Origin of the sequence: Streptomyces sp. NPDC127114 (genome assembly GCF_042677525.1) — a bacterium.
Lineage (GTDB): Bacteria > Actinomycetota > Actinomycetes > Streptomycetales > Streptomycetaceae > Streptomyces.
Genome location: NZ_JBHXTJ010000005.1, coordinates 95,298 through 196,650, shown reverse-complemented (window position 1 = coordinate 196,650; position 101,353 = coordinate 95,298). Strand labels below are relative to the sequence as shown.

Here is a 101,353-nt window from a genome sequence, read left to right as displayed (position 1 = left end):
CCTCGTCATCCACACTATTTTTGTTGCGCTCGTTTTTTTGTTTATACGTGCCGTGTTGAACGGGGGGGGGCCCGTCGGGGCGGGCCGCGCCGGCGCCCACCCCGCGCGGGCCGTCACGGAGGGGGTCACTTGCCGTACGCCATCATCGTCTTGGTCTCCTTCTCCGCCTTGTCGTTGGAGGCGGAGACCCGGCCGGCCGCGATCACGAACGAGCCGTTGGAGTACGCGTACCCGGCGTCGTAGAAGGAGCTCTCCAGCGACGAGACCGCGGCCTGGTGCTGGAGCAGCGTCTTCGGCGCGCCGCCCGTCGGGGCGAGGGTCGCGACCGCGCCGCCCGCGTCGTAGCGCGGCTCGACGTAGAGCAGCACCTCGGAGCCCTCCATGCCCAGCGGCGTCATGGTCTGCTCGCCGGGCGCCTTGGAACGCCACTTGGGCTTGCCGGTGTTCAGGTCGAAGGCGATGACCTCGTTGGGCGTGCCGTACTCGGTGTCGGTCGCCATGTAGAAGGTGTTCTGGTCGGCGGCGACGCCGGTGCAGCCCTGGAGGTTCTTGCCGAAGATGACGAAGGTGCCGCCGCAGCGCGGGGCGAACTTGTCCTTGCCGCCCTGGATCTGCGAGCGCTCCTTGCCGTCGGCGGTGAGCGAGAAGATCGCCCACTTCTTCTGCTCGCGCTGGGTGGCGGAGACGACCAGCGGGTCGACGGAGTAGACCTTGTCGACCTCCCACGTCGCCTGGAGCTTGAAGCTCCACTTGGCCTTGCCCGTGTTCGGGTCGACCTCGCTGATCTCGTGCTGCTCCTTGCTCACGTCGCCCGACGGGCACTTGGAGGCGGCGATCAGCTTGCTGCCGCCCGCGTACGCGTACGGCTTGCAGCCGCTGGTGGGGCCGGTGAAGAGCTGCTTGCCGTCGGTGAGCGAGAAGCCGTAGGCGGAGCTGGAGCCCGAGGCGGTCACCGTGTTGCCGCCGATGGCGAGGGTGTTGTCGGAGAAGGCGAAGAGGCCGGTCGGCTTGGGGATGGACTTCTTCCAGCCCGCCTTGCCGGTGTTGAGGTCGACCTGCTGCATCTCCAGGCACTTGGCGCGGTCGCCCGCGCTGTCCTTGTAGCCGAAGACCATGAGGCCGTTCGCGGACGGCTGCGGCGGGGCGGCGCACAGCTCGTTGGGCACGTCGATGTGCCACTTGGGGGAGCCGTCGGCGAGGCTGTAGCCGTCGATGCCCTTGTACATGGCCTTGACGACGGTGTCGCCGACGATCCACGGGCCGTAGACGTCGGCGCCGTTGCGCGGCAGGTCGACGTCGTTCTTCAGCAGCCAGCTGATCTTCGCCTCGCCGTCCTTGCGGCCGGCGTTGAGGTCCTCGGGGCCGCCGTTCTCGCCGTCGCCGGAGCCGTCGCCCTTGTCGACGGACTGGGTCGGCTTCGGGCCGGTGGTGGCGGAGTTGGTCGGCTGGGCGACCGGCTCCTTCTCGTCGTCGCCGCCGACCACGAACCAGGTGCCGAGGCCGATGACGAGGGCCGCGGCGACGGCCGCGCCGACGACCAGACCCGGCTTGCCCTTGAACGGGTTCCTGCCGCCGCCCCCGGGGGCCGGCGGCATCGGGGCCGTCGGGTAGGCGCCGTAGGGGCCGGGCTGCTGCTGCCCGTAGGGGCCCGGCTGCTGCGGATAGCCGTACGGGCCGGGCTGCTGCGGGGCCTGCTGCGGGTACCCGTACGGGCCCGGCTGCTGCGGGGCCTGCTGCGGGTAGCCGTACGGGCCGGGCTGCGCGGGCGGCGCCTGCTGCGGCGACGGCGGAGCGGCCGGAGGCGCCTGCGGCGGTACGGGCGGAGCCGGCGGGGCCTGCGGAGGCATCGGCGGCACCGGCGGGACGTTGGCCCCCGGGTTCGGGTCCGGCGCGCCGAAGCCTCCCGGCGGCTGGTTGCTGGGCGGCTGGGTCATCAGCGCTTCCCCCTTGATGTGAGCGGGTTTTCTTTCTACCACTCACGCGATGGCGCAAAAGTGACCGGTCCGTCCCTTGTTCCCAAGGGAGGACCGGCCCGTGATGCCTCCGTTACGCGTCCTCTACGACTTCTCTACGCGTCCTCGGCGAGCTCCAGCCACCGCATCTCCAACTCCTCGCGCTCACCTGCGAGTTCCCGGAGCTCGGCGTCCAGTTTGGCCACCTTCTCGAAGTCCGTGGCGTTTTCGGCGATCTGGGCGTGCAGCTTCCTCTCCTTGTCGGAGATCTTGTCGAGCTGTCGCTCGACCTTCTGCAGCTCCTTCTTCGCGGCGCGCGCGTCGGCGGCCGACAGGCCCGGCTTCTGCTGTGCGGCGGGCGCGGCGGGCGCCGGTGCGGCGGCCTCGATCATCTTCTGCCGCCGCTCCAGGTACTCGTCGATGCCGCGCGGCAGCATCCGCAGCGTCTGGTCGCCGAGCAGCGCGAAGGTGCGGTCGGTGGTGCGCTCGATGAAGAACCGGTCGTGGGAGATGACGATCATCGAGCCGGGCCAGCCGTCGAGCAGGTCCTCCAGCTGGGTCAGGGTCTCGATGTCGAGGTCGTTGGTGGGCTCGTCGAGGAAGAGGACGTTGGGCTCGTCCATGAGCAGCCGCAGCAGCTGCAGCCGCCGCCGCTCGCCACCCGACAGGTCACCGACGGGCGTCCACTGCTTCTCCTTGCCGAAGCCGAACTGCTCGCACAGCTGACCGGCGGTCATCTCGCGGCCCTTGCCCAGGTCGACCCGGTCGCGGATCTGCTGCACGGCCTCCAGGACCCGCAGCTGGGCGGGGAGTTCGGTGACGTCCTGCGAGAGGTAGGCGAGGCGCACGGTCTTGCCGACGACCACGCGGCCGGCGGCGGGCTGGATGTCGCCCTCGGTGACGGCGGCGTCCGCGAGCGCCCGGAGGAGCGAGGTCTTGCCGGCGCCGTTGACGCCGACCAGGCCGATGCGGTCGCCGGGGCCGAGCTGCCAGGTGAGGTGCTTGAGCAGCGTCTTCGGCCCGGCGGTGACGGTCACGTCCTCCAGGTCGAACACGGTCTTGCCGAGCCGGGCGTTGGCGAACTTCATCAGCTCGCTGGTGTCGCGGGGCGCGGGCACGTCCGCGATGAGCGCGTTGGCGGCCTCGATGCGGAAGCGCGGCTTCGACGTCCGGGCGGGCGCGCCGCGGCGCAGCCACGCCAGCTCCTTGCGGACCAGGTTCTGCCGCTTCGCCTCCTCGGTGGCGGCGATCCGCTCGCGTTCGGCGCGGGCGAAGACGTAGTCGGAGTAGCCGCCCTCGTACTCGTAGACGGAGCCGCGCTGCACGTCCCACATGCGGGTGCAGACCTGGTCGAGGAACCAGCGGTCGTGGGTGACGCAGACGAGCGCGGAGCGCCGGTTCTGCAGGTGCCCGGCGAGCCAGGCGATGCCCTCGACGTCGAGGTGGTTGGTGGGCTCGTCGAGAACGATCAGGTCCTGGTCCTCGATGAGCAGCTTGGCGAGCGCGATGCGCCGCCGCTCGCCGCCGGAGAGCGGACCGATGACGGTGTCGAGGCCCTTCTCGAAGCCCGGCAGGTCGAGCCCGCCGAAGAGCCCGGTGAGCACGTCGCGGATCTTGGCGCTGCCGGCCCACTCGTGGTCGGCCATGACGCCGATGACCTCGTGCCGGATGGTGGCCTTCGGGTCGAGCGAGTCGTGCTGCGTGAGCACCCCGAGCCGCAGCCCGCCGCTGTGCGTGACGCGCCCGGTGTCGGCCTCCTCCAGCCTGGCGAGCATCCGGATGAGAGTGGTCTTGCCGTCTCCGTTGCGCCCGACGACACCGATCCGGTCCCCTTCGGAGACGCCGAGCGAGACCCCGTCGAGCAGTGCACGGGTGCCGTACACCTTGCTGACGGACTCGACATTGACCAGGTTGACGGCCATTTCACTCCTGTGGCGGGGGATCGATCGACGTCCAGGGTAGACGGAGCCGCGAAACGTGCCGCGCTGTCACTCGTTGTGATGACGGGTTCGTGATCCTCGGGCTACCGTGGACGGGCAGGCCGAAGAATCCCGTGCATGGGAGGAACCATGACCGCCGAGCCGACGACCAGGCCGACCGCTGAGTCGGCTCCCGCATGGCCGGTGCCGCCTCGCGAGGGCTGGACGGTGGACGACCTGGACACCCTGCCCGGCCTCCCGCCGCACACCGAGTTGATCGACGGGAGCCTGGTCTTCGTGAGCCCGCAGCGCCGTTTCCACAACATCGTGATCCGACTGCTGACGAACGGACTGGCCTCCGCCGCTCCGGCGACGCACAGGGTCTACAACGAGATGACGGTGGTCATCGACCGCAGCAACGGCCCCGAGCCCGATGTCCTCGTCGTCCGCAGGGAAGCCGTCAAGGGCCTGCGGCAGACCTCTTATCCGGTCGCCGACGTCCTGCTGGCCGTCGAGGTCGTCTCCCCCGACTCCGAGTCCCGGGACCACGACACCAAGCCCCGCAAGTACGCGGCGGCGGGCATCGAGCACTTCTGGCTGGTCGAGATGGAGGGCGAGGACGATCACGCCGTCGTACGGGTCTACGAGCGCGACCCGGTCACCAAGACGTACACCTGCACGGGCGTCCACCGCGACCGGCTGAAGCTCTCGGTCCCCTTCGACATCGACATCGACCTCACCGAGATCGACGAAATGTAGTCCCTTCCACCAGCAGCCACCCCGCCACCGTCATCGCCACGGCCACGGGCGCCGACACGCGGACGGCGATCAGGGTGGCCGTGTGGCCCTCCAGGAGGCCGCCGAAGCCCGTCATCGACAGTCCGAGGACCCCCAGCAGGGCCAGTGTGATGCCGAGGGCCGCGAGCGGTCCGCCCGCGGCGGTCGCCGGGCCGGGCGGGACCGGGAACTCGAAGCGGCGGAACACGGCGACCAGCAGCGCGGTCAGCAGCGCCGCCGCCGCGAGCCGCAGCGGGACCTGCGCCCACCACGACGCCGTCGCCGGCTCGGGCAGCCGGACACCGAGGGCGAGCAGCGCCCCGTACACGCCGAGCATCGCCGTCAGGTGCCACAGGAACGCGGTCATCGCGATCCCGTTCGCGGCCACGACCCCGCGCCACACCCGCGCCCGCGCCGTGAACCGGGCGCCCGGGCCCTTCAGGAGCTCGACCGCCCCCACCAGCCACAGGCCGTGGCAGAGCAGGGCCAGCGTCGGCGGGGCCATGTTGGAGACCTTCTCGCCCGGCATGCCCACCATGGACAGCGGATACGGCCCGAACGCGACGAGCGCGGCGGCGCCGAGCAGACCCGCGCCCGCGAGCAGCGCCGGGCGGCGGATCATCCCGTCCGCGCGCAGGAAGCCGAGCTGGTGGACCGCCAGCCAGACGAGCGCGAAGTTCAGGAACTCCACGTACGGCACGCCCGCCGCGAACCGCAGCACGTCCACCGCCACCGCGCCCGCCGCGAGCCCGGCGAAGGCGCCCCAGCCGTACCGCCCGTGGAGCCTCAGGAGCGGCGGCGTGAAGGCGACCATCGCGAGGTAGATGCCGATGAACCACAGCGGCTGGGTGACGAGCCGCAGCGCCACCCCGGTCAGTCCGCCGTCCGCGCCCAGCAGTTGCAGCACCAGCGCCAGCGCGCCCCACACCCCGACGAACACCATCGTCGGCCGCAGCAGCCGCTGCAGCCGGGCCCGCAGGAACTCCGCGTACCGCGGGCGCGAGCGGTGGGCGAGGGCATGCGAGAAGCCGCCGACGAAGAAGAAGACCGGCATCACCTGGAGCGCCCAGGTGAGGACCTGCAGCCCCGGGACGACCGCGAGCAGGTTGCCGACCTGCCCGTCGGGCGTGACGGCGGCCATCAGCCAGTGGCCGAGGACGACGACGGCGAGCGAGGCGACCCGCAGCAGGTCGACGTAGCGGTCACGGGTCGCCGGGGTCGCGGCAGCGAGGTCACGCGCACTGAATCCCATACGGGCACGGTGCCGGTCCGGGCCGGGGCTCCGTCAGCGCTCGGATACTCAACTCGCCCGTGAGTACGGGCGGGCGTGGGTACGGCGCGCATGGGTGCGGATGGTGGGCCGTGGTCCGCCGCGCGGGCGACCCCGCGGCCCGGTCTCCCGGGCGGTCGGGCCGGCGGTCCGTCATGTTCGTCTGCAGTCGCATCGCACCCCACGGGGTGACCCCCCACAAGGAGAGACCCATGCGCCGCACCACCCGCCTCGCCGCCGTCGCCGCGGCAGGCGCCGCGCTCAGCGTGCTCGCCGCCGGACCCGCGTCCGCCGGCGACCCGACCGTCACGGACCCGCACGTCGTCGCCCACTTCGACTTCGCCGCCGGTCAGCAGGCGGAGAACATCGCCCTCGAACCCGACGGCTCGGCCGACATCACCTGGGCCTTCGCCCACCAGGTCGCCCGCGTCGCCAAGGACGGCACGACGGAGGTCATCGCCACCCTCCCGGACGTGCCGGGCGGATCGACGCCCGTCGGCGGACCCGCCGCCACCGGCATCGCCCGCGCCAAGGACGGCACGCTGTACGTCAACTACGTCACCAACACCGCCGAGACCGGCGTCTGGCGCATCGCGCCCGGCGGCGAGCCGGAGCAGATCGGCTTCTTCCCCACGAACGCGTTCCCGAACGGGCTCGCCCTCGACGAGGAGTGCGGCACCCTCTACACCCCCGACACGAGTCTCGGCGTGGTGTGGAGCCTGCCGGTGACCGGCGGCGAGCCCACGGCCTGGGCGACCGGGGCCGAGCTCCAGCCCACCGCGGAGATCCCCTTCGGGGCCAACGGCGTCAAGGTCCACAACGGTGCCGTCTGGGTGACCAACACGGCGAAGGGAACGCTGCTGCGCATCCCCGTCGGCCCCGAGCCCGACCGGGCCGCCGGCCCCATCGAGACGAGGGCGACGGGGCTCACGTACATCGACGACTTCGCCTTCACCGGGCACGGCGACACGGTCCTCGCCGCGCTCATCGCGGACCACAAGGTGGAGCTCATCCGCCCCGACGGCACCCACAAGACCGTGCTCACCAAGGCGGACGGGCTGGACGGCCCGACCTCCGTCGCGGTGCAGGCCAAGAAGGTCTACGTGAACAGCGCGGCCTTCCTCACCCAGACGGACCCGGACCCGAACCTGCTCCTGGCCACGATCTCCAAGAACAAGCTGTAGTCAGCCCAGCAGGGTCGCCCCGGCCGCCGGGGAGGTCGCCACACGGGCCGTCCGGCAGGTTCCGGAGGCGATCAGCGCGGCGGCGACCGACTCGGCGGACTCGGCGTCCTTCACCAGGAAGGCGGTGGTCGGACCCGAGCCGGAGACCAGGCCGGCCAGCGCGCCCGCGTCCGTGCCCGCCGCCAGCGTCGCGGCCAGCGAGGGCCGCAGCGACAGGGCGGCCGGCTGGAGGTCGTTGGCGAGGGCGCCCGCGAGCGCGGCGGCGTCGCCCGCCCGCAGGGCGTCCAGGAGCGCCGGCGAGGCGACCGGTTCGGGCACGGCCACGCCCTCGTTGAGGCGGTCGAACTCGCCGTACACCGCGGGCGTCGACAGACCGCCGTCGGCGACCGCGAACACCCAGTGGAAGGCGCCGCCGACGGGCAGCGCGGTCAGCCGCTCGCCCCGGCCGACGCCGAGGGCGGCGCCGCCGACCAGGCTGAAGGGCACGTCGCTGCCCAGCTCGGCGCAGATCTCCAGGAGTTCGTCGCGCGAGGAGTCCAGGCCCCACAGCGCGTCGCAGGCGAGCAGCGCGCCCGCGCCGTCGGCGCTGCCGCCGGCCATGCCGCCGGCGACGGGGATGTCCTTGGCGATGTGCAGGTGCACGTCGGGCGCGATGCCGTGCCGGGCGGCCAGCAGTTCGGCGGCCCGCGCGGCCAGGTTGGTGCGGTCGAGCGGCACCTTGTCGGCGTCGGGCCCCTCGCAGGTGACCGTCAGCGTCGCGGCGGGCGTGGCGGTGACCTCGTCGTACAGGGACACGGCGAGGAAGACGTTCGCCAGGTCGTGGAAGCCGTCGGGGCGGGCGCCGCCGACCGCGAGCTGGACGTTGACCTTGGCCGGCACCCGCACGGTCACACCCGCAGCGGCGTTCACGTTCGTAGCCCCGTTCGCACTCACTGCTGCTCGGCTCCCTTGTCCACGGCGTTCTCGGCGATCCGCGCGAACTCCTCCACCGTCAGTGCCTCGCCGCGCGCCTGCGGCGAGATCCCGGCCGCGACCAGGGCCGCCTCGGCCGCGGCGGGCGAGCCCGCCCAGCCGGCGAGGGCCGCGCGCAGGGTCTTGCGGCGCTGGGCGAAGGCCGCGTCGACGACGGCGAAGACCTCCTCCTTCGTCGCCGTGGTCTTCAGCGGCTCGGTGCGCCGCACCAGGTACACGAGCCCGGAGTCGACGTTGGGCGCGGGCCAGAAGACGTTGCGGCCGATGGCGCCGGCCCGCTTGACCTCCGCGTACCAGTTGGCCTTCACGGAGGGCACCCCGTACACCTTGTTGCCCGGCCGGGCGGCGAGCCGGTCGGCGACCTCGGCCTGCACCATGACGAGGGTCCGCTCGATGGTCGGGAAGCGGTCCAGCATGTGCAGCAGCACGGGCACGGCGACGTTGTACGGCAGGTTGGCGACGAGCGCGGTCGGCGCCGGGCCCGGCAGTTCCTGGACGTGCATGGCGTCGGAGTGGACCAGCGCGAAGCGGTCCTTGCGCTCCGGCATGCGCGCGGCGATCGTCGACGGCAGGGCGGCGGCGAGGATGTCGTCGATCTCGACGGCCGTCACCCGGTCCGCGGCCTCCAGGAGCGCGAGGGTGAGGGAGCCGAGGCCGGGACCGACCTCCACGACCACGTCGTCGGGGCGCACGCCGGCCGTACGGACGATCCGCCGGACCGTGTTCGCGTCGATGACGAAGTTCTGGCCCTTCTGCTTGGTCGGGCGCACGCCGAGGGCGGCGGCCAGCTCGCGGATGTCGGCGGGGCCGAGGAGGGCGTCGGGACCGTCGGGTCCGGTGGTGGTGCTCACCGGTACAGCCTACGGGGCGCCCGTACGCCCGGCCGACGGCTCACCCCGGTCACCCGTACAGCCGGCGGCCGCAGTGGGGCCACGGGCTCGCGCCCCGCTGCACGTACAGCTTCTTCGCCCGGAAGGTCTGTTCGGCGGCGGGCGCGTTCTGGGCGACGCCGCTGCCGCCGAGGGAGCGCCAGGTGCCGGGGTCGAACTGGTAGAGCCCGCCGTAGGTGCCGGACGGGTCGACGGCGTTCGGCCGGCCGCCGGACTCGCAGGCGGCGAGCGCGCCCCAGTCCAGACCGTCGGCGCCGGCGACGGAGCTGGGCAGCGGGCGGCTGCCGACCCGGACGCGCTGGGCGACGGGCTCCCGGACGGTCTCCTCGCGGACCCGGCGCGGCTTCTGCCGGACGCCGTTGACCGTCCGCAGGGTGTACGTGACCCGGCGCACGCCCGGCACGCCCTGCCGTTCGACGACCTCGGTGCCGGCGAAGAGCTCCGGGTCGGTGGTGCGCTCGACGGCGAACGGCACGGGTTCCTCGCGGATCTCCTGGGTGCCGGTGATCCGCAGCACGGTGATCGTCTGGCCGTCGCGCGGGAAGGAGCCGAGCGGCACGGAGGTGGTGTCCTGGCCGGAGAGGGTGATCCCGGCCTCCTCGACGGCCTCGCGGACGGTGGCCGCGTTGGTGCGCACGGTCCGCTCCCGGCCGTCGGCCAGAAGGGTGACGGCGCGCTCGGTGCGGACGTCGAGGGCGAGGCCCTGCCGGGAGATGGGCGCCGAGCGGGAGACGGAGAGGTAGGCGCCCTCGGCCCGCACCCCGAGCTGGCGCAGCGCGCCGTCGACGGTGCGGGCGGTGGTCCACACCTGGCGGCGCCGGCCGTCGAGCGTGAGGGCGACGGGGCGGCCGTAGCGGACGACGATCTCGTCGCCGCTGGCGAGGGCGGCTCCAGGGGCGGGCGCGACGATGTCGTGCGCGCCGACCGCCAGGCCCTCGTCGGCGAGCAGTTCCTCGACGTCGTCGGCGAAGGTGTGCAGGGTGCGGGGCACGCCGTCGACCGACAGTCTGACGGCCTTGTCGTTGGCGACGAAGGCGCTGGTGCCGCCCGCGAGGAACGCCACGACCAGGGCCTGCGGGACGATGCGCCGCAGGCCCTCGACGGCGGGCGGGTTCGCCTTGCGGCGCCGGGCGGCCCTGCGGGCCCCGGAACGATGCGAAGTGCTCACGAGGCCGGGACCCTAGCCCTGAGGCCGATCACTCTCCAAAACGACTCGACTACCTTGCGTAACCGTTATGGATCGGTGATCAGCCGGGTTGCCCGGTCCGCGGTCGGCGGTCAGGAGGCGTCCGTCAGTAGTCGAAGGCGCGCGCCGTGTTCGTCGCGATGGCCTCGGCCAGCTCCTCCTCCGTGATCCCGCGGACCGCGGCCATCGCCCGGACGGTCACCGGGATCAGGTACGGGGCGTTGGGGCGGCCGCGGAAGGGCGCCGGCGTGAGGAAGGGCGCGTCGGTCTCGACCAGGACGAGCTCCAGCGGGGCGACGGCGAGGGCGTCGCGCAGCGGCTGGGCGTTCTTGAAGGTGACGTTGCCGGCGAAGGACATGTAGTAGCCCTTGGCGGCGCAGATCTCGGCCATCTCGGCGTCGCCGGAGTAGCAGTGGAAGACCGTCCGCTCGGGCGCGCCCTCCTCGTCGAGGACCCTGAGCACGTCGGCGTGGGCCTCGCGGTCGTGGATGACCAGGGCCTTGCCGTGGCGCTTGGCGATCTCGATGTGGGCGCGGAAGGAACGCTCCTGCGCGGCCATGCCCTCCGGGCCCGTACGGAAGTAGTCGAGGCCGGTCTCGCCGACGCCGAGGACGTGCGGCAGGGCGGCCAGCCGGTCGATCTCGGCCAGCGCGTCGTCGAGGGCCGCGTCGCCGCCCGCCTCGCGGGCGCCCTGGCGCGACCAGCCGTCCGGGTCGCCCAGGACGATCCGGGGGGCCTCGTTCGGGTGCAGGGCGACGGCCGCGTGCACGTGCTCGTGCGCGGCGGCGGTCTCGGCGGCCCACTGGGAGCCCTTGATGTCGCAGCCCACCTGGACGACCGTGGTGACGCCGACGGCGGCGGCCTTGATGAGGGCCTCCTCCACGGTGCCGGACTGCATGTCGAGATGGGTGTGCGAGTCCGCGACCGGGACCAGCAGGGGCTCGGGCAGCGGCGGCGGGGCGTCCTTGGAACTCATGGCCCCGATCGTACGAGGGCCATGAGTTCCACCGCGAAGGATTACCGCCGGGGCTACCTGCGGGAGCGGAACGGGTGCAGCAGGTCGGAGAGGTGCCAGTGGTGCGGTACCGGCGGCGGTTCCTCGCCCGCGACGGGGATGTCCTCCGTCAGTTCCTGGCCGATGGGCCCGGCGATGGACACCGGCTTGGCCGGCCGGGCCCCGCGGCTGTGGTGCTCGGTCGCGGCCACCATGTCGAGCACCGACGACACCTGGCCCGCCCGCATGATCCGCACGACGTGGCTGCCGCAGTTCATGCAGGTCGGCCGGGACAGCGGCGAGGGGACGCGGGCCCCGTCGGCCTTGTACACGACGTATTCGTGCCCCCGTGCGTCCACGTGGTGCTCTATCTCGTACGCCTGCTCCCAGCCGTATCCGCATCTCATGCAGGCGAAGGCGTACGCCTCGTGGGCCACGGGCGTTCCGGTGCCGGTGCCGGTGATCTCGCTCATTCCAGCTCCTCTCCACTGAACCCAGTGGACGCCTTTTCCGGCCGGAGCGCATCAGCGCCGGAGAAACCATGGACGCCATTTGGCGTTTCCTTGCCCCGAAGGCCTTCAAGCGGCCCGCCGCCGGGTTTCCGCTTTGCCTTTCAGATTAGCCCTTTACCTTTTACGGGGCCTATCAGGACCTACGGATGACGGGGCCCGCGGTTTACCGGCCTACGGGGCCTTTCCGGTACCGGGGCCCTCCGCGTTCTTCGCCGCGACGACGGCGTCGAACACCTCGCGCTTGGGGACACCGGCCTCCGTGGCGACCGCCGCGATGGCCTCCTTGCGCCGCTCCCCCGCCTCCTCGCGCACCCGCACCCTGCGCACCAGCTCCGCCGCGTCGAGCTCGGCGGGACCGGTCTCCGGGGCGCCCTCGACGACCACGGTGATCTCGCCGCGCACGCCCTCCTTCGCCCACTCCGCGAGCTCGCCGAGCGGGCCGCGCCTGACCTCCTCGTAGGTCTTGGTCAGCTCCCGGCACACGGCGGCCCGGCGGTCCGCGCCGAAGACCTCGGCCATCGCGGCGAGGGTGTCGTCGAGCCGGTGCGGGGCCTCGAAGTAGACGAGGGTGCGGCGCTCCTCCGCGACCTCGCGGAGCCGGGAGAGCCGCTCGCCGGCCTTCCTCGGCAGGAAGCCCTCGAAGCAGAAGCGGTCCACGGGCAGCCCGGACAGGGCGAGCGCGGTGAGCACGGCGGACGGGCCGGGCACGGCGGTGACCTTGATGTCCCGCTCGACGGCGGCGGCGACCAGGCGGTAGCCGGGGTCGGAGACGGACGGCATGCCCGCGTCCGTCACCAGCAGTACCCGCGCGCCGCCGGCCAGCGCCTCGACCAGCTCGGGCGTGCGGGCCGACTCGTTGCCCTCGAAGTAGGAGACCACCCGGCCCTGGGTGTGGACCCCGAGCGCGCGGGTGAGCCCGCGCAGCCTGCGGGTGTCCTCCGCGGCCACGATGTCCGCGTTCTCCAGTTCGGTGGCGAGCCGCGGCGGAGCGTCCGCGATGTCGCCGATGGGCGTGCCTGCGAGTACCAGCGTTCCTGTCACATGGGTCATCCTCCCAGCCCCGCCGGTGGTCCACCCAGCCCGGACAGGCGACGCGCACAGACGCGTTCCCTACGATGGCGCGGTGACCAGAACCGCACCCGAGGCCCTGGAGGGTCAGCACCCCATGGACCCCATGGACGCCGAAGGCCCCGTGGCCGCCAAGGACGCCCGGGACGCGAGGGACGCCCAGGACGCCTGGGACCGCGCGGACCTCGTGGGACCGACCGGGGCCGAGCAGTCCGCGTGGCAGCGCAGGCTGTGGCACTTCGGTTACCGCCCCGACACCACGGGCCCCCTGGCCGTCGGGCTGCGGGAGCGGCTCGTGCCGCCGTACACCCGGCCCTCGCCGCGGCTGTGGTCGCTCCTCGGGATCCCTCCGAAGGCCGCCCACCGGGTGTGGCGCCTCGCCGCCTGGGGCGGGCCGCTGCTCGTCGCGCTGGTCGCGGGCCTGCTCCGGTTCTGGAAGCTGGACGAGCCGGACGCGGTGATATTCGACGAGACGTACTACGCCAAGGACTCCTGGGCGCTGATCAACCAGGGCTACGAGGGTGCCTGGCCCAAGGACATCGACAAGACGATCCTGTCCGACCCGGGCTCCGTCCTCGTGCCGACGGACCCGGGTTACGTGGTCCATCCGCCGGTCGGCAAGTGGATCATCGGGCTCGGCGAGAAGATGATCGGCTTCGAGCCGCTGGGCTGGCGGTTCATGGTGGCGCTGCTCGGCACCCTGTCGGTGCTGATGCTGTGCCGGATCGGGCGGCGGCTGTTCCGTTCGACGTTCCTGGGCTGTCTGGCGGGCCTGCTGCTCGCCGTGGACGGCCTGCACTTCGTGATGAGCCGCACGGCCCTGCTCGACCAGGTGCTGATGTTCTTCGTGCTCGCCGCCTTCGGCTGCCTGGTCGTGGACCGGGACCGGGCGCGGGCCCGGCTGGCGGCGGCGCTCCCGGTGGACGAGGAGGGAGTGCTCCGGCCGGACGCGTCGGTGGCGCGGACGCTGCGGCTCGGCTGGCGGCCGTGGCGGCTCGCGGCCGGCGTGATGCTGGGCCTGGCCGCCGGCACCAAGTGGAACGGCCTCTACATCATGGCCGCGTTCGGTCTGATGACGGTGCTGTGGGACATCGGCGCCCGGCGTACGGCCGGCGCGATCAGCCCGTACGCGGCGGTGGCCCGCCGCGACCTGGTCCCAGCCTTCGTGTCGACGGTCCCGGTCGCCATCGCCACCTACCTCGCGTCCTGGTCGGGCTGGATCTTCACGGACAAGGGCTACTTCCGCAACTGGGCCGCCGAGCAGGACCGGCTGACCGGCGGCGGGACCTGGAGCTGGCTGCCGGACTGGCTGCGCAGCCTGTGGCACTACGAGACCGAGGTCTACAAGTTCCACGTGGGCCTGAGCTCGCCGCACACCTACGAGTCCAACCCGTGGAGCTGGCTCGTCCTGGGCCGCCCGGTCTCCTACTTCTACGAGTCCCCCGCCCCCGGCACCGCGGGCTGCCCCGCCGACGCCAAGGAGAAGTGCGCCCAGGAGGTCCTGGCCCTCGGCACGCCGCTCCTGTGGTGGGCCGCCTGCTTCGCGCTCCTCTACGTCCTGTGGCGCTGGGCCTTCCGCCGCGACTGGCGCGCGGGCGCGATCGCGTGCGGCGTGCTGGCCGGCTGGGCGCCGTGGCTGCTCTACCAGGAACGCACCATCTTCCTTTTCTACGCGGTGGTGTTCGTCCCGTTCCTGTGCCTCGCGGTGGCGATGATGCTGGGGGCGATCATGGGCCCGGCGGGTTCCTCGGAAAGGCGGCGCACTTTCGGGGCGGTGGCCGCGGGTGTGCTCGTTCTCCTCATCGTCTGGAATTTCATCTACTTCTGGCCGCTCTACACGGGGCAGGCGATTCCCATGGACCAGTGGCGGAACAGGATGTGGCTCGACACCTGGGTGTAGCGGGGTGAGAACGGGGTGAGGGCGCGACCGGCCGGTCGCGCCCTCTACGACCAGGGGGCTACTTGACCTTCTTCGGCTTCTTCGGCTTCTTCACATGGTCTTGAAGGACCACTTGTCCGTTATCGCTTACGGCCGAGGCCGCCTCCATGGCTGCTGGCGCGGCGAGAGCTCCGCAGAGGGCGAAAGCCCCTGCTGCGGTGGCTGCGCGCCTACGGATTACGGCATGCATGGGTATCACCGATCCGGCTGTAGGGCCACACTTCCATCATTCGCCGCATGCGAGTGGCGGGCAACGGGGCCCCCGGCATGTCGCGCCCCAGCCGGGCGGTGAGGGGTGGGCCCGGGAGACCGTTCCGAGCCTCTACCAGGGGCTCCGACACCATGATCACGGCGCAGAGACGGCCCAGCAGCTAGCTGCCGTACGGCCCGACCGGCGGAACAGGACGTGGCTCGACACCCGGGTGCGGCGGGTGAGAACGGGGTGAGGGCGCGGCCGGCCGGTCGCGCCCTCGCGGCTTCCCGGAGCTCTCGTCACACGGACACGGCCAGCTCGTAGCCGCCGCTCGACATGTCGTCGCACAGGGCCCGGCAGGCGCCGAGCAGTTCGGCGAACTCGGGCTTGCTCTGCCACTCCTTCATCGCCGCCGGATCCCGCCAGGAGGAGAAGGACACGAAGTGGCGCGGCTCGTTCAGGTCACGGATGAGCCGCGCGGAGAGGAAGCCGTCATTGGCCTCCTTGGTCCAGGTGAGGAAGGCCCTCCAACGGTCGACGAACTCATCGGCATCGCCCTCGGAGACCTGCCAGTTTCCAGAAGCCCAGTACGTGCTGTCCTCGGACACGGCACACCACCTCGGCTCGGTAGGGGCCCCTCTTCTCAGACTAGGGCCTGCCCGCGCGGGGCGCCCCGGCGTCGCGGACACGGGCGTCTCGGCAAACCGACGCCCCGGTCGCTTTCCGGTAACGACCGTCGCAGGTGTCACTCCTGCCGCTTAGGCTGCCGGGAGGCCACACCTGGGGAGGGAGGCGCAGCCATGCGCAGTGGTGCCAAGGTCGCGATCGTCGGCGGGGTGTTCGTCGTCGTGGCGAGCGGGATCGGATACGGGGGCTACAACCTCTGGAACGGGATCACGGGCGGTTCGGGCGGCACGACCGGCATGTCCGGCGCCGACGGCAAGAGGACCGGGCCGGTCACCTCGGAAGAGGTGACGTCGACCGCGAAGGACTTCCTGGCGGCCTGGGCCGCCGGCGAGGCGGACCGGGCGGCGCAGCTGACGAACAACCCGGTCGACGCCGGGCCGGCCCTGGCCGGCTTCCGCGAGGAGGCCAGGGTCTCCGCCGTCACCATCACGCCGGGCGCGGCGACCGGATCGGGCACGTCGGTGCCGTTCACGGTGAAGGCGACCGTCACGTACCAGGGCGTCTCCAAGCCGTGGACGTACGCCTCGGAACTGACCGTGGTGCGCGGCCTCACGACCGGCCGGGCGCTGGTCGACTGGAAGCCGACGGTGCTGCACCCGAAGCTGACGACGAAGACGGCGACGCTCCGCACGGGCGGCGCGAAGACCGGCGAGATCCAGGCCGTGGACCGCAAGGGCCGGGTCCTGACGGCCGAGAGGTACCCGTCGCTCGGGCCGGTCCTGGCCCAGCTGCGCGAGCGGTACGGCTCGACGACGGGCGGCAGGCCGGGCGTCGAGGTCTACGTCGACCCGGGCGTGCAGGGTGTCCCCGACACGACGCTGCTCACCCTCGCCAAGGGCGAGCCGGGCCGGCTGCAGACGACGATCGACGCCGACGTGCAGGCGGCGGCCGAGAAGGCGGTGGCGCGCCACGGCACGGCGTCCGTGGTGGCGGTCCAGCCGTCGACGGGGGCGGTGCGGGCGGTGGCGAACAGCTCGCCGAACGGGTTCAACGCGGCGTTCGAGGGCAAGAAGATGCCCGGTTCGACGATGAAGATCGTGACGGCGGCGCTGCTCCTCGAGAAGGGGCTGGTGAAGGCGGACCAGGTGGCCGAGTGCCCGCCCACCGCCACGTACTACAGCCGGACGATCGGGAACCTGGAGGGCTTCTCGATGAACGGAGCGACCTTCGGGAAGAGCTTCGCGCGCTCCTGCAACACGGCCTTCATCAAGAAGATCGACGACGTGAAGGAGACCGAAGGCGACGACTTCGGACTCGCCAGGGAGGCCAAGGAGGTCTTCGGCATCGGCCTGGAGTGGAAGACCGGCATCCTTTCGGTCGACGGCTCGGTGCCCGAGGCGACGGGCGGCGCGGCCGCGGAGCAGTACATAGGCCAGGGCACGGTCCAGATGAACCCGCTGAATATGGCCTCGATCACCGCGACGGCGAAGGCCGGCGTCTTCAGGCAGCCGTACCTGGTGGCGGCGGACGTCGACAACCGCACCTTCGCGACGGCGGAGCGGAAGCTGCCGACGCAGGTGGCGAAGCAGCTGCGCGACATGATGCGGCTGACGGCGACGGCGAGTTACGGCACGGCCACGGAAGCCATGGCCTCCGTGGGCGGCGACAAGGGCGCGAAGACCGGATCGGCGGAGGTCGACGGGCAGGGGGTGTCCGACTCGTGGTTCACGGGCTTCTCGGACGACCTCGCCGCGGCGGCGTTCGTGGAGAGCGCGGGCCACGGGGCGACGGCGGCCGGCCCGGTGGTGGCACAGGTGCTGAAGGCGGGGTAGCGGCGCCGTAACCCACTCGCGTGCCTCGTACACGTACCGCTAGCGTGCGGTGGCATGACGACCTCACACGCCGATGCCCATCCCCAGTTCGCCGCGGCCCTGAAGGAGTTGGGCCTCGACGTCGAGGTCCGGAGCTTCCCGGACGAGACGCGGACCGCGCAGCAGGCCGCCGAGGCCATCGGCTGCGAGGTCGCGGAGATCGTGAAGTCGCTGGTGTTCGCGGCGGACGGGGTGCCCGTGCTCGTCCTGATGGACGGCTCCTCCCGGGTGGACGTGGAGCGGGTACGGCAGGAGCTGGGCGCCGGGGCGGTCACGCGCGCCGACGCCCGGGTCGTGCGGGAGACGACGGGGTACGCGATCGGCGGCGTGCCGCCGTTCGGGCACCGCACCCGCACCCGGGTGCTCGCGGACCGCGGGCTGCTCGACCACGAGGTGGTGTGGGCGGCGGCCGGCACCCCGCACAGCGTGTTCGCGCTGGACCCGAAGGCGCTGATCGCCCACGCGGGCGGCACGCTGGTGGACGTCCGCGAGCGCTCGGCGTGACGCCGCTGGTCGCGACGGCGGTGCTGCTCGCCGCCGTGACGCACGCGAGCTGGAACGCGATCGCCGCGCGCATCCGCGACCAGCTGCTCTCCTTCACCCTGATATCCGGCGGCGGCGCCCTCATCGGCGCCGTCGGCGTGTGCTTCACCCCGCTGCCCGCCGCCGGTGCGTGGCCGTACCTGATCGCCTCGGCGCTCCTCCACATCGCGTACTACGCCCTGCTGATGAAGTCCTTCGAGCTCGGCGACTTCGGGCAGATGTACCCGATCGCGCGGGGCACGGCGCCGCTGGTGGTGACCCTGCTCGCCGCGGTCTTCGTCGGCGAGGTCCCCGACGCCGGGCAGCTCGCGGGCGTCGCGGTCGCCAGCGCGGGCCTCACCGGCCTGGCCTTGTGGGGCATCCGCGGCAAGGGCGCGCGCCCGCACTGGCCGGCGCTGCTCGCCGCCGGGGCGACCGGTCTGTCGATCGCCGCGTACACGGTCGTCGACGGCGTCGGTGTGCGCGCCTCCGGCACGCCGCTCGGCTACATCGGCTGGCTGATGCTCCTGCAGGGCCTGGCCGTCCCGGCGTACGCGCTGTACCGGCGCCGTGGCCGCCTGGCCGCCGAACTCCGCCCGTACGCCGCCCGCGGCCTCCTCGGCGCCGCCATGTCGGTCGCCGCCTACGCCCTGGTCCTCTGGGCCCAGACCAGGGCACCCCTCGCCCCGATCGCCGCCCTCCGCGAGTCCTCGATCATCGTGGGCGCCGCGATCGGCGCCCTCCTGTTCAAGGAACGCTTCGGCGGCCCCCGGGTCGCCGCGGCGGGCCTGATGGTGGTGGGCATCGGGCTGATGCTGTACGCGAGTTAGAGGAGGAAGGGGAGACATGACCGCATCCGTACGGACCCGGGTCTCGGCGTACGCCGTCGTCGTGGAGGACGGCCGGCTGCTGCTGGTGCGGCTGGCGGCCTCGTCGCCGGTGTTCGCGCCCGGCCTGTGGCACCTGCCGGGCGGCGGGATCGATCCGGGCGAGCAGCCGGAGGAGGCGCTGGCCCGCGAACTGCGCGAGGAGACCGGGCTGGAGCCGGCAACGGCCCGGCTCCGGGACGCGCGGACGTACGACGTCGAACGGGGCGGAGTGCGCTGGCAGTTGACCGGCCTGTTCTACGCCGTCGAGCTGAGGACGGCCGGAGCGCCGACGGTCGCCGAGGCGGACGGGGCCACGGACGCGGTGCGGTGGCTGCCGCTCGCGGAACTGGACCCCGCCACGCTGTCCCCGGCCGCGGCGGACGCCCTGCGCCTGCTCGCGCCCGCTCTATGATCACGGCAGGGACGGGGCTCGTAGCGCAGAGGTCGTCGCGCCTTCATGGCATGTGGGAGGACACCGGTTCGAATCCGGTCGGCCCCGTCCCGCCTCTCGCCCCGGGGCCGGGCGCCCAGTGCCCGGCACCGCTCCCGTACCCGACGCGCGGTGAGCAGCCCGAGCGGTCGCCGTCGGTCACAGTGACGCGCGCACCGCTCGTATCAGGGACTGGGCGCGTGGGTCCGCCGTGACCGTCTTGCGCATGCCGTTCGTGACGTAGCCGAAGGAGACGCCGGCTTCCGGGTCGGCGAAGCCGAGGGAGCCGCCGCGGCCCGGGTGGCCGAAGGAGGTGGGGCCGAGGAGCGGGGAGGCCGGGCCGTGGAGCATGTGGCCCAGGCCGAAGCGGGTGCCGACCACGAGGACCTGGTCGGGGCCCGCGGACTCCTCGGTGCGGGCCAGGGTGAGGGTCGCGGGGGCGAAGAGGCGGGGGCCGCCGTCGACGGGGCCCAGGGTCGCGGCGTAGAAGCGGGCGAGGGCGCGTGCGGTGGCGACACCGGCGGAGCCGGGGAGTTCGGCGGCCCGGTACACCGGGTCGTTCTCGTCGGGCTTCGGCTCGATCACGCCGAACGCGCGGCGGGTGAGGGACCGCGGGTCCTGGTAGGCGGCGACGACGGACGGCTTGGGGCGGAGCCGGAGCGCCGGGCTGTCCGGCGGTTCGATCTCCTCGACCGGGCCGAGCCGGCCGACCCGCCGGCTCTCGTCGTCCGGCAGGCCTATCCACAGGTCCAGGCCCAGCGGGCGGGCGATCTCCTCGGCGACCCAGCGGCCGATGGTGCGGCCGGTGACCCGGTGGACCAGGCCGGACAGCAGCCAGCTGAAGGTGTGGGCGTGGTAGCCGTGGGCGGTGCCGGGCTCCCAGGCGGGGGCCTGGGCGGCGATCGCGCTCATGGCGGTGTCCAGGTCGACCGCCTCGGCGAGGGTCAGCGGGCGGTCGAGGACCGGCACGCCCGCCCGGTGGGCGAGCAGCTGCCGTACGGTCACCCGCTCCTTGCCCGCCGCCTTGAACTCCGGCCAGTACGTGGCGACCGGCGCGTCCAGGTCGAGCTGGCCGCGCTGGTGGAGGAGGAGGGGTACGGCCGCGGCGACGCCCTTCGTGGCCGAGCGGACGACCTGGGCCGTGTCGACCGCCCAGGGGGCGTCCCCGTCCCCTTCCCCGCTGTGGGCGTCCCTCGTGCCCGCCCACAGGTCGACGACCTTGGTGCCGTCCCGGTAGACGGCGACCGCCGCGCCCCGCTCCCCGCGCTGCTCGAAGTTCCGCAGGAACGCGTCCCTGACCGGCTCGAATCCCGCCGCCACCGTGCCCCGGACGTCCACCTGAACCCACGCTTCCTCTCGTACGACCGAACCGCTCCCATGGTGCAACGTGGGTCCGGCACCGCCGATTCCGGGGGTCTCAGGCGACGGAGGCCGGCACGAAGCCGTACGGCAGCTCCAGGCGGTGGCGGGCCATGAGCTCCTCGTCGGCGAGGATGTCGGCGGTCCGCCCGTCGGCGGCGATCACGCCCTCGCTGAGGATCACCGAGCGCGGGCAGAGCTCCAGGGCGTACGGCAGGTCGTGGGTGACCATGAGGACGGTGACGTCCAGGGAGCGCAGGATGTCCGCGAGCTCGCGCCGGGAGGCCGGGTCGAGGTTGGAGGACGGCTCGTCGAGGACCAGGATCTCCGGCTCCATGGCGAGCACGGTCGCCACGGCCACCCGGCGCCGCTGCCCGAAGGACAGATGGTGCGGCGGCCGGTCGGCGAACTCCTCCATGCCGACCCGGGCGAGGGCCTTGCGGACCACGGCCTCCAGTTCGGCGCCCCGCACGCCGGCCGCCGCCGGGCCGAAGGCCACGTCCTCGCGGACGGTCGGCATGAACAGCTGGTCGTCCGGGTCCTGGAAGACGATGCCGACCCGGCGCCTGATCTCTGCGAGGTGCTTCTTGCCGACCGGGAGGCCGGCGACGGTGACGCCGCCCGCGCCGCCGGTGAGGATGCCGTTGAGGTGGAGCACGAGGGTGGTCTTGCCGGCGCCGTTGGGGCCGAGCAGCGCGACGCGCTCGCCGCGCCCGACGGTGAGGTTCACGCCGAAGAGGGCCTGGTGGCCGTCGGGGTACGCGTAGGCGAGGCCGCGTACGTCCAGCGAGGGGTGCTCGGTCACGGGCTGCTCGGCCGTCACGGGGTGCTCGGTCGTCACGGGCTGCTCGGTCATGCGGTCCACGGTCACAGAGTCCATCCCAGGAGGCAGATGAGGAGGGCGGCCGCGGGCAGGGCGGCGGCCTGACGCCATTGGGCCGTCGTCGCGGTCACCTCGTCGATGACCGGCATGGAGCCGGTGTAGCCGCGGCTGACCATGGCGAGGTGCACCCGCTCCCCGCGCTCGTACGAGCGGATGAAGAGGGCTCCGGCGGACTTGGCGAGGACGCCCCAGTGCCGTACGCCCTTCGCCTCGAAGCCGCGCGAGCGCCGGGCGATCGACATGCGCCGCATCTCGTCCGTGATGACGTCGCCGTAGCGGATCATGAAGGAGGCGATCTGGACGAGCAGCGGCGGCAGCCTGAGCCGCTGGAGGCCGAGGAGCAGTTCGCGCAGTTCGGTGGTGGCGGCGAGCAGCACGGACGCGGCGACGCCGAGGGTGCCCTTGGCGAGGACGTTCCACGCGCCCCACAGCCCGGGGACGGAGAGCGACACGCCGAGGACGGTCGTCTGCTCGCCGGGCACCACGAAGGGCATGAGCAGCGCGAAGGCGACGAACGGGATCTCGATGAGCAGGCGCTTCAGCAGGAAGCCGGCCGGTACGCGGGCCCGGGCGGCGACGGCGCCGAGCAGGACCGCGTAGAGGGCGAAGGCCCACATCGCCTCGCGCGGCGTGGCGACCACCACGACGACGAAGGCGAGGACGGCGGCGAGTTTGGTGTGCGGCGGCAGGGTGTGGAGCGGCGAGTGCCCCTGCCGGTAGAGCTTGTGCGCGTGCCCCGCCCCCATGTCAGACCCGCGCGCCGGTCTCGTGCCGCCTGCGGCGTACGGCCCAGAAGGCGCCGGTGCCGACGGCGAGGGTCGCGCCCACGCCGATGACGCCGGCCAGGCCGCCGGAGAGGCGGGCGTCGTCGACGTCCTTGACGCCGTAGTCGGCGAGCGGGGAGTCGGCGGCGGCGTGCGGCCGTACCTTCGCGTCGATGCCCTTGTCGGCGGCGACCTTCTCCAGGCCGTCGGGGCTGGCGGAGGCGTAGAAGGAGACGAAGCCGGCGAGGACGAGCGCGGTGACGACACCGCCGATCCACAGCTTCCTCGGGGAGCGGGCGGGCACGGCCGCGGGGGTCGCGGGCGCCGCGTCGACGAGCTCGCCGTCCACGCGCAGCTTGAGCGGCGTGGTCAGGCCGCGGGCGCCGTACACCAGGTCCGGGCGGACGGCGACGACCGCGCCGACGGTGAGCATGGTGATGACGGCCTCGCCGATGCCGATGAGGGTGTGGACGCCGACCATGGCGGCGAGGACCTTGCCGATCGGCACGTCGGTGGTGCCGCCGATCGCGTAGATCGCGGTGAAGGCGGTGGCGGCGGCCGGTACGGAGACCAGCGCGGCGACGAACGAGGCCACGGTCACCGAGCGGCGCGTACGCGGCAGCACGAGGACGAGGCCGCGGAAGAGGGCGTAGGCGACGAGGACGGTCACCACGCCCATGACGGTGATGTTCACGCCGAGCGCGGTCAGGCCGCCGTCGGCGAAGAGGATGCCCTGCATGAGCAGGACGACGGCTATGCACAGGACGCCGGTGTACGGCCCGACGAGGATCGCCGCGAGCGCGCCGCCCAGGAGGTGTCCGCTGGTGCCTGCCGCGACGGGGAAGTTGAGCATCTGCACGGCGAAGATGAAGGCGGCGACGAGACCGGCCAGCGGCGCCGTCCGCTCTCCCCCGTGGCCTTCGGCACGGGAGGTGCCCCCCAGCTCCTTGCGCGCTCCGCGCAGGCTCACGGCTACGGCGCCGGCGGCGACGATGCCGGCGGCGGCCGATACGGGAGCGTTGATGAATCCGTCGGGTACATGCACGTCCCGAATGATAAGGCGCTCCTGCGAACCGTTTGCAAGAGCGCTCAGGGGTCAGGAGGAGAGCGAGGAGTCCTCGCCTGCCCGGGCGTACGCCTGGAAATAGTGGGACATTAGGGACTAACAACGCGAATGAGTGTGAGGAGTCGTCCGATGCCCCGCGCCGCTGATGACCACCAAGTCCGCCCGGTCCGCGCGATCGAGGACCACGCCCGAGGCCGGATCATCAGCGACGCCCCGCTCTCGCGCCCGGTGCCGGTGGCCCTCCGCTTCGACCCCGGCTTCCAGCCCGCGACCGTACGCTTCGTCTTCCCCGGCAACGTCGAGTGGTCGTTCCCGCGCACCCTCCTGGAGACCGGGCTGCGCGCGCCCGCCCGGCGCGGCGACATAGGCGTGTGGCCGTGCGGCCGGGTCCAGACGGTGGTGGAGTTCCACACGGACGACGGGGTCGCGGTCGTCCAGTTCGACACCACCGCCCTGCTCCGCTTCCTCAGGCACACGTACGCCGTCGGCGCGCCGATGTCGGCACGCTGACGGCGTACGCGCCGCGTCGGCTCCCCGTCCCCACAGGTTCCGGCGCGGTCCGGGGCGCGCCGCCCGCTCACGCGGCGGCCCCGGAGTCTCACGGGATCAGACGGAGACCAGTTCCCGGTCCTCGTCCTTGCCTCCGTCCTTGCCCCTGCCCGTGCCGTTGCCCGCGCCCTCGTCCTGCGCGCCGGCCAGGCCCTCGCCCTCGACGTCCACGTTGGGCAGCACGCGGCCGAGCCACTTCGGCAGCCACCAGGCCTTGTGGCCGAGCAGCGCGAGCACGGCCGGCACGATCGCCATGCGGACGACGAACGCGTCGAACAGGACGGCGACGGCCAGGCCGAAGCCGATCATCTTCACCATCTGCTCGCTGGAGCCGATGAAGCCCGAGAAGACCGCGATCATGATCACCGCGGCGGCGGTGACCACCCGGGCGCCGTGACGGAAGCCGGTGACGATCGCCTCGCCGGGGCGCGCGCCGTGGACGTACGCCTCGCGCATCCGGGTGACCAGGAAGACCTCGTAGTCCATCGCGAGGCCGAAGACGACACCCACCATGAAGATCGGCATCATCGACATGATCGGGCCGGTCTGCTCGACGCCGAACAGGCCGCCGAGCCAGCCCCACTGGAAGACCGCGACGACCGCGCCGAGGGCGGCGACCACGGAGAGCAGGAAGCCGAGGGCCGCCTTGAGCGGGACCAGGACCGAGCGGAAGACCACCATGAGCAGCAGGAAGGCGAGTCCGACGACCAGCGCCAGGTAGGGCAGCAGCGCGTCGTTCATCTTCTGCGAGAAGTCGATGTTCATCGCGGTGGCGCCGGTGACCAGGACGTCGTCGCCGGTCGCGCCGCGGATGTCGTGGACGAGCTCCTCGGTCTCCACGGAGGACGGGCGGTCCTTCGGGATCACGGTGATCATCGCGGTGTCGCCGGCCTTGTTCGGGGTCGGCGGGGTGACGGCGGCCCAGCCCTCCAGGCCCTTGATCGTGGAGACGGTCTTGTCGGCGGCGGCCTTGTCGCCGTCGACGACCACGAGCAGCGGGCCGTTGAAGCCGGGGCCGAAGCCGTCGGACAGCAGGTCGTAGGCGCGGCGCTCGGTGGCCGAGACGGGCTTCACGCCGTCGTCCGGCAGGCCCATCTCGAGGGACGCGGCCGGTACGGCGACGGCGCCGAGACCGAGGACGCCGACGAGGAGGACCATCACGGGGCGGCGGATGACGAAGCGGGCCCAGCGGGTGCCGGCGTTCGGCTTGTCCTCCGCGTCCTTCTTCTGCCCCTTGCGCTCCTTGCGGGCCACGACCTTGTCGCCGGCGAAGCCGAGCAGGGCGGGGATGAGGGTGAGCGCGATCAGTACGGCGATGACGACGGTGCCGGCGGCGGCGAAGCCCATCTTGGTGAGCATCGGGATGTTGACGACGGCGAGGCCGACGAGCGCGATGACCACGGTGAGGCCGGCGAAGACCACGGCGGAGCCGGCGGTGCCGGCCGCGCGCCCGGCGGCCTCCTCCTTCTCACGGCCCTCGGCGAGCTCCGCGCGGTAACGGGAGACGATGAAGAGGGCGTAGTCGATGCCGACCGCGAGGCCGATCATCATCGCGAGGGTGGAGGTGGTGGTGCCGAGGTCGAGGACGTTGGCGAGGGCGGTGATCGTCGAGATGCCGATGCCGACACCGATGATCGCGGTGAGCAGCGGCAGTCCGGCGGCGACGAGCGAGCCGAAGGTGATGACGAGCACGACTCCCGCGATGACGACGCCGATGATCTCGCCCGCACCCTGTTCCGGCATGCTCTGCAGGGCGTCGCCACCGATCTCGACGGTCAGGCCCTGGCCCTGTGCGTCGCGCCCGGTCTTCTTGAGCGCGTCTCGGGTCTCGTCGCTCAGCTCCATCGCGTTGACCTTGTACGCGACGGAGACGTACGCGGTCGAGCCGTCGCGGGAGACGGCCTGCGCGGTGTACGGGTCGGTGACGCGGGCGATCTGGTCGGAGCCGGACTTCAGCTCGGCGACGGTCTTGGCGACCTTGGCCTTGTTGGCGGGGTCCTGCATGCTCTGGCCGGCCGGGGCCTTGAAGACCACGCGGGCGGTGGCGCCGTCGGCGCTGCCGCCGGGGAAGCGCTGTTCGAGCAGGTCGAAGGCGCGCTGTGCCTCGGTGCCGGGGATGGAGAAGGAGCTGGAGGTCGCGGCGGGCGCGGTGGCGGCGCCGACTCCGGCGAGCGCGAGGAGCGCCACCCACAGCAGGGCGACGAGCCGTCGGCGCCGGAAGGCGGAGCGGCCGAGCTTGTAGAGGAACGTGGCCACGGGGGCGTACTCCCGGTGTTGAGTGGGACAGGGCATGGGGAGCCGGCCCGACGGCGTGAGCGGTGCGACGTCAGGTGGTGCGGGAAGTGCGGGACCGCGGGGTGCGGTGGGTCAGGCGCCGAGTGAGGGGAGCACGACGGCGTCGACGTAGCTGCTGAGGAAGGCGTTGTCCACCGGCTGGTCGTCGATCAGCGGGCGGGCGATGAACGCTCCGATCAGCATGTGCGGGACGAGCTTGAGCGCCGGGTTGCCGGCGTCGACCTCACCCCGCCGTACTGCTCGGCGCAGCACCTCGTCGAGGCCGGTCATCTCGGGTTCGATGAGCAGCTCGCGCAGTGCCTGGAGCAGTTCGGGGTTGTCGTGGACGGCATGGGCCAGGCCCCGCATCAGCGCGGAGTCCTTCTCCATCTGGCAGTCGTCGGTCCGCTCCAGCATCACCCGGAAGTCGCCGCGCAGGCTGCCGGTGTCGATCTCGGCGAGCGAGACCGGCTTGTTGTGGCGCAGCGCCTTGGCGACGAGTTCGGGCTTGCTCCCCCACTGGCGGTAGAGGGTGGCCTTGCTGGACCGGGTGCGGGCGGCGACGGCGTCCATGGTGAGGGCGTCGTAACCGACCTCGCGGAGGAGTTCGAGCACGGCTTCGTACAGCTCGGCCTCCCGCTCCGGGGTGAGCCTGCTGCGCGCCATGCCTGACCTCCGTACCGAACGAAACGGTTTCGTACACCACGACGATACCCACGGATCTAGCGAAACGAAACCGTTTCGTACGTGTCCTGGGCCACAGTCCCCGGCGGACTCCATCACTTCTGTACTGGCGTACGAGTTGCCGCACCCCCTCTGCGCGGAAAGCATGAGGAGGTGAGTGACGACGTCGCGTATCTCCGCTTCCCGCACCTCCACGGCGAGCTGCTCTGCTTCGCGGCCGAGGACGACCTGTGGATCGCCCCCCTCGCGCCCGAGGGCGGCCGGCCCGGCCGCGCCTGGCGGATCACCGCCGACCGGACCCGGGTCGGGCACCCGCGCTTCTCGCCGGACGGACGGCACATCGCCTACACGAGCTGGCGCAGCCTCGACCCCGAGATCCATCTCGCGCCCGTGGACGGCGGGCCCTCCCGGCGGCTCACCTACTGGGGCTCCACGGACACCCGGGTCTGCGGCTGGTCGCCGCCCGACAAGGACGGCCGGTCCGACATCCTCGCCGTCTCCTCGCACGGCCAGCCCTTCTCGTACTTCTCCTGGGCCTACACCGTGCCCACCGACGGCTCCCCCGGCGGCCGGATGCCCTGGGGCCCGGTCTCCCACATCGCCGTCGCCGACCTCGACGACGACACGGGAGACGCCGAGGGCTCCGGGCACGACACCTCCGGCGCGCACCGGCGCACCCTGCTCCTCACCGGCACCCCGCCGCACGAACCCGCCTCCTGGAAGCGCTACCGGGGCGGCGCCATGGGCCGGCTGTGGCTGCACGGCGAACGGCTGCTCCCCGACATCGGCGGCCACCTGGACGCACCCATGTTCGTCGAGGCACCGGCCGGCGAGGGCAGGGCCGGCGGCGGGACCAGGATCGCCTTCCTCTCCGACCACGAGGGCATCGGCAACCTCTACTCCTGCCTCCCCGACGGCACCGACCTGCGCCGCCACACCGACCACGACGAGTTCTACGCCCGCAACGCCTCCAGCGACGGCCGCCGGGTGGTCTACCAGTGCGCGGGCGATCTGTGGATCGTCGACGAACTGACCGCCGACTCCAAGCCCCGCCGCCTCGACGTCCGCCTCGGCGGCCCGCGCACCGGCCGGCGCCCCTACCAGGTGCCCGCCGCCCACCACGTGGACGCCCTGTCCGTCGACGAGACCGGCCGGGCCAGCGCCGTCACGGTGCGCGGCAGCCTCTACTGGCTGACCCACCGCGACGGCCCCGCCCGCACCATCACCGACACCCCCGGCGTCCGCGTCCGGCTCCCCGAGATGCTCGGCAGCGGCGGCCAGGTCGCCTACGTCACCGACGCCGACGGCGAGGACGCCGTCGAGATCGCCTACCTGCCCCGGGCCACCGGCGACCGCGAACCGCGCCGACTGGCCTCGGGCGAACTCGGCCGCGTCGAGGAACTGGTCTCCGACCCGGACGGCGAACGCCTCGCCATCGCCTCCAGCGACGGCCGGCTCCTCCTGATCGACGTCACCGAGGAGTCGAACGGAGAGGTCACCGAACTGATCCGGTCCGACAACGGGCCCGTCCGCGACCTCGCCTTCTCCCCCGACGGCAGCTGGCTCACCTGGTCCCACCCGGGCATCGGCCGCTCGCTGCGCTCCATCAAGATGGCCCGCATCTCCGGCCCCGGCGCCCGCGACGTCGTGGACGTCACCAACGGCCGCTTCGAGGACGAGAACCCGGTCTTCACCCGCGACGGCCGCTATCTCGCCTTCCTCTCCTGGCGGGGCTTCGACCCCGTGTACGACGTGCACACCGGCGACCTCTCCTTCCCGCTGGGCTGCCGCCCCTATCTCGTACCGCTCTCCTCCGCGACCCCCTCTCCCTTCGCGTTGCTTCCCGACGGGCGGCCCGCCGCCGGCGGCATGGACCCCGCCGACGAGGAGGCGGGCTCCGGCGACGGCACGGTCACCGTCGAGATCGAGGGACTCCCCGACCGGGTCACGCCCTTCCCCGTGACCGCCTCCAAGTACTCCGCCCTCCACCCGGTGGCCGGCGGCGGACTGGTGTGGCTGCGCTGGCCGATCTCCGGCGCGCTCGGCGAGACCTTCGCCAACCCCAACGATCCCTCCCCCCGGCCCACGCTGGAGCACTACAACATCACCAAGGCCCGCAAGACCGAACTCGTCGACCACCTCGACTCTTTCGCGGTCAGCGGCGACGGCACCCGGCTCGTCGTGGTCGACGAGGGCGACCTGCGCGCCGTCCCCGCCACCGAGACCGGCGACGGCGATTCCACCGTCTACCTCGACCTGCGGCGGATCGTGCACGAGGTCGACCCGGCCGCCGAGTGGCGGCAGGCCTTCGACGAGGCGGGCCGGATCGTCCGCGCCTACTTCTGGGAGCCGGACATGGGCGGCCTCGACTGGACGGCCGTCCTCGACCAGTACCGCCCGCTCGTCGAACGGGTCGCCTCCCCCGACGAGTTCGCCGACCTGCTGCGCGAGGTCATGGGCGAGCTCGGCACCTCCCACGCGTACGTCACCCCCGCCCGGCGCAACGAGGGGCCGCCCCACTACCAGCGCCCCCAGGGCCTGCTCGGCACCAACTTCGTGCACCGCGACGGCGGCTGGGTGGTCAAGCGGATCCTGCCCGGCGACTCCTCCGACTCCAAGGCCCGCTCGCCGCTCGCCGGCACCGGCATCCGCGAGGGCGCCGTCCTCACCCATGTCGACGGCAGGCCCGTCGACCCGGTCGCCGGCCCCTATCCCCTCCTTTCCGGGACCGGTGGCACCACCGTCGAACTCACCTTCACCCCCGCCGAGGGCGAGGGCCGCTCCCGCCGGATCGCCGTCGTGCCCCTCGTCGACGAGCGCCCGCTGCGCTACCAGGACTGGGTGACCAAGCGCCGCGCCGTCGTCCGAGAGGTCAGCGGCGGACGCTGCGGCTACCTCCACATCCCCGACATGGGCGGCTCGGGCTGGGCCCAGTTCAACCGCGACCTGCGGATGGAGGTCTCCCAGCCGGCCCTCATCGTGGACGTCCGCGGCAACGCCGGCGGCCACATCAGCGAGCTGGTGATAGAGAAACTCACCCGCAAGATCCTCGGCTGGGACCTCACCCGGAACGCCCAGCCCGTCAGCTACACCTCCAACGCTCCGCGCGGCCCCATCGTCGCCCTCGCCGACGAGGCCACCTCCTCCGACGGCGACATGATCACCGCCGCCTTCAAACTGCTCCGCCTGGGCCCCGTCGTCGGCCAGCGCACCTGGGGCGGGGTCGTCGGGATGACGGGCCGCCACCGGCTCGGCGACGGCACCCAGATCACGGTCCCGATGAACGCCGCTTGGTTCCCCGAATACGGCTGGTCCATCGAGAACCACGGCGTCGCCCCGGACCTCGAGATCATGCGGACCCCGCTCGACTGGGCCGAGGGCCGGCACGCCCAGCTCGACGACGCCGTCCACGTCGCCCTCGCCCTCCTGGAGGAAAGCCCGCCCGCGAGCCCGCCCGGCTACGAGTCGGTGCCGGACCACTCCCGGCCGAAACTGCCGCCGAGGTCCAGCTCGTAGGCGATGCCCCGCTCGCCGTCCTCGAGCGTCACGCTGCCCACCGCCCCGAACCCGACCCGGGCGAGCACCGCCCGGGACGGCCCGTTGTCGGGGGTCGTGCGGGCGGTCAGCCGGCTCAGCCCGTACTCCTCGCGGGCCCGTATGCACAACTCCCGTACCGTCGCGGTCGCCAGGCCGCGCCCCGCGGCCTTCTCCGCCACCCGGTAGCCCAGTTCGGCGGTGCCGGACTCCTGGTCGACGTCGATCAGGTTGAACCGCCCGAGTATCTCCCCGTCGCCGGTCACCAGCACGTGGAAGAGGATGGTCCCGGTCTCCTGCTCGTCGAGCAGGGCCCGGTGCCGGGCGGCGAACCCGGCGTCCTCGAAATACGCGTCCCCGCGGTCGGGCACGGACGCCGCGAAAAAGGCCCGGTTCTCCCGCTCGAAGGCGAGCAGGGCGGGCGCGTGGTCGTTTCGGATGCGCTCAAGTACGGCCTTGGTTACGGACATGGCATCACCGTACGTAACCCCACGACTCCCCGCCCTCGGTTATCCACAGGCCGTACGGTTCTTCATACTTTCCGGCATGCGCGACGGCGCACCCGGCGTTCCGGCATGCGCGAAGGCGCACCCGGCGTCCCGGGTGCGCCTTCCTCACAGAACGGCGTCAGGCGTCGTAGTCCATGTCGAGCCGGTCCTGCTCGGCTTCGTGCCGGCCGCGCTCCGACCGCTCCGGCCGGTCCGGCCGCTCGGCCGGCCGGCCCGACCGCTCCTGCGTGCGCTCCTTGGCCTGGCTGGCGCGCTGGGACGCTTCGTCCTTCTTCGACCTCAGCGAGTCCTTCGCCTGCTGCGCCTTGTTCTGCATCTCGTTCTTGATGCCCATGCGGATTCACTCCTAGAAGGGTGTGAGGGGTGCGGGGCGGGTTTGCCCCTTGGGCACGATCAGACTGACACGACCGGACACACCACGCATTTCGATCACACACGGACAGTCACCACGCGGCCGTCACCACGCTGTCGCCCGCACTCGACCGCCCCGCCCCTCGCCTTCACTCCGCCCTCGTTCCGCCCTCCCCCCCGTCAGACCCGCTCCCCGCGCGCCTGCTCGTCCGCCGCCCCGCCGGCGCCCACGAGCCCCTTGGAGACCGACCCGAGCCTGGGCTCGAAGCGCCGCATCTCCCGCTGCCCGACAGCGGCGATGATCCCCGGCAGATAGCCACGGCTCGACTGCATCCCGCGCAGCCACCACTGCGCGTACACATGGGCCGAGCGCCGCTCGATGCCCGCGACGATCCGGTCGACGGCCGGACCGAGGGGGTACGTGCGGTTGGACGGCCACGGCAGCCGCGCCCGCAGCTCGCGCATGACGTCGTCCTGGTCCGCGCCCCGCACCATGTCGGTGTCGGTCCAGGAGAGGTAGCCGACGCCGACCTTGACGCCCTTGTAGGCGACCTCGGCGCGCAGACTGTGTGCGAAGGCCTCGACACCGGACTTGGACGCGCAGTACGCGGTCATCATCGGCGCCGGCGTCATCGCGGCCAGCGAGGCGATCTGCAGGAAGTAGCCGCGGGACTCCATGAGGACGGGCAGGAACGCGCGCGCCGTGACGGCACCGCCGATCAGGTTGACCTCGATGACCCGCCGCCAGGCGACCGGGTCGGAGTCGACGAACGGACCGCCCGCCGCGACACCGGCGTTGGCGACCACGATGTCGACCTTGCCGAACCGCTCCTTCACCTCGGTCGCGACCTTCGCCATCGCTTCGTGGTCGGTGACGTCGGCATGCCACCAGTCCGCCTCCGTGTGGAGCCGGCCGGCGACCTCCTTCAGGAGCTCCGGCTCCAGGCCGACCAGCGCGATCTTCGCCCCGCGCGCGGAGAGCTTGCGGGCGAGGAGTTCGCCGACGCCGCGGGCTCCTCCGGTGACGACCGCCACCTGTCCTTCCAGGCTCACCCTGCTCATGCCTCTGCCTCCTCCTTCACAGTCTGCGCCTGCCCGGAGAGGTTCTCCCTGGGCTGGTTCACCCCTGGCTGGTTCTCCCCGGACAGTCGGTTCTCTCCGGACGGTCGGTTCTCTCCGGACAGTCGGCTTTCCCCGGGCAGTCGGCTTTCCCCGGGCCGGTCCTCCCCGGGATGCTGCTTCGCGCCCAGGTAGGTGAGCGTCAGTTCGCGGATCTGCGCGGTGACGGCCTCGGGAGCCTCCACCGGCGTCATGTGCCCCATGCCGGCCAGTTCGACGAGGCCGGTGCAGTGTGGCAGGGCGCCCGCCATCGCCCGCGAGTGGCGGGCGGGGGTCAGCCGGTCGGCGGTGCCGACGAGCACGGCGACGGGCAGCCGCAACTCCCGTACGCCCACTTCCAGATCGAGCCCCGCGAGGACCTGCGACCAGCCGTACCGCGCCCCGCGCGGGCAGGCGTGCACGATGCGGGCGCAGGCGTCCACCCGCTCGGGCGCCGAACCTGCGCCCATCGTCGCGTACCTGAGGATCCGCTTCGAGACCGGAGTCACCGGTCCGAGCGGCGCCTTCGACCCGAGGACCGCGCGGGTGAGCCGGGTCCGCAGCCGGCCCGGCCCGAGCGGTACGACGAGGGCCTCGTCCGTCAGCCGCGAGGGCCCGGTCGAACAGAGCAGCGCGGCGGCGGCGTGCTGCCGGAACAGCGGCCGCCGGGCCGCGGCCATGATCGTCATGCCGCCCATGGAGTGCCCCGCCACCACGGCCCGCTCGCCGGGTCCGAGGACGGCGCCGAGCACGGCCTCCAGGTCGTCGGCGAGCGCCTCCGTCGAGTAGCCCTTGCCCGCCGGGTCGGGGACCGGCGAACCGCCGTGCCCGCGCTGGTCGTACGCGATGACCCGGTGGTCGGTGGCCAGGTCCCGTATCTGCGCGTCCCAGAAACGGGTCGAGCAGGTCCAGCCGTGGGCCAGGACCACGGCGGGCGCGCCCTCGGGGCCGTAGACCTCGACGTGGACCGACGAGCCGTCGGCGGAGGTCACGGTCATGTCGTGGCGGTTCACCGGACGGTCTCCTTCTTCCGGGAGGTACGACGGGTTGCCGCGGAGGCCGGCTGCGGCTTCTCCGGGGTGCGCAGCACCTCGTACTCGGACAGGTCGACGGTCCGCGTCTCGCGCCGGAACTCGCCGGTCGTGCCCGGCCACAGGGTGGTGTTGCGGCCGTTGGCGTCGAGGTACCAGCTCTCGCAGCCGCCCGCCTTCCACACCGTCCGCTCCATCCGGGACTGCACGCGGCGGTTCCAGGCGTTGACGGCGGAGGGCCGGGCGGCGAGGGCCGCGCGTCCGCCGGGACCGGCGGGAGTGAGCAGGTCGAGCTGCCGCAGGTAGTCGGCCATGTAGTTCAGCTGGGACTCGATCATGAGGATCATGGAGGAGTTCCCGAGGCCCGTGTTGGGTCCGATGATCGTCATCCAGTTGGGGAAGCCGGCCGCGGTCGCGCCGCGCAGCGACTCCATGCCCGTCTTCCAGTGCTCGGCGAGCGACCGGCCGTCGGCGCCGATGACGCGCGGGGCGATCGGCATGTCGGTGACGTGGAAGCCGGTGCCGAAGATGATCGCGTCGACCTCGGCCTCGGTGCCGTCCGCGGCGACCACGACGTTGCCCCTGACCTCCTTCAGGCCGGAGGCGACGACGTCGACGTTGGGCTGCGCGAGGGCCGGGTAGTACGTGTTGGAGAGCAGGATGCGCTTGCAGCCGAGGCGGTACGAGGGCGTCAGCCTGGCCCGCAGCGCCGGGTCCTTCACCGCACGCGCGATGTTGGCCTTGGCGAGCCGCTCGACCAGGCCGAGCTCGTCGGGCCGCTTGGTGAACGCGCTGACCTGGAGCTCCCGGATGCCCCACAGGATGCCGCGGCGCGCGGCCGCGGTGAACGGCAGCCGCCGGTGCAGCCAGCGCTCGGGTGCGCTGATGGCGCGGTCCATGCGCGGCATGACCCACGGGGGCGTGCGCTGGAAGAGGGTGAGCCTGCCGACCTTCGGCTGGATGGACGGCACGATCTGGATGGCGGAGGCGCCGGTGCCGACCATGGCGACGCGCTTGCCGGTGAGGTCGTAGTCGTGGTCCCAGCGGGCCGAGTGGAAGACCTTGCCGGTGAAGCCGGCGAGTCCCGGGATGTCGGGGATCCTGGGGTCGGAGAGCGGCCCGGTGGCGGAGACGACCACGTCGGCGGAGAAGGTGCCGCTGCTGGTCTCGATGTCCCAGCGCAGTTCGTCCTCGTTCCAGGCCATCCTCGTGACCTCGTGGTTCAGGCGCAGGTGCGGCCGGAGCCCGAAGGTGTCGGTGACGTGCTCCAGATACGCGCGGATGTGGCGCTGACCGGAGAAGGTGCGCGGCCAGTCGGGGTTGGGCGCGAAGGAGAACGAGTAGAGGTGGGACGGGACGTCACAGGCGCAGCCCGGGTAGCTGTTGTCGCGCCAGGTGCCGCCCACGGAGTCGGCCCGCTCCAGGACGACGAAGTCGGTGATCCCCTCGCGGCGCAGCCGGACGGCGGCTCCGAGCCCGCCGAATCCCGATCCGATCACCGCCACCCGTACGTGCTCGTGCTTCGCCATGCCGCCTCCCGTGCGCCCGGCCAAGATTCCGCCAGCAATCACTGGCACAGTCAGGACTGTAGAGCAGCCGCATACCGAGCGGTAGGGGTAAGGCCGGGGAAAGTTACCGGCGGTACAACATAGGCTGGCGAACGTGGCAGAGCGATCGGGAGACCAGACGGACACCACCGCGCCGACGCGGACGACGAGGCCGGACGACGCGACGGGGACGGAGGCGGCGAACGCGGCCGGGCCGGGGACGCTCGCGGCGGGGACTGGGACGGGGACGGCGGACACGGCTGGGACCGGGGCGCACGCGGCGGCGACGGGGACGGCGGACACCGCTGGGACCGGGGCGCACGCGGCGGCGACGGGGACGGCGGACACCGCTGGGACCGGGGCGCACGCGGCGGGGGCGCGCGGACCGGCCGGCGGGGCCGCGCCCCGCGAGTACCGCATGGCCGACCTCGCCGCCGCGGCCGGCATCACCGTCCGCACGCTCCGGTTCTACCGCGAGCGCGGACTCATCCCGCCGCCCCGCCGTGAGGGCCGGATCGCCTGGTACGACGAGCGGCACCTGGCCCGGCTCCGCACCATCTCCGCCCTCCTGGAGCGCGGCCACACCCTGAACGGCATCGCCGACCTCACCACCGCCTTCGAGTCCGGCCGGAACGTCGGCGAGGTCCTGGAACTGGGCGCTCCCACCGAGGAGGAGCCCGTCCGCCTCACCCCAGAGGAACTCGCCGACCACTTCGCGGGCGAGGTCACCCCGGAGAACCTCGCCGCCGCACTCGACCTCGGCTACCTCGCCACCGACGGCGAGGACATCGTCCACGTCAGCCGCCGCCTGCTCGACGTCTCCTCCGCGCTCGTGCGCGAGGGCGTCCCGCTGGCCGCCGTCCTGGAGGCGGGCGGCCGGGTCCGCGAGCACGCGGAGGCGCTCGCGGAACTCTTCACCGAACTCCTCGGCAAGTACACCGACGCGAAGGACGTCCAGCGGCTGCGCCCGCTGGCGAAGAGCGTGGTGGAGGCGGAACTCTCCCTGGCGCTGGACCGCCGGCTGCGCGAGCGCTCGTAAGGGCGGGCCCGCCCCCCTCCCTTGCGCCTCACCACCCGGCCTCGCGCCTCACAACCAGCTGAACGGTTCTTCAAAGGTTCTTCATCACCTCGCTCCTACGGTCGGGGCCGACCCGAGGTGAGGAGCGGAAGAACCCATGACGACGAACCGGGCGAGGACGAGCCGGGCAAAGGCAATCCGGGCACGGGCGAACCGGGCAAGGACGAACCGGGCGCTGATGGCCCTGGCGGCTTCGGTCACGGCGTTCGCGTTGACCGGCTGCGGGAGCGGCGGTGACGGCGGCGCCGAGGTGCCATCGGCGGGCGGGACCACGTCGCCGCCCGGTACGACGGCCGGCCAGAGCGGCGCCGGGGGCGTCGGCGGCGACCAGGCCGAGATCGCCGCGTACGTGGCGGCGAAGCGCAAGTGGGTCACCTGCATGCGCGAGCAGGGCTTCGACTATCCCGATCCCGGCCCGCTCGGCCAGGTCGAGATCGACGGCGACACCAACCGGGCGCGGAAGAAGGACCCGAAGTTCATCCCCGCCACGGAGAAGTGCAAGGAGTTCAACGTGACGGTGCCGGCGGCCGTCGAGAAGGCCATGCGGCCCAGGCTGACGCCCGAACAGATCAAGACCGCCCGCGAGTTCGCCGACTGCATGCAGAAGAACGGCGCTCCCGACTTCCCCGATCCCGACGCCGACGGCTACCAGCCGGGCAACAACAAGGGCACTTCGGACTGGGACCCGACGACGGCGGCCGCCAAGCGCGCCGGCCGCCTCTGCGGGGCGCGGTTCCACGGCGACCCGGTCGAGCCGGGCCCGGGCAAGGGCTGAGCATGAGCGAGACGCGACCGCCCCGCGGCAGCCGCGGCAGCCGCTCCCGCCGCGCCCTGCTCCTCGTGACCGCCGCCCTGGTCGTCGCGGCGACCGTCACGGTCGGCCGGCTGGGCCTCGGGGGCGACCCGGCCGAAAGTGCCGGCGCTCCTCCCCGCGAGGGTTCCACCGTACGCGTCACCCGGACGACGCTGACCGAACGCACGTCGCTCGAAGGCCGGTTGGGCTACGGCGCGGAGACACCGCTGCCCGTCAAGGCGACCGGCACGGTCACCTGGCTTCCGGCACCTGGCACGACGGTCCAGCGCGGCGAGGAACTGCTGCGGGTGGACGACCGGCCCGTGGTGCTGCTGTACGGGGCTCTGCCGATGTACCGGGACCTGGGCCTCACGGCGGCCGACGCGACGGCCGACACAACGGAGGGCCGACGCCCCGACGCCGACGCCGACACGGGCACGGGCACCGGCACCGGCACCGGCACGGGCGGCGGCACCGGCACGGGCACAGCCCCGGGCGGCGGCACCGGACCCAAGGGCGGCGGCACGCCGTCCGCCCCGCCCCCCTCCCAGCCTCCGTCCCCGTCCTCCTCCCCCTCCCGCGAGATGCGCGGCACGGACGTCCTGCAGTTCGAGACGAACCTCGCCACGCTCGGCTACACCGGCTTCACGGTGGACAGCACCTTCACCGCCGGCACCGCCCGTGCGGTGAAGCGCTGGCAGAAGTCGCTCGGCCTTCCCCAGACCGGCACGGTCGGCGTCGGCGACGTCGTCTACTCCGCCGGCGCGATACGGACGGGCAAGGCGGGCGTCCGGCTCGGCGCGGCGGTCTCCGAGAACGTCCTCACCCACACCGGGACGGCACGCAAGGCGGTCGTCGACACGTCCGCCCAGGAGGCCTCCTGGGCCGTACGCGGCACACAGGTCACGGTCGAACTGCCCGACGGACGCACGGTACGGGGCAAGGTGGCGAGCGTGGGCACCGAGGCGACCGAGCCCGAGGGCGGGGGCGGCGGGGGCGAGAACGACGGGGCGCCGACGGTCCCGGTGACCGTCACCATCGAGGACCAGCAGGCCCTCGGGCGCCTGGAGAGCGGGCCCGTCACCGTCACGTACGTGGGGCGGGAACGCAGGGACGTCCTGACCGTTCCGGTCTCCGCGCTGGTCGCGCTCGCGGAGGGCGGCCACGGCCTGGAGACCGCGGACGGCACCTTCGTCCCCGTGAAGACGGGGCTCTTCGCCGACGGCGACGTGGAGATCAGCGGGCCCGCGGTCCGCGAGGGGCTCGAAGTAAGGATTCCGCGGTGAGCGCCGGAAACCCGGCGGGGAGGCTCCCCGCCGCGGAGCCCCACGCGGTCGCGGAGCCCCACGCGGTCGCGAAGCCCGTCGCGGCCGCGAAGCCCGACGCGGCCGCGAAGCCCGACGTCGTCGTGGAGTTCGACGCCGTCACCAAGACGTACGCGGGCGGGGTGACGGCGGTCCGGGACGTCAGCCTGACCGTGGGCAGGGGCGAACTCGTCGCGATCGTCGGCCCGTCCGGCTCGGGCAAGTCCAGCATGCTCAACCTGATGGGCAGTCTGGACCGGCCGACCACGGGCCGGGTCCTGATCGACGGCCACGACGTGGCGGACCTGTCGGACCGTGAGGTCTCGGCGCTGCGCGCCACCCGGATCGGCTTCGTCTTCCAGCAGTTCCACCTCGCGGTCGGCGTACCGGTCCTGGACTCCGTCGCGGACGGACTGCTCTACGCGGGCGTCCCGGCGCGCCGCCGCCGCGCCGCCGCCGCGGCCGCCCTGCGCCGGGTCGGCCTCGCCCACCGCACCCACCACCTGCCCCACCAGCTCTCCGGCGGCGAACGCCAGCGCGTGGCGGTAGCCAGGGCCGTGGTCGGCGAGCCGGCTGTCCTGCTGGCCGACGAGCCGACCGGAAACCTGGACTCGGCCTCCGGCGCGGCCGTCCTGGCCCTGCTGCGCGAACTCCACGCGGCCGGCACCACGGTCGTGGTCATCACGCACGACCGCGAGATCGCCGCCGCGCTGCCCCGCCGGATCGAGATGCGCGACGGCCACGTGATCGCCGACACCCACGTCCCAGGGGGCACCGACACCCCCACCCATACCGACACCCCCACCCACACCCACACCCACACCCACACCCACACCCACACCGACACCGACACCGACACCGACACCGACACCGACACCACAGTGATCACGACGACCGGGACCCCACGGTGACGCACGACGACGACAACGCCCCGCCCGCGACGCGATACCGAGCCCGCCGCACCGCCGCTTCCCGCTCCCGCTCCCGCCGCCCCCCGAGGCTCCGCGCCGCGCGCCTCCGGCCGGCCGATGTCGTACGGCTCGGTGGCACGGGACTGCGCACGCGCCCCCTGCGCGTGTTCCTGTCCGCGCTGGGCATCGCCATCGGTGTCGCCGCCATGATCGCGGTGGTCGGCATCTCCGGCTCCGGTCAGGCCGAGGTCGACCGACGGCTCGACGCCCTCGGCACCAACCTCCTCCGGGTCGCGCCCGGCAAGTCCCTCACCGGCGGCGACTCCCGGCTGCCCCGCGAGGCCGTGCCCATGATCGACCGCATCCCGCCGGTGCGGCAGGTCTCCGCCACGGGCACGGTCTCGGCCCACGTCTACCGCAACGAGCGGATCGCCACGGGCCGCACCGGCTCCCTGACCGTCCTGGCGACCCGGACCGACCTGCTCCCGGCCGTCGGGGCGCGGCTCCACGGGGGCCGTTGGCTGGACGCGACGACAGAGCGCTATCCGGCGGTCGTCCTCGGGGCCACGGCCGCCCAGCGGCTCGACGTCCACACCCCGGGGACCAAGCTCTGGCTCGGCGGCCGGTGGTTCTCGCTGATCGGCGTGCTCGATCCCGTACCGCTCGCGCCGGAGCTCGACGGCGCGGCGCTCGTCGGCTGGGAGGCGGCGCGGACGTACCTCCGGTTCGACGGTCATCCCTCGACCGTGTACGTACGGGCGGACGACCACAGGATCGCGGCCGTACGCTCGGTCCTCGCGGCCACCGCCAACCCGGGCAGACCGGGCGAGGTCCAGGTCTCCCGGCCCTCCGACGCGCTCGCGGCCCGCGAGGCCACCGAGTCGGCGCTGACCGGGCTGCTGCTCGGCCTGGGCGGGGTCGCCCTGCTCGTCGGCGGCGTCGGAGTCGGCAACACCATGGTCATCTCGGTCCTGGAACGCCGCCCGGAGATCGGCCTGCGCCGTGCCCTCGGCGCGACGAAGGCGCAGGTCCGGCTCCAGTTCGTCACCGAGTCGCTGCTGCTCTCCTTCCTCGGCGGCCTCGCCGGTACGGTGCTCGGCACCCTGATCACCGGTGCGTACGCCCTCTCCCGGGGCTGGCCGACGGTGGTGCCGTTGTGGGCGAGCACCGCGGGCATCGCCTCGACGCTGGTCATCGGCATGCTCGCCGGCCTCTATCCGGCGGTACGGGCAAGCCGCCTGTCCCCGACGGAGGCCCTGGCCGGAACCTGAGCGACCGGGGCAACCCGGGCGGCGCGAGCGCCGGCGGCGGCCGGCCGGAGCCGGCGGGAACGTCACTCGGCGCCGGCCGCTTGCAACCCGCCGCGCGCATCCGCCCCGCCCGGCGCATCCATCACCCCCGACGCATCCGCCACGCCCGGCGTATCAGGCACGCGCGGGCGCATCCGGCGCGCCCGCGCCCCTCTCCCGTACCGGCAGCGTGACGGTGAAGACCGTGCCCACGCCCACCTCGCTCTCCGCCTCGATCGCGCCGTGGTGGTCGGCCACGATCTGGCGGGCGATGGAGAGGCCGAGGCCGCTGCCGCCGGTGGCGCGGCCGCGGGCCGTGTCGGCGCGCCAGAAGCGGTCGAAGAGGTGCGGGAGATCGGCCGCGGCGATGCCGGTGCCGGTGTCCCGTACCGAGATCCGTGCGAGCTCGCCGCCGCCTTCGGCCACCTCGATCCGCACGGTGCCGCCCGGCGCGGTGTGCCGGACGGCGTTCGCGACCAGGTTGCTGAGCGCCTGCCGCAGCCGCCCGGGGTCGCCGTGCACCCGGACCGGTACGGGCGGCACGGCCGCCGCGAGCTCCACGCCTGCCGCCGCGGCCAGCGCGCTGTGCGCCGTACGGCAGGACTCGGCGAGGTCCCGGGCGTCGAGGTCCTCGCGGTGGTAGACGAGGGCACCCGCCTCCGCGAGGGCCAGGTCCTGGAGGTCGTCGACGATCCGCTGCTGGAGCAGCACCTCCTCGTGGAGGGAGTCGAGGAGCTCCGCGTCGGCCTCCAGAACGCCGTCGCGCAGGGCCTCCAGATAGCCGCGCAGATTGGCGAGCGGCGTGCGCAGCTCGTGGGCGATGTCGCCGACGAGCCGCCGCTGGCGTTCCTCGCTGGCCTGGAGGGAGTCGGCCATGCGGTTGAAGGAGCGGCCGAGCTCGCCGATCTCGTCCCTGCCGTGCGCGGGCACCCGCCGCGCCAGATCGCCCTCGCCGAGTCCGCGGGAGGCGGCGGTGAGCGCGCGCACCGGCCGCAGCACGGTCCGGCTGAGCAGCAGCGCGCCCGCCACGGCCGCCGCGGCGACCCCGGCGGCGACGGCGATGCTCGGGCCGACGGCGAGGGACCGCCCCGCGTCGTCGAGTGCGCCGAGCCGTACGGTGAGGGGCTGCGGAGCGACCTTGGCGGTCCGCTCGGCGAACATCCGCCGCAGACAGGCCTCGCGGCCGGCGCCCTCCTCGCGGCCGCAGGCGGCGGCGATGGCGTCGGAGTCGGCTCGCAGCGCGTCGCTCGATCCGGCCGCCGCCCGGGAGCAGGCGCGGGCACCGGCCGCACCGCTCTCCCCGGGTCCGGCGTCCTCGTAGAGCGGGATGCCGAGCCCTCCGGTGCGGACGGTGACGGCCCGGCCGGCCCGGGTCAGGCAGGCCGCGTAGGTCACGCTCCGCGCGTACTCGTCGATGGCCGAGACGGTCATCTTCGGCAGGGAGGGCCCGAAGCCGCCCGGGGGAAAGGCGAGTTCGGGCCGGGGGTCCACGAGGAGCGGCGCCGCCGTGCCGCCCGCGCGCGGCGCGCGGCCGAGGAGGGCGTCGGAGTCGGCGAGCTGGGTGCCGCCCGCGTCGCTGATCCGGATCCGCTGGCCGGTGTCGCGGGCGAGGTCACGGACGGTGCCGCCGACGCCGTCCCAGGTGCCGTGGGACTCGGCGTACCGGCGCAGCCCGTCGGTGATCCGGGTGACGTCGAGCCGGTCGGCGGCGGCGGACTCCCGGGCCTGTCGGGTGACCTGGGCGAGCGTCAGCCAGGCGGTGGCGGCGGTGGCGGCCACGACGAGGAGGAGGACGAGTGCGAACACCCGGACCCGAAAGCTCACGCGCCCTCCCGCCGGACCACGCCCGCCCCGCCCGCCCCTGCACCGTCAGCCCCCTGCGCCGCGCCCGGCCTCCCGGCCGCGCCCGCCCCGCCCGCCCCGCCTGCCCCGCCGCCCGCGTCGGCTCCCGCCTCCCCGTCGGCGATGCGGTAGCCCCGCCCGTACACGGTCTCCAGGAGGCGCGGGCTGCCCGGGGCGGCGGCTTCCAGCTTCCGGCGGAGGTTCATCACGTGGGCGTCGACGGTCCGCTCCAGGACGTCCCGGTCGAGACCGAAGACCCGCTCGATGATCTGCGCGCGGGTGAAGACCCGGCCCGGCTCGCGGGTCAGCGCCTCCAGGATCGCGAACTCCTTCGCGGTGAGCGCCACCGGCCGTCCGGCGACCCGTACCTCGAAGCGCGCCGTGTCGAGCTCCAGCTGACCGGCCCGCAGCAGCTCGGGCGCGGCGGCCGCCCGCGAGGTGGTCCGCGAGCGGCGGAGCAGCGCGCGGACCCGGGCGGCGAGCTCGCGCGGGCTGTAGGGCTTGGTGAGGTAGTCGTCCGCGCCGAGGTCGAGGCCGAGGAGCATGTCCTCCTCGGTGCTGCGGGCGGTGAGCAGCAGAATCGGTACCTCGGAGCCCTCGGCCCGCAGGATGCGGCACACGTCGAGCCCGTCGACGTACGGCAGCATCACGTCGAGGACGAGGAGGTCCGGCCGCGTGGCACGCGCCTTGTCGAGCGCGGCCCGGCCGTCGGCGACGACCTGGACCGCGTTCCCCTCCCGTTCCAGATAGATCCGGACCAGCCGGGACTGTTTCTCGTCGTCCTCGGCGACCAGAATCCGCGCGTTCACCCTCGTGCCCCCCCTTGGTGCGACCCCGGTTCGATGGGAACCCGGCTGGAAAGCGGCCGGAAGAAGCGGCCCAGGGCCTACGGCCATGATCCGCCGGACAGGCCCTGGGCGGTGTCTAGAGCGCGTAGACCGCCGTGACCGGCGCGTGGTCGCTCCACCGCTCCGCGTGGGTGGCCGCCCGCTCGACGTACGCCTTGACGGCCTTCGCGGCGAGCCCGGGCGTGGCGACCTGGTAGTCGATGCGCCAGCCGCTGTCGTTGTCGAAGGCGCGGCCGCGGTAGGACCACCAGGAGTAGGGGCCCTCCTGGTCGGGGTGAAGGGCGCGGACGACGTCCACGTAACCGCCGTCGCCCTCGTCGAAGACCCGGCTCAGCCAGGCCCGCTCCTCCGGCAGGAAGCCGGCGTTCTTCTGGTTGGCCTTCCAGTTCTTCAGGTCGGCCTCGCGGTGGGCGATGTTCCAGTCGCCGCAGACGACGACCTCGCGGCCGTCGGCGGCGGCGCGCTCCTTGAGCTCCTTCAGGTACGGCAGGAAGGCGTCCATGAAGCGGATCTTCTCGTCCTGCCGCTCGGTGCCGACCTCGCCCGAGGGCAGGTAGAGGCTGGCGACGGTGACGCCGGGCAGGTCGGCCTCGACGTACCGCCCGCCGGCGTCGAACTCCGCGACGCCGAAGCCGATCCGCACCGCGTCGGGCTCACGCCGGGTGTAGAGCGAGACCCCCGCGCGGCCCTTGGCGGCGGCGGGCGCGTGGGCGGTGAACCAGCCCGCCGGGGCGCGGACCTCGGCGGGCAGCTGCGCCTCCTCGGCGCGCACTTCCTGCAGGCAGACCACATCGGCGGAGGTCCCGGCCAGCCATTCGACGAAGCCCTTCTTGGCGGCGGCTCGGAGACCATTGACATTCGCGGACGTCACAGTGAGCATCCCGGGAGAATACCGACACCGGACGTCGGCACCCGCCTGACACTTCGCATAGATGTACGATTTCCCGCATGGATATACGCACCAGTTCCTTCGACCACCCGGACGCGGTCAAGCTCAACGACGCCGTGCAGCTGGAGTACGCCGAGCGCTACGCGGATGACGACGGCGACGGTGAGGGCGATCTCACACCCCTCGACGCGTCGATGTTCGTCCCGCCGCTGGGCCTCTACCTCCTCGCGTACGACCGGCAGGACCGGCCCGTCGCGTCGGGCGGCTGGCGCACGCAGGACGCGAACGACGAGGGCTACGCGGACGGCGACGCGGAGCTGAAGCGCATGTACGTGGTCCCCGAGGCCCGCGGCCTGGGGCTGGCGCGCCGCATCCTGGCCGCCCTGGAGGCCGACGCCCGCGCGGCCGGCCGCACCCGCATGGTCCTGGAGACCGGCACCGCCCAGCCGGAGGCCATCGCGCTCTACACCTCCAGCGGCTACGAGCCGTGCGCGAAGTTCGGCTACTACCGCGACTACCCGAACAGCCGCTGCTTCGCGAAGCCGCTGTAGGTCCGGTCGCCCGGAGCGCGAAATGGCGATGACGCGCTCCTGACAAATTCTTCCGGCTCTGGCACGCTGCCCACGCACGAGCACGTCGATCCGCACCGTTCTCATCCCCCACCTGCCTCGGCAGAAGGAGACATGCGTGAGACGCCATCGCTTCGCCACAGCCGTCCTGTTGACCGCCGGCGCCCTGTTCGCCGGCGGGCTGGCCACGACGGGGGCCGCACAGGCGGCCGGCAACACCGGCCACTCGTTCACCGCCGCGCAGCAGCGCGACGCCGCCGCCTTCTGGATCCCGGACCGGATGCGGTCGGCGACACCGCTGGACCTGAAGACCACTCCCGGCGCCCTGCGCCAGGTCCCCCGCGCGGCCACCCCGACGACGATCGCGCCGACCACGAGCACCGCGACCGGCGCGGCCGCGTCGGCCGTCACACCCACCGCGTTCCCGCAGGCGGGCGGGGCGTGGGCGGGCGGCGGCGCGGTGGTGAAGACCTCCGGCCGGGTCTTCTTCACCTTCCAGGGCCGTACGGCCTCCTGCTCCGGCAACGCGGTCACCAGCCAGAACGCCAGCACCGTCATCACCGCCGGCCACTGCGTGAAGTACCAGGGCGCCTGGCACACCAACTGGGTCTTCGTCCCGGCGTACGACAACGGCAGCGCGCCCTACGGCCAGTGGACGGCCACCAAGACGCTCACCACCCCGCAGTGGGAGGCGAGCGAGGACATCAACTACGACGTCGGCGCCGCGGTCGTCGCCCCGCTGAACGGCCGGACCCTCACGTCGGTCACCGGCGCGCAGGGCATCCAGTTCAACGGCGGCTACAACAAGGCGATGTACGCCTTCGGCTTCCCGGCGGCCTCACCGTACGACGGCACGAAGCTGATCTACTGCGCGGGCAACTCCTCGAAGGACTTCCTGTTCTCCCAGGACCACTCGCTCGCCTGCAACATGACGGGCGGCTCCAGCGGCGGCCCCTGGTTCACGTCCTTCAACGAGACCACCGGCACCGGCCTGCAGTCCTCGGTGAACAGCTTCGGCTACACCTTCCTGCCCAACCGCATGTTCGGCCCGTACTTCGGCACGGACGCCCAGAACCTCTACAACAAGGCTCAGACGTCCTGACCTTCGGGCCGCGCGCAGAAGCGGAGATCCCGTAAGGCGAAGATCCCGCGAAAGCGAAGATGCCGCGAAAAGCGAAGATCCCGTCCGATCTTTCGATCGGACGGGATCTCCGTCGTCTGTGGACCTGAGGGGATTCGAACCCCTGACCCCCTCGATGCGAACGAGGTGCGCTACCGGACTGCGCCACAGGCCCCTGCGACGTGTGAAACATTAGCATCCCGACCGGCGTACGAGGAAATCCGTTCCTCCGCAGGTCAGCGACCTCTGCTTCCGGCAGGCGGCCGGGCGGGTGGCCCGGCCGCCGACCGGTCACTCGTTGGCCGCGCGGGGGCGGTCGTCGTCCGCGTACTGGTCGAAGAGCGGCGTGCGGCCGTGGTCGCGGCGGCCGCGCGGCGGCGTGGTGCGCTGGCGCGGGGCCGGCGCGGGGGCCGGGACCGGGTCGGCCGCCGTGGACGAGCGGGCCGAGCTCCAGGTCTCCGGGTCCGTGACGTCGACGCCGCCCGAGGCGCGCGGGGCGACCGGCGCGGTGACGTACGTGGGGAGCGGGACCGGGACCGGGTCCCAGCTGTCGCCGCGGGCCGGGCCGCGCTCGCGCTGCTGGTCGACCCACTCCGCGTGGTCCGTCTGCTCCACCAGCGCCCGGCGGTCGGCCTCCTGCGGGGAGACGGACGGCTCGGCGGGCCGGTCCTGCGCGGGTTCCGGCTCGGGCGTCGGGGCCGGGCGGCGGCTCTCGCGCAGCCGGGCCGCGGCGGCCTCCGCGTTGCGCCGGTCCATCACGTACACGAACCGCCGCCGCTCCTGGGCGCGCAGATAGACGATGTACGCGCTGAGGAGCACGGCCGGGACGCCGGGGGCCCACAGGAAGGCGAGGCCGCCGACGGCCGCGACGACGGCGCCGAGCGTGAACGCCAGGAAGAGGATCACGGTGGTGCGCCGCCGCCGGGCGAGGACCTTGGTCCTGCGGGCGCGCTCGGCCGCCGCACCGGCGCCCGCCGCGGCGGCGCCGGCGTGGCGGGCGGAGGCCTGGGGCTTGGCGGCCGGAGCGGAGGCCGAAGCCTGCGCCGGGGCCTTCGCCTGGGCCTGCCCTTGCGCCTGTGCCTGTGCGTGTGCGTGTGCCTGCGCGTGTGCGGACGCCGGGGCGGACGCCTGCGGAGGCGCCTGCGCCGAGGCCGGGGCCTGGGCCGGGTCGGGGACCTCCATGCGGGCTTCCGTCCTGGCCGCGGGCGCGCAGAAGCCCCGGACGTCGACCGAGCTCAGTTGCTCGGTCTCCGCGTCCGGGTCCACGTCGGGCGCCGCGTGGTCCGCCGCACGGTCCCGGTCCCTGAGCTCCCTGGCGTAACGGCGCTCCATGCCCGCCCGTCCGGACAGCAGCCGGATGGCGGTGCTGAAGCGTTCCGTCGGACGGGCCTCGTTCAGCTCGTCCTGCCTGCGGAGCCACATCGGCACCAAGTAGGCGGCCCAGGCCCCGACGATGACTGCGTAGATGAGGCCGCTGCTGCTCACGCCTCACACGGTAGAGGGGTTCGGGTGAGGGCATCGGCCAATTGGCCCGGTGTGTCGCACGATCTGGCTGATATCACTGAACTTTTTTGTGATTGTTCAGATCGATTGGCGCTCAACTGCCGATCAAATTCGAACACTTATGGGAATTACTGGTGCTGCCGACGGGACTGCGCCTGATGCCAGCGACGCAGCAGACCTTCCGGCACCTCTTCCGCCGTGAGCGCGAAGACCAGGTGGTCACGCCAGGCGCCGTCGATGTGGAGGTAACGCGGCCGCAGCCCCTCCTCGCGGAATCCCAATTTCTCCACGACCCGCCGCGAGGGGCCGTTCTCCGGGCGAATGCACACTTCCATCCGGTGCAGTCCGACCGTACGGAAACAGTGGTCGACGGCGAGCGCGACCGCCGTCGGCATCACACCTCGGCCCGCCACGTCACGGTCGACCCAATAACCCACGTGCGCGGAGCACATCGAGCCCCAGGTGACGCCCGCCACCGTCAACTGCCCGACCAGGCGCCCCTGGTACTCGATCACGAACGGCAGCATCCGCCCCGCGTTCGCCTCCGCCCGCAGGTGGCGCACCATCTGACGGTACGTGGGGCGCTGCGTCACCGGCCCGCCCGGGCCAGGCGGCGGAACGGTCGCCTCCCACGGGCGCAGCCAGTCGCGGTTGCGCCGGTTCACCTCGCGCCAGGCCCGCTGGTCGCGCATCTTTATGGGGCGGAGCAGCACGTCGCCGTCCACCAGGACCACGGGCCAGGACGGGATCATGACTCCGGACCCGCTTCCGCCGCGGGTCTCGGGTGGTCACCGCCGCGGATCTGGTCCACGGCATGGATCAGCAACGGCTCCAGGACCGCGAGCCCGTCCCGTACCCCGCCCGTCGAACCGGGCAGGTTGACGATCAGCGTGCCGCGCGCGACGCCCGCGAGGCCGCGCGACAGCGCCGCCGTCGGCACCTTCTCCCGGCCGTACGCGCGGATCGCCTCCGGGATGCCCGGGATCTCCCGGTCCAGGAGTCGCCGGGTGAGCTCGGGCGTCTCGTCGGTGGGCGAGATGCCGGTACCGCCCGTCGTCACGATGGCGTCGTACCCGGCCTCGATTCCGGCCCGGAGGGCCGCCTCGACGGGCGCGCCGTCCGGCACGACCTGCGGCCCGTCCACGGCGAAGCCCATCCCGCGCAGCGCCTCCGCGATCAGCGGACCGCCCTTGTCCTCGTAGACACCGGCGGACGCGCGGTTGGAGGCGGTGACGACGAGCGCGGAGTACGGGGCGGTGAGGGCGGGGCCGCCCACGGCCTCGGGCGCTGCCTGCGCCTCGTGGTCGCGGTGCTCGTGGTGCTCGTGCGCGCCCGCCACCCTGCCCGCGCGGGTCACGACTCGCTCCGCGTCCAGTGGCCGGACTTGCCGCCCGTCTTCTCCTCCACCCGTACGTCGGAGATGACCGCGCCCTTGTCGACCGCCTTGACCATGTCGACGACGGTCAGAGCCGCCACCGACACCGCCGTCAGGGCCTCCATCTCGACACCCGTGCGGTCGGTGGTCTTCACCGTCGCCAGGATCTCGACGGCGTCGTCGGCGACCGTCAGGTCCAGCGTCACGCCCGAGACGGCCAGCGGGTGGCACAGCGGGATCAGGTCGGGGGTCTTCTTCGCGCCCATGATCCCGGCGATGCGGGCGGTGGCCAGCGCGTCGCCCTTGGGCACGCCCTCGCCGCGCAGCAGCTCGATCACGCGCGGCGAGACGAGGACCCGTCCGCTGGCGCGGGCGGTACGGGCGGTGACGTCCTTCGCGGAGACGTCGACCATGCGGGCCGCCCCCGCGTCGTCGATGTGGGTGAGTCCTTGCTGCGTGCTCATGGCCGTGACACTCCCGGTCGCTGTGTGGGACGACACGGTACCCCCACCACCGCCCGTCCACCGGATCAGGACCAGGTGGTGGTCACCCGACCGGTCACCGGACGGGCCGGCCTGCCACCCGCCCGGCGGCCCGGGGCACCGGTGCGTGGCCCGAGGCGACGGCCTCGCCGACTGTGCGCGGCCCGGCGCAGCCCGGCGCAGCCCGAGGTCCCGCCCCGGTCTCACCCGAGGAGCAGCACGTCCAGCTCGGTGCCGGGCTCCACCTCCGTCGCCTCCTCCGGTACGACGAGCAGCGCGTCCGCGTGCGCGAGCGCCGCGATCAGATGCGAGCCCGAACCGCCCACCGGGGCGACCGTGCCCGACTCGGCGTCGTACGTCCCGCGCAGGAACTGGCGCCGCCCGGCCGGCGAGGACAGCGCGCGGTCCGCCTTGAGCACCGCCCGGACCCGGGGCCGCTGGGCGTCGGGCCGGTCACCGAGGCCCATCAGGGCCCGGATGGCGGGCCGTACGAACAGCTCGAAGGAGACGTACGAGGACACCGGGTTGCCCGGCAGCGCGAGCAGCGGGGTGTGCTCGGGGCCGATCATGCCGAAGCCCTGCGGCTTGCCCGGCTGCATCGCCAGCTTGCGGAAGTCGACCTCACCGTCGGCGGTCAGCGCCTCCTTCACCACGTCGTACGCACCGACGCTCACGCCGCCCGTGGTGACGATCAGATCGGCCCGGATCAGCTGGTCCTCGATGGCGGCGCGCAACGACTCGGCGTCGTCGGCGACCGCGCCGACCCGGTAGGCCAGCGCTCCGGCGTCCCGCGCGGCGGCGGCGAGGGCGAAGCTGTTGGAGTCGTAGATCCGGCCCTCGGTCAGCGGCTCGCCGGGCTGGGTGAGCTCGCTGCCGGTGGAGATCACCACCACCCGCGGTCGGGGCCGCACGCGCACGGTGCCGCGGCCGATCGCCGCGAGCAGGCCGATCTGCGGCGGGCCGAGGACCGTGCCGGCCGCGAGCGCCAGCTCTCCGGCCGTGACGTCGCTGCCGCGCGCCCGGACGTGGGCGCGGGCCTCGGCGGGGCGGTGGACGCGGACCTCGCCCTCGGCGCCCTCGGGCGCGGCGCTGGCCGGGCGCATCGTGCCGGCCGCGCCTCCGCCGGTGCCGCCGTCGGTCCATTCGACGGGGACGACGGCCTCGGCGCCGGGCGGCAGCGGGGCGCCGGTCATGATCCTGGCGGCCTGGCCGGGGCCGACCTCGGGCAGGCCGCCGGCCCCGGCGGCGACGTCGCCGATCACGGTCAGGACGGCGGGGAACTCCTCGCTCGCCCCGGCCACGTCGGCGACCCGCACCGCGTACCCGTCCATGGAGCTGTTGTCGAAGGGCGGCAGCGCCACCGGCACCGTGACGTCCTCGACGAGGACGCAGCCCTGGGCGTCGGGCAGTTGCAGCTCGATGGGCTCGAGCGGGGCGACCGCCGCCAGGATGTCGGCCAGGTGCTCGTCGACGGACCACAGGCCCCGGGCCGGACCCGCGCAGGGGTCGCCGGCCCCCAGGCCGGAGTGGCCGTGGTCGTGACCCTCGGCGTCGCCGTGGCCCCCGCCGTGACCATGGGCGTGGCCATGGCCCTCGTGGGCCGACGGTGCCGTACCGCTGCTGCTCAAGGTGCTACATCTCCTCGCTGACGTAACTGCGGAGCCAGGTCCGGAAGTCCGGCCCCAGATCATCACGTTCGCACGCCAGTCTGACAATGGCACGCAGATAGTCGCCGCGGTCGCCGGTGTCGTAGCGGCGGCCCTTGAAGACGACACCGTGCACCGGCCCGCCGGCCCGCTCGTCCTGGACGAGCTTCTGCAGCGCGTCGGTCAGCTGGATCTCGCCGCCGCGGCCGGGCCCGGTCTCCCGCAGTATCCCGAAGACGGCGGGGTCGAGGACGTACCGGCCGATGATCGCCAGGTTGCTCGGCGCCTCCGACGGCTCCGGCTTCTCCACCAGGCCCGTCACCTTCACGACGTCCGACTCGCCGGTCGGGCCGACCGCCGCACAGCCGTAGAGGTGGATCTGCGAGGGCTCGACCTCCATCAGCGCGATCACGCTGCCGCCGAAGCGCTCGCGGACCTCGACCATGCGGGCCAGCAGCGGGTCGCGCGGGTCGATCAGGTCGTCGCCGAGCAGCACGGCGAAGGGCTGCTCACCGACGTGCGGCGCGGCGCACAGGACCGCGTGGCCGAGGCCGCGGGGATCGCCCTGGCGCACGTAGTGCATGGTCGCCAGGTCGCTGGACTCCTGGACCTTGGCGAGCCGCTCGTCGTCGCCCTTGCGGACGAGGGCCTCCTCCAGCTCGTAGTTGCGGTCGAAGTGGTCCTCGAGCGGGCGCTTGTTGCGGCCGGTGATCATCAGGACGTCGGAGAGCCCGGCGGCGACGGCCTCCTCCACGACGTACTGGATCGCCGGCTTGTCGACGACCGGCAGCATCTCCTTCGGCGTCGCCTTGGTGGCCGGCAGGAACCGGGTGCCGAGACCGGCGGCCGGGATGACAGCCTTTGTGATGGACGGCGTCTGAGTCATGCGGAGCACCCTAGCCGTTCGGTATGGGAAGGAAATGAGGAAAAGCCGAGAAAAAGCTGCGAAAACGCTGCGAGGACACCATGGGAAAGACATGGCTCTCGTGCGGTTTCTCAACTCTCGTACCGCTACCGCCCGATACAAGAGGAATACGAGCCGTTTTGACCGCTGACACGACCGAGGAACCGACCGAGAAGGCGCTCTTGCGCCGCGCCCTGCTCACCGCCCGGGCCGCCCTGGCCGACGAGGACCGGGCGCGATCGGCGCGGCTCCTGGCGGAACACGCGCTGGAGCTCGCCGAGCTGGCGGAGGCGGACACCGTCGCCGCCTATGTGTCGGTGGGGCGCGAGCCGGGCACCCGCGTGCTGCTCGACGCGCTGCGCGAGCGCGGCGTACGGGTCCTGCTGCCGGTTCTGCTGCCCGACAACGATCTGGACTGGGCCGTGTACGAGGGCGCCGAGCGGCTGGTGAAGGCGGGCCGCGGGCTGCTCGAACCGGCCGACGGGCGCCTCGGTCCCGAGGCGGTGTGCGCCGCGGACGCGGTGCTGCTGCCGGGACTCGCGGTCGACGGCCGCGGAATGCGCCTCGGACGCGGCGGCGGTTCGTACGACCGCGTCCTCGCCCGGCTCGCGCGGGCCGGGGCGGATCCGGCGCTGGTGGTGCTCCTGTACGCGAACGAGGTGGTCGCGCAGGTCCCGGAGGAACCGCACGACCACCCCGTCCACGCGGTGGTGACCCCGGAGGGGGTCAGGCGCTTCGCGCGCTGAGGAGCCGGCTACGGCTCCAGCTTGAGGGTGTCCTGGGTGGTGGCCTCGACCGCCCCCTGCCCGTAGGACCAGTCGAGCAGCTCGCCCTTCACCCACTTGTCCGTCTGGTCGGTGTAGTGGCCGTGGAAGGCGTGACCGGAGGCGCCGGTGAGGTTGATCCACCGGGACTTGTCCCAGTCGCCGACGTTGACGACCATCCGCATCGACGGCACCCAGATCACCTCGTAGCCGCCGGCCGCGTTCCAGCCGGTGGCGTCGACGGCTGCCTCACCGCCACCGAGGTTCCACGGGCCGCGGTTGAGCAGCGCCTGCACGAAACCGGGGCCGGCGGTGCCGAGGGTCTGGTTCTTCAGGGTCAGCTGGTGCAGCCGGCCCCAGCTCCAGGTGGAGACGTCCTTGCCGAGCTTGGCGGTCAGCTCCCAGCGGGCGTCCTTCATGGCCTGGGCGAGCAGCTGGTCACGGGTCTCGGTGGCGGCGTTCAGCCGGTCGCCCGGCGTCTTCCACCACTCGCTCTTCTCCTTCTCGAGCAGCGGGCGGACCACCTCGTACCAGCGGTCGCCGCCGTCCGGCTGCGCGGTCTCGGGGTCGCGCTCGCCGCACTCGGGCACCAGCTTGCCCTGCTCGTCGACCGGGCCGGTGGTGTCGACGACGCGCACGTTGATGCACTCGCCCTCGACGCGCAGCTCCTTGGGCAGCTTGTTGCCGAAGGCCAGCTTGAGGACGTTGCGCCAGACCGCGTTGAAGTACGCGGCGGCTGCCGAGTCCGGCTCCTGGGTGTAGTCCCAGCCTTCGAGGAGCTTCTGCGCCTCGCGGACCTGCGGGTCGGCGATGTCGATCTTCAGCAGGAGCGGGTTGAGCAGGGTCGCGATCTCGCTGCGGTTGTCCATCTGCATGGTCTGCATGTCGTCCGGCGAGATCTTGCCGCCGTCCTTGATCTTCGACTCGATGAGGTCGTTGATCCGCTGGCTGCGCGAGCCGTAGCCCCAGTCCCTGGTGAGGAGGTAGGGGTACTTCTTCTCGTCGATCACGGCCTGATTGGCGGTGACGATGTAGCCGCGCTTCGGGTTGTACTCGTAGGGCAGCTCGGCGAGGGGGATGTAGCCCTTCCAGTCGTACGAGGAGTCCCAGCCGGGCGCGGGCAGGGTGCCGTCGTAGTTCGCGGCCTTGCTGCGGACCGGGATCTTGCCGGGCGCCTGGTAGCCGATGTTGCCGGCGGTGTCGGCGTAGACGAGGTTCTGCGACGGGACCTCGAAGTCCTTCGCGGCGGCGCGGAAGGCCTGGAAGTCCTTCGCGCGGTTGAGCTCGAAGACGGCGTCCATCGACTTGCCGGGCTGCAGCGCGGTCCAGCGCAGCGAGACGCCGTACCCGCTGGTGCCGCGGTCGGGTGCGGCGTTGCCGACGGGCGCGGTCTTGCCGACCTTCTCGAGTTCGGTGGAGCGGTCGGAGACCAGCGGGCCGTGTTCGGTGGAGCGGACCTTGATGAGGCGGTCGGCCTCGCCGGCGACCTTGATGGTCTCGTCGCGGGTGATGAACGGCTTGGTCTTGCCGTCCACGACGTAGCCGTCGGTGCCGACCTTCTCCAGGTACAGGTCGGTGACGTCGGCACCGAGGTTCGTGAAGCCCCAGGCGATGGAGTCGTTGTGGCCGATGATCACGCCGGGCGTGCCGGAGAAGGTGTAGCCGGCGACGTCGTAGCGGCAGGTCGCGGAGACGGAGCGGCAGTGCAGGCCCATCTGGTACCAGAGGGACGGCAGCATCGGCGAGAGGTGCGGGTCGTTGGCGAGCAGCGGCTTGCCGGAGGTCGTGTACGCCCCGGAGACCACCCAGGAGTTGGAGCCGATGCCGTTGCCGTTGGGGCCGATGAGGGCCGGGATCTCGTCGAGGGTGTCGGACAGCGCGGCGAGCTGGGACTGGATCCCGCCCTGCGAACCGCCGCCCGCGGTGGCCGTGCCGTCGTCGCCGCTCTTCGCCTGGGCCTTGGGGTCGAACTTGCCGGTGCTCTTGTCGACGGCGCCGCCGTCGACGATCGGCTGGTGCAGCTCGTACGGGTAGCCCGGGTAGAGGTCCTTGATCTGGCCCGGCTCCAGCCGGCCGGCCATCAGGGAGCGGTCGATCTCGTCCTGCATGTTGCCGCGCAGGTCCCAGGCCATCGCCTTGAGCCAGGCCACGGAGTCGACCGGGGTCCAGGGCTCGATCTCGTACTCGTTGGTGAAGGCCAGGGCCGCGTACTCGACGGAGACGTCGGACGGGTCCTTGTCCTTGAGGTAGGCGTTGACGCCCTCGGCGTAGGCCTGCAGGTTCTTCTTGGTCTCCGCCGAGAGGACCTTGTCGTACTCCTGCTGGGCGACCCGGCGCCAGCCCAGCGTGCGCAGGAAGGCGTCCGTGTCGACCTGGCCCCTGCCGAACATCTCGGACAGGCGGCCGGCCGTCATGTGACGGCGGACGTCCATCTCGTAGAAGCGGTCCTGCGCCTGGACGTAGCCCTGCGCGCGGAACAGGTCGGCCTCGCTGTCGGCGTAGATCTGCGGGACGCCGTAGGCGTCGCGCTTGACCTCGACGGGGCCGGAGAGCGCGTCGATCCGGATCGTGCCCGTCGTCTGCGGGAACGAGCCGCGGACGGTGCTGACGCCCCAGTACCCCCCGTACCCGATGCCCGCGAGCAGCGCGAGGACCAGGACGAGGACGATCAGGCGGGCGCGCCGCCCCTTCTTCTTGGCGGGGGGCGCGGTCGTGTTGGAGGGCATCGCTGTCCTTCGAGGGGCAGGGTGGTCCTGGAGTACGGGAGCAACCTTAGGCGCAGCCTCCGGAGGGCCCGGACGCGGTGTCAGGAAGAGGACCGTTCTTAGCCGTACTGGTGTGCGATGCAACACCAAGGAGTCGTCAAGGATGCGTTAAAGATTAGGTAAGGTAACGAAGTACCGGTGCCGGAGGAACGATCGGCCGGCACATGCGAGGGGAAGGAACGGCCACTGACTGTCCACCAGCTCAACGAACTCCTGCTCATCTGCTCGCTCGTGCTGCTCGTCGCCGTCGCGGCGGTGCGCATCTCGTCCCGGAGCGGGCTCCCCAGCCTCCTCCTCTACCTCGGGATCGGGATCGCCATCGGGCAGGACGGCATCGGCAACGTCGCCTTCGACAACGCCGAACTGACCCAGGTGATCGGTTATGCCGCACTTGTGGTGATCCTGGCCGAGGGTGGCCTGGGCACCAAGTGGAAGGAGATCGAACCCGCGTTGCCCGCGGCGGTCATGCTCTCGACCGTCGGCGTCGCGGTGAGCGTGGGCATCACGGCCTCGGCCGCCCATTACCTCGTCGGCCTGGAATGGCGGCAGGCCCTCATCATCGGCGCCGTCGTCTCCTCCACGGACGCCGCCGCCGTCTTCTCCGTCCTGCGCAAGGTGCCGCTGCCGTCCCGCGTCACCGGCGTCCTCGAAGCCGAGTCCGGCTTCAACGACGCCCCCGTCGTCATCCTCGTCGTCGCCTTCTCCACCGTGGGCCCCGTCGACTCCTGGTACCTCCTCGTCGGCAAGATCGCCCTCGAACTCGCCATCGGTGCCGCCGTCGGCCTCGCTGTCGGCTTCGCCGGCGCTTACGGGCTGCGCCACGTCGCCCTGCCGGCCTCCGGCCTCTACCCGATCGCCGTCATGGCCATCGCCGTCGTCGCCTACGCCTCCGGCGCCATGGCCCACGGCTCCGGCTTCCTCGCCGTCTACCTGGCGTCGATGGTGCTCGGCAACGCCAAGCTGCCGCACGCCCCGGCCAACCGGGGCTTCGCCGAGGGCCTCGGCTGGATCGCCCAGATCGGCATGTTCGTCCTGCTCGGCCTGCTCGTCACCCCCCATGAGCTCGTGCACGACTTCTGGCCGGCGATCGTCATCGGCCTGGTCCTCACCGTGATCGCGAGGCCGATGGAGGTCCTCGTCAGCCTCCTCCCCTTCCGCATCCCCTGGCAGGAGCAGGCCCTGATGTCCTGGGCCGGCCTGCGCGGCGCCGTCCCCATCATCCTGGCCACCATCCCGATGGTGTCCGAGATCGAGGGCAGCGAGCGGATCTTCAACATCGTCTTCGTGCTGGTCGTCGTCTACACCCTGGTCCAGGGGCCGACCCTGCCCTGGCTGGCCACGGCCCTGAAGCTCGGCGACCAGGGCGAGGCCGCCGACCTGGGCGTCGAGTCCGCTCCCCTGGAGCGGCTGCGCGGACACCTCCTCTCCGTCTCCGTCCCGGAGGGCTCCAAGATGCACGGCGTCGAGGTCGCCGAGCTCCGCCTGCCCGCCGGAGCCGCCGTCACCCTGGTCGTCCGGGACGAGAAGAGCTTCGTCCCCAGTCCCGCCACCGTGCTGCGGCGCGGCGACGAACTCCTCGTCGTCGCCACCGACCCGGTCCGCGACGCCGCCGAACGCCGGCTCCGCGCCGTCGGCCAGGGCGGAAAGCTGGCCGGCTGGCTCGGCACGGGCGGCGCCACTGCCGCCGCCCCGGACCAGGACCAGACCGGCCTCCGCCGCCCCTTCCGGAAGCCCGGCAAGCGAACATCCGGTTAATCCCAGGCATTAATTCGGGTCGTAGGACGCTTTCCCAGGCGGGAAGACGCCCTTCCCTGTACCATGAAGGCACACTAGATCGAACCAACTCTGCCTGACGCAGAGCTGGCGCGACCGTATGGCGGCCGAGGCGCCCTCCGCAGTGGAGCCCGGTATCTACCGCAGTTCCGCGCAAGAGGACAGCTCTCGGCGACGCCCGCACCACCGTGCACGGCCCGCTACCAGGCGGCAGAAAGGCATGGACCGTGGTGTCCACGGTCGTCTCCGAGAAGCGGCCCGGGTACGGGCAGCTGCTGCGCACACCTGGCGCACTCTCCTTCCTCCTGCCGGGCTTCGCCGCCCGTCAGCCGTTCGCGATGCTGACCATCGGCATCGTCCTGCTCGTCCAGCACACCACCGGCTCCTACGGCACCGCGGGCGCCGTCGCCGCCGTCACCGGTGTCTCCATGGCGCTGTTCGCTCCGCAGAGCGGCAAGCTCGCCGACCGCTTCGGCCAGCGGGCCGTCCTCGTACCCGGTGTACTGATCCACACCGCCTCCGTCTCCCTTCTCGTCGCGCTGGCGCTCGCCGGCGCCCCGCTGTGGGCCCTCTTCCTCGCGGCCATCCCCTCCGGCGCCTCGGTGCCGCAGGTCGGCCCGATGGTCCGCGCCCGGTGGGCCGCCAAGCTGGACGGCACGCCCCTGATGCCGACCGCCGCCGCGTTCGAGTCGGTCACCGACGAGTTCACCTTCGTCGTCGGCCCGGTCCTCGCGACCGCCCTCTGCACCGGCGTGCACCCGGCGGCCGGTCTGATCACCGAAGCCGCGCTCACCCTGGTCGGCGGCCTGTTCTTCGCCGCGCAGCGCCGCACCCAGCCCGCCCACGGCCTGGCCGCCGCGGCCGGCCACGCCGACGGCGAACCGCACCGCTCGGCCCTGTCCATCCCCGGCGTCCGGGTCCTGGTCATCGCCTTCCTCGGCATCGGCTCGGTCTTCGGCGGCATGCAGGTCTCCCTCACCGCCTTCTCCGAGGAGATCGGCAACCCGGGCGCCAACGGCCTGCTGTACGGCGTCTTCGCCGCCGGCAACATGCTCGCCGGCATCGCCATGGGCGCCGTCGCCTGGAAGATCGGCCCGCGCCGTCGTCTGATCCTCGGCTACGCCGGTCTCACCGTCGCCGCCTCCCTTCTGTGGTCCGTCCACTCCGTCCTGCTGCTCGGCGCCCTCGGCCTGGTCGTGGGCCTGTGCATCGCCCCGGCCCTGATCACCGGCTACACGATCGTCGAGACCCTGGTCCCGGCCTCCTCCCGCACCGAGGCCTTCACCTGGCTGACCGGCGCCGTGGCGCTGGGCCAGGCCGCCGCCGTCACCGTCGCCGGCCGGCTCGCCGACGCCCACGGCGCCAGCACCGGATTCCTGGTGCCGATGGCGGGCACGCTGCTCGCCCTCGTCACCCTGGTCGCCCTCCGCTCGCGGCTCCTGCCCCGCACGACGAGCCGGGTCGCGGCACGTGGTATCGGTCACCGAGTTCCCGTGGCGGTGGACTGAACCGGCGGAATACGTCACTATGGATCGTCGTTAGCACTCGATGAGTGTGAGTGCCAGGAGGAAGACAAGTGCCGACCTACCAGTACCAGTGCACCGAGTGCGGCGAGGGCCTCGAGGCGGTGCAGAAGTTCACGGATGACGCTCTGACCGAGTGCCCGAACTGCAAGGGACGCCTCAAGAAGGTGTTCTCCGCGGTGGGCATCGTGTTCAAGGGCTCCGGCTTCTACCGCAACGACAGCCGTGGTGCGTCGTCCAGCAGCTCGCCCGCGTCGTCGAAGACCTCTTCGTCGTCCTCCTCTTCGTCGTCGACGTCTTCCTCGTCCTCCTCGGACGCGAAGCCCGCGGCCACGTCGAGCTCCACGCCGGCGGCCTGACCTCCGTTCCGCTTGTTCTTCCCGGTGCCCCGTCGCCTCGCGCGACGGGGCACCGGCGTATCTCCGGCCACGTCCGACCTGCGCGGCCCGCGACCGAGCCTGCCGGCTGGCCTGCCGCCTGAGCCTGCCGACCGACCTGCCGACCCGAGGTCTGCCGCCTGGGCCTGCGGGCAGGGCTGCAGGACAGGCTTCCGGCACCGGGCATGCAGGGCAGGCGGGGCGGCTAGGGTGACGGCCATGGCGACCCAGACGACTGGCCCGACGGCGGACTCGTACGCGGACATCGGTGTGATCGGCGGCTCCGGGTTCTACTCCTTCCTGGACGATGTGACCGAGGTGTCGGTCGACACCCCGTACGGCAGCCCAAGCGACTCCCTTTTCCTCGGCGAGATCGCCGGTCGGCGGGTGGCCTTCCTGCCCCGGCACGGCCGCGGCCACCACGTGCCGCCGCACCGGATCAACTACCGCGCCAACCTGTGGGCCCTGCGGTCCCTGGGCGTGCGCCAGGTCCTCGGACCCTGTGCGGTCGGCGGACTGCGCGAGGAATACGGGCCTGGCACCCTCGTCGTCCCCGACCAGCTGGTCGACCGGACGAAGGCCCGCGCGCAGACCTACTTCGACGGAGAACCACTGCCGGCGGCCTGGGGCGGTGCCATACCCAACGTGGTCCATGTGACCTTCGCCGACCCCTACTGCCCTGACGGGCGCCGGGTGGCCCTCAAGGCCGCCCGCGGGCGGGGCTGGGAACCGGTCGACGGCGGCACGATGGTCGTCGTCGAGGGCCCCCGCTTCTCCACGCGCGCCGAGTCGCGCTGGCACGCGGCCGCGGGCTGGTCGGTGGTCGGCATGACCGGCCACCCCGAGGCCGTACTCGCCCGGGAACTGGGACTCTGCTACACCTCCCTCGCACTGGTGACGGATCTGGACGCGGGCGCGGAGACCGGGGACGGTGTCTCACACACCGAGGTCCTGCGCGTGTTCGGCGAGAACGTCGGCCGGCTGCGCGACGTGCTCTTCGACGCGGTCGGCGCGCTCCCCGCGACGATCGACCGGGACTGCCTGTGCACGCGGGCCCACGACGGGTGGGACCTGGGGATCGAACTGCCCTGAACCTCGGGGCCGGGGGGGTCGGGGCCGGGTGAGGATCGGCCGCCCGCGAGGACCAGACTGACTCAAGCGTCCCCGACCCCGCCCCACCCCGGCAATCGCTCGCGGGGGTGAGGAAGTTATCCACAATCGCCTGGTTGTCCACAGGCCCGAGCGGGATCGCGTCGGGTGCGGGACGGTGGTCGCGGTTCGCCGGACGGTCCGGTGAACGGCCACGTCACGACAGGCGGTTGCGCGATGACCACGGACTCGAGCCGCACGGACTCCTGCCTTCCCCATACCCGCACCTCGGTGCCGGCGCCCTGCGGTGTTCCCCTCTTCGATCCTCTGCGCGTGCGCGGCGCGAGGCTGCGGCTGCGCCGGGCCCTGCGTCGCAGGCGGCGGGCGCCCGCCACGGTCCTCGCGATGACGGCCGCCGCGCTCGCGGCGGCCGGCGTCGCCGGAGCCGACGACCCGGCCCCGCAGCCGCCTCCGCCGCCGGCGCGCAAGGCGCATCGGCCGGTCGCGGTGCCGCTGGTGTCGGCCCCGGTGCGGATCGCCGACGCGGCGACCGTGCGGCTGCTCAGGCCCGGTGACCGCGTGGACGTGATCGCCGCGGCCAACTCACCGACGGGCGAGGGCGGCGAGGCCCGGGTGGTGGCCTCGGGCGCCCGGGTGGCCGAAGTGCCGAAGCCGGGTGAGACTCGTTCGGACGGTGGGGCCCTGGTCGTCCTGTCCGTTCCACGGTCGACGGCGACGGTTCTCGCCGGGGCGAGCATGACGTCCCAACTGGCGGTGACGCTGTGCTGATTCGTACTGACGGTCTGTCAAGTAACCGTCCCGTGTGTACGGATTGGACGCCTTCGCGCCAGTCACGGCGTAATGGCTCCGCACAGTGCAGCACACGCGACGAAAGGCACCTCGGTGGCCGAGAAGAAGGAAAGCTTGCTGGGAGGCTTCAAGGCCTTCCTGATGCGCGGGAACGTGATCGACCTGGCGGTGGCGGTCGTCATCGGTGCCGCGTTCACCAACATCGTGAACTCGGTTGTCAAGGGCATCATCAACCCGCTCGTGGGTGCTTTCGGCACGAAGGACCTCGAAGGCTACGCGTCCTGCCTCAAGGACCCGTGCCGGGTCGTGAACGGCGAGATGCAGGGCATCCAGATCCAGTGGGGTCTCGTCCTCAGTGCCGTCCTGAGCTTCCTCATCACGGCGGCCGTCGTCTACTTCCTGATGGTCCTGCCCATGGCGAAGATCCTCGCGAAGCGCGCTGCGCACGAGAAGGCGAAGGAAGGCGTCCAGGAGACCCTGGAGGTCAGCGAGCTGGAGGTGCTGAAGGAGATCCGGGACCACCTGGTCTCCCAGCGCGGTCCGGTCGTGAACAACACGGGCGTGGCGTCAGCGCCCAGCGGCGGCAGCGGGGCGCACTCCACCTCCTGACCGGCGGCTCGCGTCGGCGTCAGAGATGGTGCGGCGGCTTCTCGTCGAGGAAGCGCGCGAGGTCGGCGGCGCTGCCGCCGGCCGGAGGCCGCTCGCCCCACCCGCGGTCCGTATCGTCCGCGGACTGCTGGTCCAGTGGATCGTCGAAGATCAGTGCCGGCCTGTGTTCGGGTTCGGGGACGGTGTCGGACTGCTTCGCTGCTCGCGGGCCGTGGGCGGGGGCGGTGCTCATGTCTTCAGGGTACGCCGGGATCACCGCCCCGTACCCCTTCGATGCGCCGGCTGATCAGCGGGATTCCGCTCAGCGGTCCTTCGGGTCGAGCAGCCACAGGCCGAGGACGACGAGGAACGACAGGACGAGGAATCCCGCGCCCCACCAGGCGGTCCCGGTGTCGCCGGCCATCCACTCGTCGACCACGATGGTCAGCCCCCAGAGTTGGCCGATGACCACGGTCAGGGCGAGGGCGAGGCGGGCCGACAGCTTGGAGGAGCGCTCGGGTTCCTGCTCGGTGCCGGCGCCCGGGCCGGGCCCGGTGTGGCGGATACGGGGGTCGCCGTAGCCGCTGGTGGGACGGATCTGCGGGTAGCGCTCGTGGACCGGGCGGTTGAGGCGCGGCTGGGCACTGCCGGGGGTGTAGAGGGGACGGGGCGGCAGGGTCTCCGGCATCTCGGCGGAGCCGCCTGGGGCGCCCGGGTCCTTGGGGAACGGCGTGTCGGTCATGTCCTTCGGGTCCTCTCCGCGGCACTGCCGCCGGTGCCGGGACAGCCGAGGCGTTCGGCGAGGTCGGGCCGGTCCTCGCCGAGCTGGCGGCACAGGCCTTCCTGGACGCTCTCGCCGGAGCGGGTGGTGCCCACGGCCCAGACGCTGCCGTCCGCCTCCTCGACCAGGAGCACCTTCGGCAGGGCGCGGGGCGGCGGGCCGGCGGTGACCTCTCCGGTGCGGGCGTCGAAGACGCCCTCGTGGCAGGGGCAGTACAGCTCGCCCTCGCTCCCCCGGTCGCTGCGCCACAGGACGGCGCAGGCCAGGTGTGTGCAGACGGCGGAGTAGCCGGCGAGGGTGCCGTCCTGGAGGCGGATGGCGACCGCGCGGTCCTCCTCGTCGGGGTAGCGGAAGGCGATCGAGTCGCCGGGCAGAAGCTGATCGGCGATCTTCTTCGGCTCGGGTGCTCCGTCGTCGCTGTCGCCGTGCCGGTGCAGGATGCCGGAGGCGACGCCGATGCCGCCGACGGCGAGGCCGCCGGAGACGGTGGCGACGATCCGCAGGTAGTCGCGGCGGGTGGTCAGCGAGTCGGCGGCGATCCGGTCGCGGAGGGCTGCCTGGGCGGCGTCGGCCGGCCGGTCCCCGTCGGCCGGGTCGGCAGGGTCGGTTGCCGCGCCGGCGCCGTCCGGGGGCTGTGCGGTGAGGCTCATCGGACATCCACTCCGTTGACTTCGACGATGGGCAGACCGCCGGGGACCGGCCACTGGACTTTGTCGGCGGGGACGACCATCGCCACTCCGGTGGAGATGGTGGTGGACCCGAAGGTGAAGGAGTCGGCGACCTGGACGCCGGGGCGTTCGGCACGGAGTTCGTCGAGGGTCCCGTAGAAGAGGGCGCCGGTGGGGCAGACGGTGGCGCACATGGGGGCGAGGCCGTAGGCGGTGCGGTCGTAGCAGAGGTTGCACTTCATCTGCAGCTTCGCCTGGAGGTCGATCTTCGGGACACCGAAGGGGCAGGCGTTGACGCAGTTGGCGCAGCCGATGCAGCGGGTGGTGTCGGCCTGCTGCACCACGCCGTCGGCGGTCACCAGGATCGCGTCGGCGGGGCAGACCTCGGCGCAGGGGGCGACGGGGTCCTCGCAGTGCATGCACACGGTGGGAAGGGAGGCGACGGAGTACCCCTCGTCGGGGTAGTCGAGGTGGATCATCGACTTGCCGCGGTGCGAGTCGCATTCGCGGCAGGCGGAGACGCAGGCCTGGCAGCCGATGCAGCGGCCGGGGTCGATGAAGATCGTGCGGCCCATCATGTGCGGTGTCAGCTCCTCTCCGAGGTGCCACGGCCCTGTGGGGACGTGGGCGGCAGGGGGTCGTCGCGGGAGATCTGCGTCTCCGGATAGGCGACCTGGCCGGGTCCGGTGGGCGGCGCGGGGACCTCGTCGATCCGTTCGGCGGCCTCGATGCGGGCGGCACAGACCTTGTACTCGGGGATCTTGGAGCGGGGGTCGAGGGCGTCGATGGTCAGCGCGTTGGCGGCGGTGGGCACGGGCCAGTGGTAGGGGACGAAGACGGTGTCGGGGCGGATCGCCTCGGTGACCAGTGCGGGGAAGACCTCGCTGCCGCGGCGGGTGACGACGCGGACCGGGTCGCCGTTGCGGAAGCCGTGGGAGGGGTGGACCTCGACCCAGGGGCGGGGGGTCTGCTCGACGAGGGCGCCCAGGCGTCGGGTCTGGTTGCCGGAGAGGAAGTGGGCGACGGTGCGGCCGGTGGTGAGGGAGAGGGGGTACTCCTCGCTGTACGGGTCCATGGGCGGGTGCCATTCGACGACCTGCATGTGGATCTTGCCATCGGCGTGGTAGGTCCGGCCGTCCTCGAAGAGGCGGGGCGTGCCGGGATGGTCGGTGGAGGGGCAGGGCCAGGCGATGCCGCCGGTCGCCTCGAGCCGCTCGTAGGTGATGCCGTAGTAGTCGTTGACCGTTCCGGCCGACGCGATGCGCAGCTCCTCGAAGACGGCGCGGGAGTCGGGGAAGGCGAACTTGTCGCCGACGCCGAGGCGCTTGGCGAGCTCGCACATGACCCAGGTGTCGGTGCGGACGCCGGCCGGCGGTTCCTGGGCCTTGTTGTGCTTGACGACGCGGGCTTCGGCGTTGGCCATGACGCCCTCGTCCTCGGCCCACACGGTGACGGGGAAGACGACGTGCGCGTTGGCGGCGGTCTCGGAAAGGAAGAAGTCGAATTGGGCGTGGAACTCGATGGTGTCGTAGCCCTCCTTCACCGTGGCGTAGTTGGGGAGCGAGACGAAGGGGTTGTTGCAGATGCCGATGAGGCCGCGGATCTCGCGGCGCTGCATCTGCCAGACCATTTCCATCATGGAGGTGCCGGCGGGTGGCAGCTCGGATTCGTCGATGCCCCAGATCTCGCAGATCTGGCGGCGGTGTTCGGGGTCGGAGATGGAGCGACCGCCGGGCAGGAGGTCGGACTTCTGTCCGTGCTCGCGGCCGCCCTGGCCGTTGCCCTGGCCGGTGATGGTGCCGTAGCCGGCGCCGGGGCGGCCGAGGTTCCCGGTGGCGACGCACAGGTTGATGATCGTCAGGCAGTTCTCGACGCCCTGGGAGTGGTGTTCGACGCCGCGGGCGTGCCAGGCCATGGCCTTGTCGGCGCCGGCGAACATGCGGGCGACCTGGACGATCTGCTCTTCGGGGACGCCGCAGATCCGGGCGGAACGGGAGGGCGGATAGTCGGCGACGGTCTTCTTCACCTCCTCCCAGCCGGTGGCGTGGGCGGCGAGGTAGGCCTCGTCGGTGAGGCCCTCGGCGACGACGACGTGGAGGACGGCGTTGAAGAAGGCGGAGTCGGTGCCGGGCTTCAGTGCGACGTGGACGTCGGCGGTGCGGGCGATGGCGGTCTGGCGCGGGTCGACGACGATCAGGGTGGCGCCGCGGTCCCGGGCTCCCCAGAGGTACTGGGTCATCACGGGGAAGCATTCGCCGACGTTGGAGCCGGCGATGAGGAGGCAGTCGGTGAGGAGGATGTCGGAGAAGGGGTTGCCGGCCCGGTCGATGCCGAAGGAGAGCTTGTTGGCCCCGGCGGCGGAGACCATGCACAGCCGGCCGTTGTAGTCGACGTGCCGGGTCTTCAGGGCGACGCGGGCGAACTTGCCGACGAGATACGTCTTCTCCGAGAACAGGCTGGCGCCGCCGAGCAGCCCGAAGGCGTCGTTGCCGTACTCGGTCTGGATGCGGCGGATCTCGGAGACGGTGAAGTCGAGCGCTTCCTCCCAGCTCGTCTCCCGGAAGGGCTCGTCGCGGTTGCGGCGCATGAGCGGGGAGGTGAGCCGATCCGGGTGGTTGACCTGCTGATAGGCGTTGATGCCCTTGGGGCAGAGCCGCATCCGGTTGATGTCGTGGTTGCGGGGCTCCACGCCGAAGACCTTGCCGCCGTGATCGACGCGCAGATACATGCCGCACTGCACGCCGCAGAAGCAGCAGTGGGTGGGGACGAGGGTCTCGCCGTTCTGGTCGGCGTGCCAGCGGTCGGCGGGGATCCCTCCGGCGTCACGGAAGTTGCGGGTACCGGGCGGGGCGACGGAAGGGTCAAGAGGCAGCTGCTGCCCGGCGTGCGCGTGCGTCACTTGAAGCCTTTCTTGACGTGGCTGAGGTAGGCGTTGCCCCGGAGGACCCGCTTGCAGCGGGGGCAGTACTCGGTCCACTCGTCGAAGCCGAGGCGGAGGTCGCGCATGGTGCCCCGGAGGTTCTGGACGTAGGGGGCGGTGTCGATGGGCCGGCCGCAGCGTCGGCACGGGAGGAGGCCGGGGTCGGAGCCGTCCGCGGCGGCCACGGCGCCCGTCACGGCGGCGGCGCCCGTCGCGGCGGCGGCACCCGTCGCGGCGGCGGCTCCCGCCGTGGCCGGGTCGGCGTCGCCGGCCTTGCGACGGGAGGTGTATTTGAACAGCTGCATGCCGACGGCGGCGGGCCGCTGGACGATGTGGAAGAACTTCCCGAACGGGATGTAGATGAGGGTGAAGACCACCGACACCATGTGCAGGATCGCCAGGAACTCGTAGCCACCGCCGTGCAGGAAGATCGAGGAGAAGGTGAGCAGCAGGCCGGTGACGGAGATGACGATCAGCGCGATCAGCGGGACCAGGTCGTAGGCGAAGCGCTGGCCGGTGATGGCTCCGCGGTCCTTCATCCGCCGCCACAGGAAGTAGCAGGCGCCGGGGATGACGAGGACGGCGGCGATGTCGAGGCCGTGGAACATCAGCCAGCCGACGATGTTCAGCGAGTCGAAGCCGAGGACCTTGAAGCCCCAGATCCGCATCTCGTAGCCGGGGCCCGAGCCGGTGGAGGAGGTGAAGGTGAACCAGCCCCAGGTGAGCGGAAAGGTGATGAGGGCTGCGAGGACGCAGCCCCAGAAGATCAGCTGGTGGGCGGCCCAGCGGGCATGCGAGCGGGCGCCGAGGAACTTCTGGAAGCCGAGGTAGGTGGCGATCATCCGGGGTAGGGCGGTGGGCGCCCTGCGGAAGTTCTCGGCCGAGAAGAAGGCGCGCCAGCCCTGCTTGAACAGGCGGCGGGCGCCCGGCGCGGACACCCACACGGTGTAGCGGTAGGCGACGCCGAAGGCGAGGAAGACGGTCGCCACCGCGTACGTAAGGAGGGCCGAGTCGAAATCGCGCAGCAGCCGGCTGCCGAAGACGATCGCGAGGATCAGCAGCACGGAGACGGTGACACCGGCGAGGGTGGCACGGCGGCGCACCTGGGCGGGGGTCTGCGGCGCCCGCTCGGTCGGGGCGGGCGGCGGCTCGACGGGGGCCTGCGGTGGCTCGGGAGGGGCCTGCGGTGGCTCGATCACGCGGCCACGATAGAAGTGTTCATCCGCGTATGCCCGTTTTGCGGCGCCGGTGGGTGAGTGCCGGGCCGGGCGGCGCTCAAACGGCGTACAGACCGTGAGACCGGAAGATCTTCCTGGCCGCCGCGACCTGCTCCGGAGTCGGCGACGGGGTGTCGTGCAGGGTGAACGGCTTGGCGAGTGCTCGCCACTTTGCTTCACCGAGTTTGTGGAAGGGGAGGATGTCCACGCGGGAGACATTGCCGAGGCCACCGGCAAAGGCGGCGACTCCCTCCACGTCGGCGGGGTCGTCGGTGAGGCCAGGGACGAGGACGTAGCGGACGTGGACCTCCTGGCCGAGGTCGGCGAGGCGGCGGGCGAAGTCCAGGGTCGGCTGCAGCGGCCGGCCGGTCACCTTCTTGTACGTGTCCGGGTCCCAGGACTTGATGTCGAGAAGGACCAGGTCGGTGTCGCGCAGCAGGGCGTCCGTGGCCCGGGCGCCGAGGAAGCCCGAGGTGTCGAGGGCGGTGTGCAGACCGAGCTCGTGCTTCAGGCGGTGCAGCAGCTCGCCGGTGAACACGGGCTGCAGCAGGGGTTCGCCGCCCGAGACGGTGGCCCCGCCGCCCGAGGCGGAGATGAAGCGGGTGTACTTGCCCGCTTCGGCGATCACGTCGTCGGCGGAGGTCCGCTTGCCGTTCCGCATCCGCCACGTGTCGGGGTTGTGGCAGTACAGGCAGGTCAGCGGGCAGCCGGAGAGGAAGGTGACGAAGCGGGTGCCGGGGCCGTCGACACCGGTGGACAGGTCCCAGGAGTGCACAGAGCCCTCCGAAGGCCGCTGGGTCGCCGCGGCGGCCGGGGTGGCGGGAAGGGTCGGGATGTCCGAGCCGAGGAGTGCGGCCATGGCAGGGCCTCCTGTCCGGAAGGAGAGAGGAGCGAGAACGAGGGGAGGAAGGAGCGAGACGAGCGGGAGGAGAGGTGACGGAAAGGGTCGGGGACGTGGTCGGGGCTTCTCGCGAGGCTCCGGGGTCCGGGTGAGGGTCGACGGCGGGGTGCCGGAGCCGCGCGGGTCGCGACCGGTACGGGGCGGGGCGGTCGGGCCGGCCGGTGAGGGCCGGCCCGTCGGGTGGGCTACAGGGAGCCGTGGAAGGTGCGGTTCAGGACGTCGAGCTGCTGGTCGCGGGTGAGGCGGACGAAGTTCACCGCGTATCCGGAGACCCGGATGGTGAGCTGCGGGTAGTTCTCGGGGTGCTCCATCGCGTCGAGGAGCATGTCCCGGTTCAGGACGTTGACGTTCATGTGGAAGCCGTCGCCGGCCATGTAGCCGTCTAGGACATCGGCGAGGTTCCTGATCCGCTCCTGGGGGGTGCGGCCGAGGCCGTCCGGGGTGACGGTGCTGGTCAGCGAGATGCCGTCCTCGGCGTCCTCGTACGGGAGCTTGGCGACCGACAGGGCCGAGGCGACGTAACCGTGGGTGTCGCGGCCGTTCATCGGGTTGGCGCCCGGGGAGAACGGCTCTCCGGCCCGACGGCCGTCGGGAGTGTTGCCGGTCTTCTTTCCGTAGACGACGTTGGAGGTGATGGTCAGGACGGACTGCGTGTGTTCGGCGTTGCGGTAGGTCGGGTGCTTGCGCACCTTCTTCATGAACTCCTCGACCAGCCACACCGCGATCTCGTCGGCACGGTCGTCGTTGTTGCCGTACGCCGGGAAGTCGCCCTCGATCTCGAAGTCGGTGGCCAGACCGGTCTCGTCGCGCAGGGCGGTGACCCTGGCGTACTTGATGGCGGCCAGCGAGTCGGCGGCGACCGAGAGGCCGGCGATGCCGCAGGCCATGGTGCGGCGCACGTCGCGGTCGTGGAGCGCCATCTCGATGCGCTCGTAGGCGTACTTGTCGTGCATGTAGTGGATGACGTTCAGCGCGTGGACGTAGACGTTCGCCAGCCACTCCATCTGCTCGTCGAACTTGCGCATCACCTCGTCGTAGTCGAGGACGTCGGAGGCGACGGCGCCGGTGTCGGGGCCGACCTGGGCGCCGGACCTCTCGTCGCGACCGCCGTTGATCGCGTAGAGGAGGGTCTTCGCGAGGTTCACGCGGGCGCCGAAGTACTGCATCTGCTTGCCGACGGGCATCGCGGAGACGCAGCAGGCGATGGCGGTGTCGTCGCCGAAGCGGGGCCGCATCAGCTCGTCCGACTCGTACTGCACGGAGGAGGTGTCGATCGAGACCTTGGCGCAGAACTCCTTGAAGCCCTGGGGGAGATGCGGTGACCAGAAGACGGTCATGTTCGGCTCGGGGGCCGGACCGAGGTTGTACAGGGTCTGGAGGTAACGGAAGGAGGTCCTGGTGACCAGCGGACGGCCGTCCTCGCCCATGCCGGCGATGGACTCGGTGACCCACGTCGGGTCGCCGGAGAACAGCTCGTCGTACTCGGGGGTACGGAGGAAGCGGACGATACGCAGCTTGATGACGAAGTCGTCGACGAGTTCCTGGGCCTGCTCCTCGGTGAGGAGACCGGACTCGATGTCGCGCTGGAGATAGACGTCGATGAAGGTGGAGGTGCGGCCCAGCGACATCGCGGCGCCGTTCTGCTCCTTCACGGCGGCGAGATAGGCGAAGTACAGCCACTGGACGGCCTCGCGGCCGGTGGTGGCCGGGCCCGAGATGTCGTACCCGTACGAGGCGGCCATCGCCTTCAGCTCGCCGAGGGCGCGGATCTGCTCAGCGAGCTCCTCGCGGAGCCGGATGGTCTCCTCCACGGAACGGTTCCCGGCGGGGAGGGTGTTCAGCTCCTCCTTCTCCTCCTTCTTCAGCTCGACGAGGCGGTCGACGCCGTAGAGGGCGACGCGGCGGTAGTCGCCGATGATGCGGCCGCGCCCGTAGGCGTCGGGGAGTCCGGTGACGACGCCGGCCTTGCGGGCGGCGCGGATCTCGGGGGTGTAGGCGTCGAAGACGCCGGCGTTGTGGGTCTTGCGGTAGTCGGTGAAGATCTTCTCGAGCTCCGCCGAGACCGGGTAGCCGTAGGTCTCCAGGGCGCCGGCGACCATGCGCCAGCCGCCGTACGGCATGATCGCGCGCTTCAGCGGGGCGTCCGTCTGGAGGCCGACGATCAGGTCCTTGTCGCGGTCGATCCAGCCGGGGGCGTGGGCGGTGATGGTGGAGGGGATGTCGTACGCGACGTCGTAGACGCCCTTGGCGCGCTCCTCGGGGAACCTGTCCGTGATGGCCTTCCACACGGCGGCGGTCCGCTCGGTAGGACCGGCGAGGAAGGAGTCGTCGCCCTCGTACGGGGTGTAGTTCTGCTGTATGAAGTCGCGTACGTCGATGGCGTCGCGCCACAGGCCGCCCTTGAAGCCCTTCCAGGCTCCGTCGTTCACCGTTGCTTCAGCAGGGGTCGCAGTCACTGCCCGCACCGCCTTCTCGATCGCTCGAAAGCCTGTTGCTTGCTTCCATTGCATGCTTGCTTGCTTCCATTGCACTTCGTCTGATCGATCAAAAGGGGCGGCAATGGTCACCAGTCGATGGCCGTTGGTCCCTTTCCGGACATGCGGAAAGACCCCGCCGGAGCGGGGCCTTTCGGGATTCTCGAGAAAGCAGCCGGGTGGGCCGGTCGGCCGGGGCGGTCAGCTGGGGGCCTCGGCGCCCTTGCGGGCGTAGAACCACCAGGTCACGAGCACACAGCTCAGATAGAAGGCGACGAAACCCCACATCGCGCTGGTCACGGCGATCGACCCGAAGAGGGCAGGGATGAAGAAGAAGCCGTAGGCCGCGATGGCGGAGGTGAAGCCGGTGACGGCGCCGGACTCCATTTCCGCCTGCTTCAGGGCCCGGGCGTATTCCGGAGTTCCCTCGGTCAGGCCCTTCAGATGGGTGCCGCGGAAGATCACCGGGATCTGGCGGAAGGTCGACCCGTTGCCGATGCCGGAGAAGAAGAACGCCGCGAGGAAGCAGAAGAAGAAGCCGTAGAAGGAACCGCTGTCACTGCCCGAAGGAAGGAAGTTGATCACTCCCACGATGGCGGCCGCCATGCCGACGAAGGACAGGATCGTGACCCGCGCACCGCCCCACTTGTCGGCGATCCAGCCGCCCGCCCACCGGGCGAGGGCGCCGACCGCCGGCCCCATCCAGGCGTAGGTGGCGACGGAGTAGTCCGGGAACGTCGTCTTGATCAGCATCGGCAGGGCCGCGGCGAAGCCGATGAAGGAACCGAAGGTGCCGACGTACAGCCAGGTCATCAGCCAGTTGTGCTTGCGCTTGAAGATCACCTTCTGCCGGCTGAACGGCGTCGACGCGACCTTCAGGTCGTTCTGCCCGAACCAGGCGACGGCGGCCAGGACCAGCAGCACCGGCACCCAGATGAAGGCCGCGTTCTGCAGGTAGACGGGGGTGCCGTCGGCCTTGTGCTGGGCGGAGCCGATGGCGATCGTCGACCAGGTGATGACGATCGGGGTCAGCAGCTGGACGGCGGAGACGCCCAGGTTGCCGAGGCCGCCGTTGATGCCGGTGGCGCTGCCCTTCCTCGCCTTCGGGAAGAAGAAACCGATATTCGCCAGGGAGGAGGCGAAGTTCGCGCCGCCGATGCCGCACAGCGCGGCGATGCCGACCATCACCCCGTACGGGGTCGACGGGTCCTGGATCGCGATGCCCAGCCAGATCAGCGGCACGATCAGCACCAGCGTCGACAGGGCGGTGAAGCGCCGCTGTCCGATCATCGGGCCGAGGAAGGTGTAGAAGATCCGGGCCGTGCCGCCGGTCAGACCGGGTATGGCCGTCAGCCAGAACAGCTGGGAGGTGGAGAAGGCGAAGCCGACGTCCTTCAGGTTCGTCGCCGTGACCGACCACACCTGCCAGACGACGAACGCCACGAGAAGCGCCGGTACGGCGATCCACAGGTTGCGGTTCGCGACCTTGCTGCCGATGGACTTCCAGAAGAGCTCGTTCTCCGGCTCCCAGTCCGTGATCGGCTTGCCGGGCCTGTACTGCTCCGCGTCGTACGAGGCGGGTGACGGCCCGCCCGTCGTTCTGCTGTCCTGGACTACGGAACTCATGGCGATTCCCTGACGTTTCGAGGGGCTCTTGCCCTTCCAGGCTCCGCTCGCGCACCAGGGGTACGGGAGAGCCGATCGTCGCCGGAGTCGGCGGGCGTAGGTCCCGTCAGGCCCGGGCCCTACGGACCTCCTGGGCGGCGTCGCGGACCACGACTCGGACCACGGCGAGGCCTCAGCGAGAGCACGTCGAGGCCACGGCGTACGCCTCGCCCGTACCGCCGTCCTCGAACCGGGAAGCAGGGTGCGGTGGGCTTGTGGTGTCGTGTTGCCGTGGGTGCGTGAGGGCGTGCTGTTCTGTGGGGCATGACGCAACCCTTTCTTCCGCTCACCGCCCGGTCGCGTGACGAGGCGCACCGGGCCGCCACCCCGCTCGAGCTGTTCTTCGACCTCTGTTTCGTCGTCGCCGTCGCCCAGGCCGGTGCGGAGCTCGTGCACGCCGTCGCGGAGGGGCACGCCGGGTCCGGGATCCTCAACTACGCCATGGTGTTCTGGGCCATCTGGTGGGCCTGGATGAACTTCACGTGGTTCGCCTCGGCGTACGACAACGACGACGTGCTGTACCGGGTCGTGACGCTCGTCCAGATCGCCGGCGTGCTGATCCTCGCCGCCGGTGTCTCGCGCGCGTTCGACGACCACGACTTCCTCGTCGTGTACATCGGGTACGTCGTGATGCGCCTCGCGCTCTCCTCGCAGTGGCTGCGCGCCGCGCACCACGCCACCGACCCCGGCGAGCGGACGATGTGCCGACGCTACGCGGGCGGCGTGGTGGCCTGTCAGGTCGGCTGGACAGCGCTGCTGTTGGTTTCGGAGGGCGCGCGACCGTGGGTGTTCCTGGTCATGGCGGTCGCCGAGATGGCCGTACCGATGTACGCGGAGAAGGACGTCACGACGCAGTGGCACCCGCACCACATCGCCGAGCGCTACGGCCTGTTCACCATCATCGTGCTCGGCGAGACCATCGCGGCGGCGACGGTCGCCGTGAAGTCGGGCGTGACGGAGAACGACGCGCTCGGCGAGGTGCTGCCGATCGCCGCCGGCGGGCTCCTCATCGTCTTCGCCGCCTGGTGGATCTACTTCGTCGTCCCCGCCCACGACCGGCTCGCCTCCAACCGGCAGGGCTTCCTCTGGGGCTACGGCCACTACCTGATCTTCGCCTCCGCCGCCGCGATCGGCGCGGGCATCGAGATCGCGGTCGAGCAGGCCGTCGGCAAGGCGCACATCACCACCCTCGCCGCGTCCTCCGCCGTGACCATCCCGGCGGCCGTCTTCCTGCTCTGCGTGTGGCTGCTGCACGCCCGCTACTTCAAGGTCGGCTTCGCCCAGCAGGCGGTGCTCCCGGTGTCCGCCCTCGCGATCCTGATGTGCTCCTTCGCCGGGCACTGGGCGGTGTTCGCCGCCGGGCTCGTGGCGGCGGCGACGGTGGCGGTGGGAGTGACGCTCACGGCCACCAACCCGGCCACCAGAACGACCGGGCGGCGGGTCCCGTAGGGCCTGCCCGGCGGATCAGGGCCGGACAGGCCCTGGGCCAGAATGCCTCGCATGATCTTCCGGCTGCTCGGTCCGCTCACCGTCGACGGCGCGCCCGCCTCCGGCGGCCCCCGGGTGCGGGCGCTGCTCGCGCTGCTGCTGCTCGACGCGGGGCGGGTGGTCCCGGCCGAGCGGCTCGTCGACGGCCTGTACGGGGAGGAGCCGCCGGCCGGCGCCGCGAACGCCCTCCAGTCGCAGGTCTCCCGGCTGCGCCGGGCGGGCCTGCCGGACGGGGTGGCGGTGGAGCACTCGGCCGCGGGCTACCGCCTCACCGGCGTCGAGGCCGACGACGTCGACGCGTCGCGGTTCGCGCGGCTGGCGCGGGAGGGCACGCGCCTCCGTTCCTACGGGGACGCCGTAGGGGCGGAGGAACTGCTCCGCGAGGCGCTCGGGCTGTGGCGCGGCCCCGCCCTCGCGGATGTACGGGACGCTCCGTACGCCGCCGCCCAGGTCGCCCGGCTCGACGCACTGCGCCTCGACGCGCTGGAGGAATGGGCGGCCGCGCGCCTCGCTGTGGGCGGGGATCCCGCCCCGCTCGTACGGGACTTGGCGGAGGCCGCGGCCGCGCAACCGCTGCGGGAACGGCTCCGGGCCCTCCAGATGCGGGCGCTGGCCGGTGCCGGGCGACAGGCCGAGGCGCTCGGCGTGTACGAGGAGGTGCGCGGGGCGCTCGCGGACGAACTGGGCGCGGATCCGTCGGAGGAGCTGGCGTCGGCCCACCTGGCGGTCCTCCGCGGCGAGGCGTCCGCCCGGCCGCTGGGCGGCCCTCGGCCGGCGGACAGCGGCAACGGCAGCGGTTCGCTTGCTGCTGGGCTGTGCGGCACCAGCGCCGGGCCTGCCCGTGGTTTGGCAGGCACCAGCGCCGGGCCTGCCCGTGGCCTGCCAGGGACCAGCGCCGGTCTCAACCCTGGCATGCCGGACGCCAGCGCCGCTGGTGCTGCACCTGGCCTGCGTGGCAGCCGCAGTGGTCCTGCCCCTGACCTGCCAGGCACCGGCACCCGCACCCGCGGCGGCGCCCCCCGCGGCGCCCACGCCCTCAGCGACACCGGCAGCGGCGGCGACACCGGCACCGGCGTGCCCGGGCCCCACGGAAGCCCCCATCCAAGTGGCTTCATGGACGGTCCCGCTCCCGCTCCGGTTCCGGTTCCTCACCCCGTCCGGCCGCCCGTGCCTCTCACCGATTTCGTGGGGCGGGAGCCCGAGCGCGAGCAGCTCGGCGCGCTGCTGTCGTCCGCGCGGCTGGTCACGCTGGTCGGCCCCGGCGGCGCGGGGAAGACCCGGCTCGCGGTGGAATGCGCGGGCAGCGAGGCCGTTTTCGTGGACCTGGGTGCCGTCGGGCCGGGTGAGACGGCCGCGGCGTTCGCGCGGGCGCTCGGCGTGCGGGACGCGGCCGAGGACGCGCTCGTACGAGCCGTCGCGGACCGGCCCCTGCTGCTCGTCGTCGACAACTGCGAGCACGTCGTGGCCGAGACGGCCCTGCTCGTACGGGAGCTGCTCGCTCGCTGCCCGGAGTTGCGGGTCCTCGCGACCGGCCGTGAGGCGCTGGGCATCACGGGCGAGTCGCTGCTGCCACTGGCCGCGCTCGCGCCGGGTGCGGCGGAGGAGTTGTTCGTACGGCGCGGGTCGGCGGCCCGGCCCGGGTTCGCGGGGCACGCGCGCGTACCGGAGATCTGCGCGGCCCTCGACGGACTGCCCCTCGCCCTGGAACTGGCGGCCGCCCGACTGCGGACCCTGACCGTCGACGACCTCGCCGACCGGCTGGGAGAACGGTTGGGAGAACCGCTGGGAGACGGGCTCGGAGACCGGCCGGGCGGTGGGCGGGGAGAACGGGCCGACGGGCGGTTTCGGGTGCTGTCGCGGGGTGACCGTACGGGGCCCGAGCGGCATCGGACACTGGCCGCGGTGGTGGAGTGGAGCTGGGAACTCCTGGACGAGGAGGAACGGCTCGCGGCGGCGCGGTTCTCCGTCTTCCGGGGCGGCGCCACCGCGGAGGCGGCGGCCGCGGTCTGGGGCACCGACCTCGCGGACGCGACGGACGTCCTGGCGTCGCTCACCGAGAAGTCGCTGATGGAGGCGACCGCGGACGGGACCGGCCGTGGCCGCTACCGCATGCTGGAGACCGTCCGGGCCTACGCGGCCGGGCGGCTGCCCGCCGACGACCCCGCCTTCGCCGCGCACACCGCCCACTTCCTGGCCCTCGCTCGCGCCGCCGACCCCGGACTGCGCGGCCCCGCCCAGCTCGACCTGCTCGCCCGCCTCGACGCCGAGGACCCGAACCTGCGCGCCGCCCTGCGCCGCGCGGCCCCGGAGGACGGGCTGCGGCTGGTGGCCGCGCTCACCCCCTACTGGTGGCTACGAGGCCTGCGCGGGCAGGTGGCCGGGCCGGTGGCGGACCTGCTCGACGAGGTCGAACACGCCGGTCTCGCGACCGAGTCGGCCGGCCTCGGCGAGGAGTACGCGCTCTGCGTGCTGACCGCCCGAGCACAACCCGGCCCGGGCGCCGAGCCGTACCCGGGCCTGTCCCCAGAACGGCTCGTACGCGCCCGGGACCTGCTCGTCGCCCGCACGGAACCGCTGCGGCAGCCCTTCACCGCGTTCCTGTGGGCGACGACTGTCGGGCCGGAGGAGCGGCTTCCGGTACCGGACGACGCCTGGTCGCGCGCCCTCGACCTGGTCGGCCAGGGGCATTTGGCCCTGGCCCGGGGAGACGAGGACACGGCGGAACGGACGCTGACGGCCGCCTTGGCGGGGTTCCGCGCCCTCGGCGACCGCTGGGGCACGGCCACGGCCCTGGAAGGGCTCGCGGGCCTCTCCCCCGAACCGCTGCCGCTGCTCGCCGAGGCCCTCGGCCTCTTCGAGTCCCTGGGCGTCGCCGAGGACATCGTGGACCTCCTCTGCCGCCGCGCCGCCGTCCACGAGGCTGCGGGCGATCCCGTCTCCGCCGCCGCCGACCGCACCCGCGCGGCGGAAACCGCCCGCCGCGCGGGGCTCCCGGGCCGGCCGCAGACCCCGGGCCTACCCGGCCGGCCGCGGACCCCGGACCTACCCGGCCTGCCGCAGACCCCGGGCCTGCCCGGCTGGCCGCAAGCCCGGGGCCTGCCCGGCCTGCCGGACCACCCATAGCTGCAGGGCGACCGGCCCGGCCATAGCTCCCGGACCGGCCGGGCCTGGCCGAACCGCCAGACGGGCAACGGCTGCCGGACCGGCCGGGCCTGGCCGAACTGCCAGACGGGCAACGGCTGCCGGACCGGCCGGGCCTGGCCGAACTGCCAGACGGGCAACGGCTGCCGGACGCGCCGGACACACCCGGCCTGCCGGACGGACCAAGCTGCCGGACCGGCCGGGCCTACCCGCACTGCCGAACGGGCCATAGCTGCCAGACCGGCCAGACTCGCCCGGCCTGCCGGACGTGCGCGCCTGCGCGGCCGGCCGTAACCGTCAGTCCCGCCGGCGTCGCAGTCCCGCCTGGACCTGCCGTACGCCCGACCCGCCAGACCTTCCGGACCGCCCGACCCGCCAGGTCTCCCGGACTTGCCATCGCGCGAGGTGTGCCGGGCTGCCCGACCTGCTGACTGCCCGACCGCCAGGTCTGACCGAAGAGGCCTGGCGGCCCCCACCAACCCGGCCGGTGCGGCGTCTCGCCTGCGTTCTGCGCGCAGGCCAGCTGCGCCCCGGCCGCCTGCGCCCGGCACTCCCCCCGCGTCGAGCCGCCCGCCCCGCCCCGGACGCGCTCTTCTCGCCCGTCGTCAGTCGCCGTCAGCGCTTCGTGCGCGGTCCGTCAGCGGGCACGGTCAGTCTCCTTCCTGCCGAGGCGATCGCCCGGCACCGAACCCCTCCCACCGGAAGGCCGCATCATGCAGCAGCACACCCTTCGCACCGCTCTCGTCACCGGCGCCTCGCGCGGCATCGGGCGGGGCATCGCCCGGCGGCTGGCCGCGGACGGGCTGCTCGTCGCCGTCCACTACGGCTCCGACGGGGCCGCCGCCCAGGAGACCGTCGGCCTGATCACCGCCGACGGCGGCCGGGCGTTCGCCGTGGGGGCCGAGCTCGGCACACACGAAGGCGTCCTGGCGCTCGTCGAAGGCGTACGGGCGGGACTGCTCGCCCACACCGGTGACACCGGGCTCGACGTGCTGGTCAACAACGCGGCCGTCACGTCCTCCGGCGGACACCTCCATGAGGAGACCGTCGAGCAGTTCGACCGCCTCTTCGCGGTCAACGTGCGCGCCCCGTACTTCCTGGTGCAGCAGCTCCTGCCGGTCCTGCGCGACGGCGGCGCCATCGTCAACATAGGCTCCGCCGTCACCCGCATCTCCCTCTCCGACGAGCTGGCGTACGCGATGACGAAGGGCGCGATGGAAACGTTCACCCGCACCCTCGCGAACGTCGTCGGCGCCCGCCGGATCACCGTCAACACCGTTGCCCCCGGCCCCACGCAGACGGCCGGGCTCACGGCCGCGATGGCGGCGATGCCGCAGCTGGAGGAGATGCTGATCGCCGGGCAGGCGCTGCCGTGGGTGGGGCAGCCGGAGGACGTCGCCGAGCCGGTGGGCTTCCTGGCGTCTCCGGCCGGCCGTTGGATCACGGGCACGGTGATCGACGCGTCGGGCGGCACGTACCTGGGCCCGAAGCGCTGAGCCGAGGCGAACCGAACGGATCGGCTCCGACCCGATCGACTCCGACCCATCGGCGTGACCCGATCAGCTCCGGCCCGATCAGTTCCGATCTGATCAGTGCCGACCTGATCGGCTCGGGCCGGTCGCTCGGGCCGGTCGCTCCGGCCGACCGCCTCCGGGCCGGTCCGCCCTGTGGGCCCGTCCTGTTCTGGGCCCGTCCTGTTGTGGGCCCGTCCTGTGGTGGGCCCGTCCTGTGGTGGGCCCGTCCTGCGGTCATTCGTGCTACGCAGGAAGCATGACCGAACACCAGCACGACACGACCGATGCGCACGGGCCCCGCGGCGGCATCACCGACGTGGCCGGGATCCGCGTCGGCCACGCGCGCGTGGCCGGGCCGCGGGCGCTGTCCGGGACCACGGTGGTCCTGGCCCCGGAGGGCGGGGCGGTCGCCGCGGTCGACGTGCGGGGCGGCGGCCCGGGCACGCGGGAGACGGACGCGCTGGACCCGCGCAACCTGGTGCAGCGGATCGACGCCGTCGTCCTGACCGGCGGCAGCGCGTACGGGCTCGACTCCGCGGGCGGAGTGATGGCCTGGCTGGAGGAGCAGGGCCGCGGGGTGCGGGTGGGGCCCGATCCGGCGCACGTGGTGCCGGTCGTGCCCGCCGCCTGCGTCTTCGACCTCGGCCGGGGCGGCGACTTCTCGGCCCGGCCGGACGCCTCGACGGGCCGGGCTGCGGTGGAGGCCGCAGCGGCGAGCGGGCTCCACGCGCGCGTGGAGACCGGCGCGGTCGGCGCGGGCACGGGAGCCGTCGTCGGCGGGCTCAAAGGCGGGGTGGGGACGGCGAGCACCGTCCTGGCGTCGGGGATCACGGTCGGCGCGCTGGTGGTGGTCAACGCGGTCGGTTCGGCGGTGGATCCGGAGACGGGCGTGCCGTACGGCGGCTACTTCGGCGACCTCGGCGACGGCGGTCAACTCGGCCCGCTCGGCCCGCTCGGCAGCGTCCACGGCGGCTCCCGGCCCGACGCCCAGCCCGACGCCCGGCCCGACGCCCGGCCCGACGCCCGGCCCGCAGGCCGGCGGATCGCATATCCCGATCCGGCCGTGCACGCGGCGGCGATGCGGCGGCTCGCCGAGGCGCGGGCGAAGGCCGCGCCGCCGCCGCTGAACACCACCCTCGTGGTGGTGGCGACGGACGCGGTGCTGACCCGCGCGCAGGCGCACAAGCTCGCGGGGACGGCGCACGACGGCATCGCGCGCGCCGTCCGTCCGGTGCATCTTCTGAACGACGGTGACACGGTCTTCGCCCTCGCCACGGGGGCGCGCGAACTGCCCTCCGCGCCGGGCCCGCTCGCCCTCAACGAGATCCTGACGGCGGGCGCCGACACGGTCACGCGGGCCATCGTCCAGGCAGTTCTCGCGCCCGCTGCCGGAGTGTCAGGGCCGGGCGGGGACTTCCCCTCGTACCGGGAGCTGTACGGCGACGCGCACGACGGCTAGCCCTCGCCGTCGACTCCCGGTATACCAAAGGGAGTTGACGAAAGATGCAGGGGGGCGCGGGAACTCGTTGTGCGCCCCCGTTCGTTTTCCCGAACGCCGGACACGATGTCAGACCCAGGGACTACGTTTAGCAAGCACCAAGTGACATGCGGCGACGGCCTGGAGACCCTCTTGAACGATCCGCAGGATCATTCTCACGATCCGTACGAGACGACCGAGACCCATCTTGAGCGACTTCTCGGCCGGGCGCTCAACTCCTTCGACCTGCCCGACTCCACGATCGAGCGGCTGGAGTCGGCCCTCGCCCACTCCACGGCGCTGTACTCCTCGCACCACAGCGCGTCGCTGCACCGCACCACCTACCGTCACACGTACCTGCTGCCGGACGGCACCGCGCCGAGCCTCTGGGAGCTGGTCCACAACTCCGGCCGGGACGGCGCGGAGCAGCACGAGCTGTACCTGGAGGAGGCCGAGGCCCGGCTCGCCGCCTCCCGGCTGCCCGCCGGACCCTCGCTGGGCTGGACCGTGGAGCGGGCCGACGGCACGCCCTCCGACGAGGACGACGACCTGGAGGTGCTGAGCGCCCTCCTCGCCCGCCCGATACCGGTCCAGCCGCGGATGTACGTGCCGGACAACTCGGCGGACCACGCGCGGCGGGTGCTGCGCCGCGCGGAGAACGCGGACCGGCCGGGCGAGGCCACCGCCCGGCGGCTGCGGCTCGCGTTCGCTCACCACATCACGCAGGCCTTCGGGCGGCACTGCCCCGTGGAGGGCGGCCGGGACGCCGGCTTCACCCTCTACGAGCACCAGTTCCTGCTCCTGGACGGCAGCGAACTGAGCCTCTGGGAGGTCGAGCACACGGCGACGCCCGACGGCCGTCACATGTGCGAGGTGTACGAGGAGGAGCGCGCCGCCCGCGACGCGATGGAGTCCCGCTCCCGGGTGCGCTGACGGCCCTGCCCCCCGGGGCGCCCCTTTGTCGGCCCGCCCCTGCCCCGCCTTGCCGCTACCTCCTCCTGGCACCCGCGTCCTTGCGGACCAGCAGCGCGACCGTCACCCCTGTGAGCCGTTCGGTACCGGTCGCCGTGTAGTGGGCGCGCAGGGCGCGGGCCTGGGCGGGCGGGAGGGCCGTCAGCGGGTCCGCGTCGCCTGCCGGGACGACCAGCCAGATGCGCGGCTCGCCGCGCAGGCAGCGCGCCGGGGCCGGGCACTCCGTCGCCCACAGGTCCGCGCGGTCGGCCGCCGACCGGGCCAGGAACACGTCGCGCGGGCGCAGTTCGTCCGGCAGGTAGTGGCGTACGCCGGCGTCCAGGAGGCGCCAGTAGTCGTCACCGCGGTCGTAGACCACGGCGTCCCCGGGGCGGTGGTACTTCTCGATGGTGGCGGCGGCCCCGCGGTAGTCCACACCGTGCCAGAAGTGCGCGTACGGTTCGCGCAGCGCCCGCTGCTCGGGCAGCGTGAGCAGCGCGAGACCGGCCAGCAGCACGGCGACGACGGCCCGGGGGCGTACGGTCCGCAGCGCGGCCCCGGCCAGGACGGCCCACGCGGGCAGGGTGAACAGCAGATAGCGGAAGTAGAAGTACGACACGTCTCCGTGCGAGACCGTCCACAGGATCAGCGGGGGCGCCACGGCCGAGGCGGTCATCGCGAGCAGCCAGGCCCGGCCGGTCATGGCACCCGGACCGGCGCCACCGTCACCCACGCCGGGCCCGCCCACAATCGATCCGCTCAGGCCCGACCCGGTCACGCCCGATCCGCCCACGCCCTCTCCGCTCACGCCGCTTCCGCCCGCGCCCTCTCCGCCCGTGCGGCCGTCCCGCCCCGCCCAGGCCAGGGCAGCCAGGGCCATGACCGCGCCCGCGACCAGCGCGGAGCCGAACAGCTGGGGCCAGAACGCGGCCAGGCCCTCCAGGTCGGGCCGCGGGATCCAGGAGATCTGGCGCCCGGCCTGTGCGCGGCCCAGGACCAGGACCGGCACCGACGCGGCCACGCCCGCGAGGGCGGCGAGACCGAACCGCAGGAGGACGGAACGCCCCTTGGCGACCGCCGCCACGAGGTGCCCGGCCAGGGCGGTCAGCGCCACCAGGTGCAGCAGCCCGACCGCCGTCGTGGCCAGGGCGTACGCGGCCCAGCGCGGCACGCTGTCGGGACGGTCGAGGGCCCGGAGCAGGAGCAGCGTGGCGAGGGCGACCGCGAGGACGACGAGGGCGTACGGCCTGGCCTCCTGCGCGTACCGCAACACCACCGGCGTCAGGGCGAACAGCAGCCCCGCGACACGGCCCGCCCGGCGCCCGGCCAGCCGCGCCCCGATCAGCGCCGTACAGACCGCCGCTCCGGCGGTCGCCAGCACGGAGGGCAGTCGCAGGGCGAGGTCGGAGTCGCCGAAGAGGCCGGTCCAGCCGTGCAGGAGGAGGTAGTACGTGGCCAGGACGGCGTCGACGTGCTGGATCGTCTCGAGCAGCCGGCCGGTCGAACGGGTGGCCATGTCCCAGGTGTTGAGCTCGTCCTCCCACAGCTGCGGGCCACCCGCCCCGTACAGCCCGAGGACGAGGGCCAGGAGGCCTGGCCACAGCCACGCACTGCCGAACAGCCGGCGATGGCCCCCCTCGGCCGCGGCCCCGGCCGGGTCGGCGGCGAGGCCGGCGGGGGCGGCGAGGCCAGCGGGTTCGGGAGCGTGGTCCCGTACGGAGGCAGGAGTTCCCATCAGCGGTTCCTCACGCGGGGGTGGCGGACATGGGAGCGGAGGCAGGGGCAGATGCAGGCGCAGAGGGAGGAGCAGAGGGAGGAGCAGGAGCGGCGGCCGGGGCGGAAGCGGGGGCGCCGACGGGTGCAGGAGCGGAAACAGGCGCAGGGCCGGAAGCGGGCGCTGGAGCGGAAGCCGACGCGAGGGCGGGAGCCGGGGCCGACGTGAGGGAGGTAGCCGACGGGAAGGCGGGAGCCGGGGCCGACGCGAGGGCGGGAGCCGGGGCCGGAGGGGCGGCGGAAGTGGGGGACGGAGGGGTGGCGGAAGTGGGGGACGCGGCGAGTTTCGCCACGGCGAACTCGCGGTTGGCGCGGGTCTGCTCGCGGTAGGCCGGGGGCAGGTCCGGGAGGCCGAGCAGCCGGTCGCAGGCGGCGAGCGAGGCCTCGTGGTCGCCCACCCAGTACGCGGTGATCGAGTACTCGAACAGCAGCCCCCAGCGGTACACCCACGGCTGGAGGAACAGCACGTCGTCGACGGGCTGCGGCCGGTCGAGGACGGCCGAGACGATCGCGTGGGCGGCGTGGTGGCGGTTCAGCTTGCGCAGCCGCGCGGCCAGCTCGTAACAGGCTTCCAGGCGCTGCGGACGTGACTCCCAGGCCCGTACGAGGGTGTCCTGTGCGGTGGGCCAGTCGCCGGCCTCCGCAGCGAGGATCCCCGCCTGGAGCAGGGAGTAGTAGACCTCCTCGCCCCAGCCGCCCATGGCCGCGCGCCGCTCGTAGAGGGCTGCCGCCTCCTTCGCGCGGCCCCCCGTGTCCCGCAGGGTCTGGGCGAGGTAGAAGACCGTACGGGGGTTGGCCGGGTCGCGCTCCAGCTCGGCGCTCAGGAGGCGGGCGTCGCGCTCGAACTTGTCGTGGCGCGAGCCGCCGTCGGCGTGGTCCTCGATGACGAGCGCGTCGAGGTTCCGCTGGACGTGGTCGCGGTCCGTGGTCAGGTACTCGTGCGTGACGCCCTCGTACCGCCACGGCAGATCGCCTCTGACCAGGCGTTTGATCCGGTACTCCAGCGCGCCGCGGTGCCGCAGCATGTACGCGTCGGCGGTCAGTTCGGGCAGCGGCCCCTCCTCGCGCAGCACGTGGTCGGCGTCGAGGAGGAGCAGGTAGTCGGCCCGGCCACGGGCGCGGGCGATGTTCAGGCTCCGGTTGTGGCCGAAGTTCACCCACGGCTCCTCCACCAGCTCGCCGGGAATGCCGGCGAGGGCACTCCGGATCAGCTCCTGGGTGCCGTCGGTGGACCCGGTGTCGGAGATGACCCAGGTGGTGACGAGGTGCCGGACGGAGGCGAGGCAGCGTTCGATCACCGCGGCCTCGTTCTTGACGATCATGCACAAGCAGAAGGACGGCTGCACGGCAACACCACTTCCGGTGGGCGGGGCGGGGGGCGACCGTACGCACGACCATGGCGGGCGCGGCGGCGGCACGCCGACCCGGCGCCGTGGGTTCGCCTTCGCGTACGCATCCATTCGGCTAGAGCGAATACGCCATGGCGCTGAGAGCGCCCGCTGACCCATCAAGGCTTCGCGCGTGCGATCCGACGATCAGAAAGGAAGCTCATATGCGCTTCCGGGACATCACTCGCCTCTCACGCCGGCGGGACCGCCGGCGGAGGAAGGAGCATGCATGCGTCCTGATCCCAGGACTCGGTCCAGGTCGCCGCTCGGGCCGCTGCCGCGACGGCGCGCCTGGTTGAGCGGTGGCGCGCTCGCCTCGGTCGCATTGGTCCTGACGGGCTTCACGCCCTCGGCCTCGGCATGGGGCGACCCGGTCGCCGACGGCCGGCCGGGCCTCGCGGCGGCCGGCCCGATGACCGACGACGAGTGCAAGGACCGGCCGCCGCACGAGGACCAGGGCCCGCCCCCGTGGGAGCAGCAGGGTCCGCCGCAGCACGAGGACCAGGGCCCGCCTCCGTGGGAGGACCAGGGCCCGCCGCCCTGGGAGCAGGGACCGCCGCCACACGGCGAGGACGGCCCGCCGCCGTGGGAGCAGGGGCCGCCGCCACACGGCGAGGACGGCCCGCCGCCGTGGGAGCAGCAGGGTCCGCCGCGCGGTCACGACGGGCCGCCGGGCTTCGGCGGGTTCCAGCAGTTCCTGGACCACCAGATCGGCTCGGTCACCGGCGACCGCTACGTCCGCGCCATGACCCCTGCGGGCGGCGACCACGACAAGTGCAAGGTGGGCCCGACGGGACCGACGGGTCCGAAGGGCCCCACCGGCCCGACAGGGCCGACGGGCCCGAAGGGCAATACGGGCGCGACCGGCGCGACCGGTGCCACGGGTTCGACCGGACCCACCGGGCCGACCGGGCCGACGGGTTCCACCGGTGCCACGGGTGACACCGGACCGAAGGGCGACACCGGCGACACCGGCCCCGCAGGAGCAACCGGAGCAACCGGCGACACCGGACCCACCGGACCGACCGGCCCCACCGGCGCCACGGGTGACACCGGACCGAAGGGCGACACCGGCGACACCGGCCCCGCAGGAGCAACCGGAGCAACCGGCGACGCCGGCCCCACGGGACCGACCGGCCCGACTGGCCCCACCGGCGCCACCGGTGACACCGGGCCCAAGGGCGACACCGGCGACACCGGCCCCGCAGGAGCAACCGGAGCGACCGGCGACGCCGGACCGACCGGCGACACCGGACCCACCGGCCCCACGGGACCGACGGGACCGACCGGCCCCACCGGCGCCACCGGTGACACCGGACCGAAGGGCGACACCGGCGACACCGGCCCCGCAGGAGCAACCGGAGCAACCGGCGACATCGGACCTGCCGGGCCCACCGGTCCTACCGGCCCGACCGGGCCCACCGGCGCGACCGGCGCGACCGGCGCCACGGGGGCGACGGGCGCGACCGGACCCTGCTCGGACATCGACCTCTACGCTCCGTCGGCCACCGAGGACCAGCAGGCGGTGCTCACCGGCGGCAGGGTGTACGTCGGCAGGGCGCCCAATGCGGGCGGGACGATCACCTGGCAGGACCTCACCAACGCGACCGCGACGATGACGGACCCCGCCAACGCCAACTTCCCCGGCGGGGCCTGCGGCGTCTCGTACGACAACCAGGGCAACACGGCCCTCGTCAAGATCGTGACCGTGAACGGGCAGGTGTGGCAGACGGTTGGCGACACCAACGGCACCAACTTCATCTGGAACCAGCCGTGGGTCCAGCAGACGACGCCCACCCCGGCGGTCCTCCGCAACAACAAGTTCATGCGCGCCCTGCCCCCCGGGGCGCCCCGCAACCCCATCCCGCACGGCGTGATGCGCCCTTGACCGAAAGGTGAAACACCGAGGGGCGGTGCTCCCGCCGTTTCGCCGGTGGTGCACCGCCCCTCGTGGCTCGGCCCTCCTGTCAGGGCCGGGCCGGGTCAGGCCGCGACGGTCACTTCTGTCGCGGCCTCGGCCTGCTGCTCCTCCGGCGCCCGCTTCCGCGCGCTCTTGAGGAGGATGACCAGTCCCGCGCTGACCAGCGTGCCGGCGGCGATCGCCAGCAGGTACAGCAGCGGGTTGCCGATCAGCGGGATCACGAAGACACCGCCGTGCGGGGCCCGCAGGGTGCACTCGAAGGCCATCGACAGCGCGCCGGTGACCGCGCCGCCCGCCATCGCCGCCGGGATGACCCGGAGCGGGTCGGCCGCGGCGAACGGGATGGCGCCCTCGGAGATGAAGGACGCGCCGAGCACCCACGCCGCCTTGCCGTTCTCGCGCTCGGCCCTGGTGAAGAGCCGGCCGCGGACGGTCGTGGCGAGCGCCATCGCGAGCGGCGGGACCATGCCCGCGGCCATCACCGCGGCCATGACCTTGAGCGAGCCCTCGTTGGGGTTGGCGAGGCCGCCGACGGCGAAGGCGTACGCGACCTTGTTGACCGGGCCGCCGAGGTCGAAGCACATCATCAGGCCGAGGATGACGCCGAGGATCACCGCGTTGGCGCCGGAGAGGCCGGAGAGCCAGTCGGTGAGGGCCTTCTGGAGGCTCGCGATCGGCTTGCCGATCACGAGGAACATGAGGAAGCCGACCACCATCGACGACAGCAGCGGGATCACGACGACCGGCATGATGCCCCTGAAGACGGGAGGTATCCGCACCTTCTGGATGGCGAGGACGGTGCCGCCCGCGACGAGACCGGCGACCAGGCCGCCGAGGAAGCCCGCGTTGATGGTGAGCGCGACGGCGCCGCCGACGAAGCCGGGGACGAGACCGGGGCGGTCGGCCATGCCGTACGCGATGTAGCCGGCGAGGACCGGCACGAGGAAGCTGAAGGCGAGTCCGCCGGTCTGGAACATCAGGGCGGCCCAGCTGTCGACCTGGCCCCAGTCGAAGTGCTCGGCCACGGACGGGGCCTTGTTGATGTCCCAGCCGCCGAGCGCGAAGCCGAGGGCGATGAGGAGGCCGCCGGCGGCGACGAACGGCACCATGTAACTGACGCCGGACATCAGCCACTTGCGGAGCCTGGTGCCGTAACCCTCGTCGGGCCCGCCCGCGTTCTCCACCGGCGTGGGCCTTCCGGACGCGGCGGCGGGCGCCGTGACCTCGCCGCGGGCGGCCTTGTCGCGGACCTCGGCGACGAGTTCGGCGGGGCGGTTGATGCCCGCCTTCACGCCGACGTCGACCGTCGGCTTTCCGGCGAACCGTTCCTTCTCCCGTACCGGAACGTCGTGCGCGAAGATCACGCCGTCGGCGGCGGCCACGACCGCCGGGTCGAGCCGGGTGAACCCGGCGGAGCCCTGCGTCTCGACCACGACCTCCACGCCCGCTTCCGCGGCGGCCCGCTCCAGGGCCTCGGCGGCCATGTAGGTGTGGGCGATGCCGGTGGGGCAGGAGGTGACGGCGACGATCCGGAAGGGCTCCTCCGTGGCGGGAGCCCCAGCAGTCGGAGCCTCGACGGGTGCCGGCTCCCCCACCGGCGCCTCCACCGGCGTCTCGGCCTGTGCCTCGGTCGGCGCCTCGGCCTGTGCCGGCTCCTCCGCCGGCAGCTCCTCGCCCGCGATCAGGGACGCCGCTGCCGCCGCCGAGGTCGCCGAGCGGAGAGCGGTGGTGAACTGCTCGTCCATCAGCTGGCGGGCCAGGGAGGACAGGATCGTCAGGTGGGCGTCGTCCGCTCCCGCCGGGGCGGCGATGAGGAAGATCAGGTCGGCCGGGCCGTCGAAGGCCCCGAAGTCGATGCCCGCCGCCGAGCGGCCGAAGGCCAGGGTCGGTTCGGTGACGTGGGCGCTGCGGCAGTGCGGGATGCCGATGCCGCCGTCGAGGCCCGTCGGCATCTGGGCCTCGCGGGCGGCGACGTCCGCCAGGAAACCGTCCAGGTCGGTGACCCGGCCCAGGGCCGCCATGCGCTCGGCGAGCGAACGGGCGGCCGCCTCCTTGGTGTCGGCGGACAGGTCGAGGTCGACCAGGTCCGCGGTGATCATGGTGCTCATCGCGGGCTCCCTTGCTCGCTGAGGACGAGGTCCAGAGGTACGTCGGCGGTCACCGTGACGGCCGACGGGTCGAGGTCCGCCGGGGTGGGCATCTGGCTGCCCGGCAGTTGCACGGCGGCGGCGCCGTGGGCGAGCGCGGCGGCCAGGGCTTCGGGGCCTTCGCCGCCCGCCGCCAGGAATCCGGCGAGCGAGGCGTCGCCCGCGCCGACGTTCGAGCGGACGGCGGTCACGGCGGCGGAGCCGTACCAGACGCCCTCGCCCGTGACGAGGAGCTGGCCGTCCGCGCCGAGGCTGGCGAGCACCGTGCCCGCACCCCGTGCCCGGAGCTCCTCCGCCGCCTTGACCGCGTCGCCGACGGTGGCGAGCGGGCGGCCGACGGCCTCGGCGAGCTCGTCCGCGTTGGGCTTGACGACGTCGGGACGGGCCGCGAGCGCGGCGAGCAGCGAGGGACCCGAGGTGTCGAGGGCGATCCGGGCGCCGGCGCCGTGGGCGCGGGTGACCAGCTCGGCGTACCACTCGGGGGCGAGGCCGCGCGGCAGGCTGCCGCAGCAGGCGATCCAGTCGGCGGCGGGCGAGTACGCGCCGACGGCGGCGAGGAGGGTCTCCGACTCCTCAGGGCTCAGCTCCGGGCCCGGCGCGTTGACCTTCGTCAGCGTGCCGTCCGGCTCGGCGATCGCGATGTTGGAACGGGTGTGGCCGGCGAGCGGCACCGGCGCGACCTCGATGCCCTGGGCGGAGAGGAGGTCGGCGACGAGTGCGCCGGGCGCGCCGCCGAGCGGGACGACGGCGACGGTGCGGTGTCCGGCGGCGGCGACGGCGCGGGAGACGTTGACGCCCTTGCCTCCCGGGTCGACCCGCTCGCCGGAGGCGCGCAGCACCTCGCCGCGCTCCAGGCCCGGGACCTCGTAGGTCCGGTCCAGGGACGGGTTGGGGGTGACGGTGAGGATCATGTGCGTACGACTTCCGTTCCCGCGGCCTCGATCGCCGCGGCGTCCTCGGGGCTGAGCCCGCTGTCGGTGATGAGCAGGTCGACGTCGGTGAGGGAGCCGAAGCGGGCGAAGTGCTCCTGCCCGTGCTTGGCCGAGTCGGCGAGGAGCACGACCCGGCGGGCGGAGGCGAGCACGGCCCGCTTGACGGCGGCCTCGGCGAGGTCGGGGGTGGTGAGACCGTGTTCGGGCGAGAAGCCGTTGGCACCGAGGAAGGCGACGTCGGCGCGGATCTCGCCGTACGCGCGGAGGGCCCAGGCGTCGACGGCGGCGCGGGTGCGGTGCCGGACCCGGCCGCCGACGAGGTGGAGGTCGATGCCGGGATGGTCGGCGAGCCGGGCGGCGACGGGCAGGGCGTGGGTGACGACGGTCAGCGCGCGGTCGAGCGGGAACTCGGCGGCGAGGCGGGCGATCGTGGTGCCCGCGTCGAGGACGACGCTGCCTTCCTCGGGCAGTTCGGCGAGGGCGGCGCGGACGATGCGGTCCTTCTCGTCCGCGGCGGTGGTCTCGCGCTCGGCGAGGTCGGGCTCGAAGTCGAGACCGCCGGCCGGTATGGCACCGCCGTGGACGCGGCGGACGAGGCCGGCGCGGTCGAGGGCCTTGAGGTCGCGCCGCACGGTCTCGGCGGTGACCTGGAACTCCTCGGCGAGGGAGAGCACGTCGACCCGGCCGCTCTCGCGGGCGAGGCGGAGGATCGCTTGCTGGCGCTCCGGTGCGTACATGTGGGTTTACGTCCGTTCCATGCCCGAACCTGTGGTTTCACTGCGAGGCTACGCCCGGTTTTCGGGAATGTAAACGGAGTCGGGCATTCAGTCGGGCATGAACGGGCATCCGTAGGGCCTTCGCCGTAATGTCCGGACCTCCGGCCCCGGCCGGAGGTCCGGGCGGGCATGACGAAGGGCCCCGGTCTCCCGGGGCCCTTCGTCTTCGTCGGACGGATAGCGCGTGCCGACGGGCTACGGATGCGTGCCCTCGCCGTGCCCCACGCCGTGCCGCCGCCGTGGCCTCGCCGTGCCCACACGCCGTGGCGAGGCCGTGCCCCCGCCGTGCCGACGGGCTGCGGACAGGCTGCGGACGGTGCTCGCCGGCCTCGGCGGCCGTCAGCTCACCAGGGCCGGCTCCTTGACCGGGTCCCCGGGGCCGCCCGCCTCGCCCGGCTCCGCCGGCTCGTCCTGGGCTCCCTCGACGTGCTGCTTCGGCTTCACCGGCAGCGCGAACATCACCAGGAAGATGCCGGCGAGGACCACGGCCGCCCAGCCCAGCGAGTTCTGGAAGGCGTTCGTGAACGCCGCGCCCGTCTCCGCCGGGGCCGCGGCCAGCCGCTTCTCGTCGATCGTGCCGAAGAACACCACCGACACCAGACCGAGGCCCAGCGCGTTGCCCATCTGGCCGGTCGTGTTGATCAGACCCGAGGCGGAACCCGCGTGCTCGCGCGGCACCTCCGACAGCACCGCGTCCGTGAGCGGCGCCACGATCAGGCCCATGCCCAGGCCCATCACCATCAGCGGCGGAATCATCTGCCACGGGGCGATGTCCGTGCCGTACCGGCCCGCGACGAAGAAGTAGAGCAGGATGCCCGCGGCCATGATCAGCGCGCCCGCCTGGAGCACCTTCCGGCCGAAGCGCGGAACGAGCGCCTGCACCGACAGACCCGCCGCGGTGGAGACCGCGATGGAGAACGGCACACCGGTCAGACCGGCCTTCAGCGGGCTCCAGCCCAGCCCGATCTGCATGTAGAGCGTCCAGACCAGGAAGAAGATGCCCATCACGACGCCGAAGGTCAGCTGGACGGCGATGCCGGCGGCGAAGGACTTCACCTTGAACAACGACAGTTCGACGAGCGGCGAGCCGTCCTTGCGCGTCTTGTACCGCTCGTACGCGACGAGCGCCGCGAACACGACGAGGCTGCCGGCCATCATCAGGTGGCCCCACAGCGGCCAGTCCAGCTCACGGCCGCGGGTCAGCGGGTAGATCAGCATCAGCAGCGCCACCGTCACCAGGACCACGCCCACCAGGTCGAGACGGAGGGCCTGCGGCGCCTTCGACTCGGCGATGAACCTTCGGCCGAGGATGAGCGCCGCGACGCCGACCGGCAGGTTGATGAGGAAGATCGGGCGCCACTCCAGTCCCGCAATGTTCCACTGCGTCAGCAGCGCGCCGAGCAGCGGCCCGGACACCGCGCCCAGGCCGATGATCGCGCCGAACATGCCGAAGACCTTGCCGCGCTCGTGCGCCGGGAACGTGACGTGCACGATCGACAGGACCTGCGGCACCATCAGCGCCGCCGCCGCGCCCTGGAGGAGGCGGGAGCCGACCAGCATCTCCTGGTTGGCCGCGAGACCGCAGAGCGCGGACGCGACGGTGAAGCCCGCCGTACCCAGGAGGAACAGGCGCCGGCGGCCGTAGATGTCGCCGAGCCGTCCGCCGGTGATCAGGCCCGCGGCGAACGCGAGCGCGTAGCCGGCGGTGATCCACTGGATCGCGCCGAACGAGGCGCCGAGGTCCCGCTCGATGCTGGGGATCGCGATGTTGACGATCGTGGCGTCGACCAGGTCCATGAAGGCCGCGGTCATGACGATGGCGAGGGCGATCCAGCGCCTCTTGTCGGCGGTGTCAGCGGTGTTAGCGGTGTCTGCGGTTGCCGCATTCTCTGCGGCCGTTGCCGCATCTGCCGCATCCCTGACGGCGTCGTGTGAACTCATGGGATGAACGTAGAGGTCATATAGGTCAGCTGATGTCCTAGATGCGTCGCATCCTGGAACGCATGACGGACACTCCGGCACGACTCCTGAATCTGCTGTCGCTCCTCCAGACCCCGCGCGAGTGGCCCGGCAGCGAGCTCGCCGACCGGCTCTCGGTCTCGCCGCGCACGATCCGCAGGGACATCGACCGGCTGCGCGACCTCGGCTATCCGGTCGAGGCGACGAAGGGCGCGGTGGGCGGCTACCGGCTGGTCGCCGGCACGGCCATGCCGCCGCTGCTCCTCGACGACGAGGAGGCCGTGGCCATCGCGGTCGGGCTGCGCGCGGGCGCCGGGCACGCCATCGAAGGCATCGAGGAGGCCTCCGTACGGGCCCTGGCCAAGCTGGAGCAGGTGCTGCCGTCCCGGCTGCGGCACCGGGTCTCGACCCTCCAGAACGCGACGATCCCGCTGACCCGCGGGGACGGCGCCACCGTCGCTCCGCAGACCCTGACCGCGCTGGCCGGCGCGGTGACGGGGCAGGAGCGGCTGCGCTTCGGCTACCGCGCGGGCGACGGGACCGAGACGAAGCGGCTGGTCGAGCCGTACCGACTGGTGTCGACGGGGCGGCGCTGGTACCTCGTCGCGTACGACATGGGGCGCGAGGACTGGCGGACCTTCCGGGTCGACCGGGTCAGCGAGCCGTTCCCGACGGGGGCGCGCTTCTCGCCGCGGGAGCTGCCCGCGGGCGACGCGGCGGCGTACATGGTCCGCTCCATGGCGCGGGCCCAGCCCGAGATCGAGCTGGACGTGAGTTTCGCGGCGCCGGCCGAGTTCGTCGCGGGGCGGCTGCCGGCGCATCTGGCGCCGGTTCCCGTCGGGGAGACGAGCTGCCGGCTGCGGGTGCGGACCGCCGACTCGGTCGAATGGCTGGCGCTGCGACTGGCCCTCGTCGACGCGGCCTTCACGATTCACGGGCCGGAGTCGCTGCGCGCGTACACGGAGGAGCTGGGGGCGCGGCTGGGGGCGGCGGCGCGCTGAGCGCCTCGCCCTCGCGGGCGGCGCGGGGCGGTGCGGCTCGCCCGTCGCGGGTGCGCGCGGCGGCGCGGTGCGGCGCCGCCTGGCCTGCCCGTCGTGGTGCGCGGGGGCCGTTCCGGTGGCCGCGTTCGGGACTGCATGATTTACGGCGCTGTCTGGTCCCTGCCTTGCTGAGGGCCTCGTCCGCGCCACAAATCACGCGTCACGTCCCGAACGCGGCCACCTCCACGGCCCCCGCTCCCGCCGTCTGTCTCTGCGGGTAGCGTGTCCCATCCCGGACATGTTCCTGTCCGTGGGGCTCTGCGGCGTGGCGGGTGCCCGGGCTTCCGGGGAGCTCGGGCACCGTGTGCCGGCCGCTTTACGCCACCGCGTCGAAGCCCGTGTCGCGGGCCAGCTTCTTGAGTTCGAGCAGTGCGTGCTTCTCGATCTGGCGGATGCGCTCGCGGGTCAGGCCGTGTTCCTTGCCGACCTCCGTGAGGGTGCGCTCGCGGCCGTCCTCGATGCCGTAGCGCATGCGGATGATCGAGGCCGTCCGGTTGTCGAGCTTGTCGATCAGGTCGTCCAGCTCCTCACTGCGGAGCAGGGTCAGGACGGACTGCTCGGGTGAGATCGCCGAGGTGTCCTCCAGCAGGTCGCCGAACTGCGTCTCGCCCTCGTCGTCCACCGACATGTTGAGCGAGACCGGGTCGCGGGCCCAGTCGAGGACGTCCGTGACCCGGTCGGGCGTCGTGCCCAGCTCGGCGGCGACCTCCGCGGGCTCCGGCTCGCGTCCGTGCTCGCGGTTGAACTCGCGCTGCACCCGGCGGATGCGGCCCAGCTCCTCCACCAGGTGGACGGGGAGGCGGATGGTGCGGGACTGGTCGGCTATGGAGCGGGTGATGGCCTGGCGGATCCACCACGTCGCGTACGTGGAGAACTTGAAGCCCTTCGCGTAGTCGAACTTCTCGACCGCGCGCACCAGGCCCGCGTTCCCCTCCTGGATGAGGTCCAGCAGCGGGAGCCCGCTGCGCGGGTAGCGCCGGGCCACGGCGACGACGAGCCTCAGGTTGGACTTGATGAACAGGTCCTTGGCACGCTCGCCCTCCGCGACCAGCGCTTCGAGCTCCTCGCGGGTCGCCTCGGTCGGGCTTTCCAGCTCGCCGTCGAGGATCTGCTGGGCATACACCCCGGCCTCGATCGTCTGGGAGAGCTCGACCTCCTTGGCGGCGTCGAGCAGGGGCGTGCGGGCGATCTCGTCGAGGTACATGCCGACCAGGTCGCGGTCGGCGATCTCCCCGCCCACGGCGCGAACGCTGCTTGCCCGGCTGTCTCCGCTCGCGGCGGACGACTGACGACGGGCGACGGCACGGGTTGCCATGCGTGCTCCCTTGCTGAGTAGGTCGCGACACCCTTGCGGGTGCCCTGCATCCGACGGAAACAACGACTGGAATCAGGACAGAATTCCCACCCGGCACATGGATTTTCGCGATCATGCAGTATCCTGCGCCGCCGCCGCACGAGGCGTACGCCGACAGGACCTGCGGACGTGCAGGTCAGGGCGGGCACGGAGGGTGACAGGGGCGTGCTCACCGGGCCGCGGGGGCGGTTGGAGGTGAGACTGCGATCACACTCGGAGCAGCGGCTTCCTCGGCTCCGCTCCCACCCTGAAGACGGCGTGCGCCGCCTTCCGGTTGCTCAGCGCGCTCAGCCGAACTGGACCGAGCGCTTCGCCAGGCCCATCCAGAAGCCGTCGATCACGCTCCGTTCCCGGTCCAGGTCGCCGGCCGCGTCCGCCGCGCCCATGGTGACGAAGAGCGGCGCGAAGTGTTCGGTGCGCGGGTGGGCGAGCCGGCCGGCGGGTGACCGGTGCGCGAAGTCGAGCAGCGCGTCGACGTCGTGCGCGGCGAGCGCCTCGTGGCCCCACGCGTCGAACTCGGCCGACCAGCCGGGCACGCCGCCGGTGTGCCGCAGGGCCGCCAGGTTGTGGGTGAAGAAGCCGCTGCCGACGATGAGGACGCCCTCGTCCCGGAGTGGTGCCAGCTTGCGGCCGATGTCCATCAGACGGCGCGGGTCGAGGGTGGGCATGGAGATCTGGAGGACCGGGATGTCGGCCTCGGGGAACATCTCCACCAGCGGCACGTACGCGCCGTGGTCCAGGCCGCGGTCGGGGATGTCCTGCACGGGCGTGCCGGGTGCGCGGAGCAGCTTGCGGACGGATTCGGCGAGCTCGGGCGCGCCGGGCGCCCCGTACCGGACGCGGTAGTAGTGCTCGGGGAAGCCCCAGAAGTCGTAGACGAGCGGGACGGTCTCGGTGGCGCCGAGGGCGAGCGGGGCCTCTTCCCAGTGGGCGGAGACGATGAGGATCGCCTTGGGGCGGGGCAGGCCCGCGGACCAGGCGGCGAGCTCGCCGGGCCAGACCGGGTCGTCGGCGAGCGGCGGGGCGCCGTGGGAGAGGTAGAGGGCCGGCATCCGCGTGGGGGCGGGGTTCCGTTCGAGCGTGGCGTCCATGGCGTCCGCCTTCCGTTCCAAAGTTCCTTGAAGTTTCAAGCTTGCTGCTCACGGACAGCTTAGACCCGATCTAGTTCAACTTTCAAGAACTGGTCGTACCATGGATCCATGACCGAACCCCGCTGGCTCAGCGACGCGGAACAGCGCACGTGGCGCTCCTACCTCCATGCCACCACCCTCCTGGAGGACCATCTCGACCGCCAGCTGCAGCGCGACGCCGGGATGCCGCACATCTACTACGGGCTGCTCGTCCAGCTCTCCCAGGCACCGCGGCGCCGGATGCGCATGACCGAGCTGGCCAAGGACGTGAAGATCACCCGCTCCCGTCTCTCGCACGCCGTCGCGCGGCTCGAGAAGAACGGCTGGGTGGCCCGCGAGGAATGCCCCTCCGACAAGCGCGGCCAGTTCGCCACCCTGACGGACGAGGGGTACGAGGTGCTGCGCCGCACCGCGCCCGGCCATGTCGAGGCCGTACGGCAGGCGCTCTTCGACCGGCTGACCCCGGAGCAGGTGGACCAGCTCGGCGCGATCATGCGGACGGTCGCCGAGGGCCTCCAGCCCACGGACCCGAACGCGGACCTGCCCTGGCTCCGCTGACGGTCAGCGGGGCCAGGGCAGGGTGCGCCAGGTGGTGTGCGGGGCTCAGTGGGCGACGACCGGGATCCTCACCTCGTCCTCGACGCCCGAGCCGGAGCCCGATCCGGCCACCGGACCGGCTCCCGGCTTCCCGGTGTTGATGAGGGTGACGGCGATCGTGGCCGAGACGACCAGGATGCCGACCGCCCACCAGATCGCGGACGAGTAGCCCTCGACCATGCCCTGCAGCTGGAGCAGCTTCTGCGCCGCCGGGGTGGTCGCGGCCGCCGCGTTGTCCGTGAGGTACGCGGTGGTCGCCGAGGCGGCGATGGTGTTGAGCAGGGCCGTACCGATGGCGCCGCCGACCTGCTGCGAGGTGTTGACCATCGCGGAGGCCACACCGGCGTCACGCGGGTCCACGCCGTGCGTGGCCAGCGACATGGCCGGCATGAAGGCGGTGCCCATGCCGAGGCCGAGCAGCAGCTGCGCGGGCAGGATCAGGCCCGCGTACGAGGAGCCGATCTCCAGCTGCGTCAGCAGCAGCATGCCGACGCCGGCGGTCAGGAAGCCCGGGCCCATCAGGAGGCGCGGCGCGACCCGGGTCATCAGCCGGGTGCCGATCTGGGTGGAGCCGACGATCATGCCCGCGATCATGGGCAGGAACGCGAAGCCCGTCTTGACCGGCGAGTAGCCCTTCACGACCTGGAGGTAGTAGGTCAGGAAGAGGAACAGGCCGAACATCGCGATGACGGCGAGGCCGAGGGAGAGGTACACACCGCCGCGGTTGCGGTCGGTCAGCACCCGCAGCGGCAGCAGCGGGGACTTCACCCGGGCCTCGGTGAGCACGAACGCGCCGAGCAGCACGACCGAGCCGACGAACATGCCGATCGTCACCGGGTCGCTCCAGCCTTCGGACTCGGCGCGGGTGAAGCCGTAGACGAGCGCGACCAGGCCGAGGGTGGACAGGACGACGCCGGGGATGTCGAGCGGCGAGCGGTTGCGGCCGCCGGCCGGCTCGCGGATCACGAAGTAGGCGCCGGCCGCGGCGACGACCGCGAACGGGATGTTGACGAAGAAGGTCCAGCGCCAGTTCAGGTACTCGGTGAGGAAGCCGCCGAGGATCAGACCCACGGCGCCGCCGCCACCGGCGATCGCACCGTAGATGCCGAAGGCCTTGGCGCGCTCCTTGGCGTCGGTGAACATCACCGCGAGCAGCGACAGGGCGGCGGGCGCGAGCAGCGCGCCGAACGCGCCCTGGAGGGCACGGGCGCCGAGCATCATCGCCTCGCCGGTGGCGGCGCCGCCGAGCGCGGAGGCCGCGGCGAAACCGATCAGACCGACGACGAAGGCGCGCTTGCGGCCCCACAGGTCGGCGATCCGGCCGCCGAAGAGCAGCAGGCCGCCGAAGGCGAGCGCGTAGGCGGTGATGACCCATTGCCGGTTGCCGTCCGATATTCCCAGGTCCTGCTGGGCGGTGGGCAGGGCGATGTTCACGATGGTCGCGTCGAGCACGACCATCAGCTGGGCGAGGGCGATGAAGCCCAGGGCTTTCCAGCGGCTGGGGTCGGCCGTGGCCGGCGGGGAGTACGCGGTGATTTTTGACATGGGGGTAGCCACCTTTTGGCGCGAAAGGGTGAAAAAGGGATGTAGCGGGGCGGGCGTAGGCGGGGGGAGTGGGCGGGCGTGTGAGTAACGAAGGGAAAGGGGCCGGCCTGGGGCCTGGGGTTACGAGGCGGGCTCGGCCTCGGCCCTCAGGCCCTCCAGGGTCGCGGCGCAGCCGGGCAGTTCGGAGCGCGCCGGCGCTTCGAGGCCGTCCAGGAACACCTGCAGATGACGGTGGACGAACCGGTCCATGTTCAGACAGGCCGTGCCGGGCAGCGGCCGGGTCAGCTGGGAGACCGCGATCATCAGGTCGCCGACGCCGACGTCGGCCCGCATCCGGCCGGCGCCCTGCGCGCGGTCGACGAGCTCCTGGACGGCCTTCTCCAGGCGCGAACGCCCGGCCAGCAGATCCGGGTGGTCCTTGTCGAAGTCGCCGTCGAGCATCGGGCACAGGGCACCGACCCGCTCGTCGGCGGCGGCGTGGACGAAGCGGCGTACGGCGGCGAAGGGGTCGCTCTCCCGCTCGGCGGCCTCGGCGGCCCGCTCGGTGATGCGGGCCGTGAGGGAGAGGATGACCTCGCGGACCAGGTCGGCACGCTCGGGGAAGTTGCGGTAGAGCGTGGCGTTGCCCACGCCGGCGCGGCGCGCTATCTCGTCGAGCGGCACCTGCGCGCCGGACTCCACGAACATCTCACGGGCGGCGGTGACGATCCGCTCGCGGTTGCGCACCGCGTCCGCCCGCGGGCGGGGCACGCGGCGCGCGGCCGCGGCGTCGGCGGTGCTGCTGCTCACGGCCGTACCTCCCAGGGTCATCCGGGGACCGAGTCCCCACTTCGTCGAACACAGGCATAAACGGGGAACGGATCCCCGGTTATTTCCCGCTTCAACTGTGACCTGGGTCACATTCCGGTTTCGCCTTCGCATACCCCGGTCGGGCCACCCGACGGGCGCACCTCCGTCTGCCGCCCGAGGCTGATCGCACGGCGCCGGTCACTCGCGGCGCGGACAGAGAGGCGACCGCATGCAGGACACCCGCCGACACATACGCAGGCCCATCGCCCTGGCCTCGGCGGCCGCTCTCGCGATCGCCGCCCTGGCAACGGCCAGCACGACCCTGCCCGGCCCGGCCCCCGCCTCGGCGGGACCGGTGGCCGCCGGCCCCGGGGAAGCGCCGCTGGCACCGTGCCGGATCGCCACGACGATGGGTGTGCAGATGTCGGAGGGCGTGCCCACCGCCCCCGGATACGTCCGCTCCACCGGCCGTCTCAGGGCCCTCAACCTGATGATCGACTTCCCGGACGCCCCGGGGCAGGGCACGGCCATGAGCCGCTTCCGCGAGTTCTTCCCGCAGACCTCGGAGTGGTTCCGCGTCAGCTCGTACGGCCGTCTCCACTACCACCCGGAGACCCCGATACCCGACTGGCTGCGGATGCCCCGCCCCTTCTCCTCGTACGGCGTCGAGCGCGGCTCGCCGTACGAGCCGGGCTACCGGGGGCTCGTCGAGGACATCGTGAAGGCCGCCGACGCGCGGGTGGACTTCAGCTCGTACGACCTGCTCAACGTCCTGGTCACACCGAACGCCGGGCCCTCGGCCCTCGACACCGTGCTGTCCGTGACCTTCTCCGGCAACGAGGACGCCCCGTACGCGGACGGCGTCCCGCTCGCCAACACGTCCTTCGTCTACAGCCGTCAGGACGACGGCTCGGGCACGTACGCCGAGACCGGCTACCGGGTCCTGCCGCACGAGAACGGCCATGTCTTCGGACTGCCCGACCTCTACACCGCCGACGGCGGCGGCACCGTCGGGCACTGGGACATCATGTCCGAGGACTGGGGGGCCAACAACGACCTGCTCGGCTGGCACAAGTGGAAGCTCGGCTGGCTCGACGACGAGCAGGTCGGCTGCGTCTCCCGGGCCGGCGACTTCGACTACACGCTCACCCCGCTCGCCACCGCCGGCGGCCGCAAGCTCGCCTTCGTCCCGCTCTCCGCCACCTCCGGCTACGCGATCGAGGTGCGCACCCGCGACGGCAACGACGAGGCGGTCTGCAAGACGGGCGTCCTCGTCTACAAGGTCGAGACGGACGTGGACACCGGACACGGGCCGGTCACCGTCACCGACAGCGACCACGACAGCGGCGGCTGCACCCGCCGCCCCAACGTCCACTCCGAGCTGTCCGACGCCCCGTTCGGGCCGGGCGAGAGCTTCACCGACCGGACCAACGGCATCCGCGTCACCGTCGTCGGCGACGACCCGGCGACGGGCGGCTACCGCATCCGCGTCTCGCGCTCCTGAGGCGCCGAGGCCTTTGCCGCCTGTGCGGACTGGGTGGCCTGGGTGGCCTGGGTGGCCTCCGCCGCCTGTCCCGCCCGAGCGGCCTCCGCGGCCTGGGTGGCCTCCGCAGCTTGTGCGCGCAGGTCCCGCTTGAGGACCTTCCCGGCCGCGTTGCGCGGCAGCTCCGCCTCCCGTACGAGGACGTGCGCGGGCACCTTGAAGGCGGCGAGCCGCGCGCCGACGTGCGCGCGCAGTTCCGCCGGGCCGGCCGTCGCACCCGGCCTGAGCCGCACCACGGCGGCGACCTCCTCGCCGAGGACCGGGTGCGGTACGCCGACGACGGCGGCCTCGACGACGTCCGGGTGGTCATGGAGCACGCCCTCCACCTCGACGCAGTACACGTTCTCGCCGCCCCTGAGGACCATGTCCTTGATCCGGTCGACGACGGTGACCCGGCCGTCCCGGATCCGCGCGAGGTCGCCGGTGCGGAACCAGCCGTCCTCCGTGAACGCGGCGCGGGTCGCCTCCTCGTCGCCCCAGTAGCCGCGCACCAGGGACTGGCCGCGCAGCCACAGCTCGCCCACGCCCTCGGCGTCCGGCGCGTCGATCCGCACCTCGGTGGCCGGGGTGGGCCGGCCGACGCTGGTGGGATGGGCACGGTACTCGGCGCCGAAGTTGGCGAGCACGCCGCCGCAGGTCTCGGTGAGTCCGTAGCCGTTGCGGGGCTCGATCCGCTCCCCGTACGCGGCGGCGATCCGCGCCGTGATCTCGGGCGGCGCGGCCGCTCCCCCGGTGTTGAGCTGGACGAGCGAGGCCAGCGGGTCGCCGGTGCGCTCGGCGAGGTCGAGCAGTTGGAGGGCGGTGGTGGGGACGCCCGCGTAGTGGGTGACGCCGTGGACGCGGATCAGCTCCAGGGCCTTGGCCGGGTCCCACTTACGCATGAGGACGAGGGTGCCGCCGGCCGCCATGACCGAGAAGAAGGAGGTGAAGGCGGCCACGTGGAAGAAGGGGAAGGTGGTGAGCGAGACCGGCGCGGGCCCGGCGCCCGGCCGTTCGCCGCGGCGCAGCGCGGAGGCGGCGGCGAAGTAGCGCGGGTTCATGGCCGCGCCCGCCTGCGCGAGATGGGTGGCGACGGCGCCCTTGGGGCGGCCGGTGGTGCCGGAGGTGTAGATGATCGTGGCGTCGTGCTCGGGCAGCACCTCGACGGCGGGCGGCCCGAGGTGCGGGTCGGTGTCGGGGACGTACGCCTCGAAGCCCTCGGGCAGCGCCCGGTCCGGCTCCCCGTGGAACACGATCCCGGGCACGGCGTGGGCGCGGGCCCAGGCGGCGACCCGCGGGACCCGCTCGCCGTCCACGAGCAGCACGCGCGGCGTGCAGTCGTCGAGGGCGTACGTGAACTCGCCCTCGGTCCACCAGGCGTTGAGCGGTACGGCGACGAGCCCGGCGAGCTGGGTGGCCCAGAAGGCGACGTGCCACTCGGGGTGGTTGCGCATCGCGACGACCGCCCGGTCACCGGGGCGCAGGCCGTGCACGTCGAGGAGACGGCGGGCGAGGCCGCAGGCGGCGTCGAAGAACGCGCGGTAGCCGGTCACGCCGTCCTCGGAGACGAGGAAGGGAAGGTCGCCGAAGCCCCAGGTGGCCTCGACGAACTCTCGCAGGGTCCGGGGCCCGCCCGCGTAGACGCCGTCCTCGACGGCGAAGGGCGCACCGGGAACGGTCAGCGCGCGGGTGAGCGCGGGGTCGGCGAAGGGGTCGGCGACCGGGGCGGCATGCGGGCCGCCGTGCGGGCCGTTGGGTGCCGGGGCGGCGTGCGGGCCGCCGTACGGCCCGGTGGGAGCGGGATCGGCTTGCACGTCGCCGTACGGGCCGGTGGGCGCCTCGGCCGCGTCCGGATCGCCGTACGCGCCTCTGGGCGCCTCGGCCGCGTGCGGGCCGGTGAAGGAAGTGGCGTGCGGATCGCCGTACGGCCCGGTGGGCGCCTCGGCCGCGTCCGGATCGCCGTACGCGCCTCTGGGCGCCTGGGCCGCGTGCGGGCCGCTGAAGGGAGCGGCGGGCTGGTCGCCGTACGCACCCGTGGGCGCCTCGGCCGCGTGCGGGTCGCCGTACGCGCCTCTGGGCGCCTGGGCGGCGTGCGGGCCGCTGAAGGGAGCGGCGGGCTGGTCGCCGTACGGCCCGGTGGGCGCCTCGGCCGCGTCCGGATCGCCGTACGCGCCTCTGGGCGCCTGGGCCGCGTGCGGGCCGCTGAAGGGAGCGGCG

The 101,353-nt window shown here is 72.7% G+C and carries 83 protein-coding genes and 2 tRNA genes; 33 read left to right on the top strand and 52 right to left on the bottom strand.

What is annotated here, in order from left to right; genetic code table 11:
* Positions 1 to 125 precede the first annotated feature (125 nt).
* Together ACFVGS_RS07770 and ACFVGS_RS07765 are read right to left on the bottom strand one after the other, a co-directional pair.
* Entirely contained in the window at positions 126 to 1,934 is a 1,809-nt protein-coding gene (locus tag ACFVGS_RS07770) for a PQQ-binding-like beta-propeller repeat protein (RefSeq protein ID WP_384415907.1), read from the bottom strand.
* Positions 1,935 to 2,068: 134 nt separating this feature from the next.
* Complete coding sequence (locus tag ACFVGS_RS07765) at positions 2,069 to 3,874, bottom strand: ABC-F family ATP-binding cassette domain-containing protein (protein ID WP_384415904.1); 1,806 nt, start codon at positions 3,872 to 3,874, stop codon at positions 2,069 to 2,071.
* A gap of 147 nt (positions 3,875 to 4,021) precedes the next feature.
* Here ACFVGS_RS07765 and ACFVGS_RS07760 point away from each other — a divergent pair, with 147 nt between their 5' ends.
* Complete coding sequence (locus ACFVGS_RS07760) at positions 4,022 to 4,630, top strand: Uma2 family endonuclease (RefSeq protein ID WP_384415929.1); 609 nt, start codon at positions 4,022 to 4,024, stop codon at positions 4,628 to 4,630.
* Here ACFVGS_RS07760 and ACFVGS_RS07755 read toward each other — a convergent pair.
* A complete protein-coding gene (locus ACFVGS_RS07755; RefSeq protein WP_385691420.1) occupies positions 4,608 to 5,900 on the bottom strand; it encodes an acyltransferase in 1,293 nt (430 codons plus the stop codon). The two genes, ACFVGS_RS07760 and ACFVGS_RS07755, sit on opposite strands and share 23 nt — an antisense overlap.
* Before the next feature lie 230 nt (positions 5,901 to 6,130).
* Here ACFVGS_RS07755 and ACFVGS_RS07750 point away from each other — a divergent pair, with 230 nt between their 5' ends.
* On the top strand, positions 6,131 to 7,102 hold the full coding sequence (locus tag ACFVGS_RS07750) for a hypothetical protein (RefSeq protein ID WP_384415898.1): 972 nt from the start codon (positions 6,131 to 6,133) through the stop codon (positions 7,100 to 7,102).
* On the opposite strand, the gene ACFVGS_RS07745 is transcribed toward ACFVGS_RS07750, so the two are convergent.
* From ACFVGS_RS07745 to rsmI, 6 genes are all read right to left on the bottom strand, one after another.
* On the bottom strand, positions 7,103 to 8,011 hold the full coding sequence (locus tag ACFVGS_RS07745; protein ID WP_384415896.1) for a 4-(cytidine 5'-diphospho)-2-C-methyl-D-erythritol kinase: 909 nt from the start codon (positions 8,009 to 8,011) through the stop codon (positions 7,103 to 7,105). It abuts the gene before it with no gap.
* A 20-nt stretch (positions 8,012 to 8,031) separates the two neighbouring features.
* Positions 8,032 to 8,925, bottom strand: coding sequence for a 16S rRNA (adenine(1518)-N(6)/adenine(1519)-N(6))-dimethyltransferase RsmA (rsmA, locus tag ACFVGS_RS07740; protein WP_385691417.1), 894 nt, complete (start codon positions 8,923 to 8,925; stop codon positions 8,032 to 8,034).
* Positions 8,926 to 8,974: 49 nt separating this feature from the next.
* On the bottom strand, positions 8,975 to 10,132 hold the full coding sequence (locus ACFVGS_RS07735; RefSeq protein ID WP_384415890.1) for a ubiquitin-like domain-containing protein: 1,158 nt from the start codon (positions 10,130 to 10,132) through the stop codon (positions 8,975 to 8,977).
* A 124-nt stretch (positions 10,133 to 10,256) separates the two neighbouring features.
* A complete protein-coding gene (locus tag ACFVGS_RS07730; RefSeq protein ID WP_385691414.1) occupies positions 10,257 to 11,126 on the bottom strand; it encodes a TatD family hydrolase in 870 nt (289 codons plus the stop codon).
* Positions 11,127 to 11,179: 53 nt separating this feature from the next.
* The gene (locus tag ACFVGS_RS07725) at positions 11,180 to 11,617 is read right to left on the bottom strand and encodes a hypothetical protein (protein WP_384415884.1); all 438 of its coding nucleotides are present in this window, start codon (positions 11,615 to 11,617) and stop codon (positions 11,180 to 11,182) included.
* 210 nt (positions 11,618 to 11,827) lie between these two features.
* On the bottom strand, positions 11,828 to 12,697 hold the full coding sequence (gene rsmI / locus ACFVGS_RS07720) for a 16S rRNA (cytidine(1402)-2'-O)-methyltransferase (protein ID WP_384415881.1): 870 nt from the start codon (positions 12,695 to 12,697) through the stop codon (positions 11,828 to 11,830).
* A 133-nt stretch (positions 12,698 to 12,830) separates the two neighbouring features.
* Between rsmI and ACFVGS_RS07715 the strand changes: the two genes are divergently transcribed.
* Entirely contained in the window at positions 12,831 to 14,624 is a 1,794-nt protein-coding gene (locus ACFVGS_RS07715; protein WP_385691533.1) for a dolichyl-phosphate-mannose--protein mannosyltransferase, read from the top strand.
* A gap of 531 nt (positions 14,625 to 15,155) precedes the next feature.
* Here the strand turns inward: ACFVGS_RS07715 and ACFVGS_RS07710 are convergent.
* Complete coding sequence (locus tag ACFVGS_RS07710; RefSeq protein ID WP_384415878.1) at positions 15,156 to 15,464, bottom strand: antibiotic biosynthesis monooxygenase family protein; 309 nt, start codon at positions 15,462 to 15,464, stop codon at positions 15,156 to 15,158.
* 192 nt (positions 15,465 to 15,656) lie between these two features.
* Here ACFVGS_RS07710 and ACFVGS_RS07705 point away from each other — a divergent pair, with 192 nt between their 5' ends.
* The 5 genes from ACFVGS_RS07705 (at position 15,657) to ACFVGS_RS07685 (ending at position 19,244) form a co-directional block, all read left to right on the top strand.
* On the top strand, positions 15,657 to 17,315 hold the full coding sequence (locus ACFVGS_RS07705; protein ID WP_385691410.1) for a penicillin-binding transpeptidase domain-containing protein: 1,659 nt from the start codon (positions 15,657 to 15,659) through the stop codon (positions 17,313 to 17,315).
* A gap of 54 nt (positions 17,316 to 17,369) precedes the next feature.
* Positions 17,370 to 17,858 (top strand): YbaK/EbsC family protein, encoded by a 489-nt coding sequence (locus tag ACFVGS_RS07700; protein WP_384415872.1) that lies wholly within the window; start codon positions 17,370 to 17,372, stop codon positions 17,856 to 17,858.
* On the top strand, positions 17,855 to 18,706 hold the full coding sequence (locus tag ACFVGS_RS07695; protein ID WP_384415870.1) for an EamA family transporter: 852 nt from the start codon (positions 17,855 to 17,857) through the stop codon (positions 18,704 to 18,706). The genes ACFVGS_RS07700 and ACFVGS_RS07695 overlap by 4 nt, the downstream gene beginning before the upstream one ends.
* Before the next feature lie 16 nt (positions 18,707 to 18,722).
* Positions 18,723 to 19,157 carry an NUDIX hydrolase gene (locus ACFVGS_RS07690; protein ID WP_384415867.1) on the top strand — a complete coding sequence of 145 codons (435 nt, stop codon included), beginning with the start codon at positions 18,723 to 18,725 and terminating at the stop codon, positions 19,155 to 19,157.
* Between the two features lie 13 nt (positions 19,158 to 19,170).
* Positions 19,171 to 19,244, top strand: a tRNA-Ala gene (locus ACFVGS_RS07685).
* 90 nt (positions 19,245 to 19,334) lie between these two features.
* Here the strand turns inward: ACFVGS_RS07685 and ACFVGS_RS07680 are convergent.
* From ACFVGS_RS07680 to ACFVGS_RS07665, 4 genes are all read right to left on the bottom strand, one after another.
* On the bottom strand, positions 19,335 to 20,513 hold the full coding sequence (locus tag ACFVGS_RS07680) for a serine hydrolase domain-containing protein (RefSeq protein WP_385691407.1): 1,179 nt from the start codon (positions 20,511 to 20,513) through the stop codon (positions 19,335 to 19,337).
* Between the two features lie 79 nt (positions 20,514 to 20,592).
* Positions 20,593 to 21,390, bottom strand: coding sequence for an energy-coupling factor ABC transporter ATP-binding protein (locus ACFVGS_RS07675; RefSeq protein WP_385691405.1), 798 nt, complete (start codon positions 21,388 to 21,390; stop codon positions 20,593 to 20,595).
* An 11-nt stretch (positions 21,391 to 21,401) separates the two neighbouring features.
* Positions 21,402 to 22,163, bottom strand: coding sequence for a cobalt ECF transporter T component CbiQ (gene cbiQ, locus ACFVGS_RS07670; RefSeq protein ID WP_385691402.1), 762 nt, complete (start codon positions 22,161 to 22,163; stop codon positions 21,402 to 21,404).
* A 1-nt stretch (position 22,164) separates the two neighbouring features.
* The gene (locus ACFVGS_RS07665; RefSeq protein ID WP_384415855.1) at positions 22,165 to 23,226 is read right to left on the bottom strand and encodes an energy-coupling factor ABC transporter permease; all 1,062 of its coding nucleotides are present in this window, start codon (positions 23,224 to 23,226) and stop codon (positions 22,165 to 22,167) included.
* 150 nt (positions 23,227 to 23,376) lie between these two features.
* Here ACFVGS_RS07665 and ACFVGS_RS07660 point away from each other — a divergent pair, with 150 nt between their 5' ends.
* The gene (locus ACFVGS_RS07660) at positions 23,377 to 23,757 is read left to right on the top strand and encodes an SsgA family sporulation/cell division regulator (protein ID WP_384415852.1); all 381 of its coding nucleotides are present in this window, start codon (positions 23,377 to 23,379) and stop codon (positions 23,755 to 23,757) included.
* Positions 23,758 to 23,853: 96 nt separating this feature from the next.
* Here the strand turns inward: ACFVGS_RS07660 and ACFVGS_RS07655 are convergent, their stop codons facing one another.
* Both ACFVGS_RS07655 and ACFVGS_RS07650 read right to left on the bottom strand, forming a co-directional pair.
* Complete coding sequence (locus ACFVGS_RS07655) at positions 23,854 to 26,052, bottom strand: MMPL family transporter (protein WP_385691399.1); 2,199 nt, start codon at positions 26,050 to 26,052, stop codon at positions 23,854 to 23,856.
* Between the two features lie 111 nt (positions 26,053 to 26,163).
* Positions 26,164 to 26,736, bottom strand: a complete 573-nt coding sequence (locus ACFVGS_RS07650; protein WP_384415846.1) for a TetR/AcrR family transcriptional regulator — start codon at positions 26,734 to 26,736, stop codon at positions 26,164 to 26,166.
* A gap of 171 nt (positions 26,737 to 26,907) precedes the next feature.
* Between ACFVGS_RS07650 and ACFVGS_RS07645 the strand changes: the two genes are divergently transcribed.
* Positions 26,908 to 30,270: a S41 family peptidase gene (locus tag ACFVGS_RS07645; protein WP_384415843.1), complete on the top strand. Its 3,363-nt coding sequence runs from the start codon at positions 26,908 to 26,910 to the stop codon at positions 30,268 to 30,270.
* Here ACFVGS_RS07645 and ACFVGS_RS07640 read toward each other — a convergent pair.
* From ACFVGS_RS07640 to ACFVGS_RS07620, 5 genes are all read right to left on the bottom strand, one after another.
* On the bottom strand, positions 30,213 to 30,758 hold the full coding sequence (locus ACFVGS_RS07640; RefSeq protein WP_384415841.1) for a GNAT family N-acetyltransferase: 546 nt from the start codon (positions 30,756 to 30,758) through the stop codon (positions 30,213 to 30,215). The two genes, ACFVGS_RS07645 and ACFVGS_RS07640, sit on opposite strands and share 58 nt — an antisense overlap.
* Positions 30,759 to 30,915: 157 nt before the next feature.
* Positions 30,916 to 31,131 (bottom strand): hypothetical protein, encoded by a 216-nt coding sequence (locus ACFVGS_RS07635; RefSeq protein ID WP_384415838.1) that lies wholly within the window; start codon positions 31,129 to 31,131, stop codon positions 30,916 to 30,918.
* Positions 31,132 to 31,328: 197 nt separating this feature from the next.
* Entirely contained in the window at positions 31,329 to 32,210 is an 882-nt protein-coding gene (locus ACFVGS_RS07630; protein ID WP_384415837.1) for an SDR family oxidoreductase, read from the bottom strand.
* Positions 32,207 to 33,244 (bottom strand): alpha/beta fold hydrolase, encoded by a 1,038-nt coding sequence (locus tag ACFVGS_RS07625; protein ID WP_385691530.1) that lies wholly within the window; start codon positions 33,242 to 33,244, stop codon positions 32,207 to 32,209. Before ACFVGS_RS07625 ends, ACFVGS_RS07630 begins: the two co-directional genes overlap by 4 nt.
* An 11-nt stretch (positions 33,245 to 33,255) precedes the next feature.
* Positions 33,256 to 34,806 carry a flavin-containing monooxygenase gene (locus tag ACFVGS_RS07620; RefSeq protein WP_384415834.1) on the bottom strand — a complete coding sequence of 517 codons (1,551 nt, stop codon included), beginning with the start codon at positions 34,804 to 34,806 and terminating at the stop codon, positions 33,256 to 33,258.
* 436 nt (positions 34,807 to 35,242) lie between these two features.
* On the opposite strand from ACFVGS_RS07620, the gene ACFVGS_RS07615 reads away from it, so the two are divergent.
* From ACFVGS_RS07615 to ACFVGS_RS07595, 5 genes are all read left to right on the top strand, one after another.
* Complete coding sequence (locus ACFVGS_RS07615) at positions 35,243 to 35,863, top strand: MerR family transcriptional regulator (protein ID WP_384415920.1); 621 nt, start codon at positions 35,243 to 35,245, stop codon at positions 35,861 to 35,863.
* 217 nt (positions 35,864 to 36,080) lie between these two features.
* Complete coding sequence (locus tag ACFVGS_RS07610; RefSeq protein ID WP_384415831.1) at positions 36,081 to 36,677, top strand: hypothetical protein; 597 nt, start codon at positions 36,081 to 36,083, stop codon at positions 36,675 to 36,677.
* Positions 36,678 to 36,679: 2 nt separating this feature from the next.
* A complete protein-coding gene (locus ACFVGS_RS07605; protein ID WP_384415828.1) occupies positions 36,680 to 37,981 on the top strand; it encodes a peptidoglycan-binding protein in 1,302 nt (433 codons plus the stop codon).
* A 122-nt stretch (positions 37,982 to 38,103) separates the two neighbouring features.
* Positions 38,104 to 38,910: an ABC transporter ATP-binding protein gene (locus ACFVGS_RS07600; RefSeq protein WP_385691527.1), complete on the top strand. Its 807-nt coding sequence runs from the start codon at positions 38,104 to 38,106 to the stop codon at positions 38,908 to 38,910.
* On the top strand, positions 38,907 to 40,181 hold the full coding sequence (locus ACFVGS_RS07595) for an ABC transporter permease (protein WP_384415825.1): 1,275 nt from the start codon (positions 38,907 to 38,909) through the stop codon (positions 40,179 to 40,181). The genes ACFVGS_RS07600 and ACFVGS_RS07595 overlap by 4 nt, the downstream gene beginning before the upstream one ends.
* 153 nt (positions 40,182 to 40,334) lie before the next feature.
* On the opposite strand, the gene ACFVGS_RS07590 is transcribed toward ACFVGS_RS07595, so the two are convergent.
* The 3 genes from ACFVGS_RS07590 to ACFVGS_RS07580 all read right to left on the bottom strand — a co-directional run bounded on the left by ACFVGS_RS07590 (position 40,335) and on the right by ACFVGS_RS07580 (position 43,769).
* Positions 40,335 to 42,023: a sensor histidine kinase gene (locus ACFVGS_RS07590; RefSeq protein WP_384415822.1), complete on the bottom strand. Its 1,689-nt coding sequence runs from the start codon at positions 42,021 to 42,023 to the stop codon at positions 40,335 to 40,337.
* A complete protein-coding gene (locus ACFVGS_RS07585) occupies positions 42,020 to 42,850 on the bottom strand; it encodes a response regulator transcription factor (RefSeq protein ID WP_385691391.1) in 831 nt (276 codons plus the stop codon). Before ACFVGS_RS07585 ends, ACFVGS_RS07590 begins: the two co-directional genes overlap by 4 nt.
* Positions 42,851 to 42,965: 115 nt before the next feature.
* Positions 42,966 to 43,769: an exodeoxyribonuclease III gene (locus tag ACFVGS_RS07580; protein WP_385691389.1), complete on the bottom strand. Its 804-nt coding sequence runs from the start codon at positions 43,767 to 43,769 to the stop codon at positions 42,966 to 42,968.
* 68 nt (positions 43,770 to 43,837) lie between these two features.
* On the opposite strand from ACFVGS_RS07580, the gene ACFVGS_RS07575 reads away from it, so the two are divergent.
* Complete coding sequence (locus tag ACFVGS_RS07575; RefSeq protein WP_384415814.1) at positions 43,838 to 44,329, top strand: GNAT family N-acetyltransferase; 492 nt, start codon at positions 43,838 to 43,840, stop codon at positions 44,327 to 44,329.
* A 136-nt stretch (positions 44,330 to 44,465) separates the two neighbouring features.
* Positions 44,466 to 45,449, top strand: coding sequence for a trypsin-like serine peptidase (locus tag ACFVGS_RS07570; protein ID WP_385691385.1), 984 nt, complete (start codon positions 44,466 to 44,468; stop codon positions 45,447 to 45,449).
* Between the two features lie 119 nt (positions 45,450 to 45,568).
* Here ACFVGS_RS07570 and ACFVGS_RS07565 read toward each other — a convergent pair.
* From ACFVGS_RS07565 to galU, 7 genes are all read right to left on the bottom strand, one after another.
* Positions 45,569 to 45,642, bottom strand: a tRNA-Ala gene (locus tag ACFVGS_RS07565).
* A 116-nt stretch (positions 45,643 to 45,758) separates the two neighbouring features.
* Positions 45,759 to 46,952 (bottom strand): gephyrin-like molybdotransferase receptor GlpR, encoded by a 1,194-nt coding sequence (glpR, locus tag ACFVGS_RS07560; protein WP_384415809.1) that lies wholly within the window; start codon positions 46,950 to 46,952, stop codon positions 45,759 to 45,761.
* Between the two features lie 146 nt (positions 46,953 to 47,098).
* Positions 47,099 to 47,722, bottom strand: coding sequence for a GNAT family N-acetyltransferase (locus tag ACFVGS_RS07555; protein WP_384415806.1), 624 nt, complete (start codon positions 47,720 to 47,722; stop codon positions 47,099 to 47,101).
* A complete protein-coding gene (locus ACFVGS_RS07550; protein ID WP_384415915.1) occupies positions 47,719 to 48,246 on the bottom strand; it encodes a molybdenum cofactor biosynthesis protein B in 528 nt (175 codons plus the stop codon). Before ACFVGS_RS07550 ends, ACFVGS_RS07555 begins: the two co-directional genes overlap by 4 nt.
* A 77-nt stretch (positions 48,247 to 48,323) precedes the next feature.
* On the bottom strand, positions 48,324 to 48,809 hold the full coding sequence (gene moaC / locus ACFVGS_RS07545) for a cyclic pyranopterin monophosphate synthase MoaC (RefSeq protein WP_384415803.1): 486 nt from the start codon (positions 48,807 to 48,809) through the stop codon (positions 48,324 to 48,326).
* 221 nt (positions 48,810 to 49,030) lie between these two features.
* Complete coding sequence (glp, locus tag ACFVGS_RS07540) at positions 49,031 to 50,347, bottom strand: gephyrin-like molybdotransferase Glp (protein ID WP_385691524.1); 1,317 nt, start codon at positions 50,345 to 50,347, stop codon at positions 49,031 to 49,033.
* Positions 50,348 to 50,459: 112 nt separating this feature from the next.
* Positions 50,460 to 51,359, bottom strand: coding sequence for a UTP--glucose-1-phosphate uridylyltransferase GalU (gene galU / locus ACFVGS_RS07535; RefSeq protein ID WP_384415800.1), 900 nt, complete (start codon positions 51,357 to 51,359; stop codon positions 50,460 to 50,462).
* Positions 51,360 to 51,517: 158 nt separating this feature from the next.
* Between galU and ACFVGS_RS07530 the strand changes: the two genes are divergently transcribed.
* Positions 51,518 to 52,123 carry a 5-formyltetrahydrofolate cyclo-ligase gene (locus tag ACFVGS_RS07530; RefSeq protein ID WP_384415798.1) on the top strand — a complete coding sequence of 202 codons (606 nt, stop codon included), beginning with the start codon at positions 51,518 to 51,520 and terminating at the stop codon, positions 52,121 to 52,123.
* Positions 52,124 to 52,131: 8 nt separating this feature from the next.
* On the opposite strand, the gene ACFVGS_RS07525 is transcribed toward ACFVGS_RS07530, so the two are convergent.
* Positions 52,132 to 54,867, bottom strand: a complete 2,736-nt coding sequence (locus ACFVGS_RS07525) for a penicillin acylase family protein (protein WP_385691381.1) — start codon at positions 54,865 to 54,867, stop codon at positions 52,132 to 52,134.
* A 270-nt stretch (positions 54,868 to 55,137) separates the two neighbouring features.
* Between ACFVGS_RS07525 and ACFVGS_RS07520 the strand changes: the two genes are divergently transcribed.
* The 6 genes from ACFVGS_RS07520 (at position 55,138) to mscL (ending at position 61,087) form a co-directional block, all read left to right on the top strand.
* Entirely contained in the window at positions 55,138 to 56,661 is a 1,524-nt protein-coding gene (locus ACFVGS_RS07520; protein ID WP_385691521.1) for a potassium/proton antiporter, read from the top strand.
* Positions 56,662 to 56,906: 245 nt separating this feature from the next.
* Complete coding sequence (locus tag ACFVGS_RS07515; RefSeq protein ID WP_385691379.1) at positions 56,907 to 58,187, top strand: MFS transporter; 1,281 nt, start codon at positions 56,907 to 56,909, stop codon at positions 58,185 to 58,187.
* A gap of 68 nt (positions 58,188 to 58,255) precedes the next feature.
* Positions 58,256 to 58,561, top strand: a complete 306-nt coding sequence (locus ACFVGS_RS07510) for an FmdB family zinc ribbon protein (protein ID WP_384415789.1) — start codon at positions 58,256 to 58,258, stop codon at positions 58,559 to 58,561.
* 237 nt (positions 58,562 to 58,798) lie between these two features.
* Positions 58,799 to 59,671 (top strand): S-methyl-5'-thioadenosine phosphorylase, encoded by an 873-nt coding sequence (locus ACFVGS_RS07505; RefSeq protein WP_384415787.1) that lies wholly within the window; start codon positions 58,799 to 58,801, stop codon positions 59,669 to 59,671.
* Between the two features lie 330 nt (positions 59,672 to 60,001).
* On the top strand, positions 60,002 to 60,457 hold the full coding sequence (locus ACFVGS_RS07500; protein ID WP_385691375.1) for a hypothetical protein: 456 nt from the start codon (positions 60,002 to 60,004) through the stop codon (positions 60,455 to 60,457).
* 114 nt (positions 60,458 to 60,571) lie between these two features.
* On the top strand, positions 60,572 to 61,087 hold the full coding sequence (gene mscL / locus ACFVGS_RS07495) for a large conductance mechanosensitive channel protein MscL (RefSeq protein ID WP_384415781.1): 516 nt from the start codon (positions 60,572 to 60,574) through the stop codon (positions 61,085 to 61,087).
* A 19-nt stretch (positions 61,088 to 61,106) separates the two neighbouring features.
* Here the strand turns inward: mscL and ACFVGS_RS07490 are convergent, their stop codons facing one another.
* The 9 genes from ACFVGS_RS07490 to ACFVGS_RS07450 all read right to left on the bottom strand — a co-directional run bounded on the left by ACFVGS_RS07490 (position 61,107) and on the right by ACFVGS_RS07450 (position 71,653).
* Complete coding sequence (locus ACFVGS_RS07490) at positions 61,107 to 61,319, bottom strand: hypothetical protein (protein WP_384415778.1); 213 nt, start codon at positions 61,317 to 61,319, stop codon at positions 61,107 to 61,109.
* A 69-nt stretch (positions 61,320 to 61,388) separates the two neighbouring features.
* Positions 61,389 to 61,808, bottom strand: a complete 420-nt coding sequence (locus ACFVGS_RS07485; protein WP_384415775.1) for a hypothetical protein — start codon at positions 61,806 to 61,808, stop codon at positions 61,389 to 61,391.
* Positions 61,805 to 62,497, bottom strand: coding sequence for a Rieske (2Fe-2S) protein (locus ACFVGS_RS07480; protein ID WP_385691370.1), 693 nt, complete (start codon positions 62,495 to 62,497; stop codon positions 61,805 to 61,807). Before ACFVGS_RS07480 ends, ACFVGS_RS07485 begins: the two co-directional genes overlap by 4 nt.
* A complete protein-coding gene (locus ACFVGS_RS07475; protein ID WP_384415770.1) occupies positions 62,494 to 63,093 on the bottom strand; it encodes a 4Fe-4S dicluster domain-containing protein in 600 nt (199 codons plus the stop codon). Before ACFVGS_RS07475 ends, ACFVGS_RS07480 begins: the two co-directional genes overlap by 4 nt.
* 8 nt (positions 63,094 to 63,101) lie before the next feature.
* Positions 63,102 to 65,414, bottom strand: a complete 2,313-nt coding sequence (locus tag ACFVGS_RS07470) for a molybdopterin oxidoreductase family protein (RefSeq protein ID WP_384415768.1) — start codon at positions 65,412 to 65,414, stop codon at positions 63,102 to 63,104.
* On the bottom strand, positions 65,411 to 66,634 hold the full coding sequence (locus tag ACFVGS_RS07465; RefSeq protein ID WP_385691368.1) for an MFS transporter: 1,224 nt from the start codon (positions 66,632 to 66,634) through the stop codon (positions 65,411 to 65,413). The genes ACFVGS_RS07470 and ACFVGS_RS07465 overlap by 4 nt, the downstream gene beginning before the upstream one ends.
* Before the next feature lie 76 nt (positions 66,635 to 66,710).
* Positions 66,711 to 67,511 carry a pyruvate formate-lyase-activating protein gene (gene pflA, locus ACFVGS_RS07460; RefSeq protein ID WP_384415762.1) on the bottom strand — a complete coding sequence of 267 codons (801 nt, stop codon included), beginning with the start codon at positions 67,509 to 67,511 and terminating at the stop codon, positions 66,711 to 66,713.
* Positions 67,512 to 67,738: 227 nt separating this feature from the next.
* On the bottom strand, positions 67,739 to 70,063 hold the full coding sequence (gene pflB / locus ACFVGS_RS07455; protein ID WP_385691365.1) for a formate C-acetyltransferase: 2,325 nt from the start codon (positions 70,061 to 70,063) through the stop codon (positions 67,739 to 67,741).
* A 165-nt stretch (positions 70,064 to 70,228) separates the two neighbouring features.
* Complete coding sequence (locus tag ACFVGS_RS07450) at positions 70,229 to 71,653, bottom strand: MFS transporter (RefSeq protein WP_384415757.1); 1,425 nt, start codon at positions 71,651 to 71,653, stop codon at positions 70,229 to 70,231.
* Positions 71,654 to 71,956: 303 nt separating this feature from the next.
* On the opposite strand from ACFVGS_RS07450, the gene ACFVGS_RS07445 reads away from it, so the two are divergent.
* From ACFVGS_RS07445 to ACFVGS_RS07425, 5 genes are all read left to right on the top strand, one after another.
* Positions 71,957 to 73,141 carry a low temperature requirement protein A gene (locus ACFVGS_RS07445; RefSeq protein ID WP_385691363.1) on the top strand — a complete coding sequence of 395 codons (1,185 nt, stop codon included), beginning with the start codon at positions 71,957 to 71,959 and terminating at the stop codon, positions 73,139 to 73,141.
* Positions 73,142 to 73,192: 51 nt separating this feature from the next.
* Entirely contained in the window at positions 73,193 to 76,303 is a 3,111-nt protein-coding gene (locus ACFVGS_RS07440; protein WP_385691360.1) for a BTAD domain-containing putative transcriptional regulator, read from the top strand.
* A 731-nt stretch (positions 76,304 to 77,034) separates the two neighbouring features.
* Positions 77,035 to 77,817 (top strand): SDR family oxidoreductase, encoded by a 783-nt coding sequence (locus ACFVGS_RS07435; protein ID WP_385691357.1) that lies wholly within the window; start codon positions 77,035 to 77,037, stop codon positions 77,815 to 77,817.
* Between the two features lie 274 nt (positions 77,818 to 78,091).
* Positions 78,092 to 79,294 (top strand): P1 family peptidase, encoded by a 1,203-nt coding sequence (locus ACFVGS_RS07430; protein WP_385691355.1) that lies wholly within the window; start codon positions 78,092 to 78,094, stop codon positions 79,292 to 79,294.
* 171 nt (positions 79,295 to 79,465) lie between these two features.
* The gene (locus ACFVGS_RS07425; RefSeq protein WP_384415743.1) at positions 79,466 to 80,245 is read left to right on the top strand and encodes a DUF6227 family protein; all 780 of its coding nucleotides are present in this window, start codon (positions 79,466 to 79,468) and stop codon (positions 80,243 to 80,245) included.
* Positions 80,246 to 80,300: 55 nt separating this feature from the next.
* Here ACFVGS_RS07425 and ACFVGS_RS07420 read toward each other — a convergent pair whose 3' ends face one another.
* Complete coding sequence (locus tag ACFVGS_RS07420) at positions 80,301 to 81,998, bottom strand: glycosyltransferase family 39 protein (protein WP_385691352.1); 1,698 nt, start codon at positions 81,996 to 81,998, stop codon at positions 80,301 to 80,303.
* A 10-nt stretch (positions 81,999 to 82,008) separates the two neighbouring features.
* The gene (locus tag ACFVGS_RS07415) at positions 82,009 to 83,358 is read right to left on the bottom strand and encodes a glycosyltransferase (protein WP_385691350.1); all 1,350 of its coding nucleotides are present in this window, start codon (positions 83,356 to 83,358) and stop codon (positions 82,009 to 82,011) included.
* Between the two features lie 295 nt (positions 83,359 to 83,653).
* On the opposite strand from ACFVGS_RS07415, the gene ACFVGS_RS07410 reads away from it, so the two are divergent.
* Positions 83,654 to 85,312: a hypothetical protein gene (locus ACFVGS_RS07410; protein WP_385691347.1), complete on the top strand. Its 1,659-nt coding sequence runs from the start codon at positions 83,654 to 83,656 to the stop codon at positions 85,310 to 85,312.
* Between the two features lie 95 nt (positions 85,313 to 85,407).
* On the opposite strand, the gene ACFVGS_RS07405 is transcribed toward ACFVGS_RS07410, so the two are convergent.
* The 4 genes from ACFVGS_RS07405 to ACFVGS_RS07390 form a co-directional block, all read right to left on the bottom strand.
* Entirely contained in the window at positions 85,408 to 87,453 is a 2,046-nt protein-coding gene (locus tag ACFVGS_RS07405; protein WP_385691345.1) for a fructose-specific PTS transporter subunit EIIC, read from the bottom strand.
* A complete protein-coding gene (pfkB, locus tag ACFVGS_RS07400) occupies positions 87,450 to 88,403 on the bottom strand; it encodes a 1-phosphofructokinase (RefSeq protein ID WP_384415730.1) in 954 nt (317 codons plus the stop codon). The genes ACFVGS_RS07405 and pfkB overlap by 4 nt, the downstream gene beginning before the upstream one ends.
* Positions 88,400 to 89,161 (bottom strand): DeoR/GlpR family DNA-binding transcription regulator, encoded by a 762-nt coding sequence (locus ACFVGS_RS07395; protein ID WP_384415728.1) that lies wholly within the window; start codon positions 89,159 to 89,161, stop codon positions 88,400 to 88,402. The genes pfkB and ACFVGS_RS07395 overlap by 4 nt, the downstream gene beginning before the upstream one ends.
* Positions 89,162 to 89,539: 378 nt before the next feature.
* Positions 89,540 to 91,141 carry an MFS transporter gene (locus ACFVGS_RS07390; protein ID WP_385691342.1) on the bottom strand — a complete coding sequence of 534 codons (1,602 nt, stop codon included), beginning with the start codon at positions 91,139 to 91,141 and terminating at the stop codon, positions 89,540 to 89,542.
* 62 nt (positions 91,142 to 91,203) lie between these two features.
* Between ACFVGS_RS07390 and ACFVGS_RS07385 the strand changes: the two genes are divergently transcribed.
* Positions 91,204 to 92,160 (top strand): helix-turn-helix transcriptional regulator, encoded by a 957-nt coding sequence (locus ACFVGS_RS07385; RefSeq protein WP_384415722.1) that lies wholly within the window; start codon positions 91,204 to 91,206, stop codon positions 92,158 to 92,160.
* A gap of 355 nt (positions 92,161 to 92,515) precedes the next feature.
* On the opposite strand, the gene ACFVGS_RS07380 is transcribed toward ACFVGS_RS07385, so the two are convergent.
* Complete coding sequence (locus tag ACFVGS_RS07380) at positions 92,516 to 93,514, bottom strand: RNA polymerase sigma factor RpoD/SigA (RefSeq protein ID WP_384420594.1); 999 nt, start codon at positions 93,512 to 93,514, stop codon at positions 92,516 to 92,518.
* Between the two features lie 326 nt (positions 93,515 to 93,840).
* Positions 93,841 to 94,644 carry a dioxygenase gene (locus ACFVGS_RS07375; RefSeq protein ID WP_385691339.1) on the bottom strand — a complete coding sequence of 268 codons (804 nt, stop codon included), beginning with the start codon at positions 94,642 to 94,644 and terminating at the stop codon, positions 93,841 to 93,843.
* A gap of 108 nt (positions 94,645 to 94,752) precedes the next feature.
* Between ACFVGS_RS07375 and ACFVGS_RS07370 the strand changes: the two genes are divergently transcribed.
* On the top strand, positions 94,753 to 95,241 hold the full coding sequence (locus tag ACFVGS_RS07370; RefSeq protein WP_385691336.1) for a MarR family winged helix-turn-helix transcriptional regulator: 489 nt from the start codon (positions 94,753 to 94,755) through the stop codon (positions 95,239 to 95,241).
* Between the two features lie 45 nt (positions 95,242 to 95,286).
* Here ACFVGS_RS07370 and ACFVGS_RS07365 read toward each other — a convergent pair whose 3' ends face one another.
* Both ACFVGS_RS07365 and ACFVGS_RS07360 read right to left on the bottom strand, forming a co-directional pair.
* Positions 95,287 to 96,825 (bottom strand): MFS transporter, encoded by a 1,539-nt coding sequence (locus ACFVGS_RS07365; RefSeq protein ID WP_385691333.1) that lies wholly within the window; start codon positions 96,823 to 96,825, stop codon positions 95,287 to 95,289.
* Positions 96,826 to 96,945: 120 nt separating this feature from the next.
* Positions 96,946 to 97,614 carry a TetR/AcrR family transcriptional regulator gene (locus ACFVGS_RS07360; protein WP_384420586.1) on the bottom strand — a complete coding sequence of 223 codons (669 nt, stop codon included), beginning with the start codon at positions 97,612 to 97,614 and terminating at the stop codon, positions 96,946 to 96,948.
* Between the two features lie 229 nt (positions 97,615 to 97,843).
* Here ACFVGS_RS07360 and ACFVGS_RS07355 point away from each other — a divergent pair, with 229 nt between their 5' ends.
* Positions 97,844 to 99,118, top strand: coding sequence for a M6 family metalloprotease domain-containing protein (locus ACFVGS_RS07355; protein ID WP_384420584.1), 1,275 nt, complete (start codon positions 97,844 to 97,846; stop codon positions 99,116 to 99,118).
* Here the strand turns inward: ACFVGS_RS07355 and ACFVGS_RS07350 are convergent.
* Positions 99,091 to 100,818, bottom strand: coding sequence for a class I adenylate-forming enzyme family protein (locus ACFVGS_RS07350; protein WP_385691518.1), 1,728 nt, complete (start codon positions 100,816 to 100,818; stop codon positions 99,091 to 99,093). The two genes, ACFVGS_RS07355 and ACFVGS_RS07350, sit on opposite strands and share 28 nt — an antisense overlap.
* Between the last annotated feature and the right edge of the window lie 535 nt (positions 100,819 to 101,353).

Excerpts from the sequence above, each read along its gene's own strand:
- ACFVGS_RS07610 (WP_384415831.1), top strand. The coding sequence starts at position 36,081 with ATGGCCCTGGCGGCTTCGGTCACGGCGTTCGCGTTGACCGGCTGCGGG.
- pfkB (WP_384415730.1), bottom strand. The coding sequence starts at position 88,403 with ATGATCCTCACCGTCACCCCCAACCCGTCCCTGGACCGGACCTACGAG.
- ACFVGS_RS07650 (WP_384415846.1), bottom strand. The coding sequence starts at position 26,736 with ATGGCGCGCAGCAGGCTCACCCCGGAGCGGGAGGCCGAGCTGTACGAA.
- ACFVGS_RS07485 (WP_384415775.1), bottom strand. The coding sequence starts at position 61,808 with ATGACCGACACGCCGTTCCCCAAGGACCCGGGCGCCCCAGGCGGCTCC.
- ACFVGS_RS07575 (WP_384415814.1), top strand. The coding sequence starts at position 43,838 with ATGGATATACGCACCAGTTCCTTCGACCACCCGGACGCGGTCAAGCTC.
- ACFVGS_RS07475 (WP_384415770.1), bottom strand. The coding sequence starts at position 63,093 with ATGATGGGCCGCACGATCTTCATCGACCCCGGCCGCTGCATCGGCTGC.
- ACFVGS_RS07760 (WP_384415929.1), top strand. The coding sequence starts at position 4,022 with ATGACCGCCGAGCCGACGACCAGGCCGACCGCTGAGTCGGCTCCCGCA.
- ACFVGS_RS07730 (WP_385691414.1), bottom strand. The coding sequence starts at position 11,126 with ATGAGTTCCAAGGACGCCCCGCCGCCGCTGCCCGAGCCCCTGCTGGTC.
- ACFVGS_RS07415 (WP_385691350.1), bottom strand. The coding sequence starts at position 83,358 with ATGATCGTCAAGAACGAGGCCGCGGTGATCGAACGCTGCCTCGCCTCC.
- ACFVGS_RS07365 (WP_385691333.1), bottom strand. The coding sequence starts at position 96,825 with ATGTCAAAAATCACCGCGTACTCCCCGCCGGCCACGGCCGACCCCAGC.
- ACFVGS_RS07605 (WP_384415828.1), top strand. The coding sequence starts at position 36,680 with ATGAGCGAGACGCGACCGCCCCGCGGCAGCCGCGGCAGCCGCTCCCGC.
- moaC (WP_384415803.1), bottom strand. The coding sequence starts at position 48,809 with ATGAGCACGCAGCAAGGACTCACCCACATCGACGACGCGGGGGCGGCC.
- ACFVGS_RS07355 (WP_384420584.1), top strand. The coding sequence starts at position 97,844 with ATGCAGGACACCCGCCGACACATACGCAGGCCCATCGCCCTGGCCTCG.
- ACFVGS_RS07765 (WP_384415904.1), bottom strand. The coding sequence starts at position 3,874 with ATGGCCGTCAACCTGGTCAATGTCGAGTCCGTCAGCAAGGTGTACGGC.
- pflA (WP_384415762.1), bottom strand. The coding sequence starts at position 67,511 with ATGGCCGCACTCCTCGGCTCGGACATCCCGACCCTTCCCGCCACCCCG.
- ACFVGS_RS07635 (WP_384415838.1), bottom strand. The coding sequence starts at position 31,131 with ATGGGCATCAAGAACGAGATGCAGAACAAGGCGCAGCAGGCGAAGGAC.
- ACFVGS_RS07625 (WP_385691530.1), bottom strand. The coding sequence starts at position 33,244 with ATGACCGTGACCTCCGCCGACGGCTCGTCGGTCCACGTCGAGGTCTAC.
- ACFVGS_RS07675 (WP_385691405.1), bottom strand. The coding sequence starts at position 21,390 with ATGACCGAGCAGCCCGTGACGACCGAGCACCCCGTGACGGCCGAGCAG.
- pflB (WP_385691365.1), bottom strand. The coding sequence starts at position 70,063 with ATGCAATGGAAGCAAGCAACAGGCTTTCGAGCGATCGAGAAGGCGGTG.
- ACFVGS_RS07505 (WP_384415787.1), top strand. The coding sequence starts at position 58,799 with ATGGCGACCCAGACGACTGGCCCGACGGCGGACTCGTACGCGGACATC.
- ACFVGS_RS07705 (WP_385691410.1), top strand. The coding sequence starts at position 15,657 with ATGCGCAGTGGTGCCAAGGTCGCGATCGTCGGCGGGGTGTTCGTCGTC.
- ACFVGS_RS07435 (WP_385691357.1), top strand. The coding sequence starts at position 77,035 with ATGCAGCAGCACACCCTTCGCACCGCTCTCGTCACCGGCGCCTCGCGC.
- ACFVGS_RS07690 (WP_384415867.1), top strand. The coding sequence starts at position 18,723 with ATGACCGCATCCGTACGGACCCGGGTCTCGGCGTACGCCGTCGTCGTG.
- ACFVGS_RS07370 (WP_385691336.1), top strand. The coding sequence starts at position 94,753 with ATGACCGAACCCCGCTGGCTCAGCGACGCGGAACAGCGCACGTGGCGC.
- ACFVGS_RS07385 (WP_384415722.1), top strand. The coding sequence starts at position 91,204 with ATGACGGACACTCCGGCACGACTCCTGAATCTGCTGTCGCTCCTCCAG.
- ACFVGS_RS07490 (WP_384415778.1), bottom strand. The coding sequence starts at position 61,319 with ATGAGCACCGCCCCCGCCCACGGCCCGCGAGCAGCGAAGCAGTCCGAC.
- ACFVGS_RS07640 (WP_384415841.1), bottom strand. The coding sequence starts at position 30,758 with ATGTCCGTAACCAAGGCCGTACTTGAGCGCATCCGAAACGACCACGCG.
- ACFVGS_RS07430 (WP_385691355.1), top strand. The coding sequence starts at position 78,092 with ATGACCGAACACCAGCACGACACGACCGATGCGCACGGGCCCCGCGGC.
- ACFVGS_RS07380 (WP_384420594.1), bottom strand. The coding sequence starts at position 93,514 with ATGGCAACCCGTGCCGTCGCCCGTCGTCAGTCGTCCGCCGCGAGCGGA.
- ACFVGS_RS07480 (WP_385691370.1), bottom strand. The coding sequence starts at position 62,497 with ATGAGCCTCACCGCACAGCCCCCGGACGGCGCCGGCGCGGCAACCGAC.
- ACFVGS_RS07700 (WP_384415872.1), top strand. The coding sequence starts at position 17,370 with ATGACGACCTCACACGCCGATGCCCATCCCCAGTTCGCCGCGGCCCTG.
- ACFVGS_RS07660 (WP_384415852.1), top strand. The coding sequence starts at position 23,377 with ATGCCCCGCGCCGCTGATGACCACCAAGTCCGCCCGGTCCGCGCGATC.
- ACFVGS_RS07770 (WP_384415907.1), bottom strand. The coding sequence starts at position 1,934 with ATGACCCAGCCGCCCAGCAACCAGCCGCCGGGAGGCTTCGGCGCGCCG.
- ACFVGS_RS07410 (WP_385691347.1), top strand. The coding sequence starts at position 83,654 with ATGCGTCCTGATCCCAGGACTCGGTCCAGGTCGCCGCTCGGGCCGCTG.
- ACFVGS_RS07755 (WP_385691420.1), bottom strand. The coding sequence starts at position 5,900 with ATGGGATTCAGTGCGCGTGACCTCGCTGCCGCGACCCCGGCGACCCGT.
- ACFVGS_RS07750 (WP_384415898.1), top strand. The coding sequence starts at position 6,131 with ATGCGCCGCACCACCCGCCTCGCCGCCGTCGCCGCGGCAGGCGCCGCG.
- ACFVGS_RS07440 (WP_385691360.1), top strand. The coding sequence starts at position 73,193 with ATGATCTTCCGGCTGCTCGGTCCGCTCACCGTCGACGGCGCGCCCGCC.
- ACFVGS_RS07620 (WP_384415834.1), bottom strand. The coding sequence starts at position 34,806 with ATGGCGAAGCACGAGCACGTACGGGTGGCGGTGATCGGATCGGGATTC.
- galU (WP_384415800.1), bottom strand. The coding sequence starts at position 51,359 with ATGACTCAGACGCCGTCCATCACAAAGGCTGTCATCCCGGCCGCCGGT.
- ACFVGS_RS07525 (WP_385691381.1), bottom strand. The coding sequence starts at position 54,867 with ATGCCCTCCAACACGACCGCGCCCCCCGCCAAGAAGAAGGGGCGGCGC.
- ACFVGS_RS07715 (WP_385691533.1), top strand. The coding sequence starts at position 12,831 with ATGGACGCCGAAGGCCCCGTGGCCGCCAAGGACGCCCGGGACGCGAGG.
- ACFVGS_RS07725 (WP_384415884.1), bottom strand. The coding sequence starts at position 11,617 with ATGAGCGAGATCACCGGCACCGGCACCGGAACGCCCGTGGCCCACGAG.
- ACFVGS_RS07555 (WP_384415806.1), bottom strand. The coding sequence starts at position 47,722 with ATGATCCCGTCCTGGCCCGTGGTCCTGGTGGACGGCGACGTGCTGCTC.
- ACFVGS_RS07420 (WP_385691352.1), bottom strand. The coding sequence starts at position 81,998 with ATGGGAACTCCTGCCTCCGTACGGGACCACGCTCCCGAACCCGCTGGC.
- ACFVGS_RS07630 (WP_384415837.1), bottom strand. The coding sequence starts at position 32,210 with ATGAGCAGGGTGAGCCTGGAAGGACAGGTGGCGGTCGTCACCGGAGGA.
- ACFVGS_RS07445 (WP_385691363.1), top strand. The coding sequence starts at position 71,957 with ATGACGCAACCCTTTCTTCCGCTCACCGCCCGGTCGCGTGACGAGGCG.
- ACFVGS_RS07405 (WP_385691345.1), bottom strand. The coding sequence starts at position 87,453 with ATGAGCACCATGATCACCGCGGACCTGGTCGACCTCGACCTGTCCGCC.
- ACFVGS_RS07390 (WP_385691342.1), bottom strand. The coding sequence starts at position 91,141 with ATGAGTTCACACGACGCCGTCAGGGATGCGGCAGATGCGGCAACGGCC.
- cbiQ (WP_385691402.1), bottom strand. The coding sequence starts at position 22,163 with ATGGGGGCGGGGCACGCGCACAAGCTCTACCGGCAGGGGCACTCGCCG.
- ACFVGS_RS07395 (WP_384415728.1), bottom strand. The coding sequence starts at position 89,161 with ATGTACGCACCGGAGCGCCAGCAAGCGATCCTCCGCCTCGCCCGCGAG.
- ACFVGS_RS07450 (WP_384415757.1), bottom strand. The coding sequence starts at position 71,653 with ATGAGTTCCGTAGTCCAGGACAGCAGAACGACGGGCGGGCCGTCACCC.
- ACFVGS_RS07580 (WP_385691389.1), bottom strand. The coding sequence starts at position 43,769 with ATGCTCACTGTGACGTCCGCGAATGTCAATGGTCTCCGAGCCGCCGCC.
- ACFVGS_RS07615 (WP_384415920.1), top strand. The coding sequence starts at position 35,243 with ATGGCCGACCTCGCCGCCGCGGCCGGCATCACCGTCCGCACGCTCCGG.
- ACFVGS_RS07375 (WP_385691339.1), bottom strand. The coding sequence starts at position 94,644 with ATGGACGCCACGCTCGAACGGAACCCCGCCCCCACGCGGATGCCGGCC.